Source organism: Tautonia rosea, assembly GCF_012958305.1.
Classification (GTDB): domain Bacteria; phylum Planctomycetota; class Planctomycetia; order Isosphaerales; family Isosphaeraceae; genus Tautonia; species Tautonia rosea.
On record NZ_JABBYO010000003.1, the window covers coordinates 1 to 115,343 of the forward strand.

Here is a 115,343-nt window from a genome sequence, read left to right on the forward strand (position 1 = left end):
TTATAATCCCTATATGAGAACAAGCACATTGCATAATCATGTGAAAACATAAAGATAAAAACGACAATGATAGCTAGTATGTTGGTGTGGGAGAATCTCAATTTGAAAAGGCTCATCAGGGAAGATGCCTCCGGCGATGGAATATGTGTGAGGTGTGGTTTCCGCTCCGTTTCTCGGTATCGGTTGGGGTGTTCTGTGGGTCCCTGTTGCTCAATGAGTGAATGTTCCATAAGATGGGCTTGATGGTATTGAATGCCTGTTCAATGCGTTCACAAGGGCTGGCTACCGGTCGTTGCTGTAAGCTTAGTGGAATCTGGGGTCTTCTCATGGAAGATAGCCTTTTGTAGGTGTTTCGGAGTCTATTCGATGATCTCTCACACGCCTTGTCCTCGTTGTGGGTCAGTCTTCCCAGCCAAAGCACTTGGGGGCCTTTGTCCATCCTGTATCGTTCGACGAGTGCTCTTCAACCAATCCGAGCATCCTCAGGTGGGAGTTGAAAGGGATAGGGAGAACGGTGTGGATCAAACCTGCGACTGGACCTCGCAGCAATCCACGATTGATTTAAGAGGCCTGGTGTCGGGAGTGAAGGCTCTCGGAACTCCAGAAGGGCGTTTCGGCGATTACGAGATCCTTGATCTGCTCGGCCGAGGAGGAATGGGAGTCGTGCATGAAGCTCGTCAGCTCAGTCTTGGTCGTTTGGTCGCGTTGAAGTTGATTCGATCTGGGGCTCCGACCTCGGAGTCTGAATTGATGCGATTTCGGACTGAAGCAGAGGTCATTGCCGGGCTTGATCATCCGAACATCGTCTCGATCTATGAAGTCGGAGAGCATGACGGGAAGCCTTACTTTAGTATGAGGCTGTTTCGAGGCGGGGATCTGGCCAATCGTCTGTCGCAATTCCAGGACAATCCTCATTGCGCTGCAGAATTGCTGATCACGGTCTCCAGAGCTGTGCACTATGCCCACCGACGAGGTGTCTTGCACCGAGATCTCAAGCCGTCCAATATCTTGCTTGATGCCAACGGGCAGCCGCACATCACCGACTTCGGCCTGGCGAAACGGATTGATGACGCCTCAGATTTGACTCAGTCGGGCGATCTCTGTGGTTCACCACCTTTCATGGCTTCTGAGCAGGCCTCGGGCCAGCGTGATGCTGTGACTACGGTGACTGATGTCTACGGACTTGGAGCGATCCTTTATGCATTACTTACTGGACGACCACCTTTTTGTGGGCAAACGGTGTTTGAAACATTGGCGATGGTTCGGGAGCAATCCCCGGATCCACCAAGTCGAGTGAACGGGAGAGTTGATCGTGATCTGGAGACAATTTGCCTGAAATGCCTCGAGAAAGAGCCGACGAATCGTTACGGATCGGCCGAGGAACTCGCGTTAGATCTTGAGCGGTGGCAAGCTGGGATACCCATCCACGCGCGTCCGGTCGGACTCTGGGTTAAGGCATGGCGATGGGCTCGTCGTCGTCCGTCAGCGGCAGCCCTCAGTTTGATTCTCGTATTCGTGTCTCTCGGTGCTGTGGGCGGGGTTGGGGTGACAGTGCATGCCCTACTTGTCGACCGAGTGGAAGAGGCTAGGCGACGGTCAGACTTGCGTTCACTCCTTGTTGAGATTGATCGTGGTTGGAACACTTTACGCCAGAGCAGTCAGGACGTTCCTCCCCTCGAAACCTCGCGAGTGCCCTTCGTGTCTGGTCCGCTCTTCTTGCCTCACCCATACATTGCACCCGGCGGAAGGTTTCAGGAGATGTATGGCTGGGATACCTACTTCATTCTGCTTGGTCTCCTCCGATCAGGGAAGCTCGACCTGGCCAGAAAGATGGTCGAAAACTGCCTCTACGAAATTGATCATTATGGGAAGATTCTCAACGCCAACCATTCCGATTACCTCACGCGATCCCAGCCCCCATTTCTCACGCGGATGATCCTGCGCGTGTATGCCGAGTTGGAACGTCGAGATTCGGAAAAAGCACGGTCATGGCTTGAACAAACCGTTCCCCAAATCGAAACGTATTACCGCTACTGGACCAAAGAGCCGCACCTGGTCCCGGATACGGGACTCTCGCGCTATTTTGATGCAGGATGGGGGCCAGCTCCCGAAGTAGTCGCCACCGAACGGGACCATCGTGGAAGGAGCCATTACGACCGTGTCACAGACTACTTCGATCGTTATCTGGTTCGGGACTACAACATTCGAGCCTATTTCCAGGATGGAGAGCTGACTCCGAACTTCTATCAAGGGGATCGTTCGATGCGTGAGTCGGGCTTCAACCCGACAGATCGGTTCGGACCCTTTGGTATCGAGATAGTTAATTATAATCCGATTTGCTTGAATGTGTTGTTGTTTGTGATGGAGTCTGACATGGGGGAAATCCTCGGGCGCTTGGAACGCAAGACCGCCGCACAGAACTGGACTAAGCGCGCCAATCAAAGGCGATTAGTCGTAAACACGCTCCTGTGGGACCCAGATGATGGATTATATTACGATTATCATTTTATTGAACAGAAGCTTGGACGCTACCCATTCGTAACGACCTTCTACCCTCTTTGGGCTGGAATCGCAGATTCGAGCCAGGCTGCACAGGTTGTGGCCAATCTGCACCTGTTTGAGCGGCCTGGAGGCTTGCAAACCAGTACCAACGAAAGCGGTAGCCAATGGGATGCTCCCTTTGGATGGGCTCCAATGCAATTGATTGCGGTTGAAGGCCTGCGGCGTTATGGGTATCACGAGGCAGCGGACCGGATTGCTGCCGCGTTTCTCACGATGGTGCTCGACGAGTTTGCCGAACAACAGAAGATGTTTGAGAAATATGATGTGGTTCGACGGGAATCCCAGGTTGATCTTCGCTTCGGTGATACGACAAACACGTCGGGATTCGCCTGGACGAACGCTGTGTTTCTTGAACTCTATGCCCAACTGCTTGAACGGAGGAAACAGCACCTCATTCTTCTGCCGTCCCATCCTTCGAGCTCAGGACTGTCCCGGGAGGGCAGGGGGGCGGAGGATGAAGTGGATGCCGATGCTTGACCGTTTTCGGCGGCCGACGACGATGTGTCGTCGGCCGCTCATCGACCTTGCTCAGGAGTCTGAAACGAGGTCGGGCAACAGTTGATCAACCACGGAAGGCATGAGTTTACTTCGATTGGAGCGGCGAGAGGCGGCCGTTGTGACCGTGCCACCTTCGTTTTGGGTCGCCTCAAGGCGGAAGAAGAGCGGGCTGAGGACCGGGACTCCGCGTCCACCCGTCGGATCGAAACGGATGGTCCGGGGATTCCCAAAGAGCTGCCCATTGGTCCTGGCGGCGTCGATCGTCCATTCGCCGGTCGAGCGGTTGAAGACCGTGTAGCTGGGTCGGCCATAACCGTCGTAGTCGGCCACCGCGGCGATCTCGCCGGCAGTGCCGAAGGTCAACGGGAATCCACCGGCGAACGTGGTCGGACCGCCTGTCGAGGGCAGGATGAACCACTGGGCGGCGCCGGGGGCAAGGTCGCTGACGGATCGGAAGGCGACGATGTCGGCGCGGCCGTCGTTGTTGAAGTCGGCGACCGAGGGCTGGTCGGTATTGCCCGAGGCACCAAACTGATAGCGGAATGCGCCGTCCCGCCCGCTGAAGCTCATGTCGTTCAAACTTGAGGGAAGGACGAACCACTGGGCCGCCTCGGGCACGCCATTGGCAATGTCCAGGTCGGTTCGGAGCGGGCGGAAGGTGACAATGTCGGCCCGGCCGTCGCCGTCGAGGTCGGCCGGCGCGGGCAGGTCGGTGCCACCCGGGGCGCCGAAGACTACGTCAAACGCACTGGAGCCGTTCGAGGGCAGGATGAACCACTGGGCAGCGCCTGGGACCAGGTCGCTGCTGGCCCGGAAGGTGGCGATGTCGGTGATGCCGTCGCCGTCGTAGTCGGCCGGCGCGGGCCGGTCAAGCGTTTCAGGGCCACCAAACCCGACCTCACGTCGTTCGTTGTTGCTGCCGGAGAGCAAGATGGTCCAGACGGTGGCGTTCGCGACCGACCCGGTGCCGATGATGGCGAGCGGGTCGCTCACGGCGACGTCGGTGATCCCGTCGCCGTCGAAGTCGCCAGAGACCGGCACCGAGTTGCTGCCGATGTCGGGGAGGTCGATCAGTTGGGTCTGGTTGTCAATGGAGCGGAGGATCGAGAAGACGCCGACGCCCCGATTCTGGTCGAAGTGATACAGAGCCAGATCGGCTCGGCCGTCGCCGTCGTAGTCTCCCTCGACCTCGATCGGCTCTCGTGATTCGGTGATCTGGACGGTCTGCGGGGAGCCGGCCGAATACTTCGGATCAGCTGAGGCGGAGACTTCCACGACGACCGGGAACGGTGTGGGGCTGGAGGGGGTTCCGTCAAACACACCGGTCACGGTCGCGGTTTGGGGGACGTTCCAGTTGGCCGGGGTGAAGGTGATCGAGTTGACATCAACCTCGGCCATCGAGGGATTGCCGGAGGCGATGTCGAAGGTCACGTTGCCGATTGGTTGGGAGTCCAGGACGACCGAGAAGGTCCTTGAGTGATTCGGCCCCGGCACCCGGTTGATAGACAGGCTCGATTGAGAAAGGGTGACTCCTGCAGTGTCGTCATTCAGATTCGCGATCGAAACAGGTTGCATCACGAGCCCGTCGAAGTTGGGATCGTCGCTGCGGGCAACACCGTTAATCTGGTAGACGATGTTGAAGTCGTCCACGTCGTCATCGACACCCTGGACGGTGATCGATTGCGGGATCGACCAGTTGGCCGGGGTGAAGGTGAGCGACGATTGCAGCAGCACGCCCTCCGACGTGTTGGAACTGGTGAAGTCGACCGTAACCGGGGCAGTTGGTCTTGCGCCGAGGCGGATGTTGAGCGTCCTCGTCCCTCCCGCCTCTGTCGTTGACAGGTTCGAGGTGGGTGATGCAAGGATCGCGGTGGTGTCGTTGTCCTCATTGACAACCGAGACTGCTGCCATCTCGCGCCCATTGAAGTTCACGTCGTCGCTGGTGGCGACGCCGGTGATAATGTAAGGGACGTCGCCGTCGTCAGTCCCATCATCCGGCAACCCTTGGACGGTCACGGTTTGGGGGACGTACCAGTTGGCCGGAGTGAAGGTGAAGGACGGCTGCAGCAGTTCACCTTCGGACGGGTCGGAACTGGTAAAGTCGACCGTCACGTTCGCCGTGGGGCGAGAGCTGAGCCGCACGGAGAAGCTTGCCGTGTCCCCGGCTTCGGTGGTTGTCAGTCCTGAGGTTCCGGTCACGAGGACCTCAGCGGTATCGACGTCCCGGTTGACGATCGAGACGATCGGGAAGGGCCAATCGTTGAACATGCGATCGTTGCTGGAGATCGTCCCGCTGATCGTGAACGCGGTGTCGCCGTCGAGCTGTTGGTCGGGCTTCCCCAAAACCGTGATCGTGCGCGGGGTGGCCCAGTTGGCGGTGTTGAAGGTCAGGATCGACTGCGATGGTTCTCCCTCGTCTGGGTTCGAGCTGGTGAGGTTGATGGTGACGTCCGCCGTTGGGCGTCTCGTCAATCGGACCGTGAATTCGGCCGGGTCTCCTGTCTCGATCGTTTCCAGATTCGCGGCCTGCTCGACGATCACGTTGGTCGCCGAGGAGCTAAGGTTCCTGACCAGCACGTCGGCCACGATCCGGCCGTCGTAGAGTTCGTCGTCGCTGATGGCCGCCGAGGTGATGATTGAATAATCGGACTCGACTTCCGAGGTGCTCTCGATCGTGACAACCTGGATCTCGCTCCAGTTCTCGGGGGTGAAGGTGAGCGAATCCAAGTTCGGGTTCCCGATTGAAGGGTCCGAGCTGCTCAGGTTGATCGTGACCGGCGCTGTGGGCGGTCTTTCCAGACGGAGGGTGAACGTGGCCGGCTTGACGGGCGTGGTGATGAGGCCCGAACGCGGAAGGACGAGGACACCGGGCTTTATGTTTTCCTGATTCGCGTTGGACAGAAACGGTTGGAACAACACGAGCGGCCGGGTGGCCGGGTCGTTATCCGGTCGATGGGTGATTCCTGCCTCGATTTGCGAAGTGACGGAGGTTCCCCAGAAGTTGTAGCGCAGGTCGATCTCGGTGGTCGGGGGGCCGGTGGCGAAGACTTCGGCGGCGTTTGTGACGTCGATGCTGTTCCCAATCATGTCGATGTTGGCCCCACTATGGACCTCAAGTCGACGATTGAGAAAATTGGAACGGAGCGAGGCCGTCGATCCATTCTCCAGGACGAGGCGATGCAGCCCGAACGTGCTTCCTGAGGCAGAGAGGCTTCCGTCCGCCCGGACGATGATCTCAGCCCGGTTGCCGGAGGGTTCGACGATGGTGGTGTCGGTGACGTCCATCACACCGTTGGCCGCGACGACAACGGACCCAAACCGTGAATCGCCGACAACTGGGCCCTCTACCTGGAACGGCCCACCGTTGTCGACCGAGAGCGTCCCGCCCACCGTGAACGTTGAACCGCGACGGATCAGGACCAGAACACTCGGGCGGACAGCCAACGACGCACCATTCGCGATCGTGAAATTCCCCGGAAATACGAACCGCAAGTCATCGATGTCATCAGTCCCGATACTCCTCAGTTCAACAGACTCTCCGGACAGCAATTCGCCTGGGTTGATGTTGATGTCCTGGAAGCGTCGGTTGTCGTCGAGCTTGTGCAGGTCGGTGGCATTGATGCTCAGGGTCGAGTCGATGCGGTTGCGGACCAGGTCGCCTTCTTTGAGCACGCTGCCGTCGCGGAGGATGAGCTGCCCGAGGTCGATCGTGCTGTCGCTGGCCCGCAACCGTCCGCCGCCCTGGACGTCGATTCGCGTGTCGATGGGGTTGCCCGTCGCCGTGATGGTGGTGCCGGAGACGTCCATCACGCCGTTGGCCGTGACGACGACGGACCCGGACCGAGAATCGCCGATAACTCTCCCCTCGATCCGGAAGGAGTCCGTCTGATCGACCGAGAGGGCCCCACTGACGGTCAGTGTCGAACCACGTTGGATCAGGACATCAACTGTTGGGCGAACCGTCAGGGCTGCTCCGGTGTCGATAACGAACGAACCATCAAACCTATAACGCAGATCCTCGGTGGTCTCTGTGCCCCTGAGCGAGAGTTCGGCAGCCTGTCCCGCTCCCAGACCGCCCGGGTTGATGATGATGTCCTGGAAGCGTCGGTTGTCGTCGAGCTTGTACAGGTCGGTGGCGTTGATGCTCAGGGTCGAGTCGATGCGATTGCGGACCAGGTCGCCTTCTTCGAGCCGGCTGAGGTTGGCGAGGATGACCTGCCCCAGGGCGATTGTGCTGTCGCTGGCCCGCAACCGTCCGCCGCCCTGAACGTCGATTCGCGTGTCGATGGGGTTGCCCGTCGCCGTGATGGTGGTGCCGGAGACGTCCATCACGCCGTTGGCCGCGACGACGACGGACCCGGACCGAGAATCGCCGATAACTCTCCCCTCGATCCGGAACGGCCCGGCGTTGTCGACGTCGAACTCTCCGTTGTTGACCGTGAGCGTGACGCCCCTCAGGATGGTCACGGGGACGTTCGGGCCGATCCTGAGGGTGGCCCCCTGCTCGATGCGCGTATTCCCGTCGAAGAAGATCGAGTCGCTCGGGTTGTCGTAGGTCCTGTCGGTGTTGATGGTGCCGGAGACAAAGATATCGGCCAACAGGCACCTACGCTCGAGCCCTTCGAGGAGCGGCCGCAGGGCGTTGCGCCGGCGCGCCGATCGGGCCTGGTCGGGCAGGAGCCGGCGGCCGGCGGGAGCCTGAGGCAATGGCGATCGGGGGAGGATCGGGAGCATCGTGTGGAGTCCTCAAGAAAGCCGGGGATGAGGGCAGTGATATCCAGGAGGAGGAGATGATCGCCCGGCCGAGACCTCGAAGGGAAAGGTACGACTCAGGGCGATCAACTCGCGGCATGGAACAATGGGTGCCGTGGTTGATCGAACACGATTCGAAATTGAGGGAATGTCAGGACAATTCGAGAAAAATGAAGCAAGAGGAACCATGATCACGGGCAGTCTGCGCGGACGGCGATCGATCCAACTTTGCGCGAACAAAAGGTGCGCAAAAGGTGATGAAACGGCTGGACCGATGACGCTGGGGAGCTTATGCTCGGTGCATCATCGGATCATGAGCCCGTGCAGAGTTCCTGTCATTGCGAAGTACACCAGACGCGCACGCGAGGGTGACGAAATGGCGGACGTGTCTCCGGGATCGTTGGGGTGGGACGAGCCGAAGTCTGAACCGAGAACGAGGCCCAGCCTGCTCGCTCGTGTGCGAGTCAGGTCCGATCTCCAGGCCTGGAATGAGTTTGTGAAGTGGTGTGTTCCCCTCATTTGCGATGAGTGTCGACGGCAAGGAATTCGGGATGTGGAGTCTGAAGAGATCGTCCAGCGCGTGCTGATCCGGCTCGCCACGGCGATGGATCACTTCGCCTACGACCCGTCGCGAACGTTTCGCGGTTGGTTGCGGACCCTGACGCGCAGCACGATCCTGAACTACTGGCAACGTGGCGAAGGCCGGGCGGCAAAGTCGAGGGAGATGACGGTTGATCCGACGCAATGGTCCTGGCCCGTCGTTGATCGCAAACCTCAGGAAGTTGATGAGAGCGACGAGCGTGACCTGCCTCATTCCTGGCGGTTGAAACTGAACCGCATTGCACATGTTCAGAAGCTCGCTCGTCAACGGTTCAGCGCAGACACCTGGCAGGCCTTCTGGTTGGTGCAGGTCGAGGAGCGTTCGCCCAGCGAAGCCGCGCTTGCCCTGGGCAAGACACCCGGAGCGGTTCGAGCGGCACGTGTGCGTGTGCTTGCCATGCTCAAGCAGATCTGGGACGAGATGGACGACTTCGGGGACAAACCATGAGCGAAGCCTGCCCGACCTCAACCGAGGTCAATCAGTTCCTGCGAGCCTCAGATGATCAGATTCAGGCCGACCCGCGACTTCATTCACTCCAACTGCACATTCTGGGATGTTCGAGGTGCCTGGAGCACCTGGAGGGGGAAGTACTGAAGGTGATTGGCCCGGAACTGCCGACGAATGCGTCTGCGTTCTTCGGCCGAGCAGCGATGAGTGCCGAGCCGGTAGGGTTGGCCCCAAAGATTGAGGGGTTTGTCATGGGAGACCGCCTCGGTCGAGGCGGGATGGGGACTGTCTTCAAGGCCTGGCAGTCCGCGATGCACCGTGAGGTCGCCATCAAGGTCCTCCCCGGCGGTCCCCTGGCCGACCCGCGATGGAGGGCCTGGTGCCTGGCCGAGGCGCGGGCCGCGGCTCAGATTCGACACCCGGACGCAGTGCAGGTGTACGATGTGGGGATGACCGAGGGATATCCCTACCTGGTCATGGAGTACGTCGCGGGGGGATCGCTTGCCGATCGATTGCGCAAGATTCCGTCGATGCCTTTTCGAGACTCGGCCCGACTGCTCGCTCGGATCGCGCGGGTGGTGCATCATATGCACCTTCGCGGGCTCATTCACCGCGATCTGAAACCGGGGAACATCTTGATCGACTCGCCGAGCGATGCCCCACCTTCGGTCTGGTGGCCCAAGGTCGCCGATTTCGGCCTTGCTCGGCCGATCGGAGACTCGGCGCGATCGCTGACCCTTGCCGGAATCGGGACTCCCGAATACATGGCACCCGAACTGGCACAGGGTAGGGGCGCGAATGTCGAGACGTTTGCCGACATCTATGCGCTGGGAGCGATCCTCTATCGTTTGCTTGTCGGCAAGCCGCCGTTTCAGGAGGCATCTCCTCAGGAGACACTGGCCCGAGTGATTGAGGGCAGTCCGATCCCACCGGGCAGGATCGTCCAAAAACTCCCGAGAGACCTTGAGACGATTGTCCTGAAGTGTCTCGAACCGGAGCCGCAACGCCGTTATGCGACGGCCGAGGCGCTCGCCGATGACCTCGATGCGTTTCTGGAGGGCCGGACCATCCTCGCCCGGCCGGTCGGCCCGGTCAGGCGGTCATCGCGCTTCGTCCGTCGGCACCCGGTGGGGTCGGCGTTGATGCTTGGACTGGCACTGACCACCGCCACGTCGCTGGTCCTACTCGGACGTGCCGAGACGGCCCGCTCCCAGGCCGCCGCCAATGAGGCTCTGGCGCTTGAACGCTCTCGCGAAGCCGAAAAACGCCGGGCCGAGGCCGAGGCCAATCGCCAGCAGGCGGAGCAGATGTTTCAGGCTGCCGGGAAATTGCTTGCCATTGTCAATCAGGGGGACGACCCGAATGTCCCTCGGGGAGAACTCTCGCGGACCGAACTCGAAGCCGCGCTGCCCACCTGCCGCGAGTTGCTTCGCGGTCGCCCGAACGATCTCGTATTACTCCGAACTTACAGTCAGATCGTCTACCAGATCGGTTGGCATCGAGCACTTGAGGGAAGGACGAGTCAGGCTGCGGACCTGTTTCGAGAGGGAGTGGAGACGCTCGACGCAGCCCTTGCCAACGTGCAGGACGACGACCTTCGTCACGAAGCCGCATTCCTTTCCCTCTGGTATGGCCAAATACTCTACACCCTGGAGGAGATTCCGGAGGCAATCCAGTTCCTCCATCGATCCCTGGAATGGTGCGACGGGCCGACTGAATCTTGGCCTCTCACCTCGAACCAACGACGTGCCGCTTTCATCAAATCGGAGGTTGGGCCTCATCTGATCCTCTGTGGTGATCATACGGGACGCCGAACGCTTATCGAGGCGAAGAGGATGCTGGAAGGGCATTTGGAGGCCGTTTCGAACGACGTCGACGCGTTGGCTCATCTCGTCAATGTGTATCACGATCTGGGGGAATCCGATGAGGCGCTTGTCGCGCTTCGCCGGCTGGTCAGCATCGACCGATTACCGAGGTATCGCTACCACCTCGCCAGTGCGCTCGACATCCGGAAAGGCACAATTCAAGATGAAGTCACCCGGGGTGACCTGACTGCCGAGATTGCCGATCTCATCGAATCCTGTCTCCCTGAGTTACAACAGGAAGCCGATAATAATCCCAGCAAGCCAGAATTTGCCGAAACATTGCACCATGCGTTTTCGTTGTCCATTCGATCGCTCCTTGATCTTGGGCGTTCGGACGAGGCGGTGGACGTGCTTGCCCAATTCCTGAACTCGATCGAAACTCGACCATATCGCTTCCCAGAGCCGAATTCGAAGATTGATCATTTTTATGCAACTGGGTTCAACGAGCTTGGTCGAATCCTGATTCACCCAGCCTTGCCGGAACAAGGGTTTCAAGAGATCCTGACCCAGATCGAACAATTCTTTGATCAGGATAGCATGACTTCTTCGCAACGAAAAAACGCGATGTTTGGGCTATTGCGGATCAGGTTTTTCGCACAATCCGAGTTCGAACATATCCGAATCGCCGCTTTCTTCGAAGTGTGTCACGGGGCAGTCACTCGACACTTTGATGCCGAGAAGCCATCAATAATCGAGATCACAGAGCTTCTCGCTTGGGCGATGACGCTTCGGATTCATGGTCACCTCGGTGATTCGGAACGAATCATTGCCTGGTGTGGGAAAGCATTGGAGGCGATGCCTTCCGAAACCAGAGTGACCCCGGAGTATTTCGTTGCGCTCAGCGACTACTGGACCCAAGTAGCTAAGAACCTGTGGCGATACGAACCGATTGACGAAACGGCGCTAGGTGATGCCCTGCGGCGGTCTGTCGAGTCGGCCGAGAAGGCGGCTCGGTTTGCCCCGGAAGAAGGGGTGTATCGGGAATTGGTCGCCGAACGACGCGAACGACTCGAACGCTCCGGGCTCGATCCCGGACCGATTGCCCAAAGGCCGGGATTGGAGGCTCGATCCTCATCGGCAAAGTGAACCGCTCAAGCCTGAATGATCGAAACCCTGTTCTTCGAAACAAACGAGGGAGTCGACGGTGACTGTGGGTTCTGGCGTTCGATTCCCAGCGTTCTGTTCTGGTTGTCCTGTTGTCGCTTCAGTGATTCCGAATTCTTGGAGTAACCTGTGATCAAGCTCCATCTTTGAATTGGATTACTTGAGTTATCAGAGGGAATCGGCCAGGCCTGGAACGGTTACAAATGGGAGATGTTGTCGACGTGGAAGCAAGCCTATCGAAAATTGATACCATTTATTGTGAAAATTAACGATCGAACGCATGCCTCCTGAGAGGCGATGCTCAGCGTTTTTTCTGCCACCCGATTGTTGCCTCGTTGTTTCTCCAGGGCGTTTACGGAGTGGGCTGGTCTTTCGAAATCAGCCTGGTGACGCAGGACGTGAATCCAATCGTCCTTCATGTCAACGAGGACCCAGCCGCGTTCTGGTGCGTCGGCTAGGGCCTCGACGAGCTTTCCGGTGCTCTTGGGAGCTGCGTCGTAGGCGTATTCTCGATCGGCGTCGGTGTGGTGGATAATCACGCCGAGGCTTGGGTGTGGGTTGCCGATCGTCGTGTATTCGAGCATCGCCTTGTCACCGTCGCTGTTTCCGAAGCAGGCGATCGGCCGGCGGCCGATGAATCGGTGAATGCCCACCGGCTTACCATCCTTGTCGTCCACAAAGACGTGATCGAGCGTTTTCACCAAGAGGGGCTTGCCATCACGCAACTCATAGGTCACCTGTCCGTGGGATCCGATGACCTGCTCTGGAGGGATACCGTAGACTCGCTCAGACCAGACGCGCATGAAATCAGCTCCACCGCCGGACACGATGAACGTCTTGAACCCGTTTTCTCTCAGGAGGGTCAGGAGTTCGAGCATAGGTAAGTACACGCATTCGTCGTAGGGTCGACTGTAGCGGGGATGCTCGGCCGAGCTCATCCAGTTGTCGACCCGCCTTGCAAACTCTTCCACGGTGACTCCCGAGTGCGTGAGGCTGATGATCTGGAGCAGCCCCCGGTGGTTGTCGGCAAGGAGTTTCTCGAAGTCCCCAGACAAGGCCGCCTCTACGAAGGGATCATCCTTTGCCTCTGGTTTCGTTGCGATGAGATCCTTGATCCCATCGAGCGCGAACGCGAGCTGGAACGGAACCGGGTTCTCCGGCCAGAGCGTGCCATCGTTGTCAAACACGGCGATGCGTTCAGCGGGGGGGACGAAGTCCTTGCCGTCCTCGTCCGTCACCCGGGTGACGAACGACAGGATCGACTCCTTAGCCGGGCCTGCATTCCACGACGGAAGTGGATCGTCGGCGAGAAGCTGGGGTGTAACGGAGCCTATCACGATCAGAAAAAGCGCAATCGTGAGCTTCAGTCGCACGGGATCACCTCCGAGCAGTTGCCAAACGATGGGAGAGCGGTTGTTTTCTGTTATCTGTACTCTGGCAAGGATTGTCTCTGTTGGCCCGCATTGAATCAATGGGGGCGGTCGCCGATCAATCGCCGTCATCAGTGATGTTCGAAGAAGTATCCCTGGCTCCTGGATTCCGATCATTCCGGGAACTCCAGCCGAGGTAGAACAGGCTCACCTGGCCGATCCCCAGCCAGGCAAGTAGGGCTGTCAAGACCAAGGCGGTGCCCAGGACCCACGTACGGGCCCGACGACTCAGTTCAATGAGCCCCGATCGGACCTCCTCGAACCGGTCCTGAGTGGCTTCGACTCGGTCGGCAGCGGAAGATAGGCGAGCAGAGGTCGTCGTTGAAAGCCGCTCTACGGATTGACGCGCATGTTCGGGGAGGTCGGTCGCCCGGGCGATCGTTTCCAACGCCGTGTGCAGATTGTCAAGCTCGCTGACAGCGTCCATGAGCTCCGCTGAGAGCATGTCGAGCCGGTCGGCAATCCCGAAAATTGACGCGTTGCTCCTTCCCAAGGAGAACGGTAGATCGCCCAGAGCTGATGAAGCATCGCTCAGTCGATCAGAGGCCTGTTCGGTGCGGGACGCCCACGCCTCCAACTCTCGGGCGGCTGCCTCCAGCGCGGCGACGCGGGCGAGGCTTACCGCGAGGGCCTCGTCCGAGCCGGTGTTGGTCGATTCGAGCGTTGGGAGCTGATCCGGCACGGCACGAACACGTTCTTCGATGGCCTCGATGCGGTCTTCGACCTGAACCATCAGTTCCGAAGCCTGGTCCACACCGCGATCGGTCGAGGCAGCGAGCCGTTCGATGGCTTCAGAAACGCGATGGGCGGCGAACCAGACACCAACAAGAAGGACCAGGGCAATCAGCGTTCCAACCAACCCAAGACCAAGAGCGACTGAGTCGAGGAGACGTTTGGCAATCATGATCGAATCAGGGCTCCCAGTTGTGTTCCGTTCAGCCAATCTTCTACCCACTTTCGGGTGGATTGGCAAATGCTGGGGAACTCGGCCATCCGCTCACTCCGTAGATCGGAAGCCGATCCAGCTCAGCGGTCGCTCGAGGTACGCTTCAAAGAAGACTCAATCGTGTCGGATCAGGTAAGGCCGACCATCTCCTGAAACGGACGGAAATTCTGTAATCTGGCGAGCGACCAGCAGAGAACCTCGTCGCGCTGGACGAGGAGAGATGCACGCCGAGACTCCCAGTAGTTGTCGTATAGCTCCTGTTGGGATCGCGCGAAGTGGTCGATGTCGGGCTCGATAGTCATTCGGTGCCCGTAGCTTGAGAAACGGTTCCCGCTACACGTCGGCCACCTCCGTCTGCTGTACCCTGAGGTCTGCCTGGAGCTGACCGACTTGAGTTACCAATATAACTCGCCGCTGGAGAAGTCGAAGTGCAGTTCACGACTGATCCGACCCAGAGGTGAGAGGAAATCGGTCTGGTCGAAGCCTCCAAGGTTGACCTATTGTGTCAAGACCGACGAATTTATACGCCTCAAGCAAGATCTCCCAGTGCCCGCCCGCCAGCGGCTGACAAGAAGGTAGAGAATCAGTCTTTTTCAATAAATGAAATAATGTGAGATCTGACAGAATTTGATTCCATAAGCCAGCGATCCATGCGAGTCTTCGCCGGTCGATGTCGCAATCGGCGCGTGTTTCAATGCGCAAAGGGAAGACCGACGTCGGCAAGAGGCAGACCGTCAGGCCGTTGCTGATCGTGCTGGTGAGGGTCGATGTCCATGATCAGCTTCTTCTCGACGAAGGGGTGGACTAGGATGCCGATTTATGTCTCGTACTTGACCATGTTGGTGGGGGACGCACGTTCCCGACCTCCTCAGAACGAGACATTACCATGTCAGACCTGAGGTTTCCTACTCCCATCACTTCCATCACTGGAGGCTGGAGGTGAAGGCAGATCTGTGCGACAACGGGGTTGGAAAAGAGATCCCTTACCGAGGTTCTTTCACAATGCAATTGTCTTTCCTGATTCTCGCACTCGTCTCGACGGCTGTCTTGGCCAACTCCGATGCAGCGGCGACGGAGCAACTCTTGGCTGGCGTGGCGAAGATCGAGATCACAAGTCCTGATGCGGAAAAAGTCAACGATCCTTGCTTTGCGAAAGCCCTCGTCCTTCGTCAGGGAAAGCGAGTGGCAGTCCTGGTGACGGTCGACGCTGTGGCGATCGGAGGAATCGGATCGATTCCTGATACGTTTATGGAATCTGTCCGTCTGGAGTTGGAACGAAATCCGGGGATTCCTCCTTCCCATGTCATCGTAAATGCCAGCCATTGCCACGGAGTCGTTCGGAGCGACTCCGATCAGTTGGTCGTTCGGGCTGTTCGTGAGGCCTATCGTAAGCTGGTGCCTGTGAAAGTCGGTGCCGGTGTGGGAAGCGAGACCCGGATCAGCGAAAACCGGCGAGTGACACTTCATGACGGACGCCAGGTCGACATGAGACGAGCCTATGCGTTCGCCTGGGACAAGGACATCGCCTCGATCGGGCCGATTGATCCACAAATCGGCCTAATGCGAATCGATCGGGAGGATGGAAGGCCTCTTGCGGTTCTTTATCAGTTTGCCTGCCACCCGATCATGAACCCTCCAGACAAGGGGTCATCCGCAGACTTTCCAGGTGTTGCGTCTGCCTTGATCGAATCAGCCCTCGGTGACGGTGTCATCGCCTTCTTCGTGCAAGGATGTGGTGGTGATATCAACCCTGTCCAATACAAGGATGTGCTTCACCCACCCGATGCCGAGCCACTTGGGAATTTGCTCGGCGCCCGTGTAATCGAACGATGGAGATCAATCACCCCTGTCGCTGACGGTCAGCTCGCGGTCCAGCAACGGGTCATCACCCTCCCTCGCGCCGCCGATTTTGAGAAGCGAATTAATGCCCTTGAAGAGGAACGCTCTCGGCTCGTTCATGCCCTGAAAGGGACGAACATTCAGTTCGAGACCTTTTTGCCCCTCTTGATCCAGCAACGTCTTGACCCGAACTCGCCATCGGGCTCGACACATTCCTACCTTCACGAGTCTTCCCAGGGTCGGGATGATTTCGCTCGACTTGACGCCGAGAATCGTGCGCAGGTCGATTCGTACCTTGCCAATATCAAGATTATGGAAGAACTCACACGCATAAACACAAACATCACTCTTTTGCGTAGGCATGAGTTGGAAACAAAAAGAGCAGGTGACGCTCCCCTTGAGGCTGAGATGTGCGCCCTCCGGATTGGCGACTTCAAACTCGTCACTTTCCCTGGTGAGTTGACGGTCGAGATTGGCCTGAATGTGAAAAACGATACGGGAGACCCACATGCATTCGTTGCGGGTTACACCAATGGCTACCTCTTCTACACACCCACCGTGGACCAGCGTGTCAATCCGGGCTTTGCCCAGGAAGATTGCGATTGTCTGGTGGCACCCGAGTGGCAGGCTCTGTTCGAAGCCGCCGCGTTGGAGATGCTCCGGAATCTTTAAGTCGACCCTACTCAACGGTATTTCCATTTCTTCAATCCACCTTGCGCAGTGATGGGTCGGTGCTGCTCCCGTTCTGAACGAGATCGTTATCATCCTGGCCGTTCTGATTTTGTCTTGGTACGGGATGTTGGATTTCTCCAAGGTTCAGTCGTTTCGTTGTGCGATTTCAGAGGAGACTTCCAAGCGGCATGTTTGAGACGCTAACTGGACATCATCCAGGTAGGGCGATAGGCTGAATTCTTCGTGGATTCTTCTGGTTCGGATTCATTCGTGCCGTACCTTCGACCCGAAACATCGAGCTCGTGAGACGGTGCTCTCGTTCCTCTGCAGCGAGGTCTGTGGACCCACCGATTGAGTGTTGGGTTGTACCCACGGCCGTCACGAGCCTGACCTGAGCGCCCCGACATGCCCGGCCCCCACCAGCGACGTGTTCAAGAATTTGCGCTCCTCCTGGCCTCTTGCTCGTGTCTGACCTCGGCCCGAGCTTCGTCGGACGTTCCTTCCTACAACCGAGACATCCGGCCAATCCTCTCAGAGAACTGTTTTTCTTGCCATGGCCCCGACCCGGCAAGCCGAAAGGCAGATCTCCGCCTCGACATGTTCGAGGCAGCAGTGGCAGATCGGGGTGGCTATGCGGCCCTGGTGCCAGGCGATCCCGAGCTGAGCGAACTGCTCTACCGCGTTGAGTCGGACGATGAACTTGATGTCATGCCTCCGCCGGAATCGCATAAGACACTCACCGACGATCAGAAGGAACTTCTTCGCGTATGGATTGCTTCCGGGGCTGAGTACGAGCCGCACTGGTCGTTCGTCCCCCCGCAGCGGCCTGAGGTTCCCGAGATCGAACCCCATGAGGACCGCATCCATCCGATCGACGCCTTCATCCGCAGCATGCTTCGTCGTGAGGGCCTGGATCTCGCTCCGGAGGCTTCACCGCATACCCTGGTGCGCCGCCTTTCCTTCGACCTCACGGGACTCCCTCCCACACCAGAGGACGTTGAGGTGTTCGTCGCCGACCCATCACCCGAGGCGTATCGAGGGATGGTCGACCGCCTTCTGGAATCACCCCATCATGGTGAGCGGATGGCAATGTGGTGGCTCGACGCAGCCCGGTATGCGGACACCGACGGCTTCCAGCAGGATGCGGTCCGTGACAATTGGCCCTGGCGTGACTGGGTCATCGACGCATTTCGTCACAACATGCCGTTCGATCAGTTCACCATCGAGCAATTCGCGGGCGACCTGCTTCCCGACGCCACATCCGAGCAGGTTCTGGCTACCGCGTTTCATCGCAACCACATGACCAACGGTGAGGGGGGGCGTGACCCCGAAGAGTCTCGGATTGATTACGTCATCGATCGGGTCAACACCACCGGTACGGTCTGGCTTGGAATGACCCTCGGTTGCGCTCAATGCCACGCTCACAAGTTCGACCCGATCTCGCATGCAGATTACTACGAGCTGTTTGCGTTCTTTAACAGTATTGACGAGGATGGTCAGGCAGGTCGAGCTGCCAAGCCCTATTTGACCTATGAGTCGCCTTATGCGGCTCGCGCTCTTCGTGAGGCCGAGGAAACGTTATCGAAGCGACTGACGACGGAACAGTTAGCACGCCAGGAGGCTCGGAGCGGGTTCGATGACTGGCTCAAGGATCAGATGGAGCAGGTGCTCCTGGGATTCCAGCCCTGGCATACCCTCCAGCCGACAATGCTCGAGTCGGTCGAGGGAACTGTGCTCACCCAGGGGGACGACGGGATCATTGATGCTGGCGGCCCCAACCCACAACAGGACGATTACCGAATTATTGGATTGCCTGACCTTGACCGAATCACCGGCATCCGGCTCGAAGTCCTCCCCATCTCCCATGGCGATCGAAATCTTCTGTCCAGGGGAAAGAGTGGGGAGTTCATCCTCACCGACGTGAAGTTGCAGGTGCGTCGGCGAGGTCGGTCCCAGGTTCGCTCCATCTCGCTTACGGGAGCCATTGCCGACGCCGAGCGCGAAGTCAGAGGACGCGATTACGGCCGAGTTCTCGACACGCTCGATGACGATCCACGCAACGGCTGGACGACCGGCCCGGAGGGGCGAGATCAACCTCACGTGGCCGTCTTCGAACTCGAGGCCCCTCTCACCCTGGAGGAGGACGAGGAACTTGTCTTCGTCATGCTCCACCGCTCGACGCTAGGGGATGCCAATATCGCCCGATTTCGCGTTTCCGTGACCGATCAACCGGGAGCCGCCGTCCGCTCACTCGAACCGATGCCGCTTCAACGGCTCGCCGAAGCAAAGACCGAGAATCTCGGTACGATCTGCTCTGAATTGCGGGAAGACCTTTTTGAGCAGTACCTCATTGACCACCATGCCTATCAGCATGAGCGGGCCATGCTCGACCTTGCGCAGCGGCAACTTGACGAAGTACGCAAGGCTGCAGGGCCGGTGGAAGTGATGGTGCTTGCCGATCGGGAGACACTTCGCACAACCCACATCCTCGAGCGTGGGGTTTGGGATCAGAAGGGCGAGCCAGTTGTCCCAGCAGTTCCGGAAGCAATCTCGCCTCGGCTCTCGGATCAGACCCGTTCACGGCTCGATCTGGCCGAATGGCTGGTGGCACGCGAGAATCCGCTGACTGCCCGGGTGGTCGTGAATCAGCTCTGGCAACTGTGCTTCGGAGAGGGCCTGGTCCGCACCCCTGAGGACTTTGGCTCCCAGGGCGAGCCGCCGACGCACCCTGATCTCCTCGACTGGCTTGCCGTCGAGTTCATGGACCACGACTGGGACGTGCGTCACATCCTCCGATTGATCGTTACCAGCGAGACCTACCGTCAGTCCAGTCAGTTCCGTGAGGAAATTCGAGAGCGTGATCCTGAGAACCGCTTGCTGGCCCGAGCTCCCCGCTTTCGGCTGCCAAGCTGGATGATCCGCGATGCGGCCCTTCGGTCCAGTGGTCTGCTCAACATTGCGATCGGTGGCCCTCCGGTGCGGCCATATCAGCCAGAGGGAGTCTGGGAAGAAATGTTCATGGGACGGCTCCGTTACGAGCCGAGTCAGGGGCCTGCCCAGTATCGGCGAACCCTTTATGCGTTTTGGAGGCGATCGGCAGCACCCACCTTCCTCTTCGACAGCGCCCAGCGGCGCGTCTGCGAGGTCATGCCTCGACGGACCAATACACCACTCCACGCGCTCACTTTGCTCAACGATCGAGGCATGCTTGAGGCCTCCGCGGAGCTGGCCCGTCTTGCGATGACTGAATGCGAGGGAGTCGACGAACGCCTTGGCTTTATCGTTTCCCGGATCCTCTCTCGGCCGCCAGGGCCCGACGAGATGGACATTCTCCTTCGAGAGTACGATCGCGCCGCTCGTTACTACACGCAGACTCCCGACGATGCCGTAGCATTGCTCGATGGGTTGGGCAATACCGGGTCCAGTTCGGTGAGTTCAGTCCCCGAACGCGCCGCTTTCACCGTCGTCGCCAGCATGGTCTATAATCTGGACGAGGCGATCTCCCGTGAATGACTTCCCCGACCTCCATCCTGATCCGGTCAGTGCGAAGCGAGTTGCAATGTCCCGCCGCTATTTCCTCGGCCGCTGCACCGGTGTCGGCCTGGGAGCCATCGCGCTTGGCGTGATAGACGCGGCCGCCGCGGCTCTGGTTGGACAGAGAACACTCGCAGGACTGCCTGGTCTTCCCCATTTTCCACCCCGTGCGAAGCAAGTCATCTTCCTGACCCAGTCGGGCGGGCCCTCCCAGATCGAGCTGTTCGACCACAAGCCTGGGCTGGAGCATTGGGCTGGCAAAGAACTGCCCGAGAGCGTCCGACAAGGGCAGCGCGTCACCACGATGACAGCCAACCAAAAGCAGTTGATCATGCCTTCCCGGACCCGATTTGCTCGGTTCGGTGAGTGTCGCGCGACGATCGGGGAGTGGCTCCCCTACCTCTCCGAAGTGGTCGACGATCTCTGCTTCGTCAAATCGATGGTTACCGATCAGATTAACCATGCCCCGGCGATGACGAAGTTCCTGACCGGGCATCAGCTTGCCGGTCGTCCGAGCATTGGCGGTTGGACGAGCTACGGACTTGGCAGCGAGAACCGCGACTTGCCGGATTACCTCGTTCTCATCTCTCGGATGCAGCGGCCGAGTGACCAGCCGCTTTACGACCACTACTGGGGCAGTGGCTTCCTCCCATCTCGTTACCAGGGTGTCAAGCTCCGCAATGCTCGTGATCCGGTTCTCTATCTTCGGGACCCCAAAGGTATGCCCCGACATCTCCGCCGAGGCATGCTTGACGGACTCGGAGAACTGAACCAATTCCATCTGGACGAAACAGGCGACCCCGAAATCGCGACACGGATCCAGCAGTACGAGATGGCCTGGCAGATGCAGTCAAGCGTTCCGGAGCTGAGCGACCTCAGCGACGAACCCGAGGAAGTCTTCGAGCTGTACGGCCCCGACTCGCGACGGCCCGGAACTTATGCTGCCAACTGTATCCTCGCTCGTCGACTCGTCGAGCGTGGCGTGCGGTTTGTCCAACTCTTTCATCCCGATTGGGACCATCACAGCCGCTTGAAATCGTGGTGCACCGCCCGTTGTCGCGACACCGACCAGGCAAGTGCCGCCTTGGTGAAAGACTTGAAGCGCCGAGGGCTGCTCGACGAAACGCTCGTCGTCTGGGGTGGTGAGTTCGGCCGAGGTGTTGCCGGCCAGGGCCAATGGGACAGCCCCGAAGCTGGACGCGACCATCATCCTCGTTGCTTTACCGTCTGGCTCGCCGGCGGAGGGATTAAGGCGGGCCTCACCCACGGTGCCACCGATGACTTTAGCTTCAATGTTGTGGAGGACCCCGTCCACGTCCGCGACCTGCACGCCACAATCCTCCACCTCCTCGGAATCGACCACGAGCAATTCACCTACCGCTACCAAGGGCTGGACTTCAAGCTCACCGGAGTTGAGCATGCTCGTGTCGTAAAGCCCCTGCTGGCGTGATCGAAATGATCGCGGTCTTCGTCGCTGGAGTCCCTGACTTCGATTGAATCGAGTGAGAGAGCGTTTGAGATGAATCAACAACGGATCGCATTGATTGTCTTGGCACTACTCCCCCCTTGCACAACATCCAGGGCCCAGGAGGTCAAGACTGACATCCCCTATGTCGAGAATGGTCACGAACGCCACGTCTTGGATGTCTACACGCCCGAGGAAGATGCTGAGCAAAGCCTTCCGGTCGTCTTCTGGATTCATGGCGGTGGATGGCAAACCGGTGATAAGAGTGATGTCGCCTTGAAGCCCAAGGTCTTGACCGATCGAGGGTTTCTCTTTGTTTCCACGAACTATCGCCTCCTCCCCGATGTGGATATGGAAACGCTGATGAACGACGTCGCCCAGGCGATCGGTTGGGTGCACAGGAACATCGCCGAGTACGGAGGTGATCCCAAGCGGATTGTTGTCGGTGGTCATTCCGCCGGCGCCCAGATCGCCGCTCTGCTCTGCACCGACACGCGATATCTCGGCGCTCAGGGCGTACCCTTCGATGCCCTCAAAGGCTGTATCCCGGTTGACGGAGATACCTACGACATTCCGAAAATCATCATGACCGCCGAGTTCCGGCAGGCCCTTTACGGCGGCGAGATGTTCACATTCGGTCATCGGCAAAAGTTCGGGAATGATCCCAATAAACACGTCGATTTCTCGGCGGTAACGCATGTTGCGAAGAATAGGGGAATTCCGCCCTTCCTCATCCTCTACTTCAGCGGCAATCCCGAGACGAGGGCTCAGGCTTTGTGTCTCGAGGCTGCGCTGAAGGATGCCGAGATTCCGGTTACCACATATGGAAAGGGCGACAGCAACCATAGCCGCTTGAACGACGATCTGGGAGAGCCGGAAGATCCTGTTACCCAAGAGATGTTCAATTTTCTGAACAGATACGTCATTCGCTAAAGGGTTATTATTGTAAGGTTTCGTGATTATTATGATAATTTTTGGGGTTCTTGCTATTTTGTGTCAGCCACCATTTTTTCCGGAACTAGTCGCTGGCTCCACTCTTCGAAACCCCATTGTTGCTTGGGCCCTGTAGGGCGTTTTGAGGGAACTCACCACTGACGGCATTCATCTCATTGTGTGTCCTCATTGCGGTCTCGACATTATTGGAAGATCGGTCGATTGATTGAAAAAACGGCCTAACTTTTCTGGGGCTAAAACGCATCACATGTTGCAAGTAATAAAGGCAAGGATTGCGTATCTCCATCAATCAATTTAGTGAATTTACTTAAGTTCGTTCAAGGATGTCTTCGCTCAATGTGGGGGCCTTGGCTGGCAGATGGCCGTGTCCCCTAGGCTGGGGCGGTTGAGGCAGGTTGGCGTCGGGAGACAACTTGCGGTCCCGCGAATGCCGCACCCAAAATTTGGCGAGTGCACAGGGTCAATTCGTGGGTTCTATTGCAGCATCGGTTACGCCGCCAGGGTTACCACTTATTGGTTCTACGATTTAATCGCATGAACGATTGTAATCTCGTTCTGCCTGGGTTCTCGATTGGGCGGTAGCGGAAGTGGTCATTCGCCTTCGAGCACTACAGGTTCTTGGGAACTAGCATCGCCCGGGGTGGGGAGCAATCGGGAATCAGGCCGTCACGGAGGGTGTGGTCAATAGAATAATAAATCAAATATAAAAATGTTATTAACAATAATATGATTATTTCTCGCAGTGTTCTTTATTCATGCGGAGAAAGCGTTTTGCCGAGGGGCGATTCGCCATCGGGTCGGATGTGTTCACGAACCGCGAAAGAGTTCAATCCATCCAGAAATCGACTATCAGTCTGGGGAAGATGTGCGTCAACAACCAAATGCATTCACTCGCGAGAGCGCAGAGTAGGAGCGAGCGAGTTTCGTCATCAAGAGACCGCAACCGGTAGGTTGACGACCAATGAATTCGACTCGGGCGAAACTTTGCTTAAACTATTGGGGTACAGCGCTCAACGGATGGCTGCAGCCCGGTCCCGTAGTCGATATGTTCCTGAACATCGAGATCACGCCATGACCGAATCCGAGTCGGATCGAACCGCCTCCTCGGCCGGATCGACACTCGTTGCAATCATGGCGGCCATGCTACTTATTCATGCGGCATGCTGGGCCTCAGGGCTGCGGGGGAGGTCGCTGGCTGATGCGGTCGAGCGGGGGGCCGCTCGGGTAGAGGAACAATCGTTCGGCGAGGTGGCCGAGGCAGACATCCGGCGGGCGATCGAAAACCAGCGGTCGAGTTTACAATTCTGGGCAGTCCTGTCGGCTGTCGGTGACTTCGTTGTTGAGCCGTTCGTCCCGGCGTTGAGGGCATTGCTTGCCGCCTCGGGATTTGCCGCCATTGCTGCGCTCTCGGGCAGGCCGGTTCGGTTTGCCGAGGCGTTGGTTGGAGTGGCGGAGGCCCAATGGTTCTGGGTGATCGGCCTTGGAGTCCGAGTCGCACTGATGATTGTGTTAGACCGTTCGGAGATTGAGACCTCACTTGTCCTGTGGCTTCCGTTCGGAGCCTATCCGGCAGCCTCCTGGATTGCCATGAGGCAGTTCGACCTCTTCGCCATCCTCGGCTGGATCGCTGTCGGACGGTCAGGCTGGAGGCTTGGTCTGGTCGGTCCAGTGACGGCGGGAGGGGCCTGTCTGCTACTCTGGGGGATTGAGTCATCGCTCCGAATTGCGACAGCGACTCTTTGCGGTGCCGCCATCCGGGCGACATTGATACCTCGTTAACGACCGAAAGGCTGGCGGATCGAGAGGACCCGACGACGATGCGACGAAGCTTGCTCCTTGGATCCGGCATGATCATTCTGGTCGTTGCCCTTGCCGCCGCAAACCTCCGGCGGGACGGGGGACTTTACGAGCTTGACTGGCAACTGATGCGAACACCGCCACGCGAGGTCGAGCTGGCGACCCCCGTCCGGGCCGAGATTGTGGAGACGATCTCGGCCACCGGCAAGGTCGAGCCGGTCGAGGAGGCCGAGATTGCCCCTCAGGTGGTTGGCCGGGTTGTGGCGGTGTATGTCGAGGATGGTGATCGCGTCTCTGCGGGTGACCTGCTTGTGCAACTCGACCCAACAGAGGCCCAGGCCCGGCTCGCATCGGCCGAGGCGAGGATCGATCGCCTCCGTGCTCTCATTGTGGATGCCGAGGAAGATGTTCAGAAGGCCACGCGCGATCTTGATCGGACGGGGACGTTGGCCACCCGAAACGTCGCAACACCGACCGAACTGGCCGACGCCCGGAGCGTCCTGGCCAAGTCCCAGGCCTCACTCGACGTGGCCCGCAACGAGTTAATCGAGAGCGAGGCCATGCGGCGAATGAGCCAGCAGGAATTGCAATATACGGAGATCCGGGCCCCGATTGATGGTGTCGTCGCCGACTGCGAAGTCGAGGTCGGGGAGGTTGCCATTGCCGGCACGACGAATCTGCCGGGAGCCCTCCTGATGTCCATTCTCAACCCGGACCTCATGCAGGTTCGTACCGATGTGGATGAGACCGACGTTCCCCTGGTTCAGAACGGCCAACCCGCCCGAATCTATCTCCAGGCGGACCTCCTTGCTGCAATTCCCGGCGTCGTTGTTCGCGTTGCACCTCGGGGAAGGCTGAAGCAGGAGGTCGTTACCTTCGAGACGATCATCCGTGACGAGGGTGGCGATCAGTCGCCCCTCCGCCCGGGGATGACGGCCACGGTCGAGATCGAGGTCCGCCGCGCCGCTGAGGTTCTGAGTGTGCCTGTCCAGGCCGTTGTGCAACGCAGGCGGAAAGACCTCCCGGACTCCCCCTCCGTCCAGTCCTGGCTTGATCGTCATCCGCTCGCCCCCGGTGAGGCGGTCACGGATCTCGGCTCACGTTATGTGACGACGTCATTTGTAGCACTCGAAGGGAAGGCCCGAGCCCGTCCTGTCGAAGTCGGCTTGAGTGACGAACGCCGCGTCGAGATTCGGAGCGGACTCGAGCCCGACGAACTCGTTATCGTTGGACCATTCCGCACCCTCGACGAACTCAAGGACGGTGACCCGATCATCGTGGTCAAACCCGGGACGGACACCGAGATCGAGCCAACACCGTGATCGCTAACGACCCTCTTCCGCACGACACGGCGGTCGCCGCTGGCGAGTCGTCACCGGTGATCCTTCTTCAACAAATCACGAAAACCTATCTGATGGGAGCGGAGAAGGTCCGAGCCCTCGACGGCGTCGATCTCCGGATTGATGCCAACGAGTTCGTGGCGATCATGGGGCCTTCGGGATCGGGTAAATCCACCCTGATGAATATCGTTGGCTTGCTCGACGTTCCGACGAGCGGCCAGTATTGGCTCGCTGGTCGGGACGTGGCCCGCCTTTCCCAGTCAGAGCAGGCCAGGGAGCGAGGTCGGCGGATCGGCTTCGTCTTCCAAACGTTCGAGTTATTGCCGAGGCAGACGGCGCTGAGAAACGTCGAGCTCCCTCTGGTCTATTCCGGCGTCCGAGATTGTCGCGCCAGGGCCGAGGAGGCGTTACGCCAGGTCGGCCTGGCCGACCGCATGGAGCACCGCCCGAACCAGATGTCAGGTGGGCAGCGGCAGCGGGTCGCGATTGCTCGGGCCCTCGTGCAGAAACCTGCGCTCATCCTGGCCGACGAGCCTACGGGGAACCTCGACACCCGCACAAGCGGAGAAATCCTCGACCTCTTTGACGACCTCCACGCGAAGGGGCAGACCATCGTCCTCGTCACCCACGAGCCGGACATCGCCGCTCGCTGCCGCCGGGTTGTACGACTCCGAGACGGCCGGATCGAGTCCGACGATCCGAACGGGGGAGTCATCGGATGCTGATTCTCGCGAATGTCCACACGGCCATCGAACAGATCTGGGCGAACAAGCTACGATCGGTCCTGACGGTTGTGGGAATCGTCATCGCAGTAACCTCGACGATCACCGTCGTTAGCGTCGTTCAAGGGTTCACTGGCTACGTGGCCGAGTTCCTGCAGGGGCTCGGGACGAATGCCATGTGGATCTGGCCGGAACGCCCCGGAGGGGAGGCGGGCAAGCGCCTCGGTCGGGTGACACTCGATCTCCGGGATGTCGAGGCACTCCGGACCGAGTGCTCCACGCTGCGTTCCATTTCCCCCCTGATCCCCAGACCCTCGGTAGCCGTGGCGCTCGGCCGGACCGAGGTGACGACCCAACTCGAGGGCGTCTCTGCCGAGTACCATGCGATCCGCAACCTACCTGTCGAGGTGGGCCGCCCCTTTGCGTTCCTCGATGTCGAGCGTCGCCATCCCGTCTGCATCCTCGGCCGAGAAGTTCTGCGTAAGCTCGACGCGGGAGATGACCTCGTTGGCCGAACGCTTCTCGTCGACGGACGACGGTTCCGGGTTGTAGGAATCCTCGCCGAAAAGGGAAGCGTGTTAGGGAATAGCCAGGATGACCTCGTGTTGATTCCCTATACCGTGGCCCTGACGATGTACCCGGCTGCCAGAACGTCCATCGCCCTGACCGCCCGAGCCCTGGACGAGGAGCAGGTCCCCGAGGCCAAGGCTCAGATTGTCAGCTTGCTCCGACGCCGGCACCGTCTCGAAGCGTATCAGCCGAACGACTTTCAAATCCGTACGCAAGACGAACTGCTGACAGCCTTCAACAGCATCAGCATTGCGGCGACGGCGGTGCTTGCCGGGATCGTTGGCATCTCACTCCTCGTCGGCGGCATCGGGATCATGAACGTAATGCTCGTCAGCGTCACCGAACGAACCCGAGAGATCGGCCTTCGCAAAGCCGTTGGCGCTCGTCGACGCGACATCATGCTCCAGTTCTTGACCGAGGCCGTCGGCCTCAGTCTCCTCGGCGGCGGCCTCGGTGTTGGCCTTGGCTATGCCATCACGGCCATCGTCAGTCTCCACCCGCAGATGGTTGATGTGGCCGTTCCGCTCTGGGCCGTCGCGTTAGGCTTCGGTATCTCCGCCGGTACAGGAGTGATCTTCGGCATTCTTCCTGCTCTGAAAGCCGCATTGCTCAATCCAATTGATGCGCTAAGACACGAATAAACATTGATTTTCTGTGGCGCCCCGAGTGGGCTGACCGTCTTTGACGAACGACGCACGGGCATGGTCCGAGTAGGCCAGCAGCAGCTCGTTGACCGTCAGGTCGGGCGTGTTCTGGACTTCTTCCTCGATGGATTCCGCGGGGACCGGCCGAGCCTGCCACTCGGCAACGAGCTTGTAATTTCGTCGGCTCTCGGCCGAGTTATGGGCCCCGAGATAATCATCCATGCCGGTCACCGTGACGACGACGCGGCCGGAAGGCGGTAGGAGGGGATTCGAACAGACATGCTGCGAACCCTTTGCACCCCAAACCCGGAAATTACCGGATTCATTGGAGCTGTCGGGCCGCGAAGCCGTCCACGGACAAGTATCCTAAGTCCAGGATTCGGCGAGATTTGAAAAAAGTCGGGGCGAGAGGATTTGAACCTCCGACCTCACGGACCCGAACCGTGCGCTCTAGCCAAGCTGAGCTACGCCCCGTTACTGTCGAGATGACGAGCGTGATTATAAGGGTTTGGCAGCGGCTGTCAACTGCGGTCAAGGAGTGGGGGTCAAACGGTGAGAAAGTGATCGAACCAGTCGAAGGCTTCGGCTTGCATAGGGAGGTCGAATTTGTGGGGGCCGGGGTAGAAAGTACCGCGGTAGCGGTCGGGAGAGCCGGCCTTGGTGTAGAGATCGGTGAGGATCTGGTCGGAGCGGCGCATTTCGGGAAGGGTGAACAGGGAATCTTCCTCATCGAATTGGACGAGGGTCGGGCGGGGGACGCGGAGACCGAGGATCTCGGGATAATCGAGGTCGCGGGGGAGGCCGGGGATGTAGATCATCCAGGTGTGAGTATGGCTCTTGTACAGGAGGTAGTCGCGCCAGGTGCTCATCATCCCGACGCAGCAGGCGGCGGCGATGCGTTCGTCGGTACCGGCGAGGTAGACGGTCCGGAGTCCGCCGCCGGAGAGTCCGGCGCAGCCGACGTGGTCAGGGTCGACATCGGGACGAGAGCAGAGGTAATCGAGCGCGCGACGGTCCTCAGCCAGGAAAACGCCCGGCCAGGTCGTACCGGCGCAGAAGAGACTTTTGGCCATGACGCTCTCGTGAGCTGAGGCGAAGCGGTTGTACGCCTCAATCTCCTCCACCGACTCGGGGCGGACTTCTTCAAGATCTCCCTTGAGAACCCGAGGAACGTCGGCCAGGCGGATGCGACGGCTCGCGAAGGCGAACGTATCGTGAACAAGCACCACATACCCACGCTTGGCCAGTTCATTGGCCCAGCTGACTCCGCCGTAATCGCGTTCGCGATGCTCGCGCATGATCGGGTGTAGATCGTCGCTGATCTGGGCGATCTTCCGCCAGCCGAAGGCCTTATTGCCGCCGTGATCGTGCAGGGCAAGCACGGCGGGCAGGCGGCCCGTGGCCTGGGCGGGCTTGAGCAAGACGGCTTCGGTGGGTGGGCCGTAAGGGAGCTGCCAGCTCAGATGCTCGACGAGCAGACCGTCATATTCGAAGCGGTGCTGGACCGCGGCCCGGGGAACCCCTCCGGCCTCGGGTTCGATCAACAGGTCGGCGACGCGATCCAGCGCCTCTCTCCGCCAGGCGTCGAGGTCTTCCGACCCAAACCGAGGGTGCCGGAACGAGAGACGCGCGGGTCCTTCGCCCACGAGTGATGCGGCCCAGGGACCATAGGCCCCGATCATATTGGGTTCCACGAGATGCGTCTCCGGCCAGAGAAGTCGCTGAGCAAGGGCTGATTGTGATGTTATACCGCATCGTCTTCAGTGATTGCTCCCCTGCGGTGCCAGGATTTACGGAGGGCAGCGAAGCCCATTCGTGAATGCAGCACGGTTCACCCGGTCGATTCTTGCAATCACCTAGGAGCCGAGCCGTTGCCGTACGCTTCGTTCTGCGAGTAACCTCAGCGAAGAAGGGAAATCACCTGATCGAGCTGGATTTCCACAAGGAGCAGAGCATGGCCGGAATTCAACATCAGTGGGAATACCGAACAATCCGTCACGAGCGAGGCTGGAGCGAAGAAACGCCGGGTGATCTCGCCTCAGAAGCCAGTGATATCGAGGCAAATCTCCAGATGCTGGGTCAGGAAGGCTGGGAACTGGTTTGCGTTCTCGGAGACCTGAACGCTGCGATTCTGATCCTCAAGCGGCCGGTATTGCGCTAATCGTTCAAGGCTCGAGGCGAGCATCGACCAAAGGATTCGAGGGAATTGGCAATGAAAAAACGAGTCGAAACAAAATTATATCCCAAATTTAATCGGATTAGGAAATTTCTATGGAAAGGTGTCCTTCTGTGGCTTCTATTCAGTGGGATCGGGATTCAAGCAGCGATCGCGGATGCGGCGGCTGCCGGTCGACGGCCAAACCTATTGCTTGTGGTCGTCGACGATCTCGGCTGGTCCGATCTCGGCTGTTACGGGGCTGATTTGCACGAGACACCTCACCTGGACCGGCTTGCAGGGCAGGGGAGGCGCTTCTCGGCGGCCTATGCGGCCCCGGTTTGCTCGCCCACCCGGGCCGCGATCATGACCGGTAAGCACCCGGCTAGGCTGCACATGACGGTCTGGTCCGAGGCGGCGCGACGGCGATCCTCGACGGGTGACCGCCCGCTCATTCCTCCGGCGACCCATCCTGACTTGCCGCTTCAGGAGCAGACGCTGGCCGAGTACCTCCGCCCAGCCGGGTATCTCACGGCCCTTGTTGGCAAGTGGCACCTGGGAGACTCAGCGCACTATCCCGAGACTCAAGGATTCGACCTCAACATCGGCGGCACTCACTGGGGAGCACCCCCCACCTTCTTTTTTCCCTATCATGGGCGATGGTCGAATACCGACGAGTACCGATATGTGCCAGGGCTCCCCTGGGGCCAGCCGGGAGAGTACCTGACCGATCGGCTGACCGATGAAGCCTTGAAGATTTTCGAAGCCGCGGGCGATCGGCCCGTCTTCCTCAGTCTGAATTACTACGCCGTGCATACCCCCATCGAGGCGAAGTCCGAGCTTGTCGCTCGCTACGAAAACCGACGCTCACCCGATCATCAGCACCAAAACGCCACCTATGCCGCCATGGTGCAAACCGTCGATGATAATGTCGGGAAACTGCTCGACGGTCTCGATCGACTCGGGATCGCCGAGCACACGCTGGTCGTGATTGTCTCCGACAATGGTGGTTACATCAACGATTATCGCGGGGTTCCGGTCACCACCAATTACCCGCTCCGATCCGGTAAAGGCTCCCTGTACGAAGGGGGAATCCGTGTCCCCTTGATCATCCGCCTTCCGGGCAGTGAGTCAATCGGGGAAGTGATCGATGATCCGGTCACCGTCATGGACCTCTTTCCGACGATCCTCGACGTGGCCGGTGTTTCGATGGAACCGGACCAGACTGAGGCCCTCGATGGCACAAGCCTCGTGCCGCTGCTCGACGATGAGCCTGTAAACTGGACCGGGCACGATGCGCTCTACTGGCACTTCCCCCATGATTACCCGACCACCACTCCTGTCGGAGCAATCCGATCGGGGAACTGGAAACTCCTCGAATATTTTGAAGACGGTCGGCTCGAACTATACGACCTGGACCGAGATCTAGGTGAGCGGGAAAATCTCGCCCCGGCTCAGCCCGAACTCACGACCGAGCTGCACCTGCGGCTCATCGACTGGCGAGTCCGTGTCAATGCCCAGATGCCCGAGCCCAATCCTGCCTTCCAGACCAATCCCTGACCGCCTTTTGACCTTCGGGGGTCTCGTGTCCACAATCGAGCAGAGAGCAACATCACGTTTGGAACGTTAACCCGTTTCTCTCAACATCCGGAACCAAACCCCGAGGAGCTCGATTCGGATGATGCGCATGGCCTGCTGGATACTCGTCGCAATCCTTCCCACTTTGATGGGGATTGAGTCACAGGTGGCCGCTGAGGACGACGACGGTAACTCGGTCCGTCCCCTGTTTGACTTCTCCCAGGACAACGCGTCAGGTGCCTGGCGAAGCGTGAACGACGGGGTTATGGGAGGGGTCTCGGAAGGTTCGTTCCGGATCTCCGATGAAGGGCTCTTGAAATTCTTCGGAACGTTGTCACTGGAAAACAACGGCGGATTTGCCTCGATCCGCTCTGTGCCGGGCCGGCTCGGTCTAAAGCTGGACGATGTCCTCGTCCTTCGCGTTCGGGGAGACGGCCGCGAGTACTTGCTCAACCTGTACGTTCCAACAATTCGAACCGCCTACTCCTTCCGCGCTCCAATGCCGACCGTTGCCGGCGAATGGATTGAAGCTCGGGTGCCGGTCCGCGACTTCGTGGCCAACTCCTTCGGCCGTCCGATCCCTGGAGCGGGACCAGTCGATCCCGAGCGGGTGACGTCGGTTGGCATCACCCTGAGCGACAAGAAGCCGGGAACCTTTGCGCTGGAGGTCGCCTCGATTGGGGTTGAAGCCGCAAAAGCCGACGAACCGACCACCAAAACCGTCACCTATACCGAGACGGAACACGGCCCTCTGGAGATGGTGATCCATTTTCCTCCCGGATGGAAATCCACCGATCGGCGGCCTGCCATCGTTTTTTTCTTCGGCGGTGGTTGGACCAACGGGAGCATCGCCCAGTTCGAGCCCCAGGCGGAGCACCTCGCTCGACGGGGAATGATCGCCGCTCGGGCTGACTACCGGGTTCAGTCTCGCCAGCAGGTTACCCCCGAGGAGTGTGTCGACGACGCTTTCGCCGCCGTTCGATGGCTGACCGATCACGCTAGCGAATTCGGGATCGACCCCAATCGGCTCATCGCCTCTGGAGGGTCGGCTGGCGGCCACCTCGCGGCTTGCACGGCGTTGAGTCCGGCCGTCGAAGGGGCCCCGGAACCTCCTCGACCCGCCACCCTCGTCTTATTCAACCCGGTGCTGCAATTCGAGGGGCAGCCGCAGCTTATGCAACGGATCGGCAACGATGATACGATTGGTCGCCGCATCTCACCGACCTTGCACATCAGTTCGACCACCCCGCCGACTCTCTTGCTCTACGGCAGCGAGGATCGACTGATCGCTCAGGGACGCGAATTCATCGAGCGAGCGACCGAGGTTGGTATCTCAGCGCAACTATTCCTTGCCGAAGGGGAGGGGCACGGCTTCTTCAACCGTCCCCCCTGGCTCGATCGAACGACTGCGAGGGTAGACGCATTTCTCACCGAACTTGGGTTTCTTGATCCCAACGAATAATCACTTCCACGGGCCGGCCGCTCGCCAGAGGCGACAACCGGCCCGGTTCAGTAGTTACCTGGCGCACGAGGTATCGCAGCCGACCCGGTTCCAGGGCATTTTCGCGAGCATCATGCCCATACCGCACGTATCGGTAATCCCCGCGAACACCAGCCCCGCACCGACAAAACCCGGGATGACCAGGAACCACGGGTTGACGAACGCCCCGAGCACAGTGCCGATTGCCACCATCGTTCCGGCTGCGATGCGGACCTGACGCTCGAGCGAGATCGCCTTCTTGCCCCGAACCACTGGTAGACCGGCCGCTTCCCAGGCTTGCGTTCCGCCTTCGACGTTCACCACATTCTCGAATCCTGCCGAGAGGAACTTTTCCGCCGCTTTATGCGCCCGGTTGCCGGTTCGGCAGATCAAGTACAGCGGCTCATCTCGGGAGCCATTGCGAGCGTCCATAACGGACTTCGGCTCAAGCTGATCGAGCGGCACCAGTCGAGCCGGCTCGGCGTGGAATTCCCGGAACTCGACCGGGGTCCGTACGTCGACCAGATCCACCGGCCTGCCTTGCTTGCGTCGTTCTTCAAGTTCTTTGGGTGAAATCGTGGCAATGCTCATGAGAACCTCTCCTTCCCGGATCGATCACCAAGGGGCTTCCGACAACCCCACCATTCAGGGTCTGAAATACGCAAACCCGTCAAATTGCTGACGACGAACCACCTCGACCGCTCCCGACGGCACGGTGCCGACGCCCGGTACCAGATCGTCCTTCGTTATCCCGTTGCGCTTCATGGTGTTCTCGCAGGCGACAATAGTCACCCCGCGATCGATCAATGACGTGATCGCCTCGGCGTGATCCGTCCGAACCGCCTCCACCACGTTGATGCCCCCGCTGTGGCAGACCACCACGACCTGGGCCTCGGAATCCACTTCCAGGATTCTTGAAATATTCTTCATGCCCTGGCCTTGTCTCCCAGAGTCGGCAAAATTCATGTGCACGAGGACCCGGAGCGATTCCGCCGTCTCCTCATCATCCGCTCGGGACCCGGTCTGACTGAGGACCACGCCCAAACCAATGAGGGCCAGGGCGGCCCAGGCAATCCTGGATGACATGAATCAGTCTCCTTGTTGAAGTCGATCAGGTTGGCCGGTCAAACGGACTCGGCCGAGCAACACTCAGCGGCCAAACTCGGCTCAGGGCCTTGGACCTCGTCCTGGGCCTCCAGCCCAGGGGGGACGGGCCGCCTCGTGGCCTCCGGCCACAAAACTGTTCACCTTCTTCGCATGAGCCCGGATCAAGGAAACCACCTGGGGGTTCTCGCTCGTTTCCACAACCTCAATCCCACCCTCGATGTCCGTCCAGGTCATGGTGATCTCATCGGCGTGGGCAAAAATCGCGCGGAAGATTGGGTCCCAGACCCGGACCAGTCGACCCGTCTCCAACCGCTTCGACATCTGCCGAACATGCTCCCGAAGCGAGGCAACCAGCTCGGGACGATCCGTGACCGTCTTGGTCCGCACCCCGCCCTCGATCTCCTCTACCGTTCTCGTGATTGATTGATGAGCACTCAGCAACGCCTCGATGTTGCCATGCTCCGCCTCCGACATTCCAGCACCATGGCCGCCGCGCTGTCCTGGCCCTTGCTCCGCGTCCTGGCCTGCTTCATGAGATGCACCGTGTCTCGCCCCGCGACCCGATCCTCGGCCCGGCCCGTGCCCCGGTCCATGACCGCCTCGCCCTTGGCGAGCCTGGGGGACGTGCTGCGCTTGACCCTCAGAGGAGTCATGGTCGTGCTGGGCCATCGCTCCCGAAACACCGATCATCATCGCCGTTACGACAACCGCGATCACAAGGTGTCTCATAGCTCGATACTCCTGTGCTCAAAAGGTCAACCGTCTTGAACACCTTTCCCTCACCGATCGTCGTGCTACAATACTTCAACACGACCAATTGACTGTATTCCAATTCAGTTGAATAGTCAAGCCCATGCCTGCCACAATTCCCGACGCCTTTCTCGATCTGATGGCTGAAAAGTTTCGGATGCTGGCCGATCCAACCCGCCTGGCAATCCTCCGCGCCTTGATGCAAGGGGAGCGGAATGTGACTCAGGTCGTCGAAGAGACCGGGCGGAGCCAGGCAAATGTTTCAAAGCATCTAAAACTGCTTTCTGATGCCGGCCTGGTGACCCGCCGCAAGCAGGGATTGCAGGTCTTCTACCGGCTCGACGACCCGCTGGTCGATCGTCTCTGCAAACTCGTTTGTGAGACGATTGTTCAAGATGCGCAGCAGGCCGTCGAACGGCAGAAGTCATTGCTCTCCGGATGGAGTGGCGGACCTGGGTCATGATGCCCTGGCTCGGATCGCCACGGCCGGTGAACTCCTCATTATTTCAATGGTGGCACCCGCAAGGGGCGAGGTCCTCCAGGACCGGGGGGAACATTCCCCCCGGCCCGAGTTCACGGCGGCCGTCGCCGTGGACGTGATGACCCGGGCATGAAAAACCCCCGATCATGCGCCGTAAGGGCATGACGGGGCGATCTTGGCCCTGCCGCTCACCCATCATGAGCGAGCCGTCAATCGACAACATATCGGTATGCACCCCGCGCCGTCAAGCAAATCGACCGTTTGGCAGACCCTGGCATACGAATCGCATGTGTTGAACGAGAACGCGACTGCCGGATCGGGAACTCGCGATGGTGTCGATCCGGCCATCACTTCCTGAAAGGTCCACGGAGTTTCTGCCATGATTCCCTCCACGGTCAGCCGGGTTTCTGAGAATTCTCCTGAGTCCATCAACGAGTCCATCCAGCGGCAGACCGAGGCCCGAGTACTTCATTACGCCTCCGCCGGTCCTCGGGCGATCGACCGTCGGCTGCGTCAGCTCGATCAGGAATGGGACATCGAGCGGGTACTGGAAGCCAACGCGTCCAGCCTCATCCTGGCGGGGATGGCGCTCGGTTCCCTCGTCGATCGCCGCTACTACGTATTGCCCTCGGTTGTGGCGGGCTTTCTACTCCAGCACGCCATTCAAGGGTGGTGCCCGCCGTTGCCTCTGTTCCGTCGGATGGGAGTTCGTACGGCTCACGAGATTGAGCAGGAACGCCACGCCTTGATGCTCTTGCGAGGCGAGTTCCAGGGGATCACGGGCGACACCGATCACGGCCGGGTCGAACAGGCGCTTCAAGCCGTTCGATCCTGATCTCGAGAACTCAGCTCGATGTGGTCCGACAGCCGACAAACCTCATCAGGCCCCAGAGCCAGTCAATCTTGAACCGCTCGGAAGCGATCGGTTGCAGGCCCGAACGCTCCAGCAGGTTCTCGCATTCGGCCTGTGAGTAGGTCTGGTGAAACGCCGAATCGGTCCAGCGGAGCCAAATGCTGCACGCCTTGCAACTGAGGTAGTCGTCGCACCAGTCGACCAGTACAAAGCGTCCGCCGGGCCGGAGCACCCGGCGGATCTCCGCGAGGGCTTCGAGCGGCGATCGAAAGTAATCAAAACTGTTGGCACACAGTGCCAGATCGAAGGAGGAATCGGCCAATGGAAGCCGTGATGAAGACGCTTGCACCCAGTTGACCTTGCCATCAGTGAGTTTCGACGCGGCTTGTGACAGCATTCCCCGACTCAAATCAGCCCCGACGATCCGAAGACCTGGCCAGCAGTCGAGGAGTCTTTGCTCCAGGGTTCCGGTACCGCAGGCCAGATCGAGAGTACGCTCTTCTCCCTCGACTTCGATCCCGTCCAGCGTTGCTCGCAACGTTGCCTCAACATAGTGTCTCCAGCGACGGTCGTAGTCAGGGGCTAGCCGGTCGTAACTCGATCGGACTGACGATGCACTTCTGTCATTCATGTTTCCCGGTCCTGCGTTGCGAACCGTCTTGCGACCCCCTTTTGATCAGCACCTGTCTGGCAATTGACTTTGGTTGTCACCTCGGGCTCGGGAGGATTCGCTCCAGAGAGACATCGCGATTAGCCGATCTTAATATGGCGGTATCTTGCCCGCTGCGGCACGACGATCGCGGACCTCTTGTTCCTCCAGGGACAATCATTGACTTGCAGGTCCACTCGACCGCAACCGGACCCATCATCGGCCAGCCGACACGTACAGGAGGTGATCGATGAGCCAGACGCAGGGGGACCCCGCGATCGACCTGATCCGCTGGACCTTCACGGCCGATGCGGCTCGTAGAAACGAGATCGAGAGCTACCTCAATGACCTCGGCCTCGATGTCTTCTCCCGAGGCGATGGTCAGTTCATTGTCCTCTGGGACGAGCCCGACGTGGACCACGACGAGGTGGTTGAGCGTCTCTGGACCATCAATGGCGAAGCCTTTGAAGTCACCCACGAGTCGTTCCGCCGTCTCGATCTGCTGGTTTACCAGGCCGAAGAAGACGACTCTGACGCCGAGGCTGCGTGAATGCGATTGCAACCGCGAGACCGGTCGATCATCTCATCTCGGCGCTCGCTCATGTTCAATTATCCCCGGCTGTTGCATCGTCCGGCGACTCAATGATTCGAACACGGCGGATTCCCTCGCGCCACCAATCGGTGAGCGGCCCTCGCGTCAGGCTTCGCAACGCATTGGCGGCCGAGGCGCGTGCCAGATCAAGCTCCGCCTGAACGGTTTCCTCCTCAAACATCGACGCTTCCTCCACAATCGTACCGTCCGGTTCGATGATCCGGCTTTGTCCGTGCGAGCCTCCCAGATCGTCGTCGGCCGGCGCGTTGGCATGCACCACGAAGACAGAATTTTCAACCGCCCTTGCCTGAATCTGGGCCCGGTACGGACCAATTTTCCTCTCCTGCCGGATGCCCGACTCGTGCGAAAGGTAGAAGACGACCCGAGCCCCCGCCAGGACCGGCAGGCGTACCAGTTCCGGGTAGCGCTCGTCGTGGCAGATGATGATGGAGCAGGGGACCCCCTCGACCGGAAAGACCGAGAGATGATCGCCCGGTGTTGGCCACGGCTCGGCAAGCTGAACCTTGTGATACCGCTCGATTACCCTCCCCCTCGAATCAATCACCACTGCTGAGTTCGTTAACGACTCACCGTCCCGGTACGGGGTTCCCACAATGGCATTAATGCCCGCCTCTCGACAGGCACTGGCGATCCGACGCTCGGCCGAGATGAGTTGCTCGGCCGTCGCCGTGGTCGCCTCGTCCTCGAAGTAACCTGTCACCGCGCACTCCGGGAACACTGCAACCTCCACGCCTTCCACGGCCAATCGTCGCAGATGCGTGATGATCCGATCGACGTTGGCATCAATCCCGCGAGTTGACCTCAGTTGCACGGCCGCTACGCGAAGCGTTCCCGAAATTGCGACCGATGAGTCTCCCGCTAGGATTGGTGTCGTGATGGTGGCAACAAGCAGCACCATGAATATTGCGAAACGCAAAGGCATCATTGCGGTCTCCTGAGTCAGTGGGGTTCACACGTCGACCCTCGCGGGCCGATCGATCTGCTCCACCTTACCCTCGATGCGACTCCAGACGGTACGTGCTGGCGAAGCCGTGCCCATTCGGGTTTGATGACGAGAAACCCGACCCCCAGCGCCAGTCATAAGGCCGAGGGCTCGGAATTCCGACCAGGCATCTTGAACTCATTGAGGGACCGTCATGCCACGATTGCAACTCTGTCTCTGTTGCGCGTTCGGAGTCCTCTCCGGTTCGATCGCCCCGGCTTATGCCGAGGAACCGACCCGCGAGGCCGTGGCCGAGGCCCTCGGTCGGATGGTCCTCGAACGCGACACGACCATGACCGAGGTTCACCAGTTTGTCGAGCCGCTCATTCCCAGAATGCCCGAGATCGAAACCCGGGACGATTGGCAAACCGCGGCCGACCAGATCCGCGCCGAGGTGCTCGATCGTGTCGTCTTTCGCGGCGAGGCCGCATCCTGGCGAGACGCCGAGTGCCGCGTCGAATGGCTCGACACGATCGAGGGCGGCCCTGGCTACCGGATTCGCAAGCTCCGTTACGAAGCCTTGCCCGGCTTCTGGATTCCTGCCTTGTTGTACGAGCCGGAACAGTGCGAGGGGCTCGTGCCGGTCGTGCTAAACGTCAACGGCCACGATGCCGCAGGGAAAGCCGCCCCGTACAAGCAAGAACGCTGCATCAACCTTGCCAAGCGGGGCATGCTCGCCCTGAATGTCGAGTGGATCGGCATGGGGCAGCTCCGCGGCGACGGAAACAAGCACGGTCTGATCAACGCGATCGACCTGTGTGGTTCCGGTGGCATTGCCACGCACTATCTCGGCATGTGCCGGGCCCTCGATCTCCTGCTCGATCACCCGAATGCCGACCCCGAGCGCGTCGGCCTGACCGGCCTCTCCGGGGGCGGCTGGCAGACGATCTTCTACAGTGCCCTCGACCCACGGATCACCCTATCGAACCCTGTCGCTGGCTATTCCAGCTTTCTCACGCGCATCGAGTACCTCTCCGACCTGGGAGACTCTGAGCAAACCCCCTGCGATCTCGCCACCGTCGCCGACTATACTCATCTGACCGCCTTGCTTGCCCCCCGGCCCACACTCCTGACGTTCAACCAGAAGGACAATTGTTGCTTCGCCGCTCCCCATGCCTTGCCGCCGTTGGTGGGGGCTGTCGCACCGATCTACTCCCTGTTCGACCGCGAAGCAAGCCTCCGGCTCCAGGTCAACGTGTCGCCCGGGACACATAACTATGAGGTCGACAACCGACAGGCCCTGTACCGGATGATCGGCGACCACTGGTTCCCCGACGAGCCCGACTACGACGCCACCGAAATTCCCAGCACCGATGAGGTCAAGACCGCCGACGAATTGCATGTTCCGCTCCCTGAAGACTCCCTCGACCTCCAACGTCTCGCCTTGGATCTGGCCGCATTGCTTCCTCGAGACCCAGGCATTCCCGACGATCCCAACGTTCTCAATACCTGGCGCGAGGAGCGTCGCAACCTCCTCCGCGCACTTGTTCGGCCGATTGAAGGCGAGACAGTCGTCGATCGTGTCAGCGATGGCTCGCGCGAGGCGCTCGTGGCGACCACGTATCGAGTCCGGCTCGCCGATTCCTGGACACTTCCCGCCGTTCGCCTGGAACCTGCCGATGCCGAGAACGTCGACGGAACCGTCCTCCTGCTTGCCGACGGCGGCCGCACCGAAGCCGTGGACGCGGCCCTTGCCTTGCTTGCGGAGAACAAGCGGGTCGTCGCCATCGACCCCTTCTTCTTCGGAGAGTCCCGTCCCACCCAGCGTGATTACCTCTGGGCCCTGATGATTGCCACCACTGGCGAGCGGCCGCTCGGCGTGCAGGTGGGGCAGATCCTCGCCGCCGCCCGGGCCATTCGTTCCGCGACGGAGGGTGAAGCTCCCTCGATCATGGCTGTTGGTCCTCGCTCCAGTGCTGTCTCACTCATCGCGGCCGCACTCGGTCCCGACCTGATCGCGGAGGTCTCGCTCGATGGTGCCTTGACCAGTCTCAAAGAGATCCTTGAGGAGGGCCGCACCTACGAGCAGTCGCCCGAACTCTTTACCTTCGGCCTGCTCGAAGCGTTCGACCTGCCCCAGATCGAGGCGCTTGTGACTCCTCGACCCATCCATCGGGCCACCTCGGAGGATTGAGTGCCTTTGTTCAAACGTTTCCCGCTTGCTCACGGTCATGCCTCCTGACCCACTCGGAAAAGCTGAGCGTGAGTGAGCACACGATGCGAAGACCGGGGGGACCGATCGTCCCACCGAACCTCGCTATCCTCGGTGGGCTCGATCGTGTAACATCGATTGAATAATCGCGGGAGCCTCGCGAGCGCCCGGGATCGCCCTGGGATCCCCGACTGATGGTATCCGGGAAACGACTCATGAGCCTGCCGATTGCCCCCCAACGCCGCCGGAACCCTTCCCGCAGGGAACTGCTTCGTGCCGGTCTGGCCGGAATGGGATCGCTCAGCTTACCCGGCCTATTCCGACTTCGGGCCGAGGCTGCGGCGGCAGGGGCCGAGCGATCAGAGCGGACGGCTGTCATCCTCGTCTGGCTTCGCGGGGGGTGCAGCCACCTCGACACCTATGACCCGAAGCCCGACGCCCCCTCCGAGTATCGCGGGCCGTTCAAGCCGATCGACACTCGCACGCCCGGACTTCAGCTCACGGAACTGATCCCGTTGCAGGCTCGGATCTCCGACAAGTTCACGGTGCTTCGTTCGATGGCCCACACCGGAGCCGGGCATCCCTCAGGGTCACTCCAGTTACTCTCGGGCGACCCTGACATGCAGGACAAGCCCGAGCCGGTCTTCCCCGACGTCATGGCCGTGGCCGACTACTTCCGCTCCGGTGGTCCCCCCCGGGCACTGCCGAACTACATCGGGGTGAACCCGATCGTCCGATACGATGGATTCGTGATTGCCGGTCCTGCCTTCCTTGGCCCTTCTCACGACCCGTTCGCGGTGACGGGCGATCCCAGTGCTCCCGATTTCCGCGTGCCGAACATCGGACTTCCCGAGGCCGAGGCCCGTCGCCTCCAGTCGCGTCTCGGCCTCCGACGCCGGATCGACGACGTACGCCGAGCAATCGATGCATCTCGCTCCGTTCAATCGATGGATACCTTCCAGGAGCGAGCGATCGACCTCCTGACCAGCCCCGAGGCTGCCGTGGCCTTCGATCTGAGCCGCGAAGATCCTCGCGTTCGAGACCGATACGGTCGACACGCCTGGGGTCAACAGTGCCTGATGGCTCGCCGACTCGTCGAGGCTGGCGTCGATCTCGTCACCACCACCTTCGACGGTCCCCTCTGCGGTCGAGTGGCCAACTGGGACGATCACGCCGTCAATCACCACGTCTTCGAGGCCCTTGAGCATCGTGCCCCTGTGTTCGATCAGGCCGTTTCCGCCTTGATTGAAGACGTGTACGCCCGCGGGCTCGATCGCCGCGTCATGGTGATCGTGACCGGAGAGTTCGGCCGGACCCCCCGCATCTCCTACGTCGCCAGCAGCGGCGGCGGCGTCGCCAGCGGCGAGGCAGGCACGGTGCAGCCCGGTCGCGACCACTGGCCGCGCGCCAATTCCATGATCTGGGCCGGAGGCGGCATCCCCACCGGCCAGGTCATCGGCAGCACCGACCGCTATGGCGAAGACGTTGCCGATCGTCGCGTCGGTCCCCACGACTTCCTCGCCACCATCTACCGCCATCTCGGCATCGATCCCGAAGCCACCATTCCCGACCGCTTCGGCCGCCCCATCCCCATCGCCCCCAACGGCCGGCCGATTCCGGAGCTGACAGCGACCTCCTGACCCACCTTGTATCTTTCACGTCTCCTCGCCACTGATGGCCATCGGCAAAGCAGGGGGACAACTGCGGTCTTCCGCGATACACTGGACCTCTGTCGGGCTTAATCCTTGGATCGTGCCGGAGGGATTGGTGGATAGTCCCATCCCATCCCCTCCCGGACCGGAATGACCAGGGCCGACCGAAGCCATGTCTCGAACAGATTCCTTCTGAGCATGGCATTGTCCTCCCCACCCCCGGCTGTTGCGAGTTCCGAGACGGCCGCGCCGCCCACCCACATCGACCCACCCCTTGAGAGGTTCCTGATGACGCCAACGATCGGTTCCATTGTCTTGTTTGTTTACGGATTGCTCCTGATTCTCGGAGGAGTGATGGGGGCTTCCGCTGGGAGCAAGGTTTCCTTGATTGCCGGTGGTGCCTTCGGAGTGCTGGCAGTGGTTGCGGCGGCGATCACCGCCTACGGCTCGAATCGGCCTGGCCTGATTCTCGGAGGCATCGTCGCGTTGCTCGTCATGGGGTCGATGGCGCAACGGTTCATGGAAACCAAGAAGTTCATGCCCGCCGGAATGACGGCGATCCTGAGCCTCATTGTGCTCGTCCTGGTCGTCGTCATCGTCCTCCGAGGGTCGACGAGCAAGCCGATGACTGATCCCGGCGTCAGCGTCGAAGAACCCCGCTGACCGCGTTTTCCAGAGGGGGCCGAAGAGCCGTCAGTTCCTCGATTGTCCCGTTTGCCCGAATACAAGTTGATCGCCGGACGTCAGTCCCTCCAACTCGCGGCCCGAATGACCCGTTGTCCCGCGCTGTCCCGATTTACCTGTTGCGACGGGCCTGCGAGAAGGAGTACCACCGATGGAAGACCGCCTGGCGATTTCCACCCTGTTCTGGCTGATTCCTCTCAGCTTCGTCTTGGCTGACGAGGAATTGCCTCAGCCAACCCCGAGCGAACCTTCCTCGGTTCGCGAGGTTCAGTCCTCCGGTTCGCAAATTGTGATCGAGCTCTACACCTCACAGGGATGCAATTACTGTCCGAACGCCGAGCGATTGATCCAGGAGATGATCCAGAAAGGTTACGGACGGAACCGGGTGATCCCCCTCGCCTTTCACGTCGACTATTTCAACACCCCCTGGGCCGATCCGTTCTCAAGTCGGTTCAATAGCGGTCGGCAGTGGGCCTATCATGAAGCCTTCAAGAAACGTGATGCGAACACTCCCGACCTCTACTTCACCCCGATGATCATGGTCGATGGCCGCTACCCCATGAGTGGCTATCACTCCAACGGCACTGCTCCGCTCTGGCCCTTGTTGAAATCAAGACTCGATCGCGCGTCGAAGGCCCGCCGCGAAGCGAGTTTGGCGGTTCGACTCGAATCCTTTGCCGATCGCCCCTCCCATCGCTCGATAACGATTCGAGCCCAGGCGAAGACTGCCCGACTTGCCGGGAAAGAACTCCTGGCCTGCGTTGCCATCACCGAAGGGCCCATGAGCACCTCGGTCCCCTCGGGCGAAAATGCCGGAGAAACCTTGATCGAACACAATGTCGTCCGATCCCTGCAATACGAAACCGTTTCGCTCCGACGCGATGCTCTCAGCGAAATCACCATTCCCGTTACGCTGGCCGAAGGGGGAGACCCTGCTCGATCCGAAATCGTCATCTTCCTTCAAGACGAAGCGACGGGAGCGATGTTCCAGGCAATGACGACCCCCTGGAACGATCCTCCTCAATTGCCTCGATAATCACGTCTCCTTGGCGACTTCCGTATCTTCCAGGGGGAAAGGACACCCCGAATACGGGAGTTCGGGGGCTTCCTCGGCACCGACTTCCGCCTCGGTCCGTCCGGTCATGGCGGCGAGACGAGCTGACATCTCCCGCAGGATGTCCTCGGAATAGCCGGGCCACTGGGCCGTAATCTGCCCCTCCTGGTCAATCAGGACCACGTAGGCTGAGTTCTGGACCTCGAAGGCTCGCACAATCGCCAATTCCTCGTCGGCGAGGACCGGATAAGGCGTTCTGTGGTCGAGCACCCAGCGATTCGCAATTTCGGCATCACCGTCAATCACGCCGAGGAACGAGGCCCGATCACCGTAGCTCTCATGCAGACGGGCAAAAAACGGCTCAGCCGAGGTGCTGCACGGGCAGCCATCTTTGATGAATACGAGAAACACCGGCCGATCGCCGACCAGTGTTGCTGAATCGATCATCTGCCCTTCGTGACTCTCGGCCATGAAACCCGGCGCAGGACGATCGGCCATGGCGTCGCTGGCGGCTTGCATCTCAGGAGTGACGAGATGCTCCTCATCAACCAGCACTCCCGTAATCACGAGCGGTCCCCGACGATCCGGTGCCTTGGCTTCCCATCGCCACCACGCGAACACTCCCACGAGCACGAACGCCCAGATCGTGATCGCGAACGTCCATTCCCTCGTCGACATGCCTGCCCCCAATGTCCAACAATCGAACCGACGAGATCGGATGAACTCCCTCTCGCCAGCCCGTGTGCCACCCGTATTGTAGGCAACGACTCAAGAGGCGTCGGCCGAGATGACTTCCCCTCCGGTCCGTGTTGAGAGGGCTCGCCAGGCAATAGGATTCACCGAGTCCTTGAGAAAGCCGACGTGCCCGTCACAGAACAGGACGTTCACGCCGCCAGGATGATTGCTCCGCGCTGCTTTCCAGGCGGGGCTATGCGGCACGAACGGCCCGAGGCAGTCAAACTGTCGAGCGTTTGGCGTGAGATAGTGGTTATAAATTGTGTTGCGGAAGTCGCCGTCCCACCATCCGGCCCCTTTGTCGAGCCGCCACCCGCGACGAGCCTCGGCACACGAAGCGTCGGTCAGCGGCAGGCTGCCTGATCGAGCAAACAGGCGCCCCGGTTCATTGGGTATCGGCGTCGGCGAAGCTCGATCGAAGGGTGGGCCGCCGGGACCAAGCAGTTGCTCAGACACCGCCGCTGTCTGGCTCGATCCATCTCGTATGCCCGACAGGTTGACTGTCACCGTCGAGAATGCGCCATTGGCGTTAACCACATCACCTGGCACTGTCTGGCCCCCGTTCAACCCGTCTCCGACATTGAACACGTAGTTCGTCGGGCCCGAGGCCGGGTCAACTCGCTCTCCCGAGTCGCTCGGACAGAGGAATAAGCGATCGACCGTTTGTCGAACCGTTTGATTGGCGGGAAAAAACGTGAATGGACTGCCCACCCCATAGCTGCCTGATGAACCCGTTGCGATCGGCCAATCCATGTTCAAGGCGTTGTAAACCTGTGATTGCTCCAGATACGGCGAAAGCTGCGCCAGCGCCGACCATCGGTAGTGCAATGTCGGAATCTGTGGATCATGCGATCCCGGTCTGGGATACAAGAACCCGACCGGAAACGCATTGACAGTTGCGTGATAATTGTGCATTGCAATGCCGATTTGCTTCAAATTGTTCACGCATTGCGCCCGTCTCGCCGCTTCCCGTGCGGATTGAACCGCGGGCAAGAGCAGTGCGATCAACACTCCGATAATGGCGATGACCACCAACAATTCGATGAGCGTAAATCCCGAACGCCGATTAGTGTGGATCATTGCGAATTGTCCTCTTGGGGGGAATCCTGGAATGAATTCAAGTGTTCGATTGTGTGAAGCTCTCGTGAAGTTCTTCGCAATCGATTTGTTCATGATCCATTGGCTGCCAATGGAGGATTGGGCGGTGATTGGGAGGCGAGAGCCTGCCAGAGGGCTTCTGCCGGTGCAGCGGTCCAGTCGATCGCTCCGGTCTGATGCGCGATGAGCCTTCCCTCAGGATCAACCACGGCCGTGGTCGGCAAGGTCGTAGCCTGGTATCGAAGCATTGCCAGCCCGGTCAGATCAACCACCGCTGAGATCGCACGGGTATGAGAATTGAGGCTGCGCGAAGCCTCCATTGGGTCAGATTGGTCCGTACAAATCGCAAGGACCTGGGGACCTTGGTTCTGAAATCGCTCCGCAAGCGTTCCTAGAGCTGGCATTTCTTCCAGGCAAGACGCGCAGGTTGTGCCCCAGAAGTGCAGAAGCACCCACCGGCCTTGAAAATCCTCAAGCCGTTGGGTAAGGCCCCCGGCGCTGACGACCTCCAGCGGGGGAGCGATTCCCGGATTCGAGATCACGGTGAATCCCGCGCGCTGCCAAAGCTCAGGGGCAATCGAGTGCTCGGTAACCTCAACCTGGAGGGAGGTGGGGGCGGTCAGATCGATGACGAAGCTGACCAGCGCTTCGAGTTCCCGGTTTGAGAGCGCCCCCCCCAGCCCCGCCATGGCCGACCCGGGAATTCCTTCCCGAATGGTTTGCCGAAGAGCCTCAGGAGTCCGGCCGCGCCGCCAATCAGTACTGGCCAGATCGCGCACGGGAGGATCGAGTGAGTGGGCGTCGGGACCGTCGCCCCGCCCCTCGATTCCATGACATCGAACGCAGTGCACCTGATAGACCATCCGGCCACGAGCAATGAGACGAGACTCAGGCGAGTCGGTCCCTGTGCGTGGTTCAACCGTCTGGACAACCGCGTCGGCAGAGGGGCGGGAAGCGATCTGCCGGGCGACCGATGCCAACCCTGCAGAGACAACCAGGACCCCTCCAACGAGAAGAATCTGTAGCCTCACGGAAAACGATCGAGACGGATCAGGCATCGAACTCTGCTCCTGCGTTGAACCTTCGTGACTCAACCTCGAGGCTTTCCAAGGGCCAGTCGAACCATGAGGTCGTGTGATGTATGGGAGCTCTGAGACATTCGGAGAGACAGGCACTCCCGTTCTCGCGGTGCCTGCCTCCTCGGTGTGAAACATCTCAATTAACGGGCAGCCACGTCCGAATTGTTCGGGTCGGGACGGTACTGGACGACGACCACCCGCTTCCCTTCCTCGTCCAGTTCGTTCCAGGAGACAACCACACGACCATCGGCAGAAACCGCCAGCGTGGGATGGGTTTGGTAAGCTCCTGGCTTCGGATCGAGGAAAACCGGTTGACCGGCGGGTGCTCCCGAAGCGTTAAGCCGAGCGTAGCGAATCGCTCGGCCTCCCTCGGCGGTCTCGGAATCAGCATCAAGGGTTGCTTCCCAGACGGCGTGTGCCATCCCGTCGGGGCCGACCACCAGTCGAGGATGTCCCTGAGCCCCGAAGCAATTTGGGTCCAGTTCTTGCGAGGAGGAAAATGCTCGGAGAGTTGCATCGGCACTCGCGATCGCCACTCGATCGGTGCCGGATGCACCGTCCATCCAGGCCACCACCAGACGATCTCCTGAACGCACCATGGTCGGACCGTCGTGAGGACATCCCTGAAACGTCCAGGCGCGATCTGGGGCAACGGGCTGGGGAGGGTCGAACTCACCATTCGCCGTGGCATGAGAAATCCAGATGTCTCGATGTCCACCGTCGCTGTTGCGGAATGCAACGAGCATCCCGCCTGATTTCTGGGTTCCGAGAACCACCGTATCGCAGCAAGGACAAATACCCCGCTGGTCGGGACCGGCAAAGACAAGCCGATCGGGGCCAAGAGCCTCTCCCGAAAGTGAGGTTGACCGGACGAACGGTTGCTGAACGCCGTTGCGATTGTCGATCCAGGAGGACAGAATTAGACCTTCGTCGGTGACGTCAAGGGCGGTGAATCCGGGTCGAGGAGCCTCGGCACTGGTGAGCGCAAACGGCGTGCTGAAGGTCCGACCTCCGTCGTCCGACCGGGCCGCCAGGAACGTGGCGTTAGGTCCTCCGGGTTCCGCCTCGACCCAGCCGAGCACCACCGTTCCCGCTCCGGACGCCAGACGAGGCAAGACGTGGGTGGAATGGGTCATGGCCCGACCGCCATGCTCGACGGTCCAGGCATAGGTCGGCACCACCCGCCAGGCGATCGCCGGCCCGAACGACTCGCCTCCCGGTTCGAAACGAGCAAGCATCAAGGTGCGCTCGTCGTCGCCGGTCTGCGAGGCCCATGCGAGCAACATCGAGCCATCTGGAGCAAGCGTCAGACTCGGCGCCTCCCGGGTCGAACTCACATCGGCGGGCAGGAGAGGGAACTCCTGTCGATCAATCCGGAACTCGCCCCGGGTGTGCTCCTGCGTGACCGAAGTGGGAGTTAAGGACGATCCTGCAGGATCGATTTGACCTCCCGCAACGCTCGAAGCAGGTCGAGGAGACGGATCGACCGGCCCCGGATCCAGCAAGACCCAGCCAAGGGCACCGCCCGTCACCCCGGCCAGGGCGATTGTGGCCATCAATGTGCGATTCATGAGTCACTCCGAACAAGGAACACAGGCTGGATCGGTGAAAAAACTCAGTCGGTGGAGCGTCATGGTCAGTACGCGTCTGCCGAAATCACTTCGCCCCCGTTACGCGTGGCAAGCGCTCGCCAGGTCAGCGGGTCGACGCTCTCCTTGACGAGGCGCACTGAGCCGTCGCAAAACAGGACATTGACCCCACCGGGGTGGAAGCTTCGTGCCCCCTTCCATCCCACCTGGATTACCCCGAGGCAATCGGGGCGATCGGCATTCGGCGTAAGTGCGTGGTTGTACAGTGTCGCGTCGAGGCGACCGAGGGCCCACGACGCATTGCGGCCGGATTGCCAGATCATCCCAGAGCCATCGGCCTGACATCGGTCTTCCGTCGGAATCAGCGGAGGAAAGCCCGCGCTGGTCAACGTGTGGAAAAGTCGGACATCAAGTGGGCCGCCCGCGTTGGGAACCGCCTGGGCTCCGACAATCGACTCGCTCATCAGGGCCGTTTGGCTCAACCCGTCGCGAACACCTCGAAATCCAATCTGGGATTGGTGAAAGCTGACTCCATCCTGCCGACTTCCCCAGTCTCGCCAACTCATCTGAAGGAGTGCGGGAGACATCGCCGAGCCGCTTGAGGCGACGTAATTCGCAGGTCGCCATTGCTCGTCGGTCAGTTCCTCATTTGCTCCATCGCTCGGGCAGAGGAATGTCGCGACGAGTGTTCGAGTAACTGTAGTGTTTTCTGACCGGACCAGGGCTCCCATACCTGAAGCAGGGGAATAACGCAGGCCTACATCGAAATTCATCGCTTCGAAAAGGGCGTTGTTCTCAAGGTAGGGGAAGATGCGGGCCAATGGACTGAAAGTATATTCGTGCGAATCGCTCCCTCGTGGAATCACATGATTCACATCGTGATACATGTGTACGGCAAGGCCAAGTTGCTTCAGGTTGTTGGCACACTGGGCCCGCCGGGCCGCTTCGCGAGCGCTCTGGACTGCGGGCAAGAGCAAGGCGATCAACACGCCGATGATCGCGATGACCACCAACAATTCGATGAGCGTGAATCCCGAGCGTCGATCAGGGTGATTCATCGAAGCACGTCCTTCGTTTGGGAAGATGTTCAGCGAGTGGCCGTTGAATCGAGTGGGTCGGACGGTTCTCGTCGACAAGAGCTCACAGGGGTCCGGCGTCCCTCGCAAAGAAAACGACGGACGACGATCGGGCACGACCCGTCGAACGAGTCCTGCATCCGAGAAAAGCAGGTGACATCAGGAAATCGGGGAGTAATTAAGTGGCAGGACGCCAGACAGAGCACGCCACTGCCGAACCGTTCGAGGTCGGGGGCTACGCTCGCGGCGATCGAGGGTTGCGATCAGATTGATCGACGATGGCAGGAGATCATCCGGAAGACGAGCCGTTCGTTGGCGTCGAATCAGACCCGAGACCCGTCGACCTCACCCGTTGCACGATCAGGAAAGGTCGACATGAAGGGTCGCAAAGGTTTCCGATCCGGGGCAGCCAAATGGCGAAGGGCGAGTCCTCCGGATGATCAGGCATCCCACGTCCAGAGCGCAGCGCGCCATTCAATGCGGGTAATCGCACTCAACGCAGACGGGGCATCTCCACGAGGACAGCGAGGATGGACGGCTCTCGTCTGAACCCCCTGTCCAGGGTCGGAAGGCCCGCCGCTGCTTGTAGAGCAATCAACGCTCAGGCACGCTCGCCGAAATGGGAGGACTCGGGAGGTTCGTCTGGCAGGTCGCCAGGCAGTGCGGCGCGAAATTGATCGATGAAGCAGGGCAGGGGAGGCCTTGTCTTCACCTTGGCGGGATGATTCCATTGCGACAGGTTTGCCGGACGCTCTCGTGGAGACATGAGCGAGAGCGTCGCCTCCTGGTCTCCACCGCAGGGCATCGGTCCGATGCAAGGCGACGATGCAATCGCCACCAACGTGCTTTCGACGGTCGCAAGTGACCCCGGAGACTCATGATCGACCGGATCGCCTGAGGGGCGAGTCACCGGAGTGCAGCAGCATTTGGCCGATCCACAGGTCGGGCCGCAGCAACACCCATGTTTTAGAGACGAGATTGCTGACCAATCCGCAGCGTTCGAATTCCGGGACCAGGGTCCACACCATGCCATCAAAACGAGCACCATCACGACGGCGAGTGTCGATCGGATGGAAGCTCGATTAATGTGCTTGGCATGAGGATAGGTCATAATGTCCCGATCAGAAGACGTAGTTGGTCTCTGAAGCGTACCCTAGTATTGAGACCCAATTCTTAACCGTCAAGCGATTGCCCTTGAGAATTCCAAGAGTTCACTTCAGACGGTCCAGGGCATTGAGAACCTGTTGAGATACCTCATCGAGCGAGGACTCAGGCGACACCAGACAGACCTCGGCCGAGACGGCCTGCGAAAGCATCAAGTTGATGGTTGGTACCCGCTGACCGGGTAGGGCGTCGCCTCCGGCCCGGAAATCGGTCCGCACCGCAACGATTGGAATGCCCAGGGCGAAGGCCAGACCGCACTCAAAGCTTGTCCCGCTATCCGGATCGGCGCCGTCGAGCACGGCAACCACCGCGTCGGCTGATCGAACTCCCTCCACGTCAAGCCGGAAGATCGCCTCGGCCTCCAGGGTTTCGAGCTGATGGATTGCCGTCTGAGGCAGGAACACCGTATGGCCAGCCTCAATCAATGCCGCCGCCAGAGCCGCATTCCAGGTCCGTTCTGCTTGAGAGAACAACGGGCCCGCAATGTAAATCTGCACAAAGTCGCTCCTTTGCCTTCGAAACCCTGCGGATTCGACGAACCAATCCCGAAGAACGATTGCCGGGATCCGATCGATCGTGCCGATTTTACGCAAGGTGTCGAGCCTTGCCGGCCGATCTGAAACGGTGAGTCGCGGCGGTTGTCTGGCCGGTTCGATGGCAGTTCCGCCATCGAGGTCGAGCCGACCGAGGGGTATCAGGAGGATGCCCCACCCCGGGAGGAGTCGAGTTCCTGCTCCCGATCCACCGGAACCGCGAAGGGAAAAGGACCCTGTCCCGGAGGAATCAACCCGATGCTCCGCCTTGCCCATTATGCCCCGGCCCTCATCGGTCTGGCCCTGGTCGCGCCCGCCACGGCCCGTGCGCAATCGCATTCCCACTCGGCTCAGAATTGCGAGGCCTGCATGGCCGCTCGCCATGCAACCCCAGTGGTCGAGGAGCGCCGAGGCGTCATCGGTCGCCTCCGGGGCGGCGATCGAGTCTCGATTCCCACCGGCCATTATGTCCACGGGCGTGGCCAGCAGGCGAATCCCCACGGCCAGGGCCAACCGTACGCGCCTGCCTCGAATCCCTCCTGGAATGGTGGCGCTCCCAGTCTGGCCACCAACGCCGGCCATGACGCCGATACCGGCTACTCTCATCTTGGTCCCGAACATGCCGCTCCGTCCGTTCCTTACGGCGTGATCGCTTCGGGAGAGCCCATGCCCATCGGCGAGATGCGGACCAGCTACGTCTCGCCAATGGCCCATCCTGCTCCGCCGGCTCCGACCGTCATGCCGAATGCAGCGAGCATGAACGGCGGTTTCACAGGAGTGCCGGTGATTCCCCCCAGCCCCGCCGTTCAGGCGTGGCACCAGAGCCGGATGTCTGATCGCGTCATCCCGCGACGCTCCGGACCCCTGGAAACCATGCTTGGCACCAGCAACTTGATGAACTGGGTCGAAAAGCGCAAGACCCTTCGCGCCATGCGAGCTTCGGCGAAGCAAGGGGTCTACGCTCCCTCCATGTACGAGATGCCTGGCTGGGCCGTCAACGGTCGCTGACCGAGTTCAATCGCTTCCAGTTTGGCATAAGTTCTCTCGCCCCTGCGCTTGGGTCGATCGCTGAAACGGCGGTCTTCCTTTGCCAGGGGCGTTTCATTTTGGCGAACGCTCCAGTGACCCGAACTCCTGAATCGGATGAGTCTCCGCAGTTCCTCAAGTTTGCCTGATCCGTGCAAGTGGAACGGCCCTCAGTCTGATCCGCCGGGTCCATTCCAGCCGAGGATCAGGTTGGGCCGATCCAAAAGGGCAAGACGCTTGACCGGTGTCGGTGCTCCGAACCACTCCCGAACCGTAGGAATCACGGAGGGGAGGACTTTTCCATTTGCATCGTTGCCCCGGTCGCGAGCGGCTTCGTCGGAGGATGGCGACGGCCCCGCACAGGACGGCGCGGACACGCTCGCCTCGCTCGGTTCCGAACCACTCCAGGAGGGAGACTGGCCATGTTCACAAGGGATTGACCATGCGTATCGGACATCGGCGAGGGCTGGGACTGGCTGTCGCGCTGATTGGCGCCTTGGCCGGCAATGCCTCGGCGGGTGGTTTCATTTCGGATATCGCCCCCTGGGCCCACACGATTCCCCGTGTGGCCTACGCCCGTAATCTGCAAACCGGCGACCTCTACTACGCCCCTGCGATTCCTTACGGCCATTACGCCAAGGATCACGGAGCGGGTCTTGCCGGTGCCGCCGGCCACCTTCACGGTGCAGCGGCTCATCTCAAGGGTGCCCTTCACGGTGCCGGCGACCACCTGCACGGCTCGGGTCTTGGCCTGGGACACGGTGGTCATGTTCACAGCTCGGGCCTTGGCCTCGGCCATGGAGACGGAGGTCATGACCTCGGTTCTGGCCTTGGACACGGTAGCCACGGACACGGCGGCCTCGGACTGGGCGGACTCGGGTCGGGTCTGGGGCTCGGCAAAGGGCTTGGGCTTGGCAAGGGAGGGCACGGAGGTTACGGCCTTCACGCTCCGATGAGCACTCCTCAGTTCGATCCGTCCGTGAATGGCGGCCATGCGTCCGGCAAGCACGGTGGGGGGTTGCTGGGTGGCTTCGGCCACGGTGGCGGCCTGGGTCTTGGTCACGGTAACGGCCTTGGGCTCGGTCATGGACTCGGTGGCGGCCATGGGCACGGCAACGGTCTTGGGCTTGGCCACGGCGGTCATGGACTCGGTGACGGTCACGGGCACGGGCACGGTCTCGGTCATGGAGGCCTGCACGACAAGCTTGGCGGACTGAAAGGTCTCGGCCATAGTGCCCTCGGCCACCTGAACGGGCTGCACCCAAGCAATCAGGTCCGCTACTTTGTCGGAGCGGGTGGTCCGGTTCCACTAACTCCGGGTTACGTTCCCTACATCAATGTGACCCGATCGCCTCGAGATTTCTTCGCGTTCCCGCCCTACCTGAATCGGGCGCTTGACTACTGAGCCCGCCTTCCGGGATTGAGACAGCAGGGCCGTTCGACCCGAGTCCGGGTCGAGCGGCCTCGCCGTTCACCGGAATCTGGATGATCGCGGGCGAACCCTTCGCACGGAGGCGAAAGCGTATGAAATCGCACGTCATGATGCCGCTCGTGATCCTGGCGGCGCTGATTCTGCTGCCGTCCTTATCGCAAGCCCAAATGGACGGCCCAGCCGTTCCCGACATTCGGGAGCGAAGCGGTCTGTTCACCCGCATCGTCCCAATCGAGCCGAACCTCCCGGTCGACCGGAAACGGGATACCTTCTTCAACTCCAAGTGGATGCCCCGGAACCCGAGTCATTGGGGACGTTGGCCCAACTCCTGGAAAGACGGCGGCCTGTATGGCCGGGTCTTGCCCGCGGGTTGCACAACCTGCCGATCCCCCTTCTTTCGGGGAGTTCCGGGATCCCAGACGGTCGATGCGGCCTGTGAACCCTTTAACCATGTGGACCGAGTTTTCGGCAACTTCATCAAGCCCTTCAAGCCGGTGGATGTTTACTACTCCGGCGGTTGCTATGTGCCGGTATACGACCTCGACCCGATGGTCCCCGGCCCCGGCTGGTTCCCCTGGTGGGTCCCCGATTTCGCCAACAAGCATATCGGCGGCTGATGCCTTCAATTGGCACGATGCCGACTCGGATCGTCTCGCTCGGGTGTTGGGCGCGATCTCCAGAACGGATCTTCTGGAGGGCGGGGCTCAGCACCCGTTTTGCATTCTGGGCATCAACCTCGATTCTCTCGTCCAGACTGACGCAAAGACTATTTCTCGTTCTCACTATTTCTACGGAACACGGCTTGCTGAGTTATTGCTCTGCTTTGCGGGGAGCTTGCCTGCCGAACCACGACGCAAGCGTCCTGGTTTGGAAGAGTTCATAGAGAGTTCATGAGATCTTCTCTGCATGCTCGGCCGCAACAAACTTCGAAGCGTAAACACCCTGGGAGCGACCCGACGATGGCATCCAAGAACCTGTTGAATGAACCGACTCCGCCCTTTGAACCCCAGACTCAGAACCCTCCCGGCCTTGACGCCGAAATGACCCCTCGGCCCAGGCACTCGGCCGAGGCGTACAAGGCAGCGGGGAAGCTGACCGATCAGGTGGCCCTCATCACCGGTGGCGATTCCGGGATCGGCGCAGCGGTGGCCATCCTCTTCGCCAGGGAAGGGGCGGACGTGGCGATCGTCTACCTCCCCGAGGAACAACGAGACGCCGAGCACGTCCGTCAACACGTCGAGAAAATCGGCCGCCGCTGTCTTTGCATCCCCGGCGATCTGAAAGATTCATCCTTCTGTAATCAGGCCGTTGAGCAGACTGTTCGGAAGCTCGGAAAGCTTGATATCCTCGTCAACAATGCCGCCTATATGCCCAAACGCACAAACTTTGACGACATTACCGACGACGACCTCGACAAGGTGTTCCGAACCAACGTCTACTCCTTTTTCTACATGACTCGGGCTGCTGTGAAGCACCTGAAACCTGGCGCCGCGATCATCAACACCGGATCAGTTGCCGGGATGGAAGGCTCCAAGGCGATCCTCGACTACTCCGCGAGCAAGGCCGCTGTCCATGCCTTCACCAAGGCGCTGGCCCAGATGCTCGTCGATCGCCAGATCCGGGTCAACTGCGTCGCACCCGGCCCCGTCTGGACCCCGTTGAATGCATCGGCTCGCGATGCTGACGAAATGGCCGAGTACGGCGGCAACGTGCCGATGGGTCGTCCGGGACAGCCTGAGGAGATGGCACCAGCCTTTGTTTACTTCGCGTCGAACCCTGACAGCAGCTACGTCACCGGCGAGGTTCTTTCGCTTTACGGCGGCGTGACCCAGGCCGGCTAACGGGGCCAGAGCTCCGATACTCCTCACCTGCCGTCTGACCCCAAGGTCTCGGGCGAGACGGTTGGTGAGGACCCCCGACGAACTTTCTTCCGATCCCGCCCGTCTTTCGAGAGTCTGACCGCAATGGCTGACGCAATCGGCGCCCGAGCCGAAGAACATCGTCGCAAACGCCGACAGGAAACAATTCAGAATTTCAAGGAGCACGTCAACCTCACCGCCCGGCAGCTGGAGCGCTGGCTCCAGACCGAAGACTCTCGATCTTCGGGGCGACGTCGGGCTGGTGCGAGCGAATCCATCGGCCACGAATCCGGCCGGAAAATCGTGGGCTTGCTCCGGAAAAACACAAGTGAATACGATGGGAAAGACCTCGCTCACATGCGAAAGGTGGTCGGCTACATCAAGCGTCACCTGAATCAACGACCCGACGGCGACATCACCGAGACCCGCTGGCGCTATTCGCTCATGAACTGGGGCCATGATCCGCTAAAGACCTAAATGGGCGGAAACCAGCTGCAACGCTTGACATCCGACAGTCTCTTCCTCTATGGTGCAGCCTCCATCGCCGCGCACAGGCCAGGCTGCGCGCCGCATGTTCACGTTCGACCCGGGCGCCCCGACCCTGTCGATCGGCCCCGCGCCCGAGGGTCTCCGCCGTCCCCGCGTGCTTGCCAGGTGGTCGCTCCCATGGACACCCCGATTCCCGTCGATCTGGGCCGGATTGCACAAGATCTGCAAATCCGACGACTTCAGGTCGAAAGTGTTGTTCAGTTGCTCGACGAGGGCAACACCGTCCCCTTCATCACCCGGTACCGCAAAGAAAAGACCGGGAACCTGGAGGAGACGGCGATTCGCGAGATCCAGCGGCGGGTCGCGCGACTCCGGGAACTGGCCGAACGCAAGCAGACCGTGCTGCGATCGATCGAGGCCCAGGGACGGCTGACTGAGGAACTTGCCGAGGCGATCAAGCGCGCCGACACCCCCCAACGCCTCGAAGACCTCTACCTGCCCTTCAAGCCGAAGAAGCGCACCAAGGCCGGCGACGCCCGTGAGAAGGGGCTCGAACCGCTCGCCCTGCGCATCTGGAACCGCGATGAAACCCTGACCGACCTCCGCGCCGCCGCCGAGGCCTTTGTTGATCCCTCCAAGGGGGTTGATTCGGTCGATCAGGTCATCGAAGGGGTCGGCCATATCCTCGCGGAGTCGATCAGCGAGCTGGCCAACGTGCGCGACGCCGTCCGCCGTGTCGTCTGGCGCCTCGGCCGGGTCGTCACCCGCAAGGCCGACAATCTGCCCGAGGGGCAGGGGACCAAGTACGCCGACTACTTCGAATACGCCGAACCGGTCGGCCAGGTTCCTCCTCACCGCGTCCTGGCCATCAATCGCGGTGACAAGGAAGGCCCCTTGAAGGTGAAGATCGAGGTCCCCCGCGAGGATCTGGAACGAACCATCCGCGCCCAGCTCCCGCTCGAAGATCACCCCCAGTCCGAGGCCTTCACCAACGCCGCGATTGACGCGCTCGATCGCCTGCTCATGCCAAGCCTCGAACGGGAAGTCCGCCGCGAACTGACCGAGCGGGCCGAGCAGCACGCCGTCGAGGTTTTTGCCCGCAACCTTCGCAGCCTCTTGCTCCAGCCGCCGATTCCCAAGCAGACGGTCCTGGCCCTCGACCCCGGTTTCCGGACCGGTTGCAAGGTCGTCGTGCTCGACCCGATGGGGACCGTCAAGGAGCACGGCGTCATCTTTCTCATGCCCGCGTACCGTCGGGCCGAAGGCAAGCGCTACCTGAAAGATCTCGTCGCCCGGCACGAGGTCGAGGTCATCGCCATCGGCAACGGCACCGCCAGCCGAGAGACCGAGGAACTGATCGTCGAGGTGCTCGAAGAAGGCACCCGCTTCCACGAAATGGCCCTTCGAGGCGAGGAATACATCCCCCCGCCGCCCGACGTCCAGGACCTTCCCCCGCTCCAGGCCCCCGAAACCTTCGGCTCCGGCCTCGTCGAGCAAGGTGCGGCTACTCCCTCCGACACTTCAGCGTCTCCGGAGGCCGAGGCCACTCCCTCTCCGGCCTCCGCCGCGGACATCCCGGCCGAGGAACGCCCCGCCACCCCAATCGCCGGCGAGGTTCCCGAGCGCCCCGAGCCCACGGCTCCCGGTCCCGCTCCCGAGCAGCCACACCCTTCGGCTGCGGAAGTGGCCTCGGCTCTGCCCGAAACTGCCTCCAATCCACCGGCTCAGCCCTCCGCCGACTCCTCCCCGGCCGATGGCTCGACCACCAACGGCAACTCCGACCCCCAGTCTGGTGATTCGACCGCAGAAGCCCTGCCTCCGATCCGTGGCGGTGCTCCGACCGACGGGGAACAACGGCCCGAACCCGACCCGCAGAACCCCCCTCCCACCGGTCCTCAGCCCGACCTTCCTGCCGAACCCGACCCCAGCGCCGTGCCCCCTGCTCAGTCCGAAGGCGAACCCCACAGCGTCGAGCATGAGACCGAGCAGGCCGATCAGGCCGCCAATGACCGAGTCCCTCCTCCCGAAGGGCCGGAAGCATCGCATTCGTTCTCAAGCTTTGCCGAAGCCCCAGCCGCAGGCCCTGGTGACTCCTCTCCCGCGGAACCCACCCCCGAACCTCAGGTCGCCTCAACCCCGGTTGCCGAAGCTCCGCCTACCGAACCCGCCCTCGATCACGCTCCCCAGCCCGAGGCCGAGGTGGCCCGCGCCGAACTCGGCGGGGGTGAGATCGAAGCCGCCCCGCTGCCTGCCGAGGCCCCTGATCCCTCTGCCTCTCCCTCCGCTGAAGCTGCCGAAGGCCAACCCGCCGAAGGGGCTGCCGGCTCGGCCGTGGTCGACCTGACCAAGCCCCCCGTTGGCATGACCGGCAAGCCCAAGGGGCAGCAGCCCTCCGGCAAAAAGCAACGCGACCGCGACCAGCGACCCAAGCCGAAAGGTCCTCCCCCTCCGCCAATGCCCCACCCGGCCGACCCGATTCTCTCCCGGCTCTCTTACGTAATCGTCAACGAGGCCGGCGCTAGTGTTTACTCGGCCAGTCCCGTCGGCAAGGAAGAGTTCCCGAACTACGACGCCACCACCCGAGGCACCGTCTCCATCGGTCGACGGCTCCAGGACCCCCTGGCCGAACTGGTCAAGATCGAGCCCCAGAACATCGGCGTCGGTCTTTACCAGCACGATGTCGGCACGAAGCAGCTCAAGGAATCGCTCGAATCGGTCATCGAGAGTTGCGTCAACTATGTCGGCGTCGACCTGAACTCGGCCAGCATCCCCTTGCTGCGGCACGTCTCGGGCCTGAATTCGTTGACCGCTCGCCGACTTGTCGAGTTCCGCAACCAGCATGGGCCATTCGCCCGACGCGACCAGATCCTCCAAGTCGAAGGCATCGGCGACGCCACGTTCACCCAGGCCGCCGGTTTCCTCAAGATCCTTGAAGGGGAAAACCCGCTCGACCGCACCTGGGTCCACCCCGAGAGCTACCCGGCTGCCGAGAAACTTCTGACCCGCCTCGGCTTCGAACTGCCCGCCTTGCTCGACAGAGAACGGCTTGCCGCCCTGCAGGCTCAGCTGCTCGAACTGAAGGACAAGCCCGAGGAACTCGCCGCCATCGCGCAGGAACTCGAACTCGGCGAGCCCACGCTCGTCGATATTCTCGAGGCCCTCGCCCGCCCCGGCCGCGACCCTCGAGAAGACCTGCCCAAGCCTGTCTTCAAGAAGGGCTTCCTGAAGCTTGAAGACCTTCAGCCCGGCATGGAGCTTCGTGGCACCGTCCTGAATGTCGTTGACTTTGGTGCCTTCGTCGACATCGGCCTCAAGGACTCCGGCCTCGTTCACATCAGCCAGCTCGCCAACCGCTACGTCAAGAGCCCGCACGACGTGGTCAGCGTGGGAGACGTGGTCACTGTCTGGGTCCTCAGCGTCGATCAGGACCGCAAGAAGGTCTCGCTCACCATGGTTCCTCCCGGCACCGAACGCCCGAAAGGGCGCGGCCACGGTGGCGAGGGTGAGGGCGAAGGCCGCCCCCCTCGCGGTCGCGGTCGCGGTCGCGGCCCTGGACGTGCCCAGGAAGGTCAGGGGCCGCCCCCCGAGGGTGCCGCTCCTCCCGCAGATTCCGGCGAACGCCGCCCGGGCTCCGGTCGGATCCCCGGCCCACCCATGCGGGCTCAGCAAGCTCAACGTGGTCGCGGTGGACCCGGTGGTCGAGGGGGGCCTGGCGGAGGTGCCTCCCGCTTCGGCCGTGGCGGACCTGGTGGCGGTCGCGGTGGACCCGGAGGCGGTCGACCCGATCAGGGCGGACCGCCCTCTCCTCGTCCGACCACCCCACGAAAACCCGCTCCTCCTCCTGAGCCGCTCTCCCAGGACGCCATCAAGGGCTCCGTCCCGCTCCGTTCCTTCGGTCAGCTCGCCCAGCTCTGGAAGGCCCGTGTCGACGATGAGCCTTCGGAGCAGGGGGGAGACGCACAGACCAATCCCCCAGGTCCTCAGGGAGAATCAGCCCCGCCAGCCGATCAGGGAACGCCATCCAACCCTCCTTCGGCCGCTCCTGAGGATCCCAAACCGGCTGAGTAAGCCATTCCCCTCCCTCATCGAGCCCGATCGATCGCCTCCCCCTCTCCTCGAAGGATTGAGACGATCTCTCGGGCCGACCCGAGAGACAACCCTTGGCCGACTTCGCCCCGCGCCTAGAATCTCTTATCATCATGGGCCGAATCGTCTGACGACCACCTTCATACGATCGGTCCCTACCCGTGTTTCGCACCCGGAGAGCGACCGGTCACCACCATGTGGCGATTCGCCTGGAAAAACCTGCTTACCCGCCCCCTGCGGACGATCCTTGCCCTCATCGGCCTCTCGATCCCGATCGTCGGCGTCCTGGGACTCTACAGCGTCTCCGGGGGCTTGAAAAACCTGGTAGACGATACGCTGAAGCAAATCCAGGGGGTGATCGTCCTTCGAGAAAACGCTCCCAGTCCGGTCTTCAGCAGCCTCGAAGCCGATTACGTCGAACGGATCGCGCAAATACCCCATGTCCGGAGCGTTGCACCCGAGGTCTGGGGTATCCCTCCCTCGATTGAAGGCTCAAGCCTGATCGCCAAGGCTGCCGCCAGTGAGTTGGTCGGTCGCATCCGCGGCCAGTCGCGCGAACAACGCATGCAAGGCATGTTCGACGCCATCGTCCTTTCCGGTCAGGACATTCCGAGTCACGAAGGACTCAATACCGCAGTCTTCGCCAATGCCATGCTCCCTCCCGAGGAAGGAGGCGGTCGCTTCCTTGAGCGTCGCGATATCAACGAAAACCGCGTCGTCATCAGTCGCAAGATTGCCAAGGACCTGGCCAATCCCGACGGTACTCCCAAACAGGTCGGCCAGACCCTCACCATCGGTTCCGGAGACGAGGCCGAAGCCTTCGAAATCATCGGCATTTACGACACCGGATCGATGTTCCTCGACGTGGTTATCATCACCGACATCAATGTCGCCCGTCGCATCCTCAAGGAACCCGAATCCAAGATTTCCTGCATCTATGTCGAGGCTGACGACCCCCGTCGCATGGAGGAAGTTTCCAACGCCATCGAGACCGAAATCCCCAATATCGACGCGCGCAATATGGATGAATTTTCTCAGAACTTCACCCGCTTACTTGGTGATCTCGATACCTTCTTGCTCATGATCGTGAGCCTGGCCTTGCTCGTCGGTGTGGTGGGCATCGTCAACACCATGCTCATGAGCACCACCGAACGCTTTGCCGAATTCGGCGTCCTCCGCACTAACGGCTGGTCCCGCGGCGACGTGCTGCTGCTTGTCACGGCCGAAAGCGCCTATCTCGGTCTCTGGGCCGGCCTCATTGGCTGCGGCCTGACGCTCGGGCTCGTCGCCATCGGCAACCAGTTCATCGGCGGTGGTCTCCAACTGGTCATCGGTCCTGGTCTGATCGCTTTCGGCCTCGCCCTGTCGGTGGTCATGGGAGTCCTTGGCGGCCTTTACCCCGCCTGGCGAGCGTCCCGGCTCGTCCCAATGGATGCCATCCGACTGGGTGGACATTGATCACTCGGCGTCTTGGCAATGCAACTGCGTTTCCACTCCGATTCGATTGACCCAATCCGTACTGAACTGTACGCATCCCCTTTACGCCTCCCGCTTCTCGCTCCGACCGAGGCCCTGCGATGATCGACGTGATTAACGTCACGAAAACGTACCGCCGTGGCGATCAGCGTGTAGACGCCCTCCGCGGCGTCACCTGCCACATCCCTCGCGGGTCGTGCGCCTTCATCGTCGGGCCTTCTGGATCGGGGAAAAGCACCTTGCTGTATCTGCTCGGTGCCCTGGATCGTCCCGGCAGTGGGGCGATTCAGATTGAAGGAGCCGACCTGACCGCGATGTCCGAACCCGAGCTGAATCTCTATCGTCGTGATCACATCGGCTTCATCTTCCAGTCCTTCAATCTGATCAATAATCTCACGGCCCTCGAAAACGTTTTGATTCCCTTCCTCCCCCGGGGTGTCACTCCCGAGCAGCGATCCCGAGCCGAATCGCTCCTCTCCGATGTCGGCCTTGGCGATCGGATGCACCATCGCCCTCGGCAACTCTCAGGGGGCGAGCAGCAGCGCGTGGCGATTGCCCGAGCACTCATCAAAAACCCCGTCCTCGTCCTCGCCGACGAGCCCACCGGCGAACTCGACTCCAAAACCGGAGACGAAATCTATCGCATCCTTCGTCGCCTCCAGTCCGAACAGGACACCACCCTCGTCGTCGTCACCCACGACCGCCGCTTCATCCGTACCGACGACATCGTGCTCGAAATTCAGGACGGATTGCTTCTTACAAACGACCAGCCGCAGCCCGACTCGCTCGCCCAGGCCCATTGACTCAGGCCCCGGGCTTTGAGTCGCCCCTCGCTGGTCCATCGCCACTGGGCAAGATCCGCTCAGCGCGTCAGTCGGCGGATCAATGCCTCGTGTTGCGGAAACTCCCGTATCAACACCTCCCGATCGGCCAGTTCGAAATCGGCGAAATCAAACCCCGGCGCCACGGTGCAACCCACCAGCGCAAACCCTCCCGGTTCATCCACCGAAGCCCCGAACCACGACCCCGCCGTCACCACGGCTTGCGGCTCCTGTCCGTTGTCCAGGTCCAGACCGACCCGATGCGACCGATAGGTCCCTCCGGGATCAATCACATGCACCGTCAAGGCTGACCCGGCATGGAAATTCCAGACTTCGTCCGACTTCATCCGATGCAGCGATGAGAACGATTCGTCTGTGAGCAAAAAGTAGATTGATGTTGATGTCGATCGGGGTCCGGCGAACCGCTCCCCAATCGCCTCGGCTGCAATCGTGTCCTTGGCCCGATAGGTTTCTCGAAAGTATCCCCCCTCGGGATGAGGCTGCAATCTCAGGCGGTCAATCCAGTACGCGGCATCGCTCATCAATCATCTCCGTGACAGAATGGGCCTCGATCATGCATTCGGAAGGACCTGTAATCATGTCGAGAGTCCAGCAAGCGGATCAGTTTTCAGGGCGTTGAGGTGTCGCTCCTCGATACGATTGGAATAAAGCCATTCCCCCTCTGTCACCTTCGAAAACTCAACCATCGATCGACAAAACGACCTTCCCGAACCCCTTGTTCGACTCCATGTGTTCGGCCGCCTTCCGAATCTGATCGATCGGGTAAACCGAGTCGACAATGGGCCGCACCAGTCCGCGATCGAGCCAGGGGACCACCCGATCGGCAAACCTCCGCGTGGCGGCAATCTTCTCCTCAATCGGCCGTGCCCGCAGGGTTGTCCCGACGATTCTGGCTCTCTTGTTCAGCAGCGCCAGCAGATCGACCTCTGCCTTCCTCCCCCCGAGCAGACCGACCACCACCAGTCGCCCTCGTCGGCCTAACGCATCAAGATTTTTCCCAAGATATGCGGCGCCGATATGATCGATGATCACGGGCACTCCGTCGCCTTTCGTCCGATCTCGGATCACCTCCACAAAATCCTCGCTCGATGTGTCGATACCCACATCAAGCCCATACCCCTTCGCTCGTTCCAGTTTGCTCGCCGTTCGGGCCGTGCCGAACGTGGGACAACCCATTGCATGTGCCAGTTGCACCGCGGCCGACCCGACGCCACCTCCCACGGCATGAATCAGGACCGCTTCGCCCGAACATAATTCCGCCTGCTGATCGAGCGCGTCGAAGGCTGTCAGGAAGACCTCCGGTACGGCTGCGGCGCTGGGCCAATCCAATCCGGCCGGCACCGGAACCGCCATCCGTTCCGGAACGCAGACGTACTCCGCAAGCCCTCCTCCGCCGACGATCCCGAAGACTCGGTCCCCCGGTTTTAGAGGACCAATGGCATCCGGACCTTTCGCCTCGACCTCCCCTGCAAACTCCAATCCCGGAATCTCCGTCGGTTCACCCGGGGGAGGGGGGTAGAGTCCTCGGCTTTGCATCGTGTCGGCACGGTTTAGTCCTGCGGCACGGACCCGGACCAAAATCCGATCTCCCCGGACCTCGGGTTGGGGAACCTCTCGAATCTCCAGCACTTCGGGGCCCCCGGTCCGGGCGATGACGACGGCTCGCATGGATGTCCTCAAAGCTTCAAGTAGATCTCGTTCTTTTCCAGGTGACGAACCAGTAAATTCGTGATTGCAAACGCGAGACCGAATCCCGCCGCCATGTACCACCCCGGCACGTCTCGGGGAACATACGGCTTGACTGCCGCGAAGACGATCCCATGCAGAATGTAAACCGCCAGTGCATTCCTTCCGAACGTTCGGAACAAGGGCACGTTCATCGTCCCCAGGTCGCACAGCACCACAAAGAGTGCGAACACCGCCATTGAGAACCCGGCCGAGAAGACCAGATAGGAAACGCTCCCGCTCCGCTGGCTCATCGTCCAGAGGTTCGTCTCGATCTCCGGTGGAAAGAACGGAGCCGCTGCCCATCCGATCGCCGGCTCGCCGTCGGTTCCCTCGACCCCTCCCACACACGACATCCCGTAGCCGATCGCCATCAACAGAACCGCCCATCCGAGCATCGGCCCCAACGCCCTTCGAGGCCCCCGAGCGGCCATCAGATCATACGCAATCGACCCCATGATCATCGGCGCCGTCCAGCTCAAGAACCCGAGCTGACCGCCGTCGATCACCGGCCGCTTCATCGCCCACTCGAAGAAGAACAGGTGAGACAGCCAGAGGTGTAAGGCCGCCGACCCTACGGTATACGCCAGCCGCACACCCGTGCCCGCGGCAATGACAGGCATGATCCAGATCGAGGTGAGCGCAATGTGCGTCAACGTCTGGAACCAACTCCGTTGAAAGGCCGTGGCGAAGAACCCGGAGACCCCCAGTTTCTTGAGTTCCTCCCATGAGTTCACACTGCCGTCAAGGGAATAGATCAGGAAGCCGATCAGCATCAATCCCAGGCATCTCGCAAACACGTGGCCATAAGCCGCCTGTTTTCCTTCCCGTTGCAATCGCTTCAACAAAGTCAGCCGATAGGCGTACCCGACGGCGAAGAAGAACTGCGGCATGATCGTGTCGGCGTAGCTGCAATACGTGTTGTGATGTTTCAACACGGGCAGGTACTCGGCGATCCAGGCATAGCCGCCGAGAAAGTTGACCACGAGCATCCCGGCCACGGTATATCCACGGAACTGATCGAGCGAAGCAATTCGCTTTGCGGGGGGGGACGTGCCGACCTGAACCTTCGCCGTCGCCATCAATGAATTCTCCCGCCCGGCGGTACGTCATCATCGACGCCGAGCAACACCGTCTTTCCCTCAGCGTCCGCGACGCCGAGCACCAGCACTTCGGACCGAAACCCTGCGACCCGCTTCGAGCCGAGATTCACCGCCGCAACCACGAGGCGGCCGATGAGCGCTTCCGGTCGGTATCGGTCCGTCAGCTGGGCGCTTGTCGCCTTTTCGCCGAGCGGCCCAAAGTCAATCCAGAGGCAAATGGCCGGCGTCCGGGCCTTCGCGTTTGGCTCAGCCCGGACGACCCGGCCGACCCGCAGGTCGAGCGCCCCGAAGGCTTCGATCGGGTCGATCATCTCAGCGATCGTCTCCCGAGGCTTCCGCCGGGTGGTTCCAGTAGATGCGGACGTTGTGGGTGGCCCGGCCCCCCGCGATGATCTCGGGCCGGCCGTCGCCGTCGAGGTCAGCGGCGATTGCGTCTTCCACCGCTACGCCTCCCACGTCGATCGTGTGCCGATCAAACTGAATCGGTTCCGACCCCGGTACCGGGTCATACACATAGAGCCCGGGGGACGGTGGGTTCGCCGCCCCTTCCGGGTTCGGGTCGCGGTGGCCGATGATCAATTCCTGATCGCCGTCGCCGTCCAGGTCGATCGTCCAGACCGCGTGTCCCCAGGCCAGCGGTTCGTCAATCACGATCCGGTGCCAGAATTCGCCGTCACACTCGGGTTTGGTGTAGACGGCCGCCTGAAATCCGTGCCACGGCTCGACCGTCGCGATGTAGTCTCGACCATCGGCCAGCGTGCCGACCTTCACCTCGCTGGCTCCCTTATGGGGTGTCGAATCCTGGTTGCCGGTTCCGAGCTTCTTCCTGCTCCATTCCTCGCCTTCGCGGTCGAGCCGAAAGACCCCTTCCCAGGCCGCAACCACGAGTTCGTCCCGGCCATCATCGTCCCAGTCGAGCCCGACAAATCCATGCGTCGTGTGCAAAGAGTCGTCGGCGACCTCGACCGGCCAGGGGTCAGTCTCTGGGTTTTCAGGAATCGAGTACACGAGAATGCGAACGCCGTTGCCTTCACCCCAGTTGGGGCCGGAGGTCCCTCGCCCCTGGAGCGGTAAGACGATCAGTTCGGGCTTCCCCTCGCCGTCCACATTGGCCCATCGCATGCGGTGGACGGTGGGTTCCTGACCGATCGAGATCAAGGTCCAGTCCTCCAGCGAATCCTGACGCGCCCAGTACAGCGTGCCTCCCTCCTTGGTGTCGGTCGGCCGCCAGTCGGCCCCGAGGGCGAAGTCGAGGTCGCCGTCGCCGTCGATGTCGAGCGCGGCAAAGCAGACGTTGTCCCGCGTCGTCCCGGCCGCGGCCTGGGAGGCCCCTTTCAAGATGTCGTGCCGCTCCCAGGTCGGGTTCTCGTACCAGACGATGGCATCTTCGGTCAGCGCACAGATGTCGCCCGTCCCGTCACCGTTCACATCGGCCACGGTCAGGGAGTAGACCACGTTGCCGGCGTGCGGATCAATCTCCTGCATGTCGAACCGGGGAAACGGCTCATCGGCCGAACCCGTCGTGGAGATCGTCAGCAGGAAGACCAGGGCAGAGCAGGGGAGAATTCGTCGCATGAGAAAATCTCGATCAATCGCGGGTCGTCCAATCCGGAGAGGCGGTCCGCTCGTCCGTCACCGACTCCGGACCTTTGCCACGGCCTTGCGCACTCCGTCAATCAGGCGCTGTTCGACATCCTCGGCAAAGGGGGTCGGGAACGTCGAATAGTAGAACGCATCCCCTCCCTCGTAGCCACCCTCTCGCAGCACTCTCAGGGAAGGAACATAGCCGAAGACATCGTCGGCATAGCCAACGACCCAGAGCGGCCGGTCTTCATTCTCCAGTTCGGCCTGGAGGCGAATCGCATAATCGACCACCACCTCGCCGCCGAGTGTCACCATGGTCAGGTCGCCCAGTGCGAAGGCATGGATCGGGTACGGATGCTCGGAGACGATCAGCTTGCCGGCGTCCAGGTCCTCGATCATCCGCTTCGCGTGGGCCGCGCGGGGACCGCCGTCGTCAAGGCGAGCTTCGTACGAGGCTCGATCCGTCGGCCCCGCAAACTGGAGTTTCGGCTCAACCAGCGCCGCCCCGATCGAACCGGAGAGGGGCCTCAGCTTGGATTCCAGAACCCTTCCAACCGCATCGGCCAGGCTCTTGCCGTGCTGGCGGGCCAGTTCAACGGTTCCTCGAGGGGCTGGATTCGCGTCGGCCCCGCAGCCTGTCAGGAACAGAGCGACCGCGCCCGGCCGATCGGTCTCGATCCCTTCCTGGGCGAAGCCGGCATAATCGCCACAAACCTGGAGCATGTCACCACCAAGAGTCGTGCAGTGGCACGCATAGCCAAAGACGACCGCTATCGGCTCGCCGTCTTCTCCATTCACGTCGAGCACTGGCACCGAATGATCAACCGGCCCATCCGGGTTGGAACCGATCTTGAATCCCGTCTCGGTCGGCTCGCGACGGTTCATGGCAAACTCACATGATCCCACGCCGAAGCTCGCCGAGGCCGGCCGCAACGATTCCAGGGCCTTGCCGACGATTGCCACAATCGTCGCCTCCAGCCGCGTCGTCCATTCACGGTTCGGCTCCATCGCCTCGTCATCGATCCCATAGGCACGGGCTCGGCCATCCGTATCGCTCGGCAACGGGGCGCAGTGGGTGTGCGACGAAACGAGAGTCAGCGCTTCCTGCGGCAGGCCGTACGCCTCGGAAACCAGGCTTGCCACGCGATGGGTTAAGGGACGCTTCACCCCCACGAGGTCGAGCGAAACGATCACCACCGTTTCCCCCTCTGCGTCTCTCAAGGCCAGTGCCTTGGCGAAGATCGGTGCGAGCACGCCGTTCGACGGCTCCTTCCTCGCCGCGTAGCCGGCCAACCAGACCGGGCCTTCAGGCGTGATCTCGGACGTTGCTACCCCGGCCGACCAGCCGGAACGGCCGGCCGCCGCCCCGGCCTCTGAGGCCGTGAGCATCAACCCGATCAGAGCCAGAAACCCCATCACCGTTGCTGACCGAATCTGCGTGCGCATCGTGCCTGATTCCTCCGATCATCCTCGCTGCGGTCGTTCACCCCGTGGTTGCTCAGCATGATCGATCCGAAGTCCTCTCGCCACGAAAAAAATCGGCCGGCGATTGCCCCCGATCAGGACAACCACCGGCCGATTCCATCGTGGCAAGGCGATGTGTCAGAAGCGGGATCATCCGTGCTGATGTCCCTCGCGGGCCAACGTCCGGCAGTGCTCGGCGCACTTACGGCACGCCTCGGCGCAGTCCTTCATGATCTGGGCGTCCGATTCCTCGCAGACCTCGGCACACGCATCGCAGGCCTTGGCATTCGCCTCATGCGCGATCGTCGACAGGTCGCTATGCCGGACCATCAACGCTGTCGACAGCGTGCAAAACTCCTGGCAGGCGGTCGTCACATCAACCGCCGTGGCGTGATAGTCGGCCTTTTCGGCCCCTTGACGAAGCCGATCCAGGCAATGCCGGGCAGCGTCGTTGCAGGACCGAGCACAGGCTTCCATGATGGCCGTCTCATCGCCGTGGTGCTGGCGATCGTGGTGCTCATCGGCCCGAATTGATCGGGGGCTCATCGCCAACGTCGCTGCGGCACCGAGTCCAACTGTGCTCAGCAAATCTCGTCGTTGCATCATCGTGCTCCTGGCAATTGAGGAAGAGAGAGAACCGGGCCGGGGTGTTCCAGCCTTGCGGTCCCGATCAAGACGGTCTCCCAACGGATCCGCCTTCATGCTGATCGGGAACAATCGCCACCCTCTCCCGAGTGCTCTGGGCCTGGTGAGAGAGGGACTGCGATCGGTTCTCTTTCTTGTGGCAAGCCGCGCGCCGAATTCCTTCACGATCCTCGAATTGGACCGACCAGGAGCAAATCCCTTCCTTGTCGTGGCTTACCCTCGGCCCAGCAATTGGGCCCAGTGGACCACGCCGAAATCCGATTTCAACTCGGAGATCGAAGCGGTTCTCCCGAGGTCCGAGCGATACCATGCGGCCACCTTTGTCAGGGCCGCTTCCTCAATCGATTGCACCGACTGCACAAAAGTCCGTACGTCCCAGAATCCGGACTGCATCTCCATTGCGGCTTCCTTGCGTGTTGCCGTGTTGGGATCGCGGCCGAGCAACGCCCGATAGACCGCCGTGATCACGGCTTCGGGTGATCCCCCGTAGCGATTCACGAATTCCGGAGCACTCAAGATGGTTGCCCGGACCACGTCGGGACGTGTCCCCCCGCTCAACATCTTCGCCCAGCTCACCACGCCGGGGTCGGACATCAACGCGTTGATCGACGTCTTTCGTCCCAGATCCGATCGATACCAGCCAGCAACCAGGCGGAGATTGGCCTCGTAGGAGGAGGTGATTCCCAGAGCCACATCAATGCGAGACACCCCCGATCGAAGCCGAGTGGCCCAGTGCTCCAGGCCGCTCGACTCCGGCTGCCGACCGAGCACGAGCTGATAAAGCCTCGTAAGGTACGATTCCGGCGTCGCTCCGGCATTGAGGTAAAACTCTTCCGACGAAATCAAGGTCGCTCGCAACAACGCATCACTCGCCGGCCCAGCGACCGGAACCGGATACAGTGGTAACGGATCAATCAGGTTTGATTCAGGAGGGGTGGGCGTCGGCGTCGGAGTTGGCGTGGGTGTCGGGGTAGGGTTAGGCGTCGGCGTCGGCACCTGCGTGGCAGGTGGCGGAGTGGGCGTCGGTACCGGAGGCCGCGAAGTTACGGCGGCATACGCGTCAACCAGACCTCCTGACACGACCTTGCCCGCCAGGCTCGGCAAGGGACGTGCCGAGGCGATCACATGCTGCGCAAGCTGGCCAGCTGTCAGATGAGGGAAGGCCGAGGCCGCCAGCGCCACCGTCCCGCTGACGTGCGGTGTTGCCATCGAGGTCCCTGAATACAACGCATATCCGCCAGGCACCGTGCTATAAATCCGATCGCCGGGGGCCGCCACGTCGACCGTCCGGCTCCCGTAATTCGAATACGATGCCAGTTGCCCCGACTGCTCGATCGCCGCCACGGTGATCGTGTGCTCCGCACGATTGTTCGCCGGATAGCTCGGCCGAACGTCGTTGTTGACACTCTCATTCCCCGCCGCCGAGACAAAAACCGTCCCGAGCCGTCCCGTTGCCGGATCAGGCTGGCCGACGCTCCGGATTGCATCGTTCAAGGCCTGGGAATAGCTGGGGCCTCCCCAGCTGGCATTGATCACCCGAGCCCCGTTGGCCGCGGCGTAGTAAATCGCCGACACCGCCTCCGACGTCCGACCGCTGCCATTGGCATCAAGAACCTTCAACGGCATGATCTTCGTGTCCCAGGCCACCCCGGTTACGCCGATCCCGTTGTTAAAGGTCGCCGCAATGGTTCCAGCAACATGCGTCCCGTGGCCGTTGTCATCCACCACGTTCGCCGTCTTGCTCACAAAGTTCCAGCCGTGAACATCGTCGACAAGCCCGTTGCCGTCGTTGTCGATTCCGTCTGCTCGCTCCCCCGGGTTGACCCACAACCGCCCCGCCAGGTCCGGATGGCTCAGGTCAATGCCCGTATCCAGGACCGCCACCACCACCGAACTCCCCCCACCAACCACCGCCCAGGCCTCCGGCGCATTGATCCCCGTCCCCGCACTGTTCTCAAGCCCCCAGAGCCTCCCGAACGACGGGTCGTTGGGGATCACCTTCACTGCGCTTGGTCGCTCGAACACCTCGTCCGGCTCGGCATAGACGACCCACGGACGGCCATTCAGACGGCCTATCGCGGCATCCCGTGCCACCTCGGTCGGTAACTTCACGAGCGACGGACCATTCGGGAACGTGGTGACCACCTCGGCTCCCAGCGATCGGTACACCCGCTGCACCGCCGCAGGATTCACCCCGTCGACGACCCGGACCAGCATGGACCGAGAGACATCGACTGCCGAGACCCCCACCGGGGAATTCTCCGGCGAGGTGGACCAGTTCATGGTGCTGAGGAGCGCTCGGACTTCCAGCGCCTCAACCCTCGGCGCGCATCGTGATCGAGAAGCCGTTCGTGGCATGACTGTTCAATCCCAGGTGTGCAATCAATGGTGCGGTCGCGTTGGAATCGCGGCGTCCTTGACGCGTCCCAGGACACGGGTTCCGGGAGGGTGGATCGTGAGGAAACGCCTCCAGCCATCCCAGCTCGATTCACGAACTCCTGATGCAGAAGACCTGATTTCTGTCAGTGACTTCGACCCGGGCGATCCCAAACTCCCCACGGTCGTTCACTGGTCCATCCAACAATAGGTCCCTCTTTCGACCGATGCAATCGAAGCATTCACGAGTTTCCCGATTTCCCGCTCCGCGAATCGGATTTCAAGAATCACCGGCTTTGGGAAGAATACTTAATATCCTCAAAATGGGAAGAATAGCAACCCTATACGGAAAGAAAATCGCCCAAAACACCCAATTTGCCAATCCGCCCCGTGTGGTCCAGAACACCGGGACTCGTCCCTCGCCAGTGCTCATCCTGCGCAGAAATCGCCAACAAGAAAAACGGAGAACGGGCTCCAAGTCCTCAGGGAGCCCGTTCTCCGATTGCGGGAACCAGTACGATCAGGGCACGAGGAGCGTCCCTGCGGTCAATCGCGGCCTCAGTCGCTGACCGCTTCCCAACGTCCTGCCTTGGCACTTCGGGCGATGGCCTCGCAGAGCTGGACTTCATAATGGCCGTCGGCGAAGGTCGGGAACGGGGCCGGCCCGGTCGAGCCGCCCGCGATCCAGCCGTAGAACGACAGCGCAAGCTGCTTGAAGGCGTCCGGGAAGCCTTCCGCGTGACCGCCGGGATAGTGCGAGATTGCCTCGGCCGACGGGTCCATGATCGACGGATCACGCTCGAACAGTTCGCTCGATCGGCCTCGACGCCCAATCCACATGCAGTTCGGCGACTCGCTGTCCCAGACGATCGACCCTTCGGTCCCCGAGATCTCCAGCGACAGCCGGTTCTTCCGACCCGCCTGGCACTGCGTCACGTGATAGACCCCTCGGACACCCCCGGTCCAGTGCATCACGACCGCGCCGTAGTCCTCAGTCACAATCTTGACCGGTTCAGTGGCTCGTTCGGCCGCGGCCGATCCGGTGAACGTCTCCGATCCCCCGACCGGCTTGCGGCGCTCGGGGTGGAAGATCGCCAGGTCAGCCATCACCTGCTCGATCTTCAGACCGCTGACGAACTGAGCCAGGTCCATCCAGTGCGTGCCGATGTCTGACACCGCCCGAAGGTTGGTCGCGCCGTCCGGCTCAACCCGCCAGTTGTAGTCGGTCGGCTGCAAGAGCCAATCCTGCGTGTACGACCCGGTGATCGAAAGAATCTGCCCCAGATCTCCCCGGGCGATTCGGGCCTTCATCTCATGGCAGAGCGGGTAAAACCGTACGTTGTAGTTCACCCCGGCGGCCTGCTTCGGACGCTCGGCGGCGGCCTTGGCCAGCTCCCCCGTCTCGGCCGAGGTCAACGCCAGCGGCTTTTCGCAGAGCACGTGCTTCCCCGCCCGGAGCGCCGCCATCGCCTGCTCGTAATGCACAAAGTTCGGCGAGGCAATATGCACCGAGCCGATCTCCGGATCGGCCATCAGCTCATCCAGATCGGTGAACACTTTCGGAATGCCTAGCCGATCCGCTGTTCGCTTCCCAAGTTCGGGATTGATCTCCAGCACCCCAGCGACCGGAACGCCAATCCGACGGAGCGTCTCGCAGTGAACTGGTCCGATGAACCCACCGCCGATCAAGGCGACTTTTGGCGCATCTTTCAAATAAATCGGGGCACCCATGATGACTGGCTCCAGAAACGTTCGGACCCCGGACGCGGCTCGCTGGCCCCCGGCCCGATTCGATCAACACGTCTGCCCACGGCTCGCACGGGGCCTTCGGCCGCCGCCGCGGGAGTGCTTGGTACGGCATCGCGCCGCCGTTCCCATCCTCGACACCTTATCCGACCGCTCGTCCCCCGCCTAGGCCCCGCCTCGCTCCTCTCGCTCGATTGAATGGATGTTTCACAACCACGCAACATCGCACCGAGAATCGGCTTCTCTGCTCCCCGATTGCATCTCGGTTCGAGCGTATCAGAGACAGCCGGCCTTTACTCCTCCGGCCGACACGGCCTTCTCTCAATGGCCATGCTCATGCTCATGCCCATGCTCCGGGTCCACAATCGCCGAGGCCGGTGCCAGCACCAGGCGGCCCGTTTCGACCCCCTTGGTGCCGATGAGCGCGTCGGCCATCTCGCGGACCAGGCGAACGCTTCCGCGGAGCAGAATCACTTCCAGGCATCGGTGATGGTCGAGGTGAACGTGTGTCGTTGTCACGACATGATCAAAATGCTGATGTTGAAGATCGTTCAGTCGATCGGCAATCCCGCTCTTGTGGTGGTCGTACACGAGGGTCAAGACCCCCATCGTCTCGGCGTCGTCCTGCGCCACCACATCCTGAATCAAGGCCGCGCGCATCAGGCCGCGCACCGCTTCCGATCGGTTCGGATAGCGGTGCTCTTCTCGGTAACGATCAAATTTCTCCAGGAGATCGCCACCAATGGCGACACTGAAACGCACGAGCGGATCTTTCATCCGATCACCTTTGCATACGTCGAACGAACGTGCTCGGGGGTTATTCCACCGGCTCGACGTCGACCCACGCCCCATCCTGCTGACCGCTCTTGACGGCCGCCTCGATGAACGCCATGCCTGCGACGCCATCGGCAATGCCCGGCAGATGCATGTGCGCCGGCGCATCTTCTCCCAACTTCGCCCGGATCTGCCATTCCAGGCAGCGGTGAAGGTTCGCCATCGCCTCGTGGAACCCTTCAGGATGACCTTCGGGAACCCGGATGAACGGCGTGATCGTCGAGGGGAAATACGTGTACATGCCCCCCAGTCGATAGACCTGCACCGGCTCGCCGCCTCGGAAATACTTCAGGTTATTGTGGTCGGTGATCGACCATTCCAGCGTTCCTTCGGTGCCGACGATCCGGAAGCCGTTGTCATTCTGGGCGCCGATCGTCACCTGGCTGGCGGTAATGGTGGCGATCCCTCCGTTGTTCAGCTCGGCCAGCACGGTGAAGTCGTCGTCGAGCGCCCGGCCAGGCACGAACGTCTTGAGCCGTGCTTGCACCTTCGTGGCGGTCAGCCCAGCCACATAGCGGACAAACTCATACGCATGCGTCCCGATGTCGCCGCCGCAGCCCGAGGCGCCTGACTTCGCCGGGTCCACCCGCCAGGCCGCCTGCTTCTGCCCGGCGGCGTCGGCCGTCGCTTCCCGATTCCCCGCCAGCCACCCTTGCGGATACCAGGCTTCGACCTTCCGCACCTCGCCCACCTTGCCGTCGGCGACCATCGCCTTGGCCATCATCACCATCGGGAACGCCGTGTAGGTGTAGGCCACGACGAAGGGCACGCCGCTCGCCTTGACCGCCTGATGCAATCGCCTCGCCTCGTCGAGGTTCATCACCAGCGGCTTCTCACACAGCACCCCCATGCCCGCCTTCGCTGCGGCCTCGGCCGGGCCGAAGTGCGCATCGTTCGGGGTGACGATCGTCACGTAGTCGATGCCGTCGTCCCGCTTCGATTCCTCGGCGATCATCGTCTGCCAGTCGCCGTAGCCTCGGGTGAAGTGCAGCTCCTTGGCTGATGCAATCGCCTCCTCCGGGTTCGACCGCAGGGCGCCGGCCGTCAGCTCGGCCGAGTTGTCGATCAGGATCCCCCGGCGGTGCGGTCCCCCGAAAAAGTTCGCCGGGCCACCGCCCCCCACCATCCCCACGCGCAGCTTGCGACCCATGTTCGGCACCCTTTCGTCGGTCGGTCGTCAGTTCGAATTGGTTCGGAGCAACGGAGCGTTTCGAGGGAGGCCGCTCAAGGACCTGACGAGGCCCGATTCTCGCCTGGGGTTCGTTCTCCCTGCGATGAACATCCAGACCGTTCAGGTCGGAACCGTCCCGGCGGGAGGCCGTCTCCGGCTGCGTCGCCCCGAGCATCAGAAAGGGGATGTCCGGGCCGACTGGGCTCAGGACCGGAATCCTGGATTCGTCCAGGATCACCACACCTCCGGAGCGCTCAGGTCGTCGAGTTCGAAGTTCCCCAGACGAAGACCTGGCGATCGGCCTCCGCGAACAGGCCAATCTAGGGCCGCTTCGAGCCAATCGCAAGGCCCCGCCGCGCCGGCGGACACTGGCGTTGGTCAAATCCATCGGTAAGATCGAACAGCAGTTCTCCGCGGCCGGGGCGAAGGGGTTCCTGGCCACAGCTGAGTGGGTCTGGTGAGGAGTTTGAGCATGTCTGGGGCATCGAGCGATGATCGGCCGCAACTCTCGGGCATGAAGTACCTGGTCGAGTCAATCGTCAGCACCGACGATACCGGTACGATCATGCTGATCGCCGACCAGGGCAAGCTCGGTCGACGCTATGCCCTGAAGGTCATCAAGCGCGAGGATGAAGCGTCCGACGTCTACCTTGCCCTCGCCAAGGCCTCCTGCGAGGCCTCTGCAAAGCTCGGCCACCCCGTCCCGATGAAGTACCACGACTTCCAGACAAAGAAAAAGTGGTTCCGCGTCGATCGCGGCGAACTGCTCATGGAGTACATTGCCGGTAAGTCGCTCGATCAGCTCGAAGACCTCTCACTCGATCAACTGGTCCTCATCTTCCAGAAAGTTGCCTCGGGCCTGGCCCACATGCACCGCCGAGGGGTTCGCCACGGCGATCTCTCACCAAAGCACGTCATGCTCACCAAGGGCGGTGAGGTCAAGCTCCTCGGCTACGGCCTGACGCTCGTTCCCGGCCCGCTCCGAGAGCAATACAAAGGGACCCGGCTCTATCTGGCCCCTGAGCAGATTCGTGGCAAGATCCTCGGCGATCGCTCCGACATCTACGCCCTTGGCGCCCTGATGTACCACCTCATGACCGGCCAACCCGCCAACGTAGGCGCTCGAGCCAAGGGAGACATGGAGAAAATCTCCCTCCCCGCACGTCTCAACCCCGCCATCACCGCCTCGCTCAACAGCCTGCTCGTCCATTGCCTCCAGAGCGACCCTCCCAAGCGTCCCGAAACCATGTACGAGGTCAGCCAGCGCCTCGATGCCATCACCCAGGAAATGAAGCTCGACGACGCCATCCTCAAGGGAGTTGTCCGCATCTCCTCCACTTGATCCGCGTTCCCGTGCCCAACAACTCCCGTCGGTTCCCTTCGCTGGTTCGCTGGGCCGAGCCCCGATGCCTGCGGGGCTCATCCGGGCTTGGCTCTTTCCCGTGAGACGATTCCGTTTGTCCCCATTTCGAGTGACTGACGCTCCCGGAATTTCTGATGATATTGTCGAGCCTTTCCGCTCCCCGGACAGCTCTTTGACAACCTGACAACGTGCCCCTTCCGCCGACCTCGTCTTCGCTCCCGCGTGACGCTGATACGATTCGATCTCGTCATCCGGTACGAAGCCAATTCGAACACGCTTGATCACCGAAACGAACGAGCGTTTTCGTCTCAACTTGTTTCCAGAAAACCAGATTCGTCAATCGCTCTCGGCGCACCTGCCGCGCACCGGCCCTTCGCTCACCACGACTGAGAGGGTTCCCAAAGGACGGTCTCTCCGATTCCCGAAACGAATTGGATCAATCCTCGCAAGTCCCTTCCCAAAATCGACTTTCGGACGTCCCTCCTGGCGCACCAGCCCCTCTCCACCGAGCGCACCGGGCCTGCCTCTCCGAGGCGCACCCGATCCTTGCGAACCCGGACGCGTCATCGGATTCCCTCCGCTCCCGGTTTCCCGAAACAAACCGGTGCCGATCGACGCAAGTGCCTGCTCATGTTCAGAAATCGGACGCTGACGCCAGGCGCACCGAGGCGCACCGAGCCGTCTTTCGACGGCGCACCGGCCGTCCTCGGATCGTCCCCCGTGACCCGCTCGATCCGATCGGATAAGGTGGCTTCCGATCTGGTCCCCCGATCGAGGAGCCTCGCCCCATGATCTCGTCCCTGATGCTGGCCGCCCTGTCCCTGATGGTGAGCCCTCCCGCAGCCCCTGCCGTCGCCGATCCCGAGGCCCCCCGGCCGAACCTCGTGGTGATCTTCACCGACGACCTCGGCTATGGCGACCTTTCCTGCTACGGTCACCCGACGATCGCTACCCCCCACCTCGACCGGATGGCCGCCGAAGGCCAGCGCTGGACCCAGTTTTACGTCGGGGCGAGCGTCTGCACCCCCAGCCGAACCGCCCTGATGACCGGCCGCTTGCCGATCCGATCCGGCATGTGTAGCAGTCAGCGTCGTGTCCTCTTCCCCGACTCCGCCGGCGGCCTGCCCGCGAGCGAGATCACCCTGGCCGAGGCGCTCAAGGACCTCGGCTACGCCACCGGAATGGTCGGCAAATGGCACCTCGGGCACCTCCCCGAGTATCTCCCTACGAATCACGGCTTCGACTCCTACTTCGGTATCCCCTACAGCAACGACATGGACCGCCTGGCGTCGTCTCCCGAGGGCCGCGTCGCGATCACCGAGCCGGAGATTGAGTACTTCAACGTCCCCCTGTTGCAAGACACCGAGATCCTCGAACGCCCCGCCGACCAGCGAACCCTCACCCGACGTTACACTGAGCAGTCCGTTCGCTTCATTCGAGCTCAGGCCGAGGGAAATCAGCCCTTCTTTCTCTATCTTGCTCACACCATGCCACACGTGCCGCTCTTTCGATCCGAGGAGTTCGTGGATGTGAGTCGCCGGGGCCTTTACGGCGACGTGGTCGAGGAGATCGACTGGTCCGTCGGCCAGATCCTCGACACGATCCGAGTGTTGGGCATTGCCGAGGAAACCCTCGTCGTCTTCACCAGCGATAACGGTCCCTGGCTCACCTACGACCAGCAAGGCGGCTCGGCCGGTCTGCTCCGCAACGGCAAAGGAAGCACCTGGGAAGGGGGGATGCGCGAGCCGTTCCTCGCCTGGTGGCCTGGCACGGTCCCCGCCGGTCAGGTCGTCCCCGATCTGGGAGCAACCATGGACCTCCTCCCCACCGCCGTCCTGCTGGCCGGAGGCGAGCCGCCGAGCGACCGGGTCCTCGATGGTGTCGACCTCCGCCCGGCCCTCCTCGGCACCGGTCCCAGCCCACGCGACTCCATGTTCTACTACCGGGGGACCGAGCTGTACGCCGTCCGCCTCGGCCCGTTCAAGGCTCACTTCATCACCCAGGAACCCTACGGCCGGGACACCAACCGCATCGAGCACGATCCTCCCTTGCTCTTCCACCTGGAGCACGATCCCTCCGAGCGGTTCGACATCTCCGCCGACCACCCCGAGGTCCTTGCCGCCATCCAGTCGTTAGCCGACGAGCACCGGGGCTCTGTCGAGCCAGTGCCGAATCAGCTCGAACCTCGGATCGCCGCCGACTGATCCGGGACTGGGCGAAACCGGACCGACCCGACCGGGGTAGCCCGATCGACCGGGGCACCCACCCGCCCGTTTGGTCTTTCCCCCGCCTCCGGCCGTGCCGTTGCCTACACTGAGGACCCCCGATGCAATCCGCTTCCTGCCTGCTGATGACCGCTTCGCTCGTTCTTCTCGGTCCCGCCCCCCTCCCGGCTGACGACCTGGCTTCCCTTCAAGGAACCTGGCGAGCCGAGGCCGGGCCGACCGGCGAGGTGATCATCACCCTCACCATCGAGGGTGACCGCTTCGTGCGGGTTGTCGAGACCAGCCCCCGCACCTCGTTCACCTTCCGGGGCCGACTCCGATTGGACGAGTCAGCCAAGCCGGGAACCCTCGATTGGGTCGAGATTGTCGGCCCCGGCGACGAGCCCCGGGCAGACATGCTGGGCCTCTACCAGCTCGACGGCGACGCGTTCATCATCTGCTCGGCTGCCCCCGGAGCCGCCCGCCCCGACGCCCTCGCCGCTGGCCGGGGCCTCTACCCGAGCCTCCAAACGTACTCCCGTGTCGTCGTCTCCGCCGACGAAGAACCCCTGACCGGCGACCTGATCGCCCTGCAAGGGAACTGGTCCGGCAACCTCGGCCCCAACGGTGCGCTCCAGGCCTCGCTGTCGATCGAAGGCCGTGTGACCAAGTTCGTCATCGTCGGTCCTGACGGCCAGGAGGTTCTTGCCTCCACCGGCCGCGTCCAGCTCGACGAGTCCGCCAAGCCAAAGGCGATGGACTGGATCCCCGAAGGCGACGGCTCACAGACCTTGAAGTCCATTTACGAGCTCAACGGCTCGTCCCTTCGCGTCAGCCTCGGCCTTGGCCGTGGCACGTCCACTCGGCCCGAAGCCTTCTCGGACGACTTCCGGACCTTCACCCTGACGAAGGTCATCGAGGACGACCAACCCGACGAAATCCCCGACTGATCCAAAACAATGCGAGAGGAGGGAGTCGAACCCTCACGCCTTTCGGCACAGGAACCTAAATCCTGCGTGTCTGCCAGTTCCACCACTCTCGCAAAGAGTTACGTCCTTCTCGGTTGTGAGCCATCATGGCTGATCTGAACACTGAGTATACCCACCCCACCCCGATCGGTCCATCGCTGATGAATCAGAGTTATTCGCGTCCCAACCGTCGCCGCTTCCTGATGGGCAGTTCCGCCGGCCTCGCCGCCTTGATGGCGGTGAGGCAGGGGCGTTGCCTCGCATCGGTCCCCATGATCGAGGAACGCGAGATCGAGGCCGACCTCGTCATTATCGGTGGCGGGCTCGGCGGCTGTGCGGCGGCACTGGCGGCCCTGCGGGCGGGGAAGTCCGTCGTGATGACCGAGGAAACCGACTGGATCGGCGGGCAGCTCACCAGCCAGGCCGTTCCGCCGGATGAACATCCGTGGATTGAACAATTCGGTCGGAATGCGTCGTATGCCGACCTCCGCAAACGGACCCGGACGTATTATCAACGCAACTACCCGCTAACCGCCGAGGCCCGAGACGCTCGGTATCTCAACCCCGGCAATGGCCGCGTTTCTGCCCTTTGCGCGGAGCCCCGAGCATATCTGTCGGCCTTGACGGACGTGCTCGCTCCGTTTGCCTCCGCAGGTCGGCTGACGGTCCTGCTCGATCATGTGCCGATCGCCGCGGAGACCGAGGGGGACAGGGTCCGATCCGTCACCGTCCGCGATGCAAAGTCCGGAGACGACCGTACCCTGATCGCCCCGTACATTCTTGATGCGACCGAACTGGGAGACCTGCTCGAACTGGCTCGAGTCGAGCACGTCGTCGGATTCGAGGCCGCCTCGCAGACTGGCGACCGCTCCTCCCCCGAGCAAGCGGAGCCCATGAATCAGCAAGCGTTAACCGTTTGCTTCCTCATGGAGTATCGCCCCGAGGAAGACCACACGATCGACGAGCCGGCCGATTACGCCTTCTGGCGCGACTTCGTGCCCGACCTCACCCCTCCCTGGTCCGGCCCCTTGCTGAGCCTCTCGTACAGTAATCCTCAAACGCTTGAACCTCGATCCGTTCCGTTCGACCCCACCAGCAACGCCTTCGGCTGGTGGACCTACCGTCGCGTGATCGACCCGGGCAACTTCCGTCCCGGTCCGTTCGACGGCTCGACCGGCGTGACCTGCGTCAACTGGCCGCAAAACGACTACCTGCTCGGCCCGCTCGTCGGCGTCTCGACCGACGAGGCCAGGCAGCACATCGAGCGTGCCAAGGACCTGAACCGCTCCTTGCTCTACTGGCTGCAGACCGAATGCCCCCGCCCCGACGGCGGCACCGGCTGGCCTGGGCTGCGGCTTCGGCCTGATCTGATGGGCACGGAAGACGGCATGGCCAAGGCTCCCTATATCCGCGAATCGCGACGCATCGCCGCTGAGTTCACCATCCTCGAACGTCACGTCGGAACCGAGGCCCGCCGCGCTGCTGAAGGAAACGAAGTGGCCGAGGCCACCTTCCCCGACAGTGTCGGCGTCGGCAGCTATCGGATCGACCTTCATCCGAGTACCGGGGGCGATAACTATATTGATGTCAGTTCGCTCCCCTTTGAAATTCCACTCGGCGCCTTGATCCCCATCCGGGTCGAGAACTTGCTTCCCGCCTGCAAAAACCTGGGAACGACCCACGTGACCAACGGTTGCTATCGTCTGCATCCGGTCGAGTGGGCGATCGGCGAGGCGGCTGGAGCACTCGCTGCCTTCTGCCTTGATCGGGCTCTCTCCCCCCGTACCGTGCGCAATACCCCAGCGCGACTGCGGGAATTCCAGTCGTACCTGACCGCGCAGGGCGTGGACATCCACTGGCCCAGGGCTCGGCCTCGCTAAGGATCGAATCTCTAAACGCTTCACCCTGACTCATGATGATAACACTATGACAACGATACTCCTTTCCCTGATGCTCATGGCCGCAACCCCGGCACCATCGGCCGCCGAGCCGGTACGCTTGATCTTCGACACCGACCTCGGCAACGACGTCGACGACGCGATGGCAATGGGCCTGATCCACGCCTTGCAATCGCGGGGCAAGTGCGAACTCCTGGCTGTCACCCTCACGAAGGATCACGAACTGGCCGGTCCCTTTGCTGATGCGATCAATCACTTTTATGGACGCGGCTCGATTCCGATTGGCGTGGTCAGGGATGGTGTGACCCCCGAGCAAGGCAAGTTTCTCGGCCTGGCCGCCGAGCCAGACGAGTCGGGCGACGGGCTGCGTTACCCCCGATCCCTTCCCTCAGGTTCCGAGGCTCCCGAGGCGGTTTCCTTGCTCCGCAAGGTCCTGGCGGAACAACCTGACGGCTCAGTCGTGATTGCTCAGGTCGGCTTCTCGACGAACCTCGCCCGCCTGCTCGCCTCGGAACCGGATGACGTGTCCCCACACTCCGGCCGCGATCTGGTGGCGCAGAAGGTCCGCTTGCTCGAGGTGATGGCCGGGGCCTTCGCATCCATCGGCAACAACCCACGCTTTGGCGAGTACAACGTGGTTCAGGATCTTGAATCCGCCCGCACCCTCGCCCAAGACTGGCCCACGCCGATCATCTACAGCGGCTTCGAGATCGGCATCGCCATCCCGTACCCGGCCGCGAGCATCGAGAATGACTTCGGCTACGTGGATCACCACCCAATCCCCGAAGCTTATCAAGTCTACGAGCCGACCCCTCACGAGCGACCAACCTGGGACCTGACCAGTGTCCTGCACGCCGTCGAACCCGATCGAGGCTACTTCGACCTCTCTCCTCCCGGTCGGGTTGTCGTCGAGGACGACGGCCACACCCGCTTCGAGCCCGACCCGGATGGCCGCCATCGCTACCTGATCGTCACCCCCGAACAGGTGATTCGCATTCGCGAGGCCTTCGCCCAACTCGTGAGCCAGCCACCAGATCCCAGGAAAGACACTGCTTCAAAGAAGTAATTGGCCTGAACATCCGAGCAAAAAAAGGTGGATCGAAGTTCTGGTCATTCGATCCACCTTAAAGACGGTTCTCCCGTTTGTTCAACGGCGATTGAGGATCTGATTCGTCGAAACGAGTTCGTCACATCCTTGCTGGTGTTTCGCGACACGGTGACGAATGATGTACCCTCTCCAATCGTCAGCCCCTTCAGAACGCCTCAGCCAGGATTGGCGGCATCGGACTGTCGAGCGAATCGGAGATGGCGCGGAGAAGCTCTCCTTCCTCAACGGTGATCTGACCGTCGGAGCCGACGGCCGAGGCGCAGGCGCGAAGTACATCACGCTTCAATGGGGCACTGGCTTCGAGCAACAGATCGAGCGCCTTGCTCACCGCTTCGAGGCCGGATTCAGAGGCGGGTTCGACCCGGACCGAGTCCCAGCCGAGCGCCTGAACGCCGCTTTCGAAGGCTCGGCGTGCTTCGGCGCTGGCTTCGGGCTGACCGACGCGGGCGATGGCGGTCAGAAGCGTTCCGGTTGGATCGCTGATGCTCGCGGCCGACCTGTACCGAACGATCGGCGAGACCTTGCTGCCGAACTGAGGACCGAGGTGTCGCATCAAGAGCCGGAGCAGGGCGAACTCGTAGAGACTGACACGACGATCGGCCTCGATCAAGGCTCGCACGTCGCGCTGAAAGGCACGGTACTGATCGGGCGACAGTTGCCGGAGGGCCGGCAAGGCCAGCTCGACCAGGGGGAGGCGGGCCGTCAGCTCGACACCCTGGACCTCGGGCAAAACCGAACGCGTTTGCTCGGCGATCTTCGATCCGGCCGATCCGGCCAGGGCATGCAACTGACTGTCGAGGTGCTTCGGATCACGGTCGATCAGGAGACCATAAACGAGGACCCTTGCACTGTAGGGGTCATGCGTCAGGCGAGTGATCGGCTCAGGCAACGACTCCAGCAAGGCGGCGGCATACGCAAGGCGCTGGGGGTCGATCGTGCCGATCTTGGTGATGGCCTCGACCGGGTCGAACTTCATTCGGCCGGTCTCGGCCTTGCGAGGTTGTTGGGTTTTCTCGCGGTCAATCCGGGCGTGGCTCGGAGGAGCGAGCGAGACCTTGGAGAAATCGCCATCGAAGTTCGGGTCGATGCGTCGGATGCGGTCGGCCAGGGGAGGGTGTGTGGCCATCAGGCTGAGCCAGGCGCCGCCGATCCCCTCGCCAAAGAACATGTGAGCCGCTTCTCCTGCCTCAGGGTTTTGCAACCGAGAGCCCGACGAAATGGCCCCGATCTTCTTCAAGGCTCCGGCGATTCCCTCAGGATTCCGGGTGAATTGCACCGCCGAGGCATCGGCCAGGTATTCCCGCTGCCGAGAGACGGCCGACTGGATCAGTCGTCCAAAGAACACACCAACATATCCGATGACATAAAGCGCCAGTCCGATCAGGGGGAGGGGGTTCCCCCCCTTGCTGTCGCTCCGGGCCCGCAGGTTCGAGTACATGGTCGAGCGGAAGATGATCCAGCCGGTGATGCCGATCAGGAGGATGCCGAAGAGGACCCCCATGAGCCGGATATTCAGGCGCATGTCTCCATTGAGAATATGGCTGAATTCGTGTGCCATCACGCCTTGAAGCTCGTCTCGCGAGAGGGTCTGAATGCATCCTCGGGTCACACCGATCACGGCGTCGTTCGGGGTGTAACCGGCGGCGAAGGCGTTAATGGCCGGTTCCTGATCCATGAGGTAGACCGGCGGGACAGGCATGCCCGAGGCAATCGCCATTTCCTCGACGACATTCAGGACGCGACGCTCGTCGGGATTTCGTGTGTCAGGGTGGATCAGTCGTCCGCCGAGCAGCTCGGCCACCGTGTGGCCACCGCCGGAGAGCGAGGCAATCTTGAACAGGCTTCCCCCACCGACCAGGGCCGTCGTGCCCAGCGCGACCAGCCCGAAGAGCCCCGGATCCCAGAGCGCCGGCCCGGTGGCCGCCACTCCGACCCGATCCTCGGACGTACCGAGGAAGAAAAACGCGAGGACCAGGTAGATCGCCCCGATGATGGCGACGACGGCCAGGAGGAAGTAGATGACCAGCAACCCGGTCTTGCGCCGGGCGGTTTCTTGATGTTCAAAGAAATCCATGGGCGGTCCGGTCGGCTGCGATCCGAGGAAGAAGGGATGAGTGGAGCGTCGGGTTCTTGTGTCGCTCGGGTGTCATGCCCGTCTTGTGGGGGACATGACACCCGAGGATCGGGATCAGGAGAAGGAGACGCGAGGGGCTTCGCGTTCTTTCGGCGATTCGATCTCGAAGAACTGAGCAGGCCCGAAGCCGAACATGCCGGCGAAAATGACGGCCGGGAAGACCTCTCGGGCGGTGTTGTAACTCATCACGGCATCATTATACGCTTGCCGGGAGAAGGCGACCTTGTTCTCGGTGCTGGTCAGCTCTTCCTGGAGCGCGAGCATATTCGTGTTCGCCTTCAGGTCGGGATAGGCTTCCGACAGCGCGAACAGGCGGCCCAGCACACCGGTGCCGGCAGAGGCGGAGCCGAGTTCGGCCTCGGCCGCACTCAGTCGCTTCATCGAATCGGGATCGCCGGGGTTGGCGGCCACCTGATTACTGGCCGAGACAGCGGCGTTGCGGGCCTGGATCACGGCTTCGAGCGTCTCGCGTTCATGGGTCATGTATCCCTTGACCGTCTCGACGAGGTTCGGGATCAGGTCGTACCTGCGCTTGAGCTGGACGTCGATCTGGCTATAGGCATTCTTGTATCGGTTTCGTAGCTGCACCAGCTTGTTGTAGGTGCCGATGGCCAGGAACACAAGGATGGCGACGATCACCCCGATGACGATCAGGATGATGGCCGTGCTTCCGAGGCCACCGGCCTCCTGGGCGAGAAGCAGACTCATGGGCGAGCGATCCTCCGGAGTAGGAGACGTGGATTGGTGACGGATCGTCCCGGAGTCGGGACGGGGGATGTCACGAGACTAACCGGTGTTCGTCCGCAAGTCTATTTTCTTGACAGGGATCCGACGGGAGCTTTCAGCCAGTTGCCACGTCTCTCACGAACAACGCCCGCCCCCACTGTCGAAGCGGGAGCGGGCGTTGAAGACTCGAATCGAAGGCGGGGGGGAGAATGGCGATCGGGCCGCGATCGCTCACTCGCGGCCCTGGAGCTTGGCCAGCAATCGGAGGATGCTGATGTAAAGCCAGACCAGGGTGACGAGCAGGCCGAATGCTCCGTACCACTCCATCGTCTTGGGGGCGCCGGACCGGGCCCCTTGTTCGATGAAGTCGAAGTCGAGCAGGAGGTTGAACGCGGCGATCCCCACGACGACCAGGCTGAAGCCGATGCCGATCATGCCGGAACCGTGGATCATCGGCACCGCCACGCCGAAGAAGCTCAGCACGAAGCTGACCAGATAGACCAGGAAGACGGCCCCGGTCGCAGCGACAATCCCCATGCGGAGCTTGTCCGTCACCGGGATAATGCGCGAGGTGTAGAGCGCGAGCATCACCAGCAGGACGGCCAGGGTCAGGGCCATCGCGTTGAAGGCGATGCCCGGATACATGGAGTTGAAATACCAGGACACGCCACCGAGGAACGCACCCTGCGCCGCGGCGTAGAGCGGGGCAGTGAAGGCGGCCCATTTCATGACGAAGACGGTGATCAACGCCAGGACCAAGCCGGCGATCACCCCGCCGAAGAGCCAGGGCGTGATGTCGGTGCCCGATTGCCCGAGCCCCCAGACGTAGGCGGCAACGGCCGTCAATATGGCCAGCAGCAGGAAGCACTTCGATGCCGTGCCCTGCACGGTCATCGCGTTGACGCGAGTCTCCTCGCGGGCCCAGTCACCAAAAACCGTTTCCGAGAAGACGGGATTGGACGTCTCCACCTTGGCGAGCCTCCGAGTCATTTGAGGAAAATAAAGGGGCGAACCGAGGCCGATCACCGGGTCAGTTCGCTCAGCGGTATTGTGGTCGTTTGACGGCGTCAGGGCAATTCAATTCGGGCGAGAATTGGACTGATCGAGCTGCTCCAGTACGCGCTGGATGCTCTGGCCCGAGGCGAACAGGCCGATTGCTCGCTCCTCTCCCCGGGTACTTTTGACCTCGATCCGGCCGACGCAGACGCCGAGCAATCGGCCGTCGCTGGAGTAGAGTCCGCCACCGGATCGCCCCTGGATCGGGGGGTGCTCGGTGATCACGAACAGTCGAGGGTCGCGAGGAGGGGCTCGACCCTGATCTTGAGACGGGGAGGTGAACGCCGAACCGCCCTCGTCGGCCAGATTCCGAGAGAGCAGGGCGGTTCCTCGGATCTTCGAGTCCCAGCTATTCAGGTCGCTGGCCTGGTCGATGCCGACGGAGGTCACGGGGAAGCCTTCCGGCAAGGGATCGGCCAGCGAGGCATCGAGGCGGGCCACATGAGGGAGTCTGGCCAGCCCTTCGACGAGTAAGACCGCCACGTCTGCGTCCAGGTCGGCCGCGACAATTGTGGCCGGGATGACCTTCGGCCACGAGCCGCCCAGCTTGCGCCCCTCGATGCCGAGATTGAAGCGGTGCAGCTCGATCGCCGCCTGACCAGGGCCGTCGATGACGTGAGCGGCAGTCAGAATCAAGGATCGCCCCTTGGCTGAGGCGATGATTGTGCCGCTGCCGCGTGAGTTCCCCTTCCGCACCATGACGGTGGGACGGAAAATCACATCATCGAGAGGACCGGGGAGATCCGCCGGGGTGATCGTCTGGGCTGCGATCCGACGGGTGCCTGCCTGAGCGGCCGCCGATCCCGGAACCGCCACCATGAGCAATCCGGACAGAACCGAAGCGACCAGCGTCACCAGGAATCCGCGTCGCGTCTCGACGATGCCCATTCTCTCCTCCGGCGCAGCATTCGGGGGGGATCGGCCGATGTATTCTAGGCCAAAGCGTGGCTCAGGGCGAACGATTCCGGGATGCTTTCTCTATGAGTGAGGTTCTGTCGCGACGCGCGGTTGCCTTCGACCGTCGGAAGATCTGGACCATGCCCGACCGGAAGTCTGGCCCCTGGCCGGCCCAGTCGGCGGTGATGGCTTCGAGCATCGGGTCGGAGCCCCAGGCAAGGACCACGTCGATCGCGGACCCGTACGTCTGCAGCAAGTCGCGCCAGAGCAAGGCCCGTCTGTCGAGGTCACCGGCATCGTCCAGAATGGCCACTTCCTCGAAGAGGTTTGAAGGCGGGGCGTCGATCTCCGATCGAACCTGGACGGGGAAGTAGTAGTGACGCGTTTCGTAGTTGCTCCAAAGGATGTTGTCGGAACCGAGGCCGAGCAGGCAGTCGGCATGCAGGACCGGGTTTGATCGGTAACGGCCCCGGATGTCGATCAGGAGGGTGCCGACCCGTGCTCCCGGTCCGATCTCGGGAGCTGCCTTCATGATTGGGCTGACCCGGCGGTCGGCCTCGATTGCGTAATCCCAGACGAATGCCGACTGCGACACCAGGGCCACGGTGATCAGAACCGTTGCCAGACGGACGGCGATGGAACGGAGGTCCAGATCGAGGGCCGGGACGAGACAGGCCAGGCCGAGCAACACGACGCGCTGGCTGAGAAAATAGCCGTGGTCGTCGCCGAAGCCGTCAGGACCGATCATGCCCCCCAGCAGCAGCAGAGCCGCAAGCACTGCCCAGGGCCTTCGGTCATTCATCAGGGTGGCTGTTTCGCCGGAACGCCATTGATTGAAATGGTTTCCGATCAGGATGGCCAGTCCGAGGCCAAGCCAAAAGCTCGGCGCGAGCAGCACGCACCATCGGCCTTGCAGCTCCGGCCAGAGGGGGACGAAATCGCGGCGGCCGAGGGTGATGGGATCGACCCAGGAAAGCCGCTTGACCCACACGACCGGCGACCAGAATGGGCCGGTTTGCTCCCAGGTTGGCTCAAAGGCTCCGCCTTCGGTCGCAAGCGATTTGTAGAGCAATGCCAGGGGGATGAGCGGAACACAACTCGCCAGGGTCCGGCCCATGCGAGTCTCTCGCTCCCGAGAGGTTCCAGGAGCCATCCCGGCCAGGACGACGAGGCCGCCGGCGGTGATCCCCAGGCTCACGAGGTGCCCGAGGTAGCCAAGGACCAGGAGTCCTCCGATCGCCGCGATCCGGCTGAGGATCAGTCGATCTCGCCAGCCCCACCAGATGCCCCAGGTGATGAGGGCCAAGGTTGCGCCAACGAGGAAGTTCGCAAACCCCATGAGCCAGGGCATGTTGATCGCGAGCACGACCGAGAGCAGCACTGCCGGACCCAGGCCCACACGGCCGGCCACTCGGACTCGAAGCCACACGATTGCCAGGGCGAATGCTGCGAAGGTGATCGTGGTCATGGCCCGATCGGCATCGCGAGGGGAGACGACCGTAAGCATCCCCATCAGCGTTAGGTGGCCGCCGAGATTCGGTAGAGGGCGCCATCGTGCCTCGAAGGCCGAGGCAAAGGGAGACTCCTCCCCAAGTCGCACCGATTCTCGCAGGATGTGGGCATTGTAGATATGTGCCGGGCCGTCCTGGGTGACGAAACCCGGTACCAACCAGATCGCGGACACCGCCGGAAAGACCGCGAGGCAGAACAGCCAGACCGAACGAAATAGAGGCCAGGGCGGAGTCGAGGGGGCTCGTCCGAGAGGCATCGGCATCATGGAAAGTTCAAGGCTCCCTGCCCGGACGTCCTTTGTCCGACTCCTGTTGCGTCGCGAGAGGTGTCAGTCAGTCCGTGAGTCTTACGGTTCGGTGAGCGGCCCGACCCCCGGGAGTCCTGGGATCAAGGTGGTGCCGTCCTGAATCGGGGGGCGGGCCGTTCTTCCTGAACCGTAGTCGGGACGAACGCCCAGTCAAGGGTGAGCAACCAGAGACGATCGCCCAGGAGGGTCATCCCCAGGGTGATCGATCGGAAGTCGGGGCGTAGCCGCTCATCGAATCATGCGGCAAGGTCCACTCGTCGGCTCGGACTCACCGATACCGGGCATCGTGGGCCCGGTCTAGCGATACCGATACAATACCACAGGAGTGAGGCCTCACCGGGGATTTTTCTTCAAGTCGATCGATCCCTGGTTTGAAGGAGCCGCCTGATCAGTAGAGGAGGATTGCGTCGACGTTGAGGGTGATCTGACTTCCCGAGCGTCCATCGTCGTAGGGCGTACCGGTCTGCGACCAGTCAAAACGGACCTCGGGCCGAATCCAGAACCATCGGCGAGGCTTGTAGTTCAGGCCGAGGGTCATCTCGTAGTACGTGTCCGAGCTGCTGCCGAAGATGACCCCGTCGTCATCCCGGAAAATCTCGGACCGCCAGACGGCAGTGAACTTTGGGTTGATTTCGTAAAGGAACCAGTTGGCGAAACCGTACCACTCGGTATTCTCGCGGGTGTTCCGGGCGCCGGTCTGCCGAGAGCCGGGGCCTCGCATCAAGGGGGTGTTTTCATCCACGACCCAGGCCACTTCCATCGCCTGGGTCAGCCGATCGGTCCACTCCCGCGTGAGAACAAAAGAGGCGTAGAACCGGTTGCTTCGGGAGTAACCGAAATTGGTGAGCCCGGCGACCTCGGAAGACGTCCGCACGCCGACCGGTAAGAAGGTGGAATTGGCCGACGGGAAGAAGGGCAACTGGTTGGGGCCAACCACCATGAAGCCGGAGAATCGCGTCCGTCCATCGGCCGAATCGCGGGTCACTCCGGCGATGGTGTTCCAGACATAATTGGCGTTGAGAAAGCGATCCCAGCCATTGACGGTTCCGAGGTAGAGATCGGTTCGCTCATTCAGGTGCTGGATGCCAAGCACACCGAAAAACGTGAACGGTGTGAAGGTCATCAGGTTGGTGACCGAAAAGAGCGGACGATCGATCGCCTGAACCCCCTCGAACCCGGCTGGGCTGTACCAGCGGCCTCCTCGAATGTCGAGCCCCCCCTCGGTGAACACCGGGAGGTGAAGCTCAGCGAAGAACTGAGGGATGTCGATCCCGGAAAACTGGCCAACGTCAAAAGCCTCGTCGGCGAAGCCGTAGGACTTCGAGAAGATCCAGTCGTTGCCGAGAAAACTATCGACCCGGAAGCCAAGATCAGTCCGCCCTTGCGAGCGAATCGGCTTCTCCACGATCAGGTAATATTGATTCCCTTGCCATTGATTGGCCTGGTAATTCGGGAACTCGCCGAAATTGATGCGATCGGGCGGGTTTGCCGGGTTTCCGGAAAAACTGTTTTGGAACCAGCCTCGGAAGGAGATCGACATCTCGTCCAGTCCAAGGAGATCCTGGAGAAACGGCGGGCCAGGAGCCTCGACCGTTTCGGCTCTCGGTAGCACCTGGTCGATCGTCGGCAATTCCGTGAGCTGGTTGAGCATCGTGCCGAGAAGGCCTGACCCTTCACGCTCCCCGTCACCCTCAGACTGGTCTCCCTCATCCTGCGTTCGCAACAGGCGTGCATCATTCGGTGCCGATGCGAACGACCCAGGTAACGGTGGTAAGGAGGAACTTCCGATGAGTGGCCGGTCGATCGGTTCGAGTCCCCGACGTACTGGCCGAGTGATCGGTGGCTGCGGAGCCTGATTTCTCGATGGTGTTCCAAGGTGTTCAGACAGCGAGATCAACGAGCGCGAGTCAGATGGGTCCGGGACTTGTGTCTGCTGTGCGCGCACGACCTCCGTCGAAAGTCCGAGGAAAACCACAAGCCAGGAGCACCACTGCCCGATCGTTCTGAACTCGTTGTGAATTCGAATCCAGGCCGCGGATCGCGCTCCACCCCGTAGCTCACTCGGGGAGCACCCCATCGTTGAGCTTGAACGTGACTTGGCCAATCGCCCTCCATTCCTCTTGAAGTGCTGCATCGACGCTCCCCAGGCGGCAACTTCAGCAAAAGCGGCCCGATCAGCACGCTCGGACATGATGTCTACTGTTGTGATCGGCGGAATGCGGATCGTCAGAGGCAATGAAGGGACGTGATCCAGGAACGGTTCTCGTCTCGACGGCTGGCAGCATGGCGGTAAGATACGGTTCGCCGGGCGAATCAGGCGTCGGCAGGATCAAGGAAGAGAGGGGCGAGGCGATGGGGAATTTTCGCCAGCACGTCGGATTCGCCAGCTTCCTCGGGATGCTGTATGCCTGGGGAGGCGCGGTGGTGATGGGCGTCCACTGGATGTATGGATCGGTGGCCGCCTTGCTGGCAACGATTGGCGGGTTATTGCCTGACCTCGACTCGGATAGCTCGATTCAGTTGCGCGGCTTCAGCGGGTTGCTGGGTGTCCTGGCCGCCGTGGCAGTCTGGCAAGATATTGACAACCTGCAATTCGTCTTACCCTTCGAGCTGCACCTGTGGGCGGCCATCGTGACGTATGTGATGGTGCGTCATGGATTGCGGCGGACGCTCGCGCGGCTGACGGTGCATCGGGGTATGTCGCATAGCATTCCGGCCGCCTTGATCTGGGGAGCGGTGACGTACATTGGCTATCCTTCGGAGTCGCATCTGTTGCGCGTGGTGATGGCCGGGGCGGTGATCCTCGGGTTTCTCTCGCATCTTCTCCTGGATGAATGGTGCAGCGTCGATCTGGTCGGAAGACGGGTCAACAAGGCGTTTGGTACGGCCCTGAAGTTCACCTCGAAGTCGGTCAGCGCGACGATTGTCACCTACGTGATCCTGGCATTGGTTGGATGGTGGGTTATGAGTCTCTGGCCCGCCGACCCCTTTTCGGGAGGGTTTCCGAAGCCCGAGATCCGAGGTCTGGAGGCGTTTGAGACCCATTCGGAGTACTTGTGGGATTAAGCCCAACAGCATCGCTCGATCTACCTCGTCAGTCGATTGGACCGGGCCCCTCTGAGACCGCCATTAACGTGACGGAGTCGCGATTGCGAGTTCGGCCGAAGACGGAGCGGCTTCGATCGGCGTCGATTCGGCCCACGGTCCCAGTCGACGGATCAGGCGAATCAGCGCCCGGAGTTCGGGACGGTCGGTCGACCATGCAAGGGCATGGTCCAGGTCGGATCGGGCAGCGGAGATCTGACCGGCTCGTAGGTGCATTTGAGCGCGAAGCAGCGAGAGAATCGGATCGTGGGGGTCTCGTGCGAGGGCTTCGGTCAGATCGGCGATTGCGGCATCGAGGTGGCCGATTGCAGCAAGCGCCAGTGCCCGGGAGCGATGCAAGCTCGCGTCGTCCCGGCCCAGGACTGAGGCCCGGTTCAGGTCGTTCAACGCATCGAGCGGGAGACCTGATTCGTAAAGCACTTGCCCCCTCAGGATCAATGACGCGAGATCGTTGGGGCGGAGTGACAGGGCCGTGTCGAGATCGGCAAGCGCGCCCGCCAGGTCCCCCGAGCGGTGCCGAATCCGAGCTCTGACCAGTCTCGGCATCGACGCATCCGGGGCGATCAGCGCGGCCTCGGAGGCGACAGCCTCGGCCTCCTCGGCGTCTCCTAAAGCCGCGAGCACGGTGGCCCGAGTGAGCATCCGAGGCACAGGAGACGCCTCGGCCGACGCCGGTGGCGAGGCAAGCGCATCGACCGCGTCGAGCAGATCGTCGACCAGGCCCTCGCCGGGCAGGAGATCGAGGACAGCCGGGTCATCAAGCCGAAGCGAAACGCCTGGACGGGTGGCGAGCAAGGCACGCAGGTGAAGACGGGACCGCGCGGGAGTTGGGGCGAGCGCCATGCTCTCGGCGAAATCCGTCAGCGCAGCGGCCGGTTGACCGGTTGCCAGGAGGCATCGGCCTCGAAATTCGAGCAACTCGGCCAGGGGATGACGATCGGGCCAAGACGAGTCTCCGATCGCCCGACTCTGAGATGCTCGGGTCTGGGCCACCAGGATTTCCGCGTCCGCCAGAGCGCTTTGGTGCTGTCCCAAGGCCAGCAAGAGCAACGCTCGGCCCAGACGGGCTTCGCGCTGGGTGGGTTCGTCGACCAGTAGGTCGCTGTAGGTCAAGAGGGCCAACTCCGGTCGCCCCTCCTCGGCGTCGAGCCGTGCCAGGTCCAGTCGGGCGGCCCGTTCGAAGCGAGTGCCCGAGGCGGTCGCAAGCGCCCCGAGGGCGGACTGCGTGCCGGCCGATCCCAGGCCGCTGGCCATGCCGGAGGTCCCCGAGGCGAGAAGCAATCCGGTTCCCAGACGGCCCAGAGACAGCCCGACCGGGGCATTGCCCACGAGTGACTCGAAGGCAGCTCGGGCTCCGGCGCGATCACCACGCTGAAGCAAGACCAGGCCGACGTTGAGCTCGATCCGGTCGCGCAACCGGTCGCGGTCGCCCGACGGAATCCGCGCCGTGGCGGCTCGAAGATCTCCCAGCGCCGCCGCGGTGTTTCCCGAGGCTCTCGCCGCCAGGGCGCGATTGAAGAGAGCCCAGGGAGTCGACGGATTCAGGGCAACCGCCGCGTCGGCGTGACGAAGCGCGTCGTTGATGCGACCCGATTCCAGGGCGAAGGTGGCCAGATAGAAGCGGGGCCAGTACGAATCGGGCCGTCCCCTGACGGCGGCTTCCAGCCAGGTGATCGCCCGAGAGGCATCAGCCGGCGCTCTGGTTCCCTGGTAGCGTGCTGCAGAGGCAATCCCCAGAAGAAATGCTGCTTCGGCCGATTGTCGAGCAAGCTCGATCGCTGACAGGGGGGTGTCGGAGGCGGGTTCAATGGGTGGCCTGAGGATTGCCAGTTCTCGGCAAAGGGCGTCCCAGGCGGCCCGTCGCGGATCGTTGGTCGGCATCGCCCGGACGGCGCGATCTCGCAGGTCAGCAATTTCCTCGGCAGTGGTTGCTCCCGCCGGCTCGGTCAGCCAGAGGTGAACCGCTCGAAGGAACAGCAGTTGGGGCACGGCTTCGAGTAACCGGCGACGGCGCTCCGGCTGCAGGCGGTCGAAGTCGTCGTTCGCGGCCCAATCCAAGTCCGAGAAGACCCCGAACGGCGTCAGGAGGCTCCGTAGCGCCTCGCCCGGTGGCCGCTCCGGCTCGACAAAGCCAAAGAGGCGATAGCGAAGCCACTCGGCCTCCTCGAAAAACTCGACCGTGTGCTGTTCGAGTTTATCGATGTGGATGGCCCAGAGGCGTTTTTCCTGGGCCTCCCACCAGATCTTCGCCAGCGAGGGATGCTTGGCGGCGGCCTGCATGGCGAAACCGTATCCCTGGATCGCAGCGTCGAGTTTGCCAGCTTGTTGTGACATCTCGGCCTGCTCGATGATCCGCCTGACCTCTCCCTGCGCGGCAACCCGGCGGACCCGGGCATCGTGGATGGTGGCCATCAAGATCGAACCGGCAATGACCGCCGGTGACGCGAGCAAAAACCGGAGCCGGTTGCGGCGTAACCACCGAAGCGATCGGCTGGGGATTGGCTCCGAGGCGTGCCGCAACGGACCATCGTTGGCAATCGCCTGCAGGTCGGCGGCTAGCTCCGCGGCGGATTGATAGCGACGATTCGGATCGGGCTCAAGGCTTCGGCGGATGACCGCCTCAAGCGCTGGGGAAACCGAGCGGCCTCCGCGACGAAGCGGAGGAGGGCCGGCACGCCGGTGTTCGGCGGTCTTCCAGAACGCTTCGGGAACCGATCTCGCCTTGCGGACGACCGGAAACGGTCGTGTGCCGGCAATAGCCTCGAATAGCACGACCCCGAGCGCGAAGACGTCGGCCCGAGCATCGACTCCCGCATCAATCCCCTCGGCCAGACCTTCGATATGCTCCGGGGCCATGTAGGCCAGTGTCCCGCCGAGCTTTGCCGAGTCGTCCTCCGCTTCGTCGAGCACCGGGCTCATGGCCAGGTTGAAGTCGAGGAGCATGGGCAAGCCGTCGCCGGTGACCAGCACGTTCGTCGGCTTCACGTCGCGGTGCAAGACCCCGCGGTCGTGAGCGTGCTGAAGTGCTTCGGCGAGTCGGGCGCCCCACCAGGCAATTGCTCCGGAGAAGGATCGGCCAGCCAGCGCTTTTCGGGCGGCAGTCGAGGTGCGTGGCCGATCGTCCTCGGGCGGCTCAATCCGGTCGAGCACCGCGAGCAGGTCGATTCCGGATCGCGCCGAGAGGGTGGCTGGATCGTTTAGCACGTCGGCCAGGGTCGTTCGGCCGAAGAAGGGCATGCAGAGCAGGTGCAACCCTGTCACCGGATCGACCCGGTAGCTGTGGACCGGAACGATATGAGTATGCTGCAACCGGGCCAAGGTTTGTGGCTCTCTTGAGCCGGTGGTAGCAACCTTCAAGGCGACCGGCCGATCCGCCAGCAACCGCTCGTGAGCCAGGTAGACGCGGGCGAACGACCCGCGGCCCAGCTCCTCGGCCAGGCGGAAGCCTCCGATCGTTTCGCCGGCCTCGGGAAACGCGACCGAATCGGCGTCTGCGGCTTCTGTGGACCGAGGACTTTGCGAGGGATTGAAGTTCGACCGCGTTGAGCTGACCATCGGCGAGGCCGAGCCGCCGATCAGGGCGTGGATGTCGAAGACGCGACGCAAGGCTGAGGCCAGTTCCGGAAACCGACGCTCGTAGTCGGCCGGATCGGGGCTCGATCCGGTTTCTTCGAGCAGGCAGAACTCCTCGTACAGGAGGGCGACGAGGGTCTGTTCATCGAGATCCGGGTAGCGGGAGCGGTAGTGCTCGACGCTGACGGCCTCTCCCTCGTCCCATCGCAGTCCCAGATCGGCCCGAAGCAGTGCGAGCCAGGCGCCGGGACGCTCGGCAGGATCGGCCGGCAGATACGAGACCGGATCGGGTCGGGCCTCCGGTGGAGACCGTCTCCAATCGTCTTCAAAGCGTTGAGCGAGCCGGGCGGCGGCGGGCGATGAGGCATCGTCCCAGGTCCGGCCGGAAGAGGTGGCCAGGTCCGACGGTCGGGTGGGCTCGATCATTCGTGTCGTGGGCGTGTCAAGGGTCCGTCCGTGGGGCCCGGCCGGGGCGTCGAGGGGTCTCGCTCGTGCTCGTGTTCGGCTCGGGAGGATTCCGATTCGCGCTCCAGGTCAAGGCGACGCTTGAGGTCCTCGATGACCCGTTGCACCGTCCGTTCGCTAATCCCGAGTCGATCACCCACGTCGCGGCTGGAAAGCCCCTGGGCCTTTAACTCAATAATCTCTTGCCGATCCTGCGGCATCAGGTCGCGAAGCCGAGACAGGGCCTCCCGAGCCTCGGCGACCTCGCTGGGAGAGTCGTCCCGTCCCGGAAGGTCCCTCGGCCGTTCACCGTCGACCCAGAGCGGCTCCTCCCGGTGCATGTCCTGCTTTTGACTGCCTGCGCGACGGTACTCGTCGATTACCTTGTTCTTCGCAGCCTTGGCCAGAAAGGCGACAAGGTGGCGGGAATCTTCGAAATCGGCCGGGCCGTCGTTGCCTCGCATCCGGCGGAAAAAGCTCCCCCAAACGCTCTGCATGAAGTCGAGTGAGTCGAACCGCGAGCGCAACAGCCTCGGCAGTTGGCGGCGGACGACCAAACGGACCTCGGCCTCGTACCGCCCAAGCAGTTCGCGGGCAGCGTCGTCGTCCCCGGCACGGATGCGATCGAGGAATCGGCGCAACTCCTGGCTGTCGTCTGACCTTAGGGCCGGACCGTCACTCGCCATTCTCGGGTCCTCCGATCCTTCTCCCCGGGGCCGACTCCATTCTCACCGTGGTGCCCCCAAGCCTAACCCGCTGCTCCCCCCTTTGGCAAGCGATCAGACGAACGCGAGGCAGATTCCCGAAATCTCTTTGCATCGGGTGTTCCGGGCGCGTAATACTCTTTCGAAATTCTTCCTATCAGGCCGTCCGGCGACACAAGGTACGTTCGAACGGCCTTCAAGGATCAGGCCCAATCCGCCCGAACCAGGTCCGGAGTCCGACAGATGCTGATGCAATCGCGACGCGGCTTTACGCTGATTGAGTTGCTGGTGGTCATTGCCATCATTGGTGTGCTGATCGCCTTGCTCCTACCCGCGGTGCAGGCGGCCCGCGAGGCGGCGCGTCGGGCGCAATGCGTCAACAACCTGAAGCAGCTCGGGATCGCTTTGCACAGTTATCATGGTGCGGTCGGTAGCTTCCCGATCGGCTACACCGTGTACGATGCCCCCTGGCCGGGTGATCCGACCGTGCCCGGCGGCCACGCCAAGTGGGGGGTGCTTGCGCACCTGACACCTTACCTTGAGCAATCCGCCGTCCACGACGCGATCAACTTCGACTTCCCGATCATCGGCGGGCCGAATCAGAATTACGCGACCTTCCCTGCGAACCTAACAGCTCTCTCGACCCGGGTGGGAATCTTCCACTGCCCGAGCGACGGCATCGACCGGCCGACCCCGCCGATTTACGGAACGAACTACGTCGCCACGGCCGGATCGGGCCTCGACGTTCCCGCCAACGGCTACCGTCAGATCGACGGTACCTTCTATATCAATTCCTCAACCAAGCTCGCCGACATTCGCGATGGTTCGAGCAACACGGCGGTGATGTCTGAGAGCCTCATCGGCCCTGGAGGACCGTATAACATCCCCGTGGCGAACATGGCCGAGGATCTTCGCCGCTACATCCGCCACGTCAACACCCTGACCGATGCCGCGTGCCGGGCCGCCGTCAACGTCCACCCCAACAAGCGAGGCAACTGGGCCGACGGTGACGCCAACGCCACCACCTATTCTCACTGGTACCCGCCCAACCCCCGCGAGCCGAGCTGTAACCGCCACTCTGTCGGCTGGAGCGAGGCCAGCAGCAACCACCCCGGCGGTGTCAACCTCCTGCTCGGTGACGGCTCCGTCCGGTTCATCAAAGATTCCATCTCCCCCGAAACCTGGCGAGCCCTCTCGACCCGAAAGGGAGGCGAGGTCATCAGCGCCGATCAGCTCTGATCGCCCGAGAAGAGCCGCTCGTGGAACCTCCGGAGTGCCTCCTCGGGCGACTCGAACCGCAGCGGCTCCGGCCCGGCCGAGTCAATCCAGCAGGCGGTGAAGGGAGAGGGGCCGTCGAGTGATCGGAAGCGGACGACCGGTCGGGATTGAAGCCAGTCGAGGGCTGTCTCGGTGTCGAGCAGGTCGTGCAAGACCTCGCGATGGGTCTCTTTCAGGAGCGGGTGATCGGGGCAAGCAGCCTGGACGAGGGGGTAGAGACGCTGGCTGACCCAGAGCAGGCCCCCGACCTTCGTCCGGCCCCCTTCGGGACGGCGGAGGACCATCAAGGCGGTCGAGGCGACATGCCGGAAGCGGCGGGCGGCGAGATCGCCCCGGTCGATCCCGGCGAGCACGTCCTCGGCGAAGCCTTCGGGGTCGAGCAGGGGGGGCAAATCGGCCGATTTCAGGGACGCCTCGATCGGCAGGCGGACCTGCCAGCCGAGGTCGGCGACGACCAGCCCGAGGTCACGCCCGAACCGTCGGCCGAGCCGCGCCGCGAAGGCCCGAGCCGCAGCCTCGCAGGCCGATCGGCCGAGGGGGGCGTGGACCGTGTAGCAGATGCCTTCCTCGTGCGGCGACTCCTCCACGAGCACCGAACCGGGCCGGGGGACTTCGCTCAGTTGCTCCTGCGCCGCGAACAGGTCTTCGAGCAGACCGATCGCCTCCGGTTCGAGTCGGTACTCCTCGACGAGCCAGGCCCGAAAGGCCGAAGTCCCTTCGTCAAGGAGGGTTGCGCCTCGATAACGAAACGAAGCCAAATCCGCGGCCAGCTCGGCCGAGAGTCCCTGTCGGTCGCTTGTCCAACGGGGGAGATCCGGTTCCCCGCCCGAGAATCGGGCATGCACGGTCAGGCCGTCGAGCCGGACAAACTCCAGAGCTCGACCGTCAAGAACGAACCGATCGCCGCGCTGGAGCCGCTCGGCATAGTTTCCTTCGAGCGTTCCGATCGGCTCGTCATCGACGAGTACCTTGACCGATTCCTCCGAGGTGATCGTCCCCACGTTCGCCCGGAACCAGCGGATAATCTTTGCGTTACGGACCCCGAACAGGCCCCCTTTCTTCCAGAAGCGGGGGGAGGTCCACTTGGGGGTCGCTCCCGGCTCGGGCTCCCAGGCCCCGGCGGGGGCGGCGAGTTCTCCGGCGAGGAAGAGAAGGCAAGCGTCGAAGTCAGCCCGGTTGAGATGCTCCATCGGCCCGGCCTTGCGAACGAGGGCGAACACCTCGTCGGCCGAGCACTCGCCGACGCAGGCCATGCCGATGAGCTGCTGGCAGAGCACGTCGAGCGGCGATTCGACCATCCTGAGCGGCTCGACGCGCCCCTCGCGGGCTGCCCGGGCTGTTACGGCGGCCCCGGCCAACTCGGCGGCGGTGGCGGCGAGCATCAGGCCCTTTGTTTGTGCTCCAACCCGGTGCCCGGCCCGGCCGACGCGCTGGAGGCATCGTGAGGCGCTCCCCGGCAGGCCGACCAGGACGGCAAGATCGGCCGAGCCGATATCGACCCCCAGTTCCAGGCTGGTGCTGGTCACGACCGCCCGGAGTTCTCCGGCCTTCAGGGCTGCCTCGACCGTCCGGCGGCGGTTGGCGTCGAGGGCCGAGTGGTGCGCCGCGACGGTCTCGGCCCCGAGGTCCGCCTTCAGGTCGTGGGTGATCCGCTCGGTGAAGGCCCGTGTGTTGGCGAAGACGATCGTCGTGCGGTTCGATTCCGTTTCGTCTCGCAGCCGCCGGAGGAGTCGTCGATAGGTCAGGCCACGGTGCGGCCCTTCGTCGCGGTTCAGCAGTGATTCGACCTCGATGATCGGGCCGGCCTTCCCATCAGGGCGGGGAGCCTCGATCACCCGACACGATCGGGTCGACCCGACCAGAAATCGGGCGACCGGGTCGGGTGGCCTGCAGGTGGCAGACAGGCCGATCCGGCCCGGGTCACGATCGGCCTGGGCCGCGAGGCGTTCGAGCGAAACGGTCAGGTCGGCCCCTCGCTTGGTTGGGACGAGCGAATGAACCTCATCGACGATCAGGTGCTCAACCGATCGCCAGAGCCGCCCCCAGGTTTTCTGGCTGAGCACCAGTGAAAGGCTTTCCGGGGTCGTGATCAAGAGGTGCGGCGGTTGCTCCCGGAGCTTCCGGCGGAAGTGGCTGGACGTGTCGCCCGTTCGGACGCCGATCGTCACCGGGCTGGTGTCGAGGCCGAGATCCTGGCGAATGGCGTCGAGTGGTTCCAGCAGGTTCCGCTCAATGTCATAACCGAGGCTCCGCAAGGGAGAGAGATAGACACATCGTAAGCCCGGCTCAAGGGTTCCGGCTTCGTACTGCTGGTAAAGCCGGTCGAGGATCGCCAGGAAGGCCGCCAACGTCTTGCCCGTGCCGGTGGGAGAGACAAGCAGCACGTTTTCCGCGGCGTTGATCACTGGCCAGGCCAGCGATTGGGCCGGAGTCGGCCCTCCCGGGAAGGTTCGGGCAAACCAGCGACGAACGGCGGTGGAACAGATCACGCTGTCGATCGATGCTGTTGAGAACGTTCGACGTGATCGAGCGGAGGAGGGGCGAGGGGTGCGGGCCATCCGGGCGTCGTCCGTCCGAAGGATCGACGCCAGGCGCGATCCCTCTGGGCCTTTGAGGTGTCTGGCAACACAAGCGGTACGGGTGTCCATTTTAATCAGAATTCAAACGATCGTCGAGCGAGCGTTTCCCTTACGGTGCCAGGCCCTCGCCCAGGCAAGGCCACCGGATCAGTTGCGTGGGAACGTCATGGAAAAGAAAGAAATCTGGGAATAACTGTCGGGGATGGGCTTCGAATTCCGTCCAAAAGAGAGCGAAGTACTCGTCGGACGAATCGTTGTGACTGACGACCAAGAGCCGGCGCCTGCTGGGTTTGGGCCGGACGATGATGCGGGGATGTCCGACCTTGCCGGCGGCAGGTCGAGCCGGAACACCAGGGATTGAGGAGACAGGACCGTGGTTCGAGCCGTCCGTCGTCGATTTCGAAAGGCTCGACCGGCTCGGTTGGAATGTCTCGAAGCGCGGGCGATGCTCGCGACGGGCCTCAGTCCGATCGATCCACTGAGCGAGGCCGAGCCAATCGCGCTCGCCGTTCCAAGCCAGACGATCACGCTCTGGGACTTGGAAACTCCAGACGTTGTTGTCGATCAGGAGCTGGACACGCCACCGGCTCTGTCTCGCGTGACCATGTCCTTTCCGTGGCGAGTCTCATCCTGGCTCAACTTCAACGAAAATCGGCCGGGCGATCGCATTCCGTTGCCGGAGAGCGATTTCCCGTTTGCGTTCGATCCGGAATCCGCGAAAGACCTGCTCTCGACACCGTCGATTCAGTGGGAAGGTGCGGTCGTTTCCGGAGAGGACGGTCATCTGTTTCGCCTGACGCTGGCTCCTGGATCCCGCGCCCTGAGCTTTTCCTACGCGGTGCGGTTCGAAGATCGTTTCGATGCCAGTGTTGCGGCCCTGCGTGTCTCCTTGCGGGATGCCGAGGGAGACCTGATTGATTTCTGGTGGCTTGATGCCTCGGCTGATCGACTCGATGTGCGGCTGCTCTCACTGGTTCCCACGGGGCAAACCACACTGTTCTTTGGGATTGAAGCGGTCGGCCCTCCTACTGTGTCGGACACGCCGATCTCGTACCTGCTCAATGTTCGTCAGGCTGATCCGCCACCGGTCAACTGGTTCCCTGGTTCGGGGCAAACTCAGGTTGAGTCGCCGGCGGTCGGAGACGAGTTCCTCAATCAGGAAGTCCCGCTGCTGGGAGAAGCGGCGCGATTCAGCCCGTCGATTCTCGTGAATCTCGACGCGAGGCAAGGAACCGAATTCGCGATGGCGGAGTTCGCTTCGGGGCGAGGAGCCACGATCGAACTCATCGCGGGCGAGTCGGGTCGATCCTCCGTTTTTGCGGGCGGCCTGGTCCGGCCTCTGCCGATGCAAGGCGCCTCGACCGTGGGCGGGTTTCTTGCCACAGGGCCCGAGATCCGCGGGGAGCAAGATGTCTCCGATCGATTACCTCGAATCGACGAATTCGCTGACACCCTGCTCATGGCTTCCGACCCTGTCACCGGTGGTTCGGGGGAGGGTGAGCAGATCGGTGGCCAGCAGATCGCCACACAGGTCGGCGATTCCGATGCCGAGGCTTCACTGGCAGACCTCTCTGCCCTTCCGATCGAGCTGGTTCCGGAGTCCGAAGGGCAGGGCCTTGCTCGAGTCGCCGGTTTCGGGGCCTTTCCCATGTTTGTGATGGGACTTCGGACCACTCGGGGGACCCCTTCGATCCTCACTCCCGACCAATTCCCGCTACCAATTCCCGATGACCTGGCTGCCCTGGTCGCCGCGATCGACCCACCCGCCCCGGTCAACTCCGAGCAAGAGGCGGAGCAATCACCTGAAGAAGAACCTGATCCGACACGACCTCGGGTCCTTCGTACCGCCTTGATCGGAGCTGCGGCGCTGGCCGTGGGGTTGCTCCTGCCCGACCTGGCCTCTGAGCGGACCTTGATTCGACTCCGACCGGCGCCCCGGGGTGCTCGTTGGTGGTTCTTCGGGTAATCTTCAACTCGCAAGGTTCGAGGGAGCCTCGGTCGCGATTCGAGTGGTGAGCGGTTCCTCGGTCGACGGCGATTGAGAAGGCGAGAGGCCCCGGCGTCTTGCTCTCAACACGGCGAGCAAAGAGCCGTATAATGCGTCGCGATCTCAATCTCGGGCCGCACTGCTAACGGATCGGCGGTCAGGTGTCCCGTAGAAGACTCAAGAGCGATCGTAACTCTCGACTCGAATCCATCGTCACGGAGGCTCCATCCATGTGCGTGATCGACCGACGCATTCTGTCGCCGGCGGCACTTGCCCTTCTGTTGTTCATGGCCGGTGCCGCGATCGCGCAGGCTCCGCCCTCCGTCAGGCCGTCTGGTTCGGCTCCGGCCCAGGCCCCTGCAACCTCCTCGGCCAATGATCCGGTGGTGGCAACCTTCGACGGGGGAACGATCACCCGGTCGCAGGTGCTTGATTTCCTCGGGCAGTTCGCGATCCCTGCCGATGCGAGAGAGGAAGTCTACACCACAGCCATCAATGCGCTGGTCAATCAGGAACTTTTCGCTCGATTTCTTCAGGAACAGAAGGTCGCCATCACGGCCGCGGAACTGGATGCCGAGGTCGCGAAGCTCGGCCAGCAACTTCAGCAGAGCGGACAGGGAAGCCTCAACAGCCTGATGGCCGAGATGGGACTGACCGAGACCGAGCTTCGTGAACGCCTGGCGATGAACCTCCAGTGGTCCAAGTACCTGCGATCACGGGCCGACGAAGCAACCATGCGGGGATATTTTGAGAAAAATAAGGATTTGTTCACAGGAACAACGGTTCAGGCGAGCCACATCCTTGCCCGGGTCGAGCCTGAAGCGACCGATGCCGAGAAAGCGGCAGCCAGGCAAAAACTGGTCGAATTGAAGCAGCAGATCGATACGGATGCGCTCGACTTCGCCGTCGCGGCCGACAAGTTCTCTGAAGACCCAAGCAACCAGGAAGCTCCCGACGGTGGCAACATCGGCTACTTTTCCCGACGAGGTCAGGTGGTCGAGCCGTTTGCCGAGGCGGCTTTCGCGCTGGAAGTCGGTGCGGTGTCCGATCCGGTGGAGACCGAGTATGGGTTCCATCTGATCAAGGTGACCGATCGCCGTTCCGGCCAGGATGTTACCTTCGAGCAGATTCGAGACGCAATCGAAGGAGTCTACGGGGAAGAACTTCAACAAACCATCATCGAAGAGGCGAGGGAATCAGCGAAGATTGACATCAAGCCGATGCCCGAGAACTTCTTTCCCGCGCCGACTCCCTCGGTGGGTGTTCCGGGAGCCCCGACCCCAGGAACCGTCCCCGGACGATCGCCCAGGTGATCACCCTGATCGCGTCCTGAGTTCGGCACGTGCCCCCCTTTTGCCTGCAGAGGGGGGGCAAGGTCCCTCGAACGACTTCCGTTATCGGGACTGATCCTGGAGCCAGGCGAGGGTGTCGGCGACCTGCTGATCGCTCAGAACGATCTGGAAGCCGGGCATTCGGTGGCGGCCATTGCGGAGAATCTCGGCGTAATCAACCGGCCGGAGCAGGACCGGGCGGGCGATGAGACTCACCCCGAGGTCGCCGCCAAAACCGTCGGAGCCGTGGCAGGTCGCGCAGTGCTCAGTGAAAACGGCCGCACCTCGCTCGGTCTGGCCTTCGGGAAGCGCGTTCGGATCGGGCTCGGGGCGAGTCGAGGATCGGGCCTCGTCGAGCGTTTGCCGATCGAATACGGGAGCGTCGGATTCAGTCGCATACGATTCGGCCAGGTAGGCAACCAGCAGCGCTGTTTCCTCGGGAGGAACGGGGGCACCCCAGCCGACCATCTTCTCGACCTCGGCGGCCCACTGTTCGGGAGTAAGACGCTGAGTCTCGATCATCTCGACCGAGTGGCACATCAGGCAGTTGCCTTCAAGGGTTCGGCGTCCCAACTCACGCGAGAAGGCCCGGTCGTCATCCCCAGCATCATCGTGACGAGGGGCCACCTGGGTGGGAGCCAATCCCATCGCGATTCGATCGGTAGCGCCGATGACCATCACGACCGTCAGGCAGAGGGCGACAAGAACGATTCGTGTCTGCATTACTCGATCCGATCCTCGGAAGAAAAGAACGTGGGCGTCAGGCCACCTCGACCGTGATCGATTCGATCGCATTCCAGAGGTAACCGCTCCGGTTCCAGGGGGATTGTTCCGGCTGGCGTTCGCCGTGGGAATCGATGGCTCGGGCGCGAAGGGTGTGCGATCCGCGCATCGCGTTCCAGGAGAAGTTCCAGGTCCTCCAGGAGCCTTCCAGGTCTGGCCCGGTCAGGGTTGCTGATTGCCAGGGCTCGCCGTCGATCGAAATCTGGACCTCGGTGATGCGACCGGGGCCGGTCCAGGCGACGCCGCTCACCTCAATCGGCCCTGAAGAGAGCGTCTGTCCCTCGCCAGGAGCGGTGATCAGCGACTTGACGTTCATCGCGGTGACGGGTGCGAGTTCCCCCTCCGAATCCTCGATCCAGGAGCCTGGCGGGGCGAGTTCTCGGGGAATGCGGTAGCCGGTTCGCTGGTAGAATCCGGGAGCTTCCTCGTCGGCCAGGGTGATCTCGCGCAGCCATTTGAGCGAATGATTCGCCGTCCAGCACGGAACGATCAGTCGAAGCGGCCCACCGTGCAGATCGGGCAGGGGCTCGCCGTTCATGTGGGTGGCGACCATCGTCATCGGATCGACCGCCTTGACCAGCGGAATACTCCGGAAAAACGCGGGTGTTTTCGGGTGTGGGGGGGTATCGGCCCCGAGCAGATGGACGTGCTTCGCCCCGTCTCGCACACCTGCCCGATCGAGCAGATCAACCAAGCGTACTCCGGACCATTCCGCGTTGCCGACCGCTCCCCTTGCCCAGGGAATGCCCGGAACATTCGGGCGGAACAACCCTCGGCCGTTTCCGGCACACTGGAGCACGACCGGTCTGGTGACCTGCTCCATCTCTGCCAGGTCGTCCAGAGACAGCGAGATTGGCCGATCGACGAGCCCCTTGATCTCCACCCGCCACGGCTCGGGCACGATGGCCGGCTCGATGAAGTGACTGCGCTTGAAGAACAGATCGTTCGGGGTGATCCAGCGTCCCAGGCTCGTCACCGGTGTTTCGGCATCGAGGGGGACCAGGTTTCGGATGATCAGCTCACGGTCAGTCTCGTCGGCTCCGGTGAACCAACCGAGCGCCTCAGACCCTCGCCAGGACCAGATGCCGATTCCCGCCGCGGTGCCGCCCAAAGCTCGACGGAGGAGCGATCGGCGGTTCGACTTCGGAATCGCATTCGTGTCATCCTGGCTCATTGCAGAAACTCCGATCGATCGGTTTCGATACCCTGGGGCTGTTGTGGTTGATTCTATCCCGCTTTGGCTCAGGGTCCAATTCCCGCCCCGAGCGACAGGGAGAATCAAAGATCCGAGAGGTCGAGCCGTCCCTGTTCTCGAAGGCTTGAAAAGCGTTGATACGTTTCCGCGATCCCCTGGTCGAGGCTTGTCCGAGGCAAGGGGCCGAGCTGCGCCTGCAGTCGGCTTTCATCAAGACTCGGGGCGATTGGCAACTGATTTGATCCGTGTGTGACGCGCCCTTTCGCGTCGGGCACGACCGATTCGAAGGTGGAAACAAAGGTTTCGATCGACACGACGTCCCCCCGAACGTTGAAGGCGTCGGCCCCCTCAAACGGGGCATCAAGGGCCCGGACGAAGGCGGCGGCCACGTCTCCGACATACTGAAGGTCCTGGAGGCCACCGTAGCTGATGGCGTAGTTGCGGCCAGCGGCGACAGCCTTGATGGCTTTCGTCGGCTCGCTGGTCATGCCGAAGTCTCGACCGACACCGTAGACGGTCCAGGGACGGAGCGCGATGCTCGAAATACCGTGGTCGAGCCAGTAAACCCGCGCATTCAGCTCGTTGCAGACCTTGTAGGCGCCGTAATGGGTCATCGGGGTGAGGCGGACCTCGTCGGCCAATGGGGCCCCGTCCGGCACTCCTGGGCCATGCACCGCGGCCGAGCTGGCGTAAACGACGCGGGAGATCTGATCTTTCAAGGCTCGGGCTGTTTCGAAAACCGCCAGCGTGCCGACCACGTTGACCAGCGCCCCCTTGATCGGATCGGCCCGGCAGAGAGGAACCTGCAAGGCGGCCAGGTGCAGTAACTGGGTGGCTCCGAACTGCTCGGCCGCCTCTCGAACGAGGCTTGGGTCGGTCACATCGCCGGGAATGAAGCGCACTCGCTCCAGTTGCTCGGAGTCGAGGAGCAATTCGAGGCGATGCGTGTCGCGTCTCAAGTCGAGGATCGCGACCTCATGTCCCCCTTCGATCAGTTGCATCGTGACCCAGGAACCGATGCATCCGTAACCGCCAGTCATCAAGACGCGCACGCCAATTGCTCCTGGCCCGAGGGCCTCATCGGTGTCTCGTGTCGATTGTTCGAATTCCCGAAGTGTATCGGCGCAGAAGTCGCATGCCCAGCGTAAGCCGGGAATCGCTGCAATCAGCCGCGGGATGACAGCCGGCTCCGAGATCGTGATTCAGAAGGAGCGAGCATCGTGTAAGCTAGGCGGCTTGCCTTGATTCGGTCTTGTCTGCCGAGGTCACGTTCATGCTGCTGGTCGCCGGGTCGATTCACTGGGAACACGTTCTGATCACGGGATTGGGCATCTTGGTGAGCCTTGTCAGCACAATGCACGTCTTGCTCCACAAGAAGGAAACACGAGCGGCCATCGGTTGGATCGGTCTGATCTGGCTCTCGCCGATTCTGGGCTCGGTCGTTTACGTCTTGCTGGGAATCAATCGGATCGAGCGTAAGGCCAGGGCATTGCGCCGGGATCGGCCTTCGGTTCACAAGCTCGACCCGGAAGGATATACGGATTCCCTCTTGCTTGAACGGCTCGGCCCGGAACGTGACCATCTGGTCACGCTCGCCCGGCTTGGCTTCGCGGCGACGGGACGCCAGCTCTTGGGGGGGAACCATGTCAAACTGCTCGACGGAGGTGATGAAACCTATCCGGCGATGGTCCGGCAGATTGATCGGGCCAAGTGGTCGATCACCCTCTTGACCTATATCTTTCGTAACGACGAGGCCGGGGTTCTGGTAGCCGATGCGCTCTCAAAAGCCCGCGACCGGGGGGTCGAGATTCGCATCCTGATCGACGGCCTTGGTTCGGTCCATGAGGGAGCACCGATCGTCGAGCACCTGCGGCGACTCGGCCTGACCGTCGCGCTGTTCATTCCCACCTTGCGTCCGGACTGGATGCGATATGCCAACCTCCGAAATCACCGCAAGGTTATGATCATCGATGGCCATGTCGGATTTACCGGCGGCATGAACATTCTTGATGACTTTCTGAGCAAGCCAGGCGCGATACACGGTGTCCATGCCCGAGATACGCACTTCGAGATTAGCGGCCCCGTCGTCACAACGCTTCAGCAATCCTTCGCGGATGATTGGGCGTTTAGTACCGAGGAAGTTCTCGATGGCGAGCTTTGGTTCCCCCAGCATCATCCGAGCGAGGGGCAAACCATTGCCCGGATCGTGGTCGATGGGCCGGACATGGAAGACGATCCGCTGGCAGCGGTCCTCTTCGGAGCACTCGCGGTCGCTCGGTCTTCCGTGTCGATCGTCACCCCATACTTTATTCCCGATCCTCCTCTTTCGGCGGCCTTGATTTCGGCGGTGCAGCGAGGCGTGAAGGTCGAGATTTTCTTGCCTCAGAAGAATAATCATCCGATCGTTCAGTGGGCTGGAATCCCTTTGCTCGAACCCTTGCTCGAAGCGGGATGCCGAGTCTTACTCCTTCCGCCGCCGTTTGATCATTCGAAACTGATGGTGGTGGACGATGCCTGGTCATTCCTTGGCTCGGCCAACTGGGATCCGAGAAGCCTCGTGCTGAATTTCGAGTTGAACGTGGAGTGTTACGATCCCGACCTCGCGGACGAGATCAATCGATCTCTTGAAGATCGACGTCGCCGCGCTCGTGAGTTATCGCTTGAATCCCTGAGGAGTCGATCGCTCCTGCTCCAACTCCGAGACAACCTTGCCCGGCTCTTCTCTCCGTATCTATGAACCTGGCGATGAATTTCAGACGTTGAGGTATTTCGCAATCTGATTCATCGTCGATCATCAAGGAGCTCCATCCGTGAGCGACTCGACTCGTCCCCTTGAGATTCCGATCGGGATCGACCAGATTCGTGACGCCGCCGATCGCCTCAGGGGACTGGCCCATCGAACCCCGGTCCTGAGCTGCTCAGCCCTGGATCAGCGAGTGGGAGCTTCGGTCTTCCTCAAGTGCGAGAACTTCCAGCGGATCGGCGCGTTCAAATTCCGGGGAGCAATGAACGCCCTTCTGCAACTGACTGAGGACGAGCGACACAAGGGGGTCGTCACGCACTCTTCAGGCAACCATGCCCAGGCGCTGGCCCTGGCGGCAAAACTTGCAGGGGTGCCGGCGTGTGTGGTCATGCCGCATACGGCTCCTTCCATCAAACGACAAGCGACGAAAGGCCACGGAGCCCGCGTGGTCTCTTGTGAGCCGACCGTGGAATCTCGTGAAGCAACCGTTGCCCAGTTGATGGAGGAGCATGGTTACACACTCGTTCATCCCTACGACGACTGGTCCGTGATTGCCGGAGCCGGAACCGCCGCCCTGGAACTGATCGAGGACGCCGGGCCGCTCGATGTCGTGATAGCCCCCGTCGGTGGGGGAGGGTTAATGGCCGGAACGTGCCTGGCGACGGCCGGAACGAGTCCCCGAACCCGATTGGTTGGCGCTGAGCCGGCTCGAGCCGATGACGCGAAGCGATCGCTCGAACAGGGAGCCATTCAACCGTCTCACAACCCAAGAACGGTGGCCGACGGTCTTCGAACGTCACTTGGTCGCCGGCCCTTTGCCGTACTCTCTCGCCATCTGGAGCGGATCGTGACCGCAGAAGAATCGGAGATTCTCCAGGCGATGCGGTTTATCTGGGAACGAGTGAACATCATCATCGAACCTTCGTGTGCCGTACCGGTCGCCGCATTACTTGCGGGTCGAGTTCCAGAGATCCAAGGAACGCGGGCCGGTGTCATTCTGACAGGTGGGAATGTTGATCTCGATCCGATGTTTCAGTCGCTCTCCGAACGATGGCTTGAGAAAGGTCGTTGACAGAGTTTCATTCCCGGCCTAGCCTTCTCATCGGGGTATCTGAGAATGCCTGTTGGCCGGGAAATTCTCCTCCTCGTCTTGAGAAAGCCGGATTCGATGCTCGCTCGAAGGTTTACTCGAATCGTGTCTGACGATTCCGGCGTATCAGCAGTTGAGTATGCGCTGCTGATCGCACTCATTGCGATGTTCTGCATTTCGGTGATCTCTGGACTGGGAGACTCGACTCAGGCTTCCTTGCAGAGGATCACCGATCTGCTGGTCAGTGGCGTTCGGGTTTAAGGCCATGCATGTCTGAGGCGTTTATGACCCCTGGACCTGCGATCGGATCCACTCCGTCATCTGGTTGAGGACTTCAGGAGCGATCGTCTGCTCGATGCCACCATATTCGAGCGGGGCCCCGCTTTCGGCTCGCTGAAAAAGATGATTGAGGCCGGGTAAGATCATCACACGTGACTTGCTGTTGCCTCCCTCGCGAAGCGAGGCTTCCACCTCGGAGGCATTCTGTGCGGGATCGACCTGGAGGTCCTTCTCACCGAACAGCGCCAGAACCGGGCAAGCGACTTGCCGAAGGGTCGGCCTCGGGTCATAGCTCAGGAAGAATCGGAACCAGGGACGTTGCAGCTCGGTGTTGGAGAGTGAAAGCGAGACCTCCGACTCGTCCATCGCGTCGCGTTGTTCGGGACTGAGGCTTTCGAGCAGCTTGCGGTTGAACGCCTCAAGCGCCTCGGCATCGACGGCATCATCCTCGCCCGAATCCAGCCGGGCCGTCAGTTCCTCCAGAACCTTGACCTGGTAGGTAACCAACTCGTCCGGAAGACCCGAGGCGCGAGCGATCAAATCGGTTTGCCGCAGGATGATCTCACGGCCGGTCACGCCGGTTCCGGCAAGCAGGACCAGAAACCCAACCTCCTCGGGGGCCTTGATCGCCGCCATTGGGCCGATCACTCCCCCCTCGCTGTGACCAATGATGCCAATCGTCTCGGGATCAATCTCGGCTCGATCGCTCAGGAACCGCACGGCAGCAAGGGCGTCGGTGGCGAAGTCTTCCGAGGTTGCCGAGGCGTGATCACCTTCTGACGCTCCAACCCCTCGGTCATCGAATCGGAGCACCGCGATGCCGGCGCGGGTCAGGTGATCGGCGATGACGAGAAAGGGCTTATGCCCCAGGATCGTCTCGTCCCGATCTTGCGGTCCGGAGCCGCTCACCATCACCGCAGCGGGAAACGGACCGTCTCCTTCGGGGATCGTCAGAGTTCCGGCAAGCTGAATCTTGGCATTTGGATTCGTGAACGTCACCTCCTCGATCGCATAGGGAAACGGCGGTTCCGGATGCTGAGGACGGTTGAGCGTACTGACCGCATCGACCTTTTCGAACGACAACGGCAGACTGAGGATCGATTGCGTCCACTGCCCCTCGATCCGCGTACGATCATCGTCCAACGTCCCTTCGAAGCTGCCGCCAATCGATTTGACCTCGAACCGGACAACCTTCCCCTCGACCGAGATCGCGGTGACGGGAATTCCGGAGACACCCTGATCGACGCTGTCGAAAACAGCCCGACGCCTGTTCGGTGTCTCCTCGACGGGTTCTACCCGCAATGCCACACGGAGCTTCTGGCCCAGCGGAAGCTCGATCGGCCCTTGCCAGATCCCAAGCAATGTTTCAGGAGCATCAACGGGCCGGGGCAGTTCGTCTTCCGGAGTCAGGGTCAGGGTGATCGGGGTTGCTCTGCCGCCCTGGTTGAATGTTCCCTTGATCGTCTGACCATCCTCAGCCAGCGTTCCCTCAAAGGTTGCCGCGATGGTCTGGCTTTCAAACCGGAGTGTTTGTTCAACGAGCGAAATCCGGTCGATCTTCAAACCGAACGACCCCTGATCGGGGCTGTCCAGAGTTCCCTCCAATTCCCCTTCCTGGGTCGAGGTGACATGGAGGACGAGGGCCAGCTCGGCGGGACCGACCTTCAGCGTCCCGACCCAGTGGCCAAGGGCAGGAGAAGCCTCGTCAAGGAACGAGCCTGCCGCGGTTGAGCTTAAGAACACGGTCGCCAGCATCAGAGAGGTCATGGGGATACCCAGATTGTCAATCGAGAATGAGAAAGATGCTCGAAGTGGCTTGTCGAGCCCTCCCGAGAAATACGATCCTCATCTTGGTGTCTTCGCCCTGGTATCGTCATTATTTCAGTGAATCACGCCCGGCACTCCGGTGAGCGATTCCAAGGGGAAGGACCTTCTGTCGAGGATGTGTCACGGAGTCGAGTTCAGCACGATGCATACCCGCGCGAACACTCTCGTCGATGGCCTTGTGGATGGCCCGACCGGCTGGCGGCTCGCTCCGGAGGGAGCCGCGATCTTCGAGGCCGATCGGATTGCGATCGTCGCCGATGTGCACCTGGGTTACGAGTGGGCCAGGGCCTCGGGGGGGGATGTCGTGCCGTCGCACTCGCTCGGCGAGACGATTGGCAAATTCGACCGGTTGCTCGCCCGCCTACCGATCAGTCGGGTGATCGTCGCGGGAGACCTGACCGAGTCGGCCGCGCCGTGTCCGAGGACGGCACGATCCTTGACGAGGCTTCGTCTTTGGTTCGCTGAACGTCAGGTCGAATTCATCCGGATTGCCGGCAACCACGATCCGCGACGACGGCCACCCTTGCCGGAATCGATCAGCGTGGGAGGCTGGACGATCGCTCACGGACACCGAGCGATCCCCGGTGACCGGATCGTCTTTGGCCATCATCACCCAACCTTGAAAGCGGCGGGACGATCGGCCCCGTGCTTCCTGTTCGATGAGCGGACCATTGCGCTGCCGGCCTTTTCCGCGAATGCGGCGGGCCTCGACGTGGGAACGGCCCCCTTGCCGAAGGCGCTGCGTGGCGACACTTTGCGCTGTGTCGCGGGGACGGGATCGGAATTACTCGACTTCGGATCGCTTGCTGAGTTGCGTGCTCGGCTCTCGGCCCGACGCGCCTGAGTTTGCTCTGCGCGATCAGCGGCGGTCGCGTCGTCGTCGGGCCGATTCGAGGTTACTTTGCAGATCGAGAACGACGAGCAACTCGGTCTGGCTCGGCCCGCCGAACCCGAGGTTCAGCGGCCCCCCCTTGTTCATGAAAATGCCCGGCAGGATCCCGGCCGAGATGAGCAAGGTCTTATCAAGCGGCCATTTGGGAATCGTCTGGTTGAGGCGGCTGTGGGCAACTTCCGGCACGTCGAGATCCATCTCGGCTGGGCCAATCTGACGGGGGACAATCACGCGGGTGAGATGCTTTCGCTTGACGACCGTGGCCCGCAAATCGACCGCCAGATCGACCGAGGTGCCGTCGTCTCGAAGCAACGGGCTGGCCCGAAGCTCGACTCCTTCCTCGATGGCGTCAACAGTGGGCTCGAAGCCGATCTGAACCGTGTTCGAGCGGTCGAGCCCACCTCGATAGGTGATCGGATCTTTCAGGCCGGTTCGGAGGCTGAGCGTCTGCCCATTGACGATCGGCTCTTTTCGCTCCTCGACGAGCCGGAACGCCTGGCTCAGCGACATGGTGGCCATCAACTGTTCGGTCGTGCTCGGCTCTACGAGCCAGGCTTGTTGAGCCTGCGGGCCTCCCCGCCCCTGAGTACCAAGCCGAACCGGTTCAAGTCGCGAGAAAACGTCGAGCCGCCACCTGGGATCGACCGCCGCGACAATCCGGACCCGGAGCGTCAAGACATCGAACCAGGCATCGACGAACCGTTTGTAGACCTCATTGACCTTCGCAATCACCTCTTCGCGATGGAAAGCGCGCAGTTGCTTCGAGGTGGCACTCAGGACCGCCAGATCCTCGCCGTGCCAGATGTCTGACCCGGTGTGCCTGAAGACCCACTCGATCAGCGCCGTCTCGGGCTTGGCCGTGTCTCGAGAGTGGGGCAGAGCGGTGTACGGGGCAATGTTGAAAATGCCCCAGCCGAGCCCTTGCTGCTTGATCTGGCTGGGGGGAGTGAACGGCAGATCCTCAGCCGGATCCGAGCCGCCTCGCCTCCCGATCTCCGGGGCGAGCGGATCAGTACCGATCCCGAGCAGATCCGGATCGAGCCCCGGCTCATCGACCATTTCCTGGGCCGGTCGGAAGCCTGACGACCGGCGATCCTGGCCCCGAGCCGCCCGACCGATCAGACCGCCGAGCATCATCGTCGAGAACAAGGCCGTGCGGCGATTCATGCCAGTGGCCTCCTTGCCTGCTGGCGGTGCAGTCGCGACGGGGTTCCAGGGGCAATCCCTTTAGGTGCGTCCGATCGGCGCGGAATTGCCCCACCATGTGTGCTGCAAACCTTAGCGAATCGCGCCAGGAGCACAAGGCCGATTCGCGTTCAGGTTTCGGCTTTGGCTCCGGAATGAGCCGAGTCAGTCGGTCCAGCCTTCCCAGGTTAAGCGGAGCGTTTCGGGCAGGACACGCCCGGCAGCCTGGTAGCCGTGGTAGCTGTCGTCGGTCACGAAGTCGACCTCATAGTGTTTATTGGTCAGAGCCTCGTGCATCCGGATGTTTGCCTCCCACCAGTCGCCGAAGCGGTTGATCAGGTCGTTGCGGCCGTCGTGCAGGACGATCTTGACGATCGGCTTGCGCTCCGACTCCCGGACGATCTCCGGATACGCTCCGCCCCCCCGGATGTTCGTAAAGCTGCCAATGTGGGAGCAAACCCTTCCAAACAGATCCGGTCGTTCCCAGGCCACCGTGAACGCACAGATGCCCCCCGACGAGGCCCCGCCGATGGCCCGAAACGAAGGGGCATCACGCAGGTTGAACTCCGACTCAAGGCGGGGGATGACCTCGTCAGCCAGGAACGTTGCGTAGCGATCGCTCAGCGTGTCGTACTCGACGCTCCGGTTGCGCGCACCGTCGTCGTTCACCCCCGGATTCAAGAGGGCAAGGATCGTGACCGGCATCTCGCCGTCGGCGATCAAATTTTCAACAACCGTGCCGACATGTTCGCGCTTGTAGGCATCACCATCCTGGAAGACCATCAACGCGGCCGGTTCGGAGCCGTCGTAGGCGCCGGGGATGTAGATCCAACCGGCTCGGTCGTTGTCGAAGACCTCGCTACGGAAGTTGAACTCACGGAAGGTGCCGTAGTCCTGGCCCGGCCGCTCGGACGACTCAGGAGGGTAGGTCCAGCCCGGCATCTCGATCGACCCGCCACCGATACGGTCGTCTCCCAGGGTCAACTCATAATTGAATTTCTGGTCGTTGGCGACTTCCAGCACGATTGCCCAGAGGCCGGTCTCACCGATCGGTTTCAGGTCCCGCCCTTGCTGCCGAGTCACCATCCCTTCGAGCCGGGGGGCGGGGTTG

85 protein-coding genes and 2 tRNA genes (1 of these 87 running past the window's edge) are annotated in these 115,343 nt (G+C 61.7%); 42 read left to right on the plus strand and 45 right to left on the minus strand.

The window, feature by feature from the left end; translation table 11 throughout:
* Positions 1 to 516: 516 nt before the first annotated feature.
* Positions 517 to 3,039 carry a trehalase family glycosidase gene (locus tag HG800_RS05405; RefSeq protein WP_169974593.1) on the plus strand — a complete coding sequence of 841 codons (2,523 nt, stop codon included), beginning with the start codon at positions 517 to 519 and terminating at the stop codon, positions 3,037 to 3,039.
* Between the two features lie 51 nt (positions 3,040 to 3,090).
* On the opposite strand, the gene HG800_RS05410 is transcribed toward HG800_RS05405, so the two are convergent.
* Positions 3,091 to 7,794 (minus strand): FG-GAP repeat domain-containing protein, encoded by a 4,704-nt coding sequence (locus HG800_RS05410; protein WP_169974595.1) that lies wholly within the window; start codon positions 7,792 to 7,794, stop codon positions 3,091 to 3,093.
* Positions 7,795 to 8,188: 394 nt separating this feature from the next.
* Between HG800_RS05410 and HG800_RS05415 the strand changes: the two genes are divergently transcribed.
* Both HG800_RS05415 and HG800_RS05420 read left to right on the plus strand, forming a co-directional pair.
* Positions 8,189 to 8,860: a sigma-70 family RNA polymerase sigma factor gene (locus HG800_RS05415; protein ID WP_169974597.1), complete on the plus strand. Its 672-nt coding sequence runs from the start codon at positions 8,189 to 8,191 to the stop codon at positions 8,858 to 8,860.
* On the plus strand, positions 8,857 to 11,811 hold the full coding sequence (locus HG800_RS05420; RefSeq protein WP_169974599.1) for a serine/threonine-protein kinase: 2,955 nt from the start codon (positions 8,857 to 8,859) through the stop codon (positions 11,809 to 11,811). Before HG800_RS05415 ends, HG800_RS05420 begins: the two co-directional genes overlap by 4 nt.
* A 251-nt stretch (positions 11,812 to 12,062) precedes the next feature.
* Here HG800_RS05420 and HG800_RS05425 read toward each other — a convergent pair whose 3' ends face one another.
* The 3 genes from HG800_RS05425 to HG800_RS05435 form a co-directional block, all read right to left on the minus strand.
* The gene (locus HG800_RS05425; protein WP_206352141.1) at positions 12,063 to 13,202 is read right to left on the minus strand and encodes an HAD family hydrolase; all 1,140 of its coding nucleotides are present in this window, start codon (positions 13,200 to 13,202) and stop codon (positions 12,063 to 12,065) included.
* A gap of 115 nt (positions 13,203 to 13,317) precedes the next feature.
* A complete protein-coding gene (locus tag HG800_RS05430) occupies positions 13,318 to 14,163 on the minus strand; it encodes a hypothetical protein (RefSeq protein ID WP_169974602.1) in 846 nt (281 codons plus the stop codon).
* 170 nt (positions 14,164 to 14,333) lie between these two features.
* Positions 14,334 to 14,507 carry a hypothetical protein gene (locus HG800_RS05435; RefSeq protein ID WP_169974604.1) on the minus strand — a complete coding sequence of 58 codons (174 nt, stop codon included), beginning with the start codon at positions 14,505 to 14,507 and terminating at the stop codon, positions 14,334 to 14,336.
* Positions 14,508 to 15,207: 700 nt separating this feature from the next.
* Between HG800_RS05435 and HG800_RS05440 the strand changes: the two genes are divergently transcribed.
* The 8 genes from HG800_RS05440 to HG800_RS05475 all read left to right on the plus strand — a co-directional run bounded on the left by HG800_RS05440 (position 15,208) and on the right by HG800_RS05475 (position 27,739).
* Positions 15,208 to 16,716, plus strand: a complete 1,509-nt coding sequence (locus HG800_RS05440) for a hypothetical protein (RefSeq protein WP_206352142.1) — start codon at positions 15,208 to 15,210, stop codon at positions 16,714 to 16,716.
* Between the two features lie 405 nt (positions 16,717 to 17,121).
* Complete coding sequence (locus HG800_RS05445) at positions 17,122 to 20,229, plus strand: PSD1 and planctomycete cytochrome C domain-containing protein (RefSeq protein ID WP_169974606.1); 3,108 nt, start codon at positions 17,122 to 17,124, stop codon at positions 20,227 to 20,229.
* A 46-nt stretch (positions 20,230 to 20,275) separates the two neighbouring features.
* On the plus strand, positions 20,276 to 21,700 hold the full coding sequence (locus HG800_RS05450; protein WP_169975433.1) for a DUF1501 domain-containing protein: 1,425 nt from the start codon (positions 20,276 to 20,278) through the stop codon (positions 21,698 to 21,700).
* A 69-nt stretch (positions 21,701 to 21,769) separates the two neighbouring features.
* The gene (locus HG800_RS05455; protein WP_169974608.1) at positions 21,770 to 22,648 is read left to right on the plus strand and encodes an alpha/beta hydrolase; all 879 of its coding nucleotides are present in this window, start codon (positions 21,770 to 21,772) and stop codon (positions 22,646 to 22,648) included.
* Between the two features lie 1,092 nt (positions 22,649 to 23,740).
* Positions 23,741 to 24,448 (plus strand): hypothetical protein, encoded by a 708-nt coding sequence (locus HG800_RS05460; RefSeq protein ID WP_235963340.1) that lies wholly within the window; start codon positions 23,741 to 23,743, stop codon positions 24,446 to 24,448.
* A 38-nt stretch (positions 24,449 to 24,486) separates the two neighbouring features.
* The gene (locus HG800_RS05465) at positions 24,487 to 25,788 is read left to right on the plus strand and encodes an efflux RND transporter periplasmic adaptor subunit (RefSeq protein ID WP_169974610.1); all 1,302 of its coding nucleotides are present in this window, start codon (positions 24,487 to 24,489) and stop codon (positions 25,786 to 25,788) included.
* A gap of 92 nt (positions 25,789 to 25,880) precedes the next feature.
* Positions 25,881 to 26,531 (plus strand): ABC transporter ATP-binding protein, encoded by a 651-nt coding sequence (locus tag HG800_RS05470; protein WP_206352159.1) that lies wholly within the window; start codon positions 25,881 to 25,883, stop codon positions 26,529 to 26,531.
* Positions 26,525 to 27,739: an ABC transporter permease gene (locus HG800_RS05475; protein ID WP_206352143.1), complete on the plus strand. Its 1,215-nt coding sequence runs from the start codon at positions 26,525 to 26,527 to the stop codon at positions 27,737 to 27,739. Before HG800_RS05470 ends, HG800_RS05475 begins: the two co-directional genes overlap by 7 nt.
* Here the strand turns inward: HG800_RS05475 and HG800_RS05480 are convergent.
* The 3 genes from HG800_RS05480 to HG800_RS05490 form a co-directional block, all read right to left on the minus strand.
* Positions 27,725 to 27,964 (minus strand): hypothetical protein, encoded by a 240-nt coding sequence (locus tag HG800_RS05480; protein WP_169974612.1) that lies wholly within the window; start codon positions 27,962 to 27,964, stop codon positions 27,725 to 27,727. The genes HG800_RS05475 and HG800_RS05480 overlap by 15 nt on opposite strands.
* 177 nt (positions 27,965 to 28,141) lie before the next feature.
* Positions 28,142 to 28,216, minus strand: a tRNA-Pro gene (locus HG800_RS05485).
* A 71-nt stretch (positions 28,217 to 28,287) separates the two neighbouring features.
* Positions 28,288 to 29,436 (minus strand): dienelactone hydrolase family protein, encoded by a 1,149-nt coding sequence (locus tag HG800_RS05490; protein WP_169974614.1) that lies wholly within the window; start codon positions 29,434 to 29,436, stop codon positions 28,288 to 28,290.
* A gap of 260 nt (positions 29,437 to 29,696) precedes the next feature.
* Between HG800_RS05490 and HG800_RS05495 the strand changes: the two genes are divergently transcribed.
* The 3 genes from HG800_RS05495 (at position 29,697) to HG800_RS05505 (ending at position 32,937) form a co-directional block, all read left to right on the plus strand.
* Positions 29,697 to 29,903: a hypothetical protein gene (locus HG800_RS05495; RefSeq protein WP_169974617.1), complete on the plus strand. Its 207-nt coding sequence runs from the start codon at positions 29,697 to 29,699 to the stop codon at positions 29,901 to 29,903.
* Between the two features lie 204 nt (positions 29,904 to 30,107).
* Positions 30,108 to 31,457, plus strand: coding sequence for a sulfatase (locus tag HG800_RS05500; protein ID WP_169974619.1), 1,350 nt, complete (start codon positions 30,108 to 30,110; stop codon positions 31,455 to 31,457).
* A 118-nt stretch (positions 31,458 to 31,575) separates the two neighbouring features.
* Entirely contained in the window at positions 31,576 to 32,937 is a 1,362-nt protein-coding gene (locus tag HG800_RS05505) for a CIA30 family protein (RefSeq protein WP_169974621.1), read from the plus strand.
* A 54-nt stretch (positions 32,938 to 32,991) separates the two neighbouring features.
* Here the strand turns inward: HG800_RS05505 and HG800_RS05510 are convergent, their stop codons facing one another.
* From HG800_RS05510 to HG800_RS05520, 3 genes are all read right to left on the minus strand, one after another.
* Positions 32,992 to 33,546: a rhodanese-like domain-containing protein gene (locus HG800_RS05510; protein WP_169974623.1), complete on the minus strand. Its 555-nt coding sequence runs from the start codon at positions 33,544 to 33,546 to the stop codon at positions 32,992 to 32,994.
* 54 nt (positions 33,547 to 33,600) lie between these two features.
* On the minus strand, positions 33,601 to 34,041 hold the full coding sequence (locus HG800_RS05515; protein WP_169974625.1) for a DsrE family protein: 441 nt from the start codon (positions 34,039 to 34,041) through the stop codon (positions 33,601 to 33,603).
* 81 nt (positions 34,042 to 34,122) lie between these two features.
* On the minus strand, positions 34,123 to 34,449 hold the full coding sequence (locus HG800_RS05520) for a hypothetical protein (protein ID WP_169974627.1): 327 nt from the start codon (positions 34,447 to 34,449) through the stop codon (positions 34,123 to 34,125).
* A 39-nt stretch (positions 34,450 to 34,488) separates the two neighbouring features.
* Between HG800_RS05520 and HG800_RS05525 the strand changes: the two genes are divergently transcribed.
* The 3 genes from HG800_RS05525 to HG800_RS05535 all read left to right on the plus strand — a co-directional run bounded on the left by HG800_RS05525 (position 34,489) and on the right by HG800_RS05535 (position 36,128).
* Positions 34,489 to 34,830: a hypothetical protein gene (locus HG800_RS05525; RefSeq protein WP_169974629.1), complete on the plus strand. Its 342-nt coding sequence runs from the start codon at positions 34,489 to 34,491 to the stop codon at positions 34,828 to 34,830.
* 85 nt (positions 34,831 to 34,915) lie between these two features.
* Positions 34,916 to 35,275, plus strand: coding sequence for an ArsR/SmtB family transcription factor (locus HG800_RS05530; protein WP_169974630.1), 360 nt, complete (start codon positions 34,916 to 34,918; stop codon positions 35,273 to 35,275).
* Positions 35,276 to 35,672: 397 nt separating this feature from the next.
* A complete protein-coding gene (locus HG800_RS05535) occupies positions 35,673 to 36,128 on the plus strand; it encodes a DUF2892 domain-containing protein (RefSeq protein WP_169974632.1) in 456 nt (151 codons plus the stop codon).
* Positions 36,129 to 36,138: 10 nt separating this feature from the next.
* Here the strand turns inward: HG800_RS05535 and HG800_RS05540 are convergent, their stop codons facing one another.
* The gene (locus tag HG800_RS05540) at positions 36,139 to 36,777 is read right to left on the minus strand and encodes a class I SAM-dependent methyltransferase (protein WP_169974634.1); all 639 of its coding nucleotides are present in this window, start codon (positions 36,775 to 36,777) and stop codon (positions 36,139 to 36,141) included.
* A gap of 268 nt (positions 36,778 to 37,045) precedes the next feature.
* On the opposite strand from HG800_RS05540, the gene HG800_RS05545 reads away from it, so the two are divergent.
* Positions 37,046 to 37,345 carry a hypothetical protein gene (locus HG800_RS05545; protein WP_169974636.1) on the plus strand — a complete coding sequence of 100 codons (300 nt, stop codon included), beginning with the start codon at positions 37,046 to 37,048 and terminating at the stop codon, positions 37,343 to 37,345.
* Positions 37,346 to 37,400: 55 nt separating this feature from the next.
* Here the strand turns inward: HG800_RS05545 and HG800_RS05550 are convergent, their stop codons facing one another.
* Positions 37,401 to 38,333 (minus strand): carbon-nitrogen hydrolase family protein, encoded by a 933-nt coding sequence (locus HG800_RS05550; RefSeq protein WP_169974638.1) that lies wholly within the window; start codon positions 38,331 to 38,333, stop codon positions 37,401 to 37,403.
* Between the two features lie 211 nt (positions 38,334 to 38,544).
* On the opposite strand from HG800_RS05550, the gene HG800_RS05555 reads away from it, so the two are divergent.
* The 4 genes from HG800_RS05555 (at position 38,545) to HG800_RS05570 (ending at position 43,914) form a co-directional block, all read left to right on the plus strand.
* The gene (locus tag HG800_RS05555) at positions 38,545 to 40,524 is read left to right on the plus strand and encodes an alpha/beta hydrolase family protein (protein WP_169974640.1); all 1,980 of its coding nucleotides are present in this window, start codon (positions 38,545 to 38,547) and stop codon (positions 40,522 to 40,524) included.
* 233 nt (positions 40,525 to 40,757) lie between these two features.
* Positions 40,758 to 42,182 (plus strand): DUF1501 domain-containing protein, encoded by a 1,425-nt coding sequence (locus HG800_RS05560; RefSeq protein WP_169974643.1) that lies wholly within the window; start codon positions 40,758 to 40,760, stop codon positions 42,180 to 42,182.
* Between the two features lie 300 nt (positions 42,183 to 42,482).
* Positions 42,483 to 42,857: a TMEM14 family protein gene (locus tag HG800_RS05565; RefSeq protein ID WP_169974646.1), complete on the plus strand. Its 375-nt coding sequence runs from the start codon at positions 42,483 to 42,485 to the stop codon at positions 42,855 to 42,857.
* Positions 42,858 to 43,029: 172 nt separating this feature from the next.
* Positions 43,030 to 43,914, plus strand: coding sequence for a DUF1223 domain-containing protein (locus HG800_RS05570; RefSeq protein ID WP_169974648.1), 885 nt, complete (start codon positions 43,030 to 43,032; stop codon positions 43,912 to 43,914).
* On the opposite strand, the gene HG800_RS05575 is transcribed toward HG800_RS05570, so the two are convergent.
* The 6 genes from HG800_RS05575 to HG800_RS28150 form a co-directional block, all read right to left on the minus strand.
* On the minus strand, positions 43,915 to 44,610 hold the full coding sequence (locus tag HG800_RS05575) for a peroxiredoxin family protein (protein WP_169974650.1): 696 nt from the start codon (positions 44,608 to 44,610) through the stop codon (positions 43,915 to 43,917). It lies immediately after the preceding gene.
* A 90-nt stretch (positions 44,611 to 44,700) separates the two neighbouring features.
* Positions 44,701 to 45,747, minus strand: a complete 1,047-nt coding sequence (locus HG800_RS05580) for a DUF1559 domain-containing protein (RefSeq protein WP_169974652.1) — start codon at positions 45,745 to 45,747, stop codon at positions 44,701 to 44,703.
* 89 nt (positions 45,748 to 45,836) lie between these two features.
* Positions 45,837 to 46,823: a redoxin domain-containing protein gene (locus HG800_RS05585; protein WP_169974655.1), complete on the minus strand. Its 987-nt coding sequence runs from the start codon at positions 46,821 to 46,823 to the stop codon at positions 45,837 to 45,839.
* A gap of 161 nt (positions 46,824 to 46,984) precedes the next feature.
* Entirely contained in the window at positions 46,985 to 48,415 is a 1,431-nt protein-coding gene (locus tag HG800_RS05590) for an exo-alpha-sialidase (protein ID WP_169974657.1), read from the minus strand.
* 65 nt (positions 48,416 to 48,480) lie between these two features.
* Positions 48,481 to 49,491, minus strand: a complete 1,011-nt coding sequence (locus HG800_RS05595; RefSeq protein ID WP_169974660.1) for a DUF1559 domain-containing protein — start codon at positions 49,489 to 49,491, stop codon at positions 48,481 to 48,483.
* Positions 49,492 to 50,720: 1,229 nt separating this feature from the next.
* The gene (locus HG800_RS28150) at positions 50,721 to 51,170 is read right to left on the minus strand and encodes a nucleoside 2-deoxyribosyltransferase (protein ID WP_169974663.1); all 450 of its coding nucleotides are present in this window, start codon (positions 51,168 to 51,170) and stop codon (positions 50,721 to 50,723) included.
* A 294-nt stretch (positions 51,171 to 51,464) separates the two neighbouring features.
* Here HG800_RS28150 and HG800_RS05605 point away from each other — a divergent pair, with 294 nt between their 5' ends.
* From HG800_RS05605 to HG800_RS05640, 8 genes are all read left to right on the plus strand, one after another.
* On the plus strand, positions 51,465 to 52,214 hold the full coding sequence (locus HG800_RS05605) for a hypothetical protein (protein ID WP_169974665.1): 750 nt from the start codon (positions 51,465 to 51,467) through the stop codon (positions 52,212 to 52,214).
* Positions 52,215 to 52,674: 460 nt separating this feature from the next.
* Positions 52,675 to 53,637, plus strand: a complete 963-nt coding sequence (locus HG800_RS05610; RefSeq protein WP_169974667.1) for a hypothetical protein — start codon at positions 52,675 to 52,677, stop codon at positions 53,635 to 53,637.
* Positions 53,638 to 53,756: 119 nt separating this feature from the next.
* Positions 53,757 to 54,281, plus strand: coding sequence for a hypothetical protein (locus HG800_RS05615; protein ID WP_169974669.1), 525 nt, complete (start codon positions 53,757 to 53,759; stop codon positions 54,279 to 54,281).
* A 342-nt stretch (positions 54,282 to 54,623) separates the two neighbouring features.
* On the plus strand, positions 54,624 to 55,505 hold the full coding sequence (locus HG800_RS05620) for an SDR family oxidoreductase (RefSeq protein ID WP_169974672.1): 882 nt from the start codon (positions 54,624 to 54,626) through the stop codon (positions 55,503 to 55,505).
* Between the two features lie 123 nt (positions 55,506 to 55,628).
* Positions 55,629 to 56,000 carry a DUF3140 domain-containing protein gene (locus HG800_RS05625; protein ID WP_169974674.1) on the plus strand — a complete coding sequence of 124 codons (372 nt, stop codon included), beginning with the start codon at positions 55,629 to 55,631 and terminating at the stop codon, positions 55,998 to 56,000.
* A 189-nt stretch (positions 56,001 to 56,189) separates the two neighbouring features.
* Entirely contained in the window at positions 56,190 to 60,080 is a 3,891-nt protein-coding gene (locus HG800_RS05630; protein ID WP_169974676.1) for a Tex-like N-terminal domain-containing protein, read from the plus strand.
* 213 nt (positions 60,081 to 60,293) lie between these two features.
* Positions 60,294 to 61,556, plus strand: a complete 1,263-nt coding sequence (locus HG800_RS05635) for an ABC transporter permease (protein ID WP_169974678.1) — start codon at positions 60,294 to 60,296, stop codon at positions 61,554 to 61,556.
* Positions 61,557 to 61,675: 119 nt separating this feature from the next.
* Entirely contained in the window at positions 61,676 to 62,377 is a 702-nt protein-coding gene (locus tag HG800_RS05640; protein WP_169974680.1) for an ABC transporter ATP-binding protein, read from the plus strand.
* A 59-nt stretch (positions 62,378 to 62,436) separates the two neighbouring features.
* Here the strand turns inward: HG800_RS05640 and HG800_RS05645 are convergent, their stop codons facing one another.
* The 11 genes from HG800_RS05645 to HG800_RS05695 form a co-directional block, all read right to left on the minus strand.
* Positions 62,437 to 62,937, minus strand: coding sequence for a cupin domain-containing protein (locus HG800_RS05645; RefSeq protein ID WP_169974682.1), 501 nt, complete (start codon positions 62,935 to 62,937; stop codon positions 62,437 to 62,439).
* A 157-nt stretch (positions 62,938 to 63,094) separates the two neighbouring features.
* Complete coding sequence (locus tag HG800_RS05650) at positions 63,095 to 64,084, minus strand: NAD(P)H-quinone oxidoreductase (RefSeq protein WP_169974684.1); 990 nt, start codon at positions 64,082 to 64,084, stop codon at positions 63,095 to 63,097.
* 8 nt (positions 64,085 to 64,092) lie between these two features.
* Positions 64,093 to 65,223 (minus strand): hypothetical protein, encoded by a 1,131-nt coding sequence (locus HG800_RS05655; protein WP_169974685.1) that lies wholly within the window; start codon positions 65,221 to 65,223, stop codon positions 64,093 to 64,095.
* Positions 65,223 to 65,552, minus strand: coding sequence for a tRNA-binding protein (locus HG800_RS05660; protein WP_169975441.1), 330 nt, complete (start codon positions 65,550 to 65,552; stop codon positions 65,223 to 65,225). The genes HG800_RS05655 and HG800_RS05660 overlap by 1 nt, the downstream gene beginning before the upstream one ends.
* Before the next feature lie 4 nt (positions 65,553 to 65,556).
* Entirely contained in the window at positions 65,557 to 66,819 is a 1,263-nt protein-coding gene (locus tag HG800_RS05665; protein ID WP_169974687.1) for an FG-GAP repeat domain-containing protein, read from the minus strand.
* A 57-nt stretch (positions 66,820 to 66,876) separates the two neighbouring features.
* Positions 66,877 to 68,274 (minus strand): neutral/alkaline non-lysosomal ceramidase N-terminal domain-containing protein, encoded by a 1,398-nt coding sequence (locus HG800_RS05670; protein ID WP_169974690.1) that lies wholly within the window; start codon positions 68,272 to 68,274, stop codon positions 66,877 to 66,879.
* A 168-nt stretch (positions 68,275 to 68,442) separates the two neighbouring features.
* A complete protein-coding gene (locus HG800_RS05675) occupies positions 68,443 to 68,838 on the minus strand; it encodes a four-helix bundle copper-binding protein (protein WP_169974692.1) in 396 nt (131 codons plus the stop codon).
* Between the two features lie 312 nt (positions 68,839 to 69,150).
* Positions 69,151 to 71,295: a S8 family serine peptidase gene (locus tag HG800_RS05680; RefSeq protein ID WP_169974694.1), complete on the minus strand. Its 2,145-nt coding sequence runs from the start codon at positions 71,293 to 71,295 to the stop codon at positions 69,151 to 69,153.
* Between the two features lie 576 nt (positions 71,296 to 71,871).
* Positions 71,872 to 73,044 (minus strand): Gfo/Idh/MocA family protein, encoded by a 1,173-nt coding sequence (locus tag HG800_RS05685; protein WP_169974696.1) that lies wholly within the window; start codon positions 73,042 to 73,044, stop codon positions 71,872 to 71,874.
* A 336-nt stretch (positions 73,045 to 73,380) separates the two neighbouring features.
* On the minus strand, positions 73,381 to 73,836 hold the full coding sequence (gene nikR / locus HG800_RS05690; RefSeq protein WP_169974698.1) for a nickel-responsive transcriptional regulator NikR: 456 nt from the start codon (positions 73,834 to 73,836) through the stop codon (positions 73,381 to 73,383).
* Positions 73,837 to 73,876: 40 nt separating this feature from the next.
* Positions 73,877 to 75,043: a Gfo/Idh/MocA family protein gene (locus tag HG800_RS05695; protein ID WP_169974700.1), complete on the minus strand. Its 1,167-nt coding sequence runs from the start codon at positions 75,041 to 75,043 to the stop codon at positions 73,877 to 73,879.
* 493 nt (positions 75,044 to 75,536) lie between these two features.
* On the opposite strand from HG800_RS05695, the gene HG800_RS05700 reads away from it, so the two are divergent.
* From HG800_RS05700 to HG800_RS05710, 3 genes are all read left to right on the plus strand, one after another.
* Positions 75,537 to 76,406 carry a serine/threonine-protein kinase gene (locus HG800_RS05700; protein ID WP_169974702.1) on the plus strand — a complete coding sequence of 290 codons (870 nt, stop codon included), beginning with the start codon at positions 75,537 to 75,539 and terminating at the stop codon, positions 76,404 to 76,406.
* 809 nt (positions 76,407 to 77,215) lie between these two features.
* Positions 77,216 to 78,631: a sulfatase family protein gene (locus HG800_RS05705; protein WP_169974704.1), complete on the plus strand. Its 1,416-nt coding sequence runs from the start codon at positions 77,216 to 77,218 to the stop codon at positions 78,629 to 78,631.
* 122 nt (positions 78,632 to 78,753) lie between these two features.
* Complete coding sequence (locus HG800_RS05710; protein ID WP_169974707.1) at positions 78,754 to 79,581, plus strand: TIGR03067 domain-containing protein; 828 nt, start codon at positions 78,754 to 78,756, stop codon at positions 79,579 to 79,581.
* A gap of 10 nt (positions 79,582 to 79,591) precedes the next feature.
* Here HG800_RS05710 and HG800_RS05715 read toward each other — a convergent pair.
* A tRNA-Leu gene (locus HG800_RS05715) sits at positions 79,592 to 79,673 on the minus strand.
* Between the two features lie 87 nt (positions 79,674 to 79,760).
* Here HG800_RS05715 and HG800_RS05720 point away from each other — a divergent pair.
* Positions 79,761 to 81,479: an FAD-dependent oxidoreductase gene (locus HG800_RS05720; RefSeq protein ID WP_206352161.1), complete on the plus strand. Its 1,719-nt coding sequence runs from the start codon at positions 79,761 to 79,763 to the stop codon at positions 81,477 to 81,479.
* Between the two features lie 46 nt (positions 81,480 to 81,525).
* Positions 81,526 to 82,563 (plus strand): nucleoside hydrolase, encoded by a 1,038-nt coding sequence (locus HG800_RS05725; protein WP_169974709.1) that lies wholly within the window; start codon positions 81,526 to 81,528, stop codon positions 82,561 to 82,563.
* 187 nt (positions 82,564 to 82,750) lie between these two features.
* Here the strand turns inward: HG800_RS05725 and HG800_RS05730 are convergent, their stop codons facing one another.
* The 6 genes from HG800_RS05730 to HG800_RS05755 form a co-directional block, all read right to left on the minus strand.
* Positions 82,751 to 84,679 (minus strand): M48 family metallopeptidase, encoded by a 1,929-nt coding sequence (locus tag HG800_RS05730; RefSeq protein WP_169974711.1) that lies wholly within the window; start codon positions 84,677 to 84,679, stop codon positions 82,751 to 82,753.
* A gap of 114 nt (positions 84,680 to 84,793) precedes the next feature.
* Entirely contained in the window at positions 84,794 to 85,447 is a 654-nt protein-coding gene (locus HG800_RS05735) for a LemA family protein (protein ID WP_169974714.1), read from the minus strand.
* Positions 85,448 to 85,696: 249 nt separating this feature from the next.
* Positions 85,697 to 86,434: a Bax inhibitor-1/YccA family protein gene (locus HG800_RS05740; protein ID WP_169974716.1), complete on the minus strand. Its 738-nt coding sequence runs from the start codon at positions 86,432 to 86,434 to the stop codon at positions 85,697 to 85,699.
* Positions 86,435 to 86,542: 108 nt separating this feature from the next.
* Positions 86,543 to 87,409, minus strand: coding sequence for a S1 family peptidase (locus HG800_RS05745; RefSeq protein ID WP_169974718.1), 867 nt, complete (start codon positions 87,407 to 87,409; stop codon positions 86,543 to 86,545).
* Positions 87,410 to 87,470: 61 nt separating this feature from the next.
* Positions 87,471 to 89,195 carry a hypothetical protein gene (locus tag HG800_RS05750; protein ID WP_169974720.1) on the minus strand — a complete coding sequence of 575 codons (1,725 nt, stop codon included), beginning with the start codon at positions 89,193 to 89,195 and terminating at the stop codon, positions 87,471 to 87,473.
* A gap of 430 nt (positions 89,196 to 89,625) precedes the next feature.
* Positions 89,626 to 90,960 carry an outer membrane beta-barrel protein gene (locus HG800_RS05755; protein ID WP_169974722.1) on the minus strand — a complete coding sequence of 445 codons (1,335 nt, stop codon included), beginning with the start codon at positions 90,958 to 90,960 and terminating at the stop codon, positions 89,626 to 89,628.
* Positions 90,961 to 91,589: 629 nt separating this feature from the next.
* On the opposite strand from HG800_RS05755, the gene HG800_RS05760 reads away from it, so the two are divergent.
* Complete coding sequence (locus HG800_RS05760; protein WP_169974724.1) at positions 91,590 to 92,303, plus strand: metal-dependent hydrolase; 714 nt, start codon at positions 91,590 to 91,592, stop codon at positions 92,301 to 92,303.
* A gap of 63 nt (positions 92,304 to 92,366) precedes the next feature.
* Here the strand turns inward: HG800_RS05760 and HG800_RS05765 are convergent, their stop codons facing one another.
* Together HG800_RS05765 and HG800_RS05770 are read right to left on the minus strand one after the other, a co-directional pair.
* Positions 92,367 to 96,341, minus strand: coding sequence for a protein kinase domain-containing protein (locus tag HG800_RS05765; RefSeq protein ID WP_169974726.1), 3,975 nt, complete (start codon positions 96,339 to 96,341; stop codon positions 92,367 to 92,369).
* Positions 96,338 to 97,045 (minus strand): RNA polymerase sigma factor, encoded by a 708-nt coding sequence (locus tag HG800_RS05770; protein WP_169974728.1) that lies wholly within the window; start codon positions 97,043 to 97,045, stop codon positions 96,338 to 96,340. Before HG800_RS05770 ends, HG800_RS05765 begins: the two co-directional genes overlap by 4 nt.
* Before the next feature lie 261 nt (positions 97,046 to 97,306).
* Here HG800_RS05770 and HG800_RS05775 point away from each other — a divergent pair, with 261 nt between their 5' ends.
* Positions 97,307 to 98,302 carry a DUF1559 domain-containing protein gene (locus HG800_RS05775; protein ID WP_169974730.1) on the plus strand — a complete coding sequence of 332 codons (996 nt, stop codon included), beginning with the start codon at positions 97,307 to 97,309 and terminating at the stop codon, positions 98,300 to 98,302.
* Here the strand turns inward: HG800_RS05775 and HG800_RS05780 are convergent.
* Positions 98,293 to 100,830 carry a DEAD/DEAH box helicase gene (locus HG800_RS05780; protein ID WP_315851977.1) on the minus strand — a complete coding sequence of 846 codons (2,538 nt, stop codon included), beginning with the start codon at positions 100,828 to 100,830 and terminating at the stop codon, positions 98,293 to 98,295. The two genes, HG800_RS05775 and HG800_RS05780, sit on opposite strands and share 10 nt — an antisense overlap.
* Before the next feature lie 463 nt (positions 100,831 to 101,293).
* Here HG800_RS05780 and HG800_RS05785 point away from each other — a divergent pair, with 463 nt between their 5' ends.
* Positions 101,294 to 102,886 carry a hypothetical protein gene (locus HG800_RS05785; protein ID WP_169974734.1) on the plus strand — a complete coding sequence of 531 codons (1,593 nt, stop codon included), beginning with the start codon at positions 101,294 to 101,296 and terminating at the stop codon, positions 102,884 to 102,886.
* Between the two features lie 251 nt (positions 102,887 to 103,137).
* Positions 103,138 to 104,220: a peptidylprolyl isomerase gene (locus HG800_RS05790; protein ID WP_169974736.1), complete on the plus strand. Its 1,083-nt coding sequence runs from the start codon at positions 103,138 to 103,140 to the stop codon at positions 104,218 to 104,220.
* Positions 104,221 to 104,301: 81 nt separating this feature from the next.
* On the opposite strand, the gene HG800_RS05795 is transcribed toward HG800_RS05790, so the two are convergent.
* From HG800_RS05795 to HG800_RS05805, 3 genes are all read right to left on the minus strand, one after another.
* Positions 104,302 to 104,961, minus strand: coding sequence for a c-type cytochrome (locus HG800_RS05795; protein ID WP_169974738.1), 660 nt, complete (start codon positions 104,959 to 104,961; stop codon positions 104,302 to 104,304).
* A gap of 37 nt (positions 104,962 to 104,998) precedes the next feature.
* Positions 104,999 to 106,195 carry a sulfite oxidase gene (locus tag HG800_RS05800; RefSeq protein ID WP_169974740.1) on the minus strand — a complete coding sequence of 399 codons (1,197 nt, stop codon included), beginning with the start codon at positions 106,193 to 106,195 and terminating at the stop codon, positions 104,999 to 105,001.
* A 104-nt stretch (positions 106,196 to 106,299) separates the two neighbouring features.
* The gene (locus HG800_RS05805; protein WP_315851978.1) at positions 106,300 to 107,268 is read right to left on the minus strand and encodes an NAD-dependent epimerase/dehydratase family protein; all 969 of its coding nucleotides are present in this window, start codon (positions 107,266 to 107,268) and stop codon (positions 106,300 to 106,302) included.
* Between the two features lie 221 nt (positions 107,269 to 107,489).
* On the opposite strand from HG800_RS05805, the gene cls reads away from it, so the two are divergent.
* Together cls and HG800_RS05815 are read left to right on the plus strand one after the other, a co-directional pair.
* Positions 107,490 to 108,953, plus strand: a complete 1,464-nt coding sequence (gene cls / locus HG800_RS05810; RefSeq protein ID WP_169974742.1) for a cardiolipin synthase — start codon at positions 107,490 to 107,492, stop codon at positions 108,951 to 108,953.
* Between the two features lie 73 nt (positions 108,954 to 109,026).
* Positions 109,027 to 110,031 carry a pyridoxal-phosphate dependent enzyme gene (locus tag HG800_RS05815; RefSeq protein WP_169974744.1) on the plus strand — a complete coding sequence of 335 codons (1,005 nt, stop codon included), beginning with the start codon at positions 109,027 to 109,029 and terminating at the stop codon, positions 110,029 to 110,031.
* Positions 110,032 to 110,331: 300 nt separating this feature from the next.
* Here the strand turns inward: HG800_RS05815 and HG800_RS05820 are convergent, their stop codons facing one another.
* Positions 110,332 to 112,095 (minus strand): alpha/beta hydrolase family protein, encoded by a 1,764-nt coding sequence (locus tag HG800_RS05820; protein WP_169974746.1) that lies wholly within the window; start codon positions 112,093 to 112,095, stop codon positions 110,332 to 110,334.
* A 202-nt stretch (positions 112,096 to 112,297) separates the two neighbouring features.
* On the opposite strand from HG800_RS05820, the gene HG800_RS05825 reads away from it, so the two are divergent.
* On the plus strand, positions 112,298 to 112,999 hold the full coding sequence (locus HG800_RS05825) for a metallophosphoesterase (RefSeq protein ID WP_169974748.1): 702 nt from the start codon (positions 112,298 to 112,300) through the stop codon (positions 112,997 to 112,999).
* Between the two features lie 15 nt (positions 113,000 to 113,014).
* Here HG800_RS05825 and HG800_RS05830 read toward each other — a convergent pair whose 3' ends face one another.
* Together HG800_RS05830 and HG800_RS05835 are read right to left on the minus strand one after the other, a co-directional pair.
* Positions 113,015 to 114,214: a hypothetical protein gene (locus tag HG800_RS05830; RefSeq protein ID WP_169974750.1), complete on the minus strand. Its 1,200-nt coding sequence runs from the start codon at positions 114,212 to 114,214 to the stop codon at positions 113,015 to 113,017.
* A 183-nt stretch (positions 114,215 to 114,397) separates the two neighbouring features.
* Positions 114,398 to 115,343, minus strand: partial view of an alpha/beta hydrolase gene (locus HG800_RS05835; RefSeq protein WP_169974752.1) — the 3' portion only. Its footprint extends 218 nt past the window's final position; 946 of the gene's 1,164 nt are visible here — the last part of the coding sequence; the start codon falls outside the window, past its right edge; its stop codon occupies positions 114,398 to 114,400.

What these genes read in the sequence shown, in the direction of transcription:
- HG800_RS05410 (WP_169974595.1), bottom strand. Translation starts at nt 7,794, where the DNA reads ATGCTCCCGATCCTCCCCCGATCGCCATTGCCTCAGGCTCCCGCCGGC.
- HG800_RS05415 (WP_169974597.1), top strand. Translation starts at nt 8,189, where the DNA reads ATGGCGGACGTGTCTCCGGGATCGTTGGGGTGGGACGAGCCGAAGTCT.
- HG800_RS05420 (WP_169974599.1), top strand. Translation starts at nt 8,857, where the DNA reads ATGAGCGAAGCCTGCCCGACCTCAACCGAGGTCAATCAGTTCCTGCGA.
- HG800_RS05430 (WP_169974602.1), bottom strand. Translation starts at nt 14,163, where the DNA reads ATGATTGCCAAACGTCTCCTCGACTCAGTCGCTCTTGGTCTTGGGTTG.
- HG800_RS05435 (WP_169974604.1), bottom strand. Translation starts at nt 14,507, where the DNA reads ATGACTATCGAGCCCGACATCGACCACTTCGCGCGATCCCAACAGGAG.
- HG800_RS05440 (WP_206352142.1), top strand. Translation starts at nt 15,208, where the DNA reads ATGCAATTGTCTTTCCTGATTCTCGCACTCGTCTCGACGGCTGTCTTG.
- HG800_RS05445 (WP_169974606.1), top strand. Translation starts at nt 17,122, where the DNA reads ATGCCCGGCCCCCACCAGCGACGTGTTCAAGAATTTGCGCTCCTCCTG.
- HG800_RS05450 (WP_169975433.1), top strand. Translation starts at nt 20,276, where the DNA reads ATGTCCCGCCGCTATTTCCTCGGCCGCTGCACCGGTGTCGGCCTGGGA.
- HG800_RS05455 (WP_169974608.1), top strand. Translation starts at nt 21,770, where the DNA reads ATGAATCAACAACGGATCGCATTGATTGTCTTGGCACTACTCCCCCCT.
- HG800_RS05460 (WP_235963340.1), top strand. Translation starts at nt 23,741, where the DNA reads ATGACCGAATCCGAGTCGGATCGAACCGCCTCCTCGGCCGGATCGACA.
- HG800_RS05465 (WP_169974610.1), top strand. Translation starts at nt 24,487, where the DNA reads ATGCGACGAAGCTTGCTCCTTGGATCCGGCATGATCATTCTGGTCGTT.
- HG800_RS05470 (WP_206352159.1), top strand. Translation starts at nt 25,881, where the DNA reads ATGGGAGCGGAGAAGGTCCGAGCCCTCGACGGCGTCGATCTCCGGATT.
- HG800_RS05475 (WP_206352143.1), top strand. Translation starts at nt 26,525, where the DNA reads ATGCTGATTCTCGCGAATGTCCACACGGCCATCGAACAGATCTGGGCG.
- HG800_RS05480 (WP_169974612.1), bottom strand. Translation starts at nt 27,964, where the DNA reads ATGGATGATTATCTCGGGGCCCATAACTCGGCCGAGAGCCGACGAAAT.
- HG800_RS05495 (WP_169974617.1), top strand. Translation starts at nt 29,697, where the DNA reads ATGGCCGGAATTCAACATCAGTGGGAATACCGAACAATCCGTCACGAG.
- HG800_RS05505 (WP_169974621.1), top strand. Translation starts at nt 31,576, where the DNA reads ATGATGCGCATGGCCTGCTGGATACTCGTCGCAATCCTTCCCACTTTG.
- HG800_RS05510 (WP_169974623.1), bottom strand. Translation starts at nt 33,546, where the DNA reads ATGAGCATTGCCACGATTTCACCCAAAGAACTTGAAGAACGACGCAAG.
- HG800_RS05515 (WP_169974625.1), bottom strand. Translation starts at nt 34,041, where the DNA reads ATGTCATCCAGGATTGCCTGGGCCGCCCTGGCCCTCATTGGTTTGGGC.
- HG800_RS05525 (WP_169974629.1), top strand. Translation starts at nt 34,489, where the DNA reads ATGAGCACTCAGCAACGCCTCGATGTTGCCATGCTCCGCCTCCGACAT.
- HG800_RS05530 (WP_169974630.1), top strand. Translation starts at nt 34,916, where the DNA reads ATGCCTGCCACAATTCCCGACGCCTTTCTCGATCTGATGGCTGAAAAG.
- HG800_RS05535 (WP_169974632.1), top strand. Translation starts at nt 35,673, where the DNA reads ATGATTCCCTCCACGGTCAGCCGGGTTTCTGAGAATTCTCCTGAGTCC.
- HG800_RS05540 (WP_169974634.1), bottom strand. Translation starts at nt 36,777, where the DNA reads ATGAATGACAGAAGTGCATCGTCAGTCCGATCGAGTTACGACCGGCTA.
- HG800_RS05545 (WP_169974636.1), top strand. Translation starts at nt 37,046, where the DNA reads ATGAGCCAGACGCAGGGGGACCCCGCGATCGACCTGATCCGCTGGACC.
- HG800_RS05550 (WP_169974638.1), bottom strand. Translation starts at nt 38,333, where the DNA reads ATGATGCCTTTGCGTTTCGCAATATTCATGGTGCTGCTTGTTGCCACC.
- HG800_RS05555 (WP_169974640.1), top strand. Translation starts at nt 38,545, where the DNA reads ATGCCACGATTGCAACTCTGTCTCTGTTGCGCGTTCGGAGTCCTCTCC.
- HG800_RS05560 (WP_169974643.1), top strand. Translation starts at nt 40,758, where the DNA reads ATGAGCCTGCCGATTGCCCCCCAACGCCGCCGGAACCCTTCCCGCAGG.
- HG800_RS05565 (WP_169974646.1), top strand. Translation starts at nt 42,483, where the DNA reads ATGACGCCAACGATCGGTTCCATTGTCTTGTTTGTTTACGGATTGCTC.
- HG800_RS05570 (WP_169974648.1), top strand. Translation starts at nt 43,030, where the DNA reads ATGGAAGACCGCCTGGCGATTTCCACCCTGTTCTGGCTGATTCCTCTC.
- HG800_RS05575 (WP_169974650.1), bottom strand. Translation starts at nt 44,610, where the DNA reads ATGTCGACGAGGGAATGGACGTTCGCGATCACGATCTGGGCGTTCGTG.
- HG800_RS05580 (WP_169974652.1), bottom strand. Translation starts at nt 45,747, where the DNA reads ATGATCCACACTAATCGGCGTTCGGGATTTACGCTCATCGAATTGTTG.
- HG800_RS05585 (WP_169974655.1), bottom strand. Translation starts at nt 46,823, where the DNA reads ATGCCTGATCCGTCTCGATCGTTTTCCGTGAGGCTACAGATTCTTCTC.
- HG800_RS05590 (WP_169974657.1), bottom strand. Translation starts at nt 48,415, where the DNA reads ATGAATCGCACATTGATGGCCACAATCGCCCTGGCCGGGGTGACGGGC.
- HG800_RS05595 (WP_169974660.1), bottom strand. Translation starts at nt 49,491, where the DNA reads ATGAATCACCCTGATCGACGCTCGGGATTCACGCTCATCGAATTGTTG.
- HG800_RS05605 (WP_169974665.1), top strand. Translation starts at nt 51,465, where the DNA reads ATGCTCCGCCTTGCCCATTATGCCCCGGCCCTCATCGGTCTGGCCCTG.
- HG800_RS05610 (WP_169974667.1), top strand. Translation starts at nt 52,675, where the DNA reads ATGCGTATCGGACATCGGCGAGGGCTGGGACTGGCTGTCGCGCTGATT.
- HG800_RS05615 (WP_169974669.1), top strand. Translation starts at nt 53,757, where the DNA reads ATGAAATCGCACGTCATGATGCCGCTCGTGATCCTGGCGGCGCTGATT.
- HG800_RS05620 (WP_169974672.1), top strand. Translation starts at nt 54,624, where the DNA reads ATGGCATCCAAGAACCTGTTGAATGAACCGACTCCGCCCTTTGAACCC.
- HG800_RS05625 (WP_169974674.1), top strand. Translation starts at nt 55,629, where the DNA reads ATGGCTGACGCAATCGGCGCCCGAGCCGAAGAACATCGTCGCAAACGC.
- HG800_RS05630 (WP_169974676.1), top strand. Translation starts at nt 56,190, where the DNA reads ATGGACACCCCGATTCCCGTCGATCTGGGCCGGATTGCACAAGATCTG.
- HG800_RS05635 (WP_169974678.1), top strand. Translation starts at nt 60,294, where the DNA reads ATGTGGCGATTCGCCTGGAAAAACCTGCTTACCCGCCCCCTGCGGACG.
- HG800_RS05640 (WP_169974680.1), top strand. Translation starts at nt 61,676, where the DNA reads ATGATCGACGTGATTAACGTCACGAAAACGTACCGCCGTGGCGATCAG.
- HG800_RS05645 (WP_169974682.1), bottom strand. Translation starts at nt 62,937, where the DNA reads ATGAGCGATGCCGCGTACTGGATTGACCGCCTGAGATTGCAGCCTCAT.
- HG800_RS05650 (WP_169974684.1), bottom strand. Translation starts at nt 64,084, where the DNA reads ATGCGAGCCGTCGTCATCGCCCGGACCGGGGGCCCCGAAGTGCTGGAG.
- HG800_RS05655 (WP_169974685.1), bottom strand. Translation starts at nt 65,223, where the DNA reads ATGGCGACGGCGAAGGTTCAGGTCGGCACGTCCCCCCCCGCAAAGCGA.
- HG800_RS05665 (WP_169974687.1), bottom strand. Translation starts at nt 66,819, where the DNA reads ATGCGACGAATTCTCCCCTGCTCTGCCCTGGTCTTCCTGCTGACGATC.
- HG800_RS05670 (WP_169974690.1), bottom strand. Translation starts at nt 68,274, where the DNA reads ATGCGCACGCAGATTCGGTCAGCAACGGTGATGGGGTTTCTGGCTCTG.
- HG800_RS05675 (WP_169974692.1), bottom strand. Translation starts at nt 68,838, where the DNA reads ATGAGCCCCCGATCAATTCGGGCCGATGAGCACCACGATCGCCAGCAC.
- HG800_RS05680 (WP_169974694.1), bottom strand. Translation starts at nt 71,295, where the DNA reads ATGCCACGAACGGCTTCTCGATCACGATGCGCGCCGAGGGTTGAGGCG.
- HG800_RS05685 (WP_169974696.1), bottom strand. Translation starts at nt 73,044, where the DNA reads ATGGGTGCCCCGATTTATTTGAAAGATGCGCCAAAAGTCGCCTTGATC.
- nikR (WP_169974698.1), bottom strand. Translation starts at nt 73,836, where the DNA reads ATGAAAGATCCGCTCGTGCGTTTCAGTGTCGCCATTGGTGGCGATCTC.
- HG800_RS05695 (WP_169974700.1), bottom strand. Translation starts at nt 75,043, where the DNA reads ATGGGTCGCAAGCTGCGCGTGGGGATGGTGGGGGGCGGTGGCCCGGCG.
- HG800_RS05700 (WP_169974702.1), top strand. Translation starts at nt 75,537, where the DNA reads ATGTCTGGGGCATCGAGCGATGATCGGCCGCAACTCTCGGGCATGAAG.
- HG800_RS05705 (WP_169974704.1), top strand. Translation starts at nt 77,216, where the DNA reads ATGATCTCGTCCCTGATGCTGGCCGCCCTGTCCCTGATGGTGAGCCCT.
- HG800_RS05710 (WP_169974707.1), top strand. Translation starts at nt 78,754, where the DNA reads ATGCAATCCGCTTCCTGCCTGCTGATGACCGCTTCGCTCGTTCTTCTC.
- HG800_RS05720 (WP_206352161.1), top strand. Translation starts at nt 79,761, where the DNA reads ATGAATCAGAGTTATTCGCGTCCCAACCGTCGCCGCTTCCTGATGGGC.
- HG800_RS05725 (WP_169974709.1), top strand. Translation starts at nt 81,526, where the DNA reads ATGACAACGATACTCCTTTCCCTGATGCTCATGGCCGCAACCCCGGCA.
- HG800_RS05730 (WP_169974711.1), bottom strand. Translation starts at nt 84,679, where the DNA reads ATGGATTTCTTTGAACATCAAGAAACCGCCCGGCGCAAGACCGGGTTG.
- HG800_RS05735 (WP_169974714.1), bottom strand. Translation starts at nt 85,447, where the DNA reads ATGAGTCTGCTTCTCGCCCAGGAGGCCGGTGGCCTCGGAAGCACGGCC.
- HG800_RS05745 (WP_169974718.1), bottom strand. Translation starts at nt 87,409, where the DNA reads ATGGGCATCGTCGAGACGCGACGCGGATTCCTGGTGACGCTGGTCGCT.
- HG800_RS05750 (WP_169974720.1), bottom strand. Translation starts at nt 89,195, where the DNA reads ATGATGCCGATGCCTCTCGGACGAGCCCCCTCGACTCCGCCCTGGCCT.
- HG800_RS05760 (WP_169974724.1), top strand. Translation starts at nt 91,590, where the DNA reads ATGGGGAATTTTCGCCAGCACGTCGGATTCGCCAGCTTCCTCGGGATG.
- HG800_RS05765 (WP_169974726.1), bottom strand. Translation starts at nt 96,341, where the DNA reads ATGATCGAGCCCACCCGACCGTCGGACCTGGCCACCTCTTCCGGCCGG.
- HG800_RS05770 (WP_169974728.1), bottom strand. Translation starts at nt 97,045, where the DNA reads ATGGCGAGTGACGGTCCGGCCCTAAGGTCAGACGACAGCCAGGAGTTG.
- HG800_RS05775 (WP_169974730.1), top strand. Translation starts at nt 97,307, where the DNA reads ATGCTGATGCAATCGCGACGCGGCTTTACGCTGATTGAGTTGCTGGTG.
- HG800_RS05790 (WP_169974736.1), top strand. Translation starts at nt 103,138, where the DNA reads ATGTGCGTGATCGACCGACGCATTCTGTCGCCGGCGGCACTTGCCCTT.
- HG800_RS05795 (WP_169974738.1), bottom strand. Translation starts at nt 104,961, where the DNA reads ATGCAGACACGAATCGTTCTTGTCGCCCTCTGCCTGACGGTCGTGATG.
- HG800_RS05800 (WP_169974740.1), bottom strand. Translation starts at nt 106,195, where the DNA reads ATGAGCCAGGATGACACGAATGCGATTCCGAAGTCGAACCGCCGATCG.
- cls (WP_169974742.1), top strand. Translation starts at nt 107,490, where the DNA reads ATGCTGCTGGTCGCCGGGTCGATTCACTGGGAACACGTTCTGATCACG.
- HG800_RS05820 (WP_169974746.1), bottom strand. Translation starts at nt 112,095, where the DNA reads ATGACCTCTCTGATGCTGGCGACCGTGTTCTTAAGCTCAACCGCGGCA.
- HG800_RS05825 (WP_169974748.1), top strand. Translation starts at nt 112,298, where the DNA reads ATGCATACCCGCGCGAACACTCTCGTCGATGGCCTTGTGGATGGCCCG.
- HG800_RS05830 (WP_169974750.1), bottom strand. Translation starts at nt 114,214, where the DNA reads ATGAATCGCCGCACGGCCTTGTTCTCGACGATGATGCTCGGCGGTCTG.